Here is a 113,001-nt window from a genome sequence, read left to right as displayed (position 1 = left end):
AAGAGCAACAGATTGTCCATGGCGTTGAAATTCGCCACCAGACGCGGGCTGATATCGTCCCAGCTGTCAGAGCGTTCGCACAGAACGCCTTCGGCTACGGTCACGCCGTTATCACAGGCGAGCCCGGCGACGCCGGACAGATCAAACACGATGTCGAACCCGAAATCGGCCGGGCTGACCCCCGCCAGACCCAGCACGCCCAGAGCGTCCAGCTCGGCCAGCGCCTGATCCAGGTCCGGCGCCATGCGCGGACCATTAAGCCAGGAAAAGGTCTTCTCATCTTGGGTGTAGCGCGCGCCGCCGATCAGAGAGAAGCGGTCGGTCAAACGCCATTCCACATCGGCGAAGGCGGCGAAGGCCGAGAAATCACCGCGATTGTACATGGACTCGGTCCATTCATGCCCCAAAAGGCGCTGCGGCAGGCCGAACGGGATCAACAAGCCGTTTTCCAGATCGCTGAACGGCGTGCCCGCGCCCAGATTGAACAGGGCGGTCTCGATCGAATTGGTGAAAGCGCCGGTTTCACTGATCTGGGTGGCGTTTTCATCATAATAGCTGACGCCTGCGACCCAGTCGAAACGGTCATTGGCGCCGGATAGCCGAAACTCCTGATACCAGCTCTGGTTCTGCTCGATATTATTGGTGTCGAAATAGAGCTCGATCCGGTTGGTGCCGTCCTCGTCCTGACGATTGGACGTCTCAAAATACCGGAAGGCGGAAATGGATTGCAGGGTGAAAGCCCCGAAATCATGGGTGATTTGGATGGAAGCTTCGTCCAGATCGCGCTGTTCCAAATTCGGTGAGACGTCATTATAGATCGGCGTCTCAAACGGGTTGAGCAAGACGGAGACATCCACGGGCACAGCCGGACGTCCCGGGGCCGCGGGCAGCGGCGTGATGCCGATGGCGGGCCGTGCATCCTCATCCAGCTTTTCACGGGTATAGCGGAAAATGACATCAGTCATCTCTGTCGGGGTCCAGCCGACCGCCGCGCGCACCGCCCAATTGTCCTGGCGATCATAATCTTCGCCTGTGGCCGCATCGGTCAGTATTCCGTCACGCTTGTTGACCACCATGTTCAGGCGTAGGGCGAACTCCTCGGCGAAGGGAATGTTCAAAAGACCCTCGAAACGCCGCAAATTATTTTCGCCCATCCGCAAGGCCAGCTCGGCCTCCACCTCATCAGAAGGCGCATTGGAGGTGATCGAGATCGCGCCAGCGGCCGAGTTGCGGCCAAACAGGGTCCCTTGCGGCCCCTTGATCACCTCGACCCGGCTGACATCATTGAACGCCAGCAAGGACGCGCCGGAGCGCGCCGCATAAATCCCGTCCACATACACGCCGACCGCCGGGTCCGTGCCGACGCCGAAATCGGATGTGGAGACGCCGCGAATGGCGAAACGAGGCTGGGTCGGGCTGCCGCCGCTGACATTCAAGCCCGGCACGAACTGGTCCAGATCGCTGAGATTGGTTGCGGCGATCGCGTCGATGTTTTCCGCCGTGACCACTTCGATCGCCAGCGGCACGTCCTGAATATCCTGAGTGCGTCGCTGAGCCGTCACGGTGATCGTGTCCACGCCTGTATTGGACACGCCTTCCTGGGCCTGAGCCGGCGCCATGGGCGCCGCCAGAGCGAGCACGCCAGCGGATACGCCGATAAAGAGCGCATGTTTCATAGTCATTCCTCCCCCTAGAGACCGGCGGGGTTTTGCCCTCTGTCCGGTATCAGAAACAGAATACTATTCTCATTTTGCAAAACGGATCAAGCCGCACTAGTTACTGGCGTTGAAACAGCAAGGATCATCTCGTGCCTGGAACACCCGCCAACGACACAGCGCCGCGAAAAACCCGGTTGCGCGACAAGCCTCAGCAACGCCGTGCGCGGCAGCGGCTCGACGCCCTGTTGACCGCCGCCGAGGCGCTGGTGGAAGAGATGGAGGCGGAAGCGATCACCACAAACCTGATCGCGGATCGCGCTGGTGTGCCCGTGAGCTCGGTGTATCGCTATTTCAAGAACGTCTCGGCGGTCTTCGCCTATCTGTTTGAAGACCTGAACGAGGAAATCATCGCGGTTATCGAGGACGCCCTCGCCCAGTCAAAACCCGGATGGGATGACTGGCGCGAGGTGACCGGGTCGATCATCACGCGGCTGCATGGCTTCCTGGTGGACAATCCCAGCTATTGGAAATTGCTGCTGGTGATGCAATCCAGCCAGGAATTGCGCGACGCCAAGGCCGCCATGATCGACCAGGTGGCCAGCATGCTCAGCGATCGCTGGGCGCGCGGACTTGACGGATTTGCGGGCGGAGACCCCAAACTCGTCGGTCGCTTCACGGTTGAGATTTTCATGTCCATCGAGACACGCTGCGCCCAGTTGCGCGACCCGGCAGACGTCGATGAAATGTTCATCGAGCTGGTGAAAGCGTTGGAAGCGTATCTGTCGGTTTACCTCAACAAGGTTCCGCCGGGACCCGATGGGCGCCCGGCGGACGAGCCTTACTAGCCTGACGCCAGCACCAAAAGCGCGTAAAATACAAACGGCAGGGCCAAAAGCGCAGGGATCACCAGTACGGTGAAGCCGAACAGCGCGACCAGAACCCCTAGCAACAGCGCCAGATTCAATAGCAGGAGCGGCACGCCGCGATGCGGATCGCGTCCCGCTTCGCGCAGCAGGCCGCCCAGAACCGGTACGTGCAACAGCGCGCGACCCAAGCCCATGACGGCGCTGTCGAGCCATTCACCGGGGCGCACATGCAGCACCGCCGAGCGGGTGGGACGCCGCGCCGCCACCATGACGCCCGCCATCACCAGACCGCCCAAGCCCACCGCCAGCGCCGTGATCCAGCCCTCGCCTGACTGCTTGAGGAAGGCCACCGCCAGCACGGACACGATCAGCGTCAGCGGCGCCATGGCCCGCTGCACCCAGCGCGCTGGGCCCCATACGGGAAGCACTTCACCCGCCTGACCGCTCATGGAATTGGCCACAAAACCCAGGCCCGCAATGTAGTGAAACAGCACCAGCGGCACGGACACCGCCACCAGCGATGCGGTCAGCGGCGCATCGGTGATGCCGGGTTTGTCACCGGGAAAGGCCATGAAAAGACCGGCCCAGAGCACGAAGGGCAGCAGCATGAAGCCGCCGACCCAATAGGGGAGATATCGCATGAGGTCGTCCGTTCTATGATTTTGATGCGCTGTATCTAGGCGCAGGACGACCCCGCCGGAATGCGACCCCGGCGCGCTTACAGATTATAGGTATATGAGAAGTAGGGTCATGGGGCGCAGGCGCGCAAGCGCAATCAGGCTGCCGGATCCACCTGAGCGCCGCGGACGCGGTCGAGCCATCCTGCGGCCCGGACCCCGTCTAGACGTGAGCGCGCGACGGGCGCGTGGTCACCCGTCGACAAAACCAGCTTGTAATCGCGTCCGTCCCGGATCGCATGAGACACAGCCCGGTCTGCGACCCACCAGGACCGGTGAACCTGCAATCCTGACCCTTCGTTCAGGCGCTCGACCCAGTCCGCCAGACGGTCCCTGCGAAAATGCCGCCCTTGGTCCGTGATGATTTCAAGATAATGGTCGCGCGCCCGCATCCACAAGACACCGGTTTCAATGCCTACGGTGTCTGACGACGGGTGAGACTCAGGCGTTGTCGCCTCGGTGATATGCTGCGCCCCCAAAAAGGCACGCTCCCACATCAGGCGCAGCACAAGCGTAAAGCCTCCAATGGCTAGTACAGGGGGCGTGACGAAAGGGATGAACTCGACCCACGGGTCGGGGGCCTTTGGCAGGAGCGGTGTGAATTTCAGCATGTGCAATTCAACGGCGATGACCGGAATGCTGACCAGCATCGCCAGCATTTTGCCCGACCAACGACCAACGGCGGTCTGCGGCAGAGCGCGCGCGAACAAAAGCTCCAACCCGACAGGCTGAAAGACCATCAGCGCGCTCACCAACAGCCAGAGCCCGAGCCGGTGCACAAGGCCCAGATCATCGGTGTCAAACGCGCCTGAAAGCGTCAGAACAAACGCCAGGAACACGCTTAGCACGGTTAGCAAAACGACATTGCGATGCCAGGGGTTGGCGCTCCAGTCGGGTACGCTGCGACCGTTCACGTCTATCGCGGACATTTCACGACAAGCTCCTGTTTTCATGGCTCAGGTCGCGCCACGACCCGTCATCGCCTGTATTTTGGCGATGAGTGATGACAGACTTTTTTTGGAGACATGCAATGAAAAACACCGTCACCGCAACCGCGATCGCTCTGTGTGCGCTGATAGCGTCCGCGCCTGTGACACAGGCTCAGGAACGGCGCGATATTCCAGTGTATCGAGAGATCGGTCTGGCTGATAACGCCGCCGCCCGCCGCGCCCTGACGGACTGGTTTGCGACTTATCGCGACGCCTGGGCGCGCGAGGACAGCGCCGCCCTTGCAGCGCTGCACACCGTCGACACCGAATGGATCAACGCCTATGCCCGCATGTTTCAGGATGCAGACACTCTTGAACTGTTTCTCCAAGAACGCCTGTTCCCGCAGTTCGACCCACACGTCTCCATCACCGAAGCGGCGAACATGCAGCTGATTTCAATGCGCCTTCTGGGAGACGACGCCGCAGTGATCCATGTTTACACGGATGGCAATCGCGGCCCGTCGCGCACTGCAGGTGAAAGCGCACGGCGTACGCACATGCATCTGGTGCTGACCCGGACCGATGAAGGCTGGAAAGCGGCGCACACCGCCATCATGGATGCGCGCCGCTAAATTCCCTCAAGCTGGCCCTGTCACATCAGGGCCAGCTTGTGCCCTTCGATCAAATCCTCGACCACGCCGGGATCCGCCAAAGTCGAGATATCGCCCAGCTTGTCGTATTCGCCCTCGGCGATCTTGCGCAAAATCCGGCGCATGATCTTGCCCGAGCGGGTCTTGGGCAGGCCGGGCGAGAACTGGATCACATCCGGCGTCGCCACCGGACCGATCTCCTGACGCACGTGGGCCTTAAGGGTTTTCTCGGTGTCCTCGGTCGGCTCCAGTCCCGCCACAAGCGTCACATAGCAATAAATGCCCTGACCTTTCAGGTCGTGGGGATAGCCGACCACTGCGGCTTCGGCGACCAGGTCATGGGCCACCAGGGCGCTTTCGATCTCGGCGGTGCCCAGACGATGGCCCGACACGTTCAGAACATCATCCACCCGGCCCGTGATCCACCAGTATCCATCCGCGTCACGGCGCGCGCCGTCGCCAGTGAAATACATGTTTTCATAGGTAGAGAAATAGGTCTCGACGAAGCGCTGATGGTCGCCATAAACCGTGCGCATCTGGCCCGGCCAGCTGCCAAGCAGCACCAGATTGCCTTCCTGCGCGCCTTCATCAGGCAGAAGGTTGCCTTCGGTATCCACCAAAGCCGGCTGCACGCCGAACATCGGGAAGCTTGCAGAGCCCGGCTTGAGCTCATGGGCGCCCGGCAGCGGCGTAATCAGATGCCCGCCGGTCTCGGTCTGCCACCAGGTATCGACGATCGGGCAACGCTTGTCCCCCACCACCTCATGATACCAGCGCCAGGCCTCAGGATTGATCGGCTCGCCGACCGAACCCAGAAGCCGCAAGGACGAGCGATCATGCTTGCTGACCGGCTCATCCCCCTCGCGCATCAGGGCGCGAATGGCGGTGGGAGCCGTGTAGATGGTGGTGACCTTGTGCTTGGCGACGATCCGCCAGCACCGGTCCGGTCCCGGCCAGGTCGGCACGCCTTCATACATCAAGGAGGTCGCGCCATTGGCGAGCGGGCCATAGACGATATAGGTGTGCCCGGTCACCCACCCCACATCGGCGGTGCACCAGAACACGTCGTCTTCGCGATGATCGAACGTGTATTCATGGGTCATCGACGCCCAGACCAGATACCCGCCCGTGGTGTGCAGCACGCCCTTGGGCTTTCCGGTGGAGCCTGAGGTGTAGAGGATGAAAAGCGGGTCTTCCGCCTTCATCGGTTCAGGCTCGCATTTGGCGTCCACTTCCAGCGCCAGGTCATGGTGCCAGAAATCCCGGCCTTCCACCCACGGCACCTGGGCGCCGGTATGGCGGATGCACAAGACCGCCTTGACGTCCGGCGCCTGTTCCAGCGCCTTGTCCACATTGGCTTTCAGCGGCACGCCCTTATTGCCGCGCACCCCCTGATCGGCGGTGACGACAAATTCGGACTGGCAATCATTGATCCGGCCCGCCAGCGCATCAGGGCTGAACCCGCCGAACACCACTGAATGCACCGCGCCGATCCGCGTGCAGGCCAGCATGGCGTAGGCGGCTTCCGGGATCATCGGCATGTAGAGCGTGACCCGGTCGCCTTTCTTGACGCCGATCTTTTTCAGCTCATTGGCGAAGCGGCAGACATGATTGTGCAGCTGGGCGTAGGTGATCGAATGATGGAAGGCAGGGTTGTCGCCTTCCCAGATCAGCGCGACCTTGCTCGCGCGCTCAGGCAGATGCCGATCAATACAATTATAGCTGACATTGAGCTCGCCATCCTCAAACCAGCGGATATGCAAGTCGTCCTTGGCGAAGGACACGTCAGAGATTTTCGTGGGCTCTTTGTACCAGTCCAGACGCTTGGCTTCGTCCGCCCAGAACGCGTCCGGCTCATTGATCGAGCGCGCATACATGTCGGCGTAACGCTCAGCGTTGATCTTGGCGTCCGCAAAGCTTTGCGGAATTCCGATGACGGTCTCGGACATGGTCAGCTCCTCCCTCGGGCATATTATTTTGCCTAGGTGTGCGCCACGCGCGGCATCCTCGCAAGACAGACGAACGTGTTACGCGCGCTTGTGAACCTCAACCGTCTGGTATCCAGTCCTCTGACGCATCGTCTTGTCCGGAGTTTGCTTCATGCTGTTGCACACCGCCGCCTGGCCTGAAATTGAAGCCTATCTGAAAACCAGCACGGGCATCATCATTCCCATCGGCTCAACCGAGCAACATGGGCCCAACGGGCTGATCGGCACGGATGCGATCTGCCCCGAAGTGATTGCGCGCGAAGCGGGAGAAGACGCAGGAATCCTGGTCGGCCCCACTTTCAATGTGGGCGTCGCCCAGCACCATCTGGGCTTTCCGGGCTCGATGACCTTGCGGCCGACCACCATGATCGCCGCACTCAATGACTGGATCGATTCCCTCGCCCGGCATGGCTTTGAGAAGATTTATTTCCTGAACGGGCATGGCGGAAACATCGCCACCATCGGCGCGGCGTTTGCGGAAAGCTATTCCAACTGGTCGTTTGACGGCGAAGCCTGCCCCTATGAGCTGATGCAGCGCAATTGGTGGGATCTGCCCGGCGTTATGGATGTGTGCCGCTCGCTCTTTCCCGTGGGCGAGGGCAGCCACGCCACCGCGTCGGAAGTGTCGGTGACCTATTACGCCTATCCCGAGCACGTCAAAAACGTGAAGATGAGCCCGAAGATCGCCCCCAACGGGCGCTTCACAGACGCTGATGATTACCGCAAGACCTTCCCCGACGGGCGGATCGGATCAGACCCCGCCCAGGCGACGCCGGAAAAGGGCGCGACCATCGTCCAGGCGGCGCGCAAAGCGGTCATTCAGGACGTGACGGCGTTCTTCAGCCGCTAGCCGGGCACGGCGCGTCAGGCCGCCACCACCTGACCGTCCACCACCGTCACCGCAACCGGTTTCAGGGTGGACTTGCCCGCAGGACCGCCTACGCAGGCGCCGGTCGCCATTTCAAAGCTCGCGCCATGAAACGGGCAGACGAGATACCGGCCTTCGCTGACCAAAGTCTTGCCCGAGGGCAGGGAGAACGGTCGGCCTGCATGCGGGCAGACATTGAGATACGCCGTCACCGTTTCGCCCGACCGCAGGATGACGATAGGCGTCGGCGCGAAATCCGCCGGCAGGCCGCCTGGATCGGGAATCTCGCTCAGAGTTTTCAGCACCGTACCCGGCGCGGGCAGAACGGTTTCGGTCTCATCAGACATTAAAGACCCTCCGGCGCCTTCACGGTCCATTTGAAGGGAATCCAGAACACGTCGGAAAACAGATCCGCCTTGGCGTAAGGGTCCGTCGCCAGAATATCGCGCAGCGCCGCTTCGTCTTCAGCCTCGACGATCAGAAGCGAGCCGACGGGATCTCCCTCAGCGCTCAGCAAAGGCCCCGCCATCTTGACGGGGGAGTCCTCCGCGGAGGCCCAGAGCAAATGCTCGGAGCGGTGTTTGAGGCGCATATCCAGCGCGCCCAGACGGTCGGTGCAAGTCACGGCAAACAGCATAAGTCTTCCCTGATCAGTCAGTTTCAGGCCCGAACGGGCGATTGAGCAGCGCCTGGATCGCGTCATCGACGCTGATCCGGCCCGCCAGCACTGCGTCCACGGCGGCGCAAATGGGCATGTCGACGCTTTGTGTCTTCGCCAGCGCCACCACGGCGGGCGCCGTGGCGACGCCTTCTGTGACCGCCTTGCGCGCGCCCAGAACGCTTTCAAGCGTTTGACCCTGCCCGAGCGCCAGTCCGCACGACATGTTGCGCGATTGCGGCGAGGAACAGGTGAGCACCAGATCCCCAAGCCCGCACAATCCGGTCAGGGTTTCACGCTTCGCACCCAGCGCCAGCCCCAGACGGGTCATTTCTGCAAAGCCGCGGGCGATCAAGGCGGCATGAGCGGATTTGCCCAGGCCTCGGCCCTCCACAATCCCTGCGGCGATGGCGAGCACATTCTTGACCGACCCGCCGACTTCAGCGCCCACAAGATCGCCTGACCAATAGGGGCGGAAGGTTTGCGAGCCCACAGCCTCCATCAGCGCTTCACCGGTATCGCGATCCTCGCACGCCAAAGTCACAGCCGTCGGCAAGCCCTTGGCGACATCGATGGCGAAGCTGGGCCCGGACAGGACCGCCGGGATCGCGTGCGGGACGGTCTCGCGCAGGACATCGGTCATCAAAGCCAGGCTTTCGCGCTCAAACCCCTTCGCGCACAGCAAGACCGGCGCGCCCTTGGCGATATGGGGCGCAAAACGGGTGAGAATGCCGCGGGCATGCTGGGCCGGCGCCACCATCAAAAAGGCGTCGCAATCAGACAAATCAGACGGATCAGAACTGGCGGTGATGGACGGGTTGAGCGGCGCCCCGGGCAGGAAAACCGTGTTTTCATGAGCGGTGTTGATCGCCTCGACCACCTCTGGCTCATACGCCCAGATTTTCACCGAACGGCCCGCCTGGGCCGCGGACTGGGCGAGGGCTGTGCCCCAGGCGCCCGCACCGATCACACCGATGGTTTGATAGCTCGCCATGTCCGTCCTCTTCCCTTGCACGCTTACGCTTTCGGCCCTTTTCGGCCCGACCCGCTGGCGGGATCGTGGGCGGCGGCGTCCTGATCCAGCGGCCAGCGGGGCCGCGCGGGCGCGTCGAGCCCGTCTGTCAGACCTAACGCCAATCGCTCCACGCCCGCCAGCGCGATCATCGCGGCGTTATCGGTGCAGTATTTCAGCGGCGGCGCAATCAGCGCGAACCCATGGCGTTGCGCTTCGGCCTCCAGCGCTGCGCGCACGGCAGTGTTGGACGCTACTCCGCCCGCCGCCACCAGCGGCAAGGGCGCGTCCAGAGTCTCAAAGCGGGTTTTGAAAATCTCCATCGCCCGGCCCGCCCGCTGCGCCAGATGACGTGCGATCGCGGCCTGCATGGATGCGGCGAGGTCGGCGCGATCGCGATCATCGGGCGCGTCCAAACCGTCCCAGTGACGGCGCGCCGCAGTCTTCAGGCCCGCGAACGAGAAATTACACGATGTGTCCCGCGCCAGCATCATCGGCAGGGGAAAGCGATCCGGCGCTTCAGCATCTTGCGCAAAGCGCTCCACCGCCGGGCCGCCGGGAAAGCCCAGCCCCATCACCTTGGCGGTCTTGTCGAACGCTTCGCCCGCCGCATCATCAAGGGTGGAGCCCAGCCGCGTCATCCGGCCCACGCCTTCCACGATCACAAGCTGGGTATGTCCGCCCGACACCAGCAGCAGCAAATAGGGAAAGGCCAGAGATTGCGTCAGGCGCGGCGACAAAGCGTGGCCTTCCAGATGGTTCACCGCCAGCAACGGCAGGTCAGCGCCCAGCGAGATGCCCTTGGCGGTCATCAGCGCCGCCATCACCCCGCCGATCAGGCCCGGCCCTGCGGTCGCGGCGACGCCATCAAGATCAAACGGGCTTAGCCCCGCCTCGTTCAGCACGCCTGCAGCCAGACCATCCATACGCTCGGCATGGGCGCGGGCGGCGATCTCTGGCACCACGCCGCCAAACGGGGCGTGAGCGCTGTTTTGTCCCAATACCGCTTCGGCCAGAATTTCGATGCGGCCATCGCCGTGACGGCGCAGCACGGCGGCTGCGGTATCATCGCAGCTCGATTCAAGACCGAGCACGGTTAAAGCGCCCTGCGGCGCCGCGCCCGGTTGCGGGTGGACTTGATCATGGGATAACGCCATGACCTTGCAGTACCCTCGCTGGCGTTTCGGCGCAATCATCAGCCTCTGCTGGCGAGACCTTGAAGCGCGTGAAGGAGTGCGTCTGTCGTGAACCTGTTCAATATGCCGATTGCGACCCGCACCTCGCCCCTGGCTCTGGCGCAAACCCGCGACGTCCAGGCCCGGCTCGCCCGCGCCCATGGCGAAAAAGAGCCCGAAGAGAGTTTCCCGATCCTGGGGCTGACCACCACGGGCGACAAGATCACCGACCGCGCATTGTTGCTGGCGGGCGGCAAAGGCTTGTTCACCAAAGAGCTTGAGCGCGCTTTGCTGGACCGCAAGGCCCGCTTCGCGGTGCATTCCATGAAAGACGTGCCGACCACCTTGCCCGAAGGCCTCGAGATCGCTTGCGTGCTGGAGCGCGAGGATCCGCGCGACACGCTTCTGACCCGCGATGGGATCAGCCGCATCGAAGACCTGCCCGAAGGCGCGACGCTGGGCACCGCCTCGATCCGACGGCAATCACAAGCGCTGGCGCTGCGCCCTGATCTCAACATCGTCCTGCTTCGCGGCAATGTGGACACCCGGCTTGAAAAGCTGCGGTCGGGCGAGATGGACGCCACTTTCCTGGCACGCGCCGGATTGCGGCGCCTCGGGCGTGAACAAGGCGAGCTGCCGCCGCTGGAGCTGTCAGCCGTCATCCCGGCGCCCGCGCAAGGCGCTGTGGGGATCGAGATTTGTTCAGACGACGACGAGGCGCGGCGCGCACTGGAGCCGCTCAATCATCTCACCACCCAGATCTGCATCGCGGCCGAGCGCGGTTTCTTGCAGGCGCTGGACGGGTCGTGCCGCACCCCCATCGCCGCCCATGCCACGCTGGACGATCTGGAAATTCACCTGCGCGGGGAAGCCCTGACGCCGGACGGCTCCAAACGCTGGGCCAATGAAACCCGCACGCAACTGCCTGAGCTTGATCCCGGCGCGGCGCGCCTTCTGGGCTATGAGCTGGGTCTTGAGGTGAAGCGCGCGGGCGGGGATGCGCTGGCGCGGATCGTCGCCGAGACCGGCTGATCATGGGCGCGGCGTCCAGACCCTGCGTGCTCGTCACCCGCGCCGAACCCGGCGCGACCCGCACCTGCGCCGCGCTGAGCGAGCGCGGTTTTGAGGCGATCAACGCCGCCACTGCGAATCTGAGGGCGCATCCTGTCACGCTGGACCTTGAAGGCGTCAGCCTGATCGCGGTCACAAGCCCTTTTGGCGCATCCTGTCTGGCGAACGCCATATCTGATCGCAGCACGCCCGTGATCGCTGTCGGCGATGTGACGGCGGCGCGGCTGCAAGAGACGGGGTTCGAGCATGTCGCAAGCGCCAGCGGCGACGCTGGTGATCTGCTGGCGATGATCCGCGAGCACGCGCCAAACGACGAGATTTTGCATGTGCGCGGGGTCGACCAGACCGGTGATCTGAGCGCTGACCTGAAGGCGCACGGCCTGAAAGCCCGCTCTGAAATCCTCTATGCGGCCGAGCCTGTCGCCACGCTGCCGGACATTGTCTGGCAAGCCCTTGAAGCCGAGGCCTGCGTGCTCATTCACTCCGCAAAAGGAGCGGAACGGTTCTGGGCGCTGGCGCAAGCGGCGGACCAGACTGAAATGCTGCGCGCTGCGCCTGTGATCGCCCTCTCGCAGGCGGCCGCTGAACCTTTGCGCCGTCACGGCGTTTCAAAGCTGAGCATCGCCGCGCGCCCCGATGAAAGCGCGCTGTTTGACGCGCTGGAAAAGCAGTGCGGCGAAACGCGCTGATGGTGGCGTCGCGACCCGACGCAGCCTAGACTTGCCGACACGCACCAACTGGCCCCGCGCCCCCGAGGACATCATGAGCGCCGACACTCCCCGCCCAGACGCTGCAGAACCGGTCGACGCCGAGTTCGAGCCCGCGCCGGATAGCGGCGGCTCACGCACCAAATCCAAGCCCAAAACACCAAAAGCCGCCAAGTCGAGCGGCGGCAAAACGCCTGTCCTCGCTTTCATCGGCCTGACCGTGCTGGCGGCGGGCGTTGGGGGCGGCGCAGGCTGGGTTCTGGGCCGGTATCTGCCAGCATCCGGAGAAGGCGCTGCGGACCCTGCACTGATCAGCCGGATCGAGGCGCTGGAAGCTCAGACCGCTTCAACGGACCAGCTCGCTGCAATTCAGAACCGACTGGAAACCGTCGAGGAAGAGACCGCCGGAGCACCACTGCGCACCGACGCGTTTGAGCAGCTGATCCGAGACGTGGCCACCCTGCGCACCGATCTTGAAGCGCTCGAGCCCGGCGCCGGCAGCGACGCCGGTTTAAGCGATCAGATCACGACACGGCTTGAGAGTCTCGAACGCCAGCTCAGCGCCACCTCTGACGACGCCCAAACGGCGCTCGCCGCCGCCCAGACCGCGCAATCAGCCCTGCAACAAGCGCTCGCTCAGCCCGATGATCGCCCCACGCCCCAGACGACCGGTGTTTCGCCTGACGTCGTGTCCACGCTGCGTCGTGATCTTGCAGCTCTTCAGACCGCTGTGCGCGCCCTGCAAGCCGAAGCGGGCGATACGCAGCGGATCGACGCGCTGGACAGCAGGATTGAAGGGCTGGAAACGCAAACAGGCCAGACGCAGACCGCCTCGGTCTCTCTGGCGCGGCAGGCGCTGGCTTTCTCAGACCTCGCCGAAGCGGCGGCCCAGGCCCAGCCCTTCGCCATGGAATACGCCATGCTGAGCCAGATCTGGCCCAACCGCGCCCATCTGATCGCGCTGACCGAGCCTGCGCGCACGGGCGCGCCCACTCTGGACGATCTCACGGGCAGCTTCCCGGCCCAGGCCGTGCGTGAAGCCCTGGGCCAGACCCAGCGCTTCTGGGGCGTGATCGAAGTGCGCCGCGCCGGTGATGATCACGGCGCCGCCGACCAGATTGTCAGCCTGCTGGAGCAAGGCGCGCTCAGCGAAGCGATCCGGGTCACCGAAGCGCTGGACGCCGAGGCGGCGCAAGTCCCGCTGGAGAGCTGGCTGAATGAGGCGCGCAAACGCGAAGCCTTGAACGCCGTATTGGATGATATGCGCGCCGCTCTGAACCGGCAGGCCGAGCAAGACGGAGCGCGATAAGCCATGATCCGCCTGATCCTCACCGTAATCTTATGCGTGCTGACCGCCATGCTGGCGGTCTTTCTGACGCTCAATCCCGGCGTGGTGACCATCGATTTTCTGGGCATGAACGCCCAGGCGCCCTTCGCGCTCGCCCTGGGCGCGCTGCTGGTCGCCACCTTCCTGCTGGTCGTCGCCTGGTGGATCATCGCCAAGCTTTGGGCGGCGCCAGACGCCTGGAAACGCTTCTCGCTGCGACGCCGCCGGGATCAGGGCTTTGACGCGCTGGAACGCGCGCTGATCGCCTCCGCCGCCGGGCAGGGCGATCTGGCCGTCCGGCAAGCCTCTCGCGCCGAAGCCTTGCTGGACCGTCCCGCCCTGTCGCGTCTTCTGGCGGCGCGGGCGGCAGAAGCGGCGGGCGATCTGGAAAGCGCGCAGATCCATTACGAAGCCATGCTGGCGGACGCCAAAACCCGGCTGGTGGCCCAGCGGGGACTGGTGGGCATCGCCCAGAGCCGGTCTGATTCACAAGCCCTGCTCACCCACGCCGCCGACGCTTTTGATCAGGCCGGTCAGGCCCGCTGGGCGTTTGACGCCCTGTTTGAAGCCCAGGTCAACGCCGCCCAATGGGCGAAAGCGGAAACCACGCTGAGCGAGGGCGAACGCCGCGGCCATATCGAGCGCGCTGAAGCCGCCCGGATGCGCGCCGTGCTCTTGACCGCGGAAGCCCGGCGGATTGAAGCGACCGATGCTGAACTGGCCGCCAAACTCGCGGACCGCGCTGCGACCGCCTCCCCCGGTTTTGCGCCCGCTGCTGAACTCGCGGGTCGATTGCTCGCCGCCCATCGCCGCCACCGCCGCGCCGCTGATGTTCTGGAAACCGCTTGGGAGCATGCGCCGCACCCGGCGCTGGCGCGCGCCTTCGCCAATCTACGCCGCTCGGACACCAAGGCGAAACGCGCCGAACGCCTGCGAGAGCTGGCCGCGCTCAATCCTGAACATCGCGAGAGCCGTTTGCTACTGCTGGAAACCGCGCTCGACCAGGGCAATCGCGAAGCGGCGCACGCCGCCTTCAAGCCGGTGCTGGAGACCGGGCCGGTCTCCGCGCGCGCCTGCGCCCTCGCGGCGCGCCTCGCCAAGCTCGACGATCAGGACGCGGAGGCCCAGCGCTGGATGGCGCGCGCCTCCCACGCGCCCGCGGAAGCAGACTGGTCCGACATCAGCGAAGACGGCCAGGCGTTTCTCTACACGGACGCGGATTGGAAACGGATGGTGGACAGTTGGGGCCGGCACGCCGTGCTGATCCACCCACGCCATGAGCGCTATGAAATCGCCGCCGCCGCCGCGCCGGAAACCATGTTGATCGAAGCGCGCCCGACTGCAAACGGTGCGAGCAAGCGCAGTGAGACGGAGGACAAAGCGGGTCCGAACTTTTATGTACCCGGACCCGCGCCGGACGATCCCGGCGCTTCTGATCGCGACACCTAGGGTTTCTCAGCGCTCATGACCGCATCTGCTTCAGCTCGCCCGCGCCTCATCATTGGCGTGACCGGAGGCTCGGCTTCGGGCAAGACCGAAATCGCGCGCTCCGCCGCACGCGCTGCAGACCCGATGAGCGCGCTGGTCCTGTCAGAGGACGATTACTACGCTGATCACGGCTCCAAGCCTGATTTTGAACCGTCAGACTTCAATTTCGACCACCCTCAGGCGCGCGACCATGCGCTGCTGGCCCAGCATCTGGCCGCGCTGAAGACCGGCAAGACCATTAAGGGGCCCATCTACGATTTCACCATCCACCGCCGCCGCAGCGACACGCGCACCATTGCGCCCGCAGATGTGATCATCGTGGAAGGCATTCATTTGTTCTGCGATGAAGCCGTGCGTGATTGCCTGGACCTGAAGGTCTATGTTTCGGCGCCGGACGATATACGTCTGGCCCGCCGTCTGTTGCGCGATGTGAACGAGCGGGGCCGGACCTCGCATTCCGTGGTGCACCAGTATTTGCGCACGGTGCGGCCCATGCATCATGAATGGACCTCGCCCAACAAGGAATACGCCGACATCCTGATCCGCAATGACGCGGCGGCCGCCCGCCCGGCCGATCATCTGAGCAGTTTTTTCGATGCTCTGGCTGCGCCTATCGTGGAAAAAGTCAAAGCGTTCGGAACAGCCTGACGCGGACTCATTCCAGCTGGCAAAACCGGCTTGCCCCCATCGCCGTTCAAGGCTAGTTTCCGCGCCCTCTGAGGCAGGCTTTCGCCTGGTTCCGGCGCCGCATTAGCTCAGTTGGTAGAGCACATCATTCGTAATGATGGGGTCAGGTGTTCGAGTCACCTATGCGGCACCACTCTTTTCTTGTTCTCCCTCGTCTCCGCTCGGTCGATCCTCGCTAAAGCTGCGGGCGCGCATTGCGCTTGCGAACCCTATGGGGTCACGGTCAAGCGGGATGGGACTGTTTCAGACAGCGTTCGCAAGCCGCGATCAATTCATCTTCGATAATGGGTTTGGGGATGTAGTCATCCATGCCCATGGCGAGGAACCGTTGGCGTTCCCCCTGTCCGGCATGGGCGGTCAGCGCGATGACAGGCACTTGCGCGCCCGCCTCGTTCATGGCGCGCAAACGCTTGAGCGTTTCTTCCCCCGACATGACCGGCATGCTGGCGTCCAGCAGCACCAGATCAAAAGGCTGGTCTGCAAACAAATGAAGCGCTGCAGTCCCGGAAGCGGCTTCGGTGACTTCAGCGCCTGTCGGCTCCACCATATAACGCGCAACCATACGGTTGATGTCATTGTCATCCACCAACAGTATGCGCGCGCCTGCAAGCGTGGCCGCGCCAGGATGCGATGCGTCAGCATGCGCCGCGATGATCGGTTCATCCACACGCATGCCCGCCATCAAGGTCAGTGTGAAGCACGCCCCGTCGCCAGGCTGGCTCTCAATCGTCACATCGCCGCCCATACGCCGCGCCAGCTCGCGGGTGATCACCAGACCCAGGCCTGATCCCACGCTTTTTTGCGAACCCGCATCCCCGTCGCCCTGCTCGAACCGGTTAAACAGCTTGTTCACCTCAGCCGGTTCAAGACCAGGACCTGTATCCTTAACCGAGACAGTGATGCGGCACTGGCCCTGCGACACAGGCCGGGCATAGGCATGCAAGCTAACGCCGCCTGTGTGCGTGAATTTGATCGCGTTGGATAAAAGATTGAACACACACTGGCGAAAGCGTGTCTGATCCAGCTCCACGCTGGCGGGCAACGCGTCGATCTGTTCGTCCAGCGTGAGGCCCTTCTCCTCAGCGCTCGGCCGGAACAGCATGCTGACCTCTTTCAGCAAGCGTGTCGGATCCGTGGCCTCGGGTTCAAGCTGGAACCGGCCCGCCTCCAGACGTGACAGATCCAGGAGATCATTGAGGACTCGCAAGAGCTGGTCGCCCGTCACTTTCAGCAGCTCGACCTTGTCGTGCAGCGCTGGCTCAAGCTCTGCTTCCGACAGGACCCGCACCAACCCCAGCATGCCGTTCAATGGCGTGCGCAATTCATGGCTGACATTGGCGACGAACTCGGTTTTCGCCTCGCTGGCTCGCTCCGCGGCGCTTTGCGCATCTCGCGCGCTCCGCGTCAAAGTCCGGGCGTTGAGCACCAATTCAGCAACGACGATGTAATTGGCGAGCGCATAGATCAGCGCCTGTTCTTCAGGCGTCCACTCATGGCGCTCTCCCTTTTTGCAAATGCTCAAAACGCCGCTGACGCTGTGCTCTTGCAAGATGGGAGCGGCGAGCACAGCGCCCTTTGAAACCGGATGCAGCGCCTGCCCCAGCGCTCGGGCGTCATCGTGTGCTGCGTCGATCTCCGCCGCATCGATATAGGCGCCTTGGCTGGCGAACCGAAAAGCGGCGGGCGCCTTATGCTCGGTCAGTCGCGGCGCATTGAAAATTTCGCCCTCTGTCGGACTCCAGACGCAGTGCGGGCGCAAGGCGGTGTGATCCTCTGAAAACAGCCACAAGCCTGCTTCATCCACATCCAGAGCTGCAGCGAGCCGCTGAACCACCTGACGCGTCATATGGTCGTAATCCCACCCCTTGTTGAGATGGTCCTGCGCCAGTTCGCGTTTGAGCTGATTGAGCTCGCGCGAGCGATCCAGGGTTCGTTGCAAGCTTTGCTCGGCCGCCTTGCGCGCCGTGACCTCGCTGTCGACGCGCCGCAGAAGCGGCAGCCACCGGAAAAAGCCGACGCTGATCAGAAACAATCCCACGGCGTCGCCGATATAGGACACGCCTTCGATCCAGTCGTGGACCGGTTCAAGCTGACCGGGCGAATACGGTACGAAACCGTTTGAGGAATCAATGAGGGCTGAAGCACCGATCACCAGCAATCCGCCGACGATGAGCTGACTGCCGCGCCGCAACCGCGCCATGTGACGCAGGTTCAAAAACAGGATCGCACCCGCCGACAGGCTGGTTATGGCGATCAGGATTTCAAACAGACCGCTCAAACGTCTCTCCCTTTAAGCGTCAGTAGAGCAAAACGAGGTAAAGATCGCGTTGCCGACCTTGCCCCCCGCCTTCTGACACGCCGCGTATTCCAGAGTAAGCAATTCCCCTTACGCACTAAAACGAATTATGCGCGCGCCTGTCCCTGCGTATCTGTTGTCCCAGAGCAAACATCCTCCTCCCCCCGGAGACCTCCTTGCTCGCAGACAAAGGATACGGACCATGCGTGCTTATAAAACTCTCTCCCGCACCGTGCTGACCGGCGCCGCCGCCGGTGTCGCGCTGTTCACCGGCCAGGCCCTGGCGCAACTGCCCGATCCGGGCATGCAGATCGAGCGCGGCGTCACCGCCCTGGTCGTCACCGATCCGCAGAATGATTTCCTCAGCCCGGATGGCGTCACCTGGGGCGTCGTCGGCCAGAACGTCACCGAAAACGGCACGGTGGAGAATATCGGCCGCCTGTTCGAGACCGCCCACGAGGTCGGCATGCCGGTCTTCGTCTCGCCGCACTATTACTACGAGCATGACCATGAATGGCGCTTTGAAGGCGCTCTGGAAGCGCTGATGCACTCCATCGGCATGTTCGATCGCGCCGGCCCGCTCGATCTTGAAGGCTTTGAAGGCTCGGGCGCAGACTGGCTGGAAGAGTATCGCCCGCATATCGAGCATGACCACACCGTGGTGACCTCGCCGCACAAGGTCTATGGCCCTGAAACCAACGATCTGGTCCTGCAATTGCGCAAGCAGAATGTGGACCGCGTGATCCTGGCCGGCATGTCCGCCAATCTGTGCACCGAATCCCATATGCGCGAGCTGATCGAACAGGGCTTTGAAGTGCTGGTCGTCACCGACGCCACCGCCGCCGCCCAGGTGCCCGGCTATGACGGCTACGCCGCCGCCATGACCAATTTTCGGATGATCGCCAACCATGTGGGCGACACCGATGAAACGGTCGGCGCCATCACCGCGGCCTATAGCCGCTAACCCGATCCCCGTCCTGAATGTCTGCCCCTCCACGAGGGACGGGTCCTAAGAGGGTCCGGCGGTCGTCCCCCATCGCCGCCGGGCCCTCATTTTGGCTCCAAACTACAAGAACAGAAAAGACAATGGCCACCCAACTTCTCCCCCCGTTCACCGAAGAGACCGCCCGCGCCAAGGTGCAATTTGCAGAAGACGCCTGGAACAGCCGCGACCCTGAACGCGTCGCGCTGGCCTATTCAGAAGACTCCGAATGGCGCAATCGCGATCAATTCTTCAAGGGACGCGCCGCCATCAAGGCCTTCCTGCGCGAAAAATGGTCCCGTGAGGATCAGTACAAGCTCAAAAAAGAGCTATGGGCCTTCACCGGCAACCGCATCTCCGTCGCGTTCTTTTACGAATGGAAACAGACCGAAACCGGCCAATGGTTCCGCTCGCACGGCAATGAACAATGGGAGTTCGACGCGGACGGTCTGATGCGCCGCCGCGAATCCAGCGTCAACGATATTGCGATCAAGGAGGATGAGCGGCGGCTCTAGCCTCCGCCTCCCCCCGTTTCCGGGAGTAGATCATGACCCGTCCCGCCCGCCCGTCCGACACGGAATTTGAGCGCACATATCGGCGCTGGATGCTGATGCATGGGCTGACCCTGCCGCTGGCCGGGGCGCTCTATGCGCTGGTGTTGATCACGCTGTACGCCTTGAGCGTCGAGACCCGCACGGCGGTCCTGAGCGCGACGTGCGTGGGCGCGCTGGGGCTGGCCCTGTCCGAGGGCGCCGTCTGGCTTGAGACCCATAACGGGCTTGATCGGCTGTTTCGCCGGGTGAACATGCGCGCCTCCATCGCGGCGGAACGCCTGGCCCGCGATGACGATCAATACGTGATCGAAGGCGTTCAGGACGTGGTGTTTGAATGGCGCCATGTGGAGGTGATCCAGCGTGACCGGGACTGGGCGGGACTGTCTCTGGCCGCCCTCAATCTGTTCAGCCTGGCCGCCGGACTGGCGCTGAGCGCCGGCCTGATCCGGTTCTGGGGCTGGGCGAACATCGCGCCCTTCAGCCTTCTGACCCTGGCGTCCGCCGCCGCCGGCTTCGCGCTGGCGCGCAGCGTGATGCGGTATCACTGCTTCACCGATCGAAACTTCGATCCCACCGACATTTTGCAAACCCGGCTTCTGGATCTGCTGTCCGAAGTCAAAGCCCTGCGTCGCGCTGGCGTGCGCAGCTCGGCCTGACCCCACACACATTGCGAGACTGACCCATGACCCATCACTCAGACCTTCTGGTTCTCGGCACTGGAAACGCCGGCATGGCCGCCGCCGGAGTCGCTCATCGCGAAGGCAAATCCGTCACCTTGATTGAATCGCGTGATGTGGGCGGCACCTGCGCCATTCGCGGCTGCGTGCCCAAGAAAGTGCTGGTCGCCGCCGCCGCCAGCCTCGATGTCATCGCCCGTGCGGGCGAACACGCCATAACCACAGGCGAGGTCCAGCTCGACTGGCCCGCCCTGATCCGGCGCGAGCGCACCTTTGTGGACGGCGTGCCGGACATGTTCAAATCCTCGATCCTCAACCGCGGCATGACGCTGGTCACGGGCAAGGCGGTCTTCATCGGCCCGAACGCCGTCGAGGTGGAGGGCGAGACCTATACGGCTGACAAGATCGTCATCGCCACCGGATCCGCGCCGGCAACCCTGCCGATCAAGGGCTGGGTGCATACGGTGACCAGTGACGACTTGCTGACGCTGGAAGCCTTGCCTGACGAAGTGGTCTTCATCGGCGGCGGCGTCATCGCGCTTGAATTCGCCCATGTCCTGATCCGCGCCGGCGCTCGGGTGACAATCCTGGAAGCGGCGCCGCGGGTCCTGCCGCGTCTTGATCCGGACATGGTGGATACGCTGGTGGAGTACACCCGCAGCCTGGGCGTCACGATCCATACGGGCGTCACGGTCCAGTCCATTGAACGAGACGATGACGCCTTTCTTGTCGAGACCGTCATCGGCGATGAAACCGTCTCGTTGAACGCCGATCTGGTGGTCAATGGCGCCGGGCGTCGTCCAGCGGTTGAAGCGCTGGATCTGGAAGCAGGCGATATCAAAGCAGATCGGGGCCGGATTGACGTGGACGCCCATTTGCGCAGCGTCTCCAATGAATGCGTCTATGTGGCGGGAGACGCGCTGGCCACCTCGCCGCAGCTCAGCCCGGTCGCCAGTTATGAAGGCCGCATTGCGGGCGAAAACGCCATTCTGGGCGCTGATGCGAGGCCGGATTATTCGACAATCCCGTCAGCTGTTTACACAGTCCCCGCCATCGCCAGCGTCGGTCTGGATGAAGCCGCCGCCAAGGCGGCAGGCCATAATCCGGTCGTGAAAATCAATGATCTGCGCGACTGGCGCTCCGCCAAGACTTACGCCGAAGCCCTCGCCTTCGCCAAAGTGCTGATTGATCCGGAAACCGGTCTGATCTTGGGCGCGCATCTGGCCGGGCATGGCGCGGAAGAAGTGATCCATCTGTTCACGCTCGCCATGAAGACCGGTTTGACGGCGACCGATCTGGCGACGATGACCTATGCGTACCCAACCTTCTCGTCAGACCTGAAGTTTCTGGTCTAGAACTATCGGCTGGGGGGAAAGGATCGCGCATGTCAGACACAGACCTGAGCAAAGGTGAGAATCCGGCTGACCTGTTCCGCCGCCAGCGCGATCTCATCTTGATGGCGTCTGGCGACGGGATTTACGGGATTGATGTCCAAGGCATCTCAACTTTTGTAAACCCCGCAGCGGCGCGCATGTCAGGCTATTCAGTGGACGAGATGCTCGGGCGCAACCTGCATGAGCTGGTGCATCATTCCCATGCCGATGGTCGACACTTCCCCAGCTGTGAATGCCCCATCCATGAAGCAACGCGCGACGGCAAGATTCACCGCATCTATGATGATGTATTCTGGCGTAAGGACGGTACGTCTTTCCCTGTGGAGTATGTCAGCACGCCCATCTGGGATGATGGCCGGATCGCAGGCGCGGTGGTGTCGTTTCGCGATATCACCGAGCGCAAACGCGCCGAGCAGGATTTGCGTGATAGCGAACAGCGCTACCGCGCCATGTTTGACGGCTCTAACGCCGCCGGCTTCCTGATCGACGCCGAAACCTGCTTCGTTCTCGACGAGAACAAGCAAACCTGCGCGCTGTTTGGATATAGCGAAGCGCAATTACGGCTGTTGCGCGCCGAAGACCTGTTTGTGGGCGCCCCCGGTGAGATCCCGGCCTTCTGGCGTAAGGTTCAACGCGAGGGCGCGGCGGAAACCGAAACGCCATTCGCCGTCACAGCTGAAGGCGACCGCATTCCGGTGCGCTTGTCCGCCAGCCGCATCCGCTACGCCAACCGCACAGGCCTTCTGGTTCTCGCCACGGATCTGAGCGTTCGTCGTGAGATTGAAGCGCGCGCGCGGGCGCTGCAAAGCGAGCTGCACCATGTCTCCCGCGTCAGCGCCATGGGGGAAATGGCTTCGGCCATGGCTCATGAGCTGAACCAGCCCTTGTCGGCGGTGATGAACTATCTCGCCGCCGCGCGCCGCCTCTCAAAAACCGAGTTCGACGGCGAATCGCGCACCCTTCAAATGGTCGAGAAGGCGATCTCGCAGGCGTCCCGCGCCGGTGAAATCATCCGCTCCTTGCGCACCTTCCTCGACAAAGGAGAAGCAGAGACCGAGTTCGCCAGCCCCTATGACGTGATCCATGACACGCTGCCCCTGATCGAGCCAGCAGTCACAGCCGCCGGATTGTCGCTGTCGTGCGAGCTGGATCCGGACGCGCCGCACACCTTGTTGCAGCGGGTGAACATCCAGCAGGTCCTGCTCAATCTCATCCGCAACGCCGCCGAAGCCATGAGCGAACAGGCGCAGGGCGTCATCAATGTGGCGTGCTGGAGCAGCAATGAGCAGATCTGGGTCGAGGTCGCCGACCAGGGCCCCGGCCTGTCGCAAGACCAGCAGGCGAAACTGTTTCAGCCCTTCAACACCAGTAAATCCGATGGCATGGGCGTGGGTCTGTCGATCTGCCATTCCATTATCTCAGACCATGACGGCGACATCCATGCAGAGAACCGCCCCGGTGGCGGAGCGGTCTTTCGCTTCTGCCTGCCCGTCATTACGCCAGGAGACCGAGCATGACTGATATTTCCCCCCTCGTGTACGTGGTTGATGATGACGCCGCCGCCCGCGAATCCCTGGAAGCGCTCCTGCTTTCCGCCGGTCATGAGGTGAAGACTTTTGACAGCGGCGAAGCCTTTCTGGCCGAGTATGCGCCTGACTGGGCGGGGTGCGCGGTGCTGGATGTGCGCATGCCGGGCCTGTCCGGGCTTCAGGTTCAAGAAGAACTGAGCGCTCGCAATGCGACCCTGCCCGTGATCATCGTCACCGGTCATGGAGATTTGCCCATGGCGGTGCGCGCCATGCAGGCTGGCGCGCTCGACTTCATTGAAAAGCCGTATGAAGAAGAACGCCTGTTTGAAAGCGTCGAGCTGGCGCTGCAAGCAGGCCAGGAAAAAGCCGAAGCCAGCCAGGCGCTGGCGTCCCTGGCCGAGCGTTTTGAAAACCTCACCCCGCGTGAGCGCGAAGTGCTGATCGAAGTCGCCGCGGGTCACCCCAACAAAGTGGTCGCTCACAAGCTGGGCATCAGCGCCCGAACGGTGGAGATTCACCGGGCGCGCGTGGTGGAGAAGATGCAGGCGCGAAGCCTGTCACATCTGGTGCGGATGGCGATGCAGCTAGGGCTCCTCAAGGAAGGCCTCAGCTGAATTCAGAGCTCAGCTCCAACGGAGTATGGCGCACCAGACGGCTGTCGAGCACGGCGGCCTGACGGTGCGGCACGGCTTCGCCCTGGTAGACGGGGTCCGTCACCATCTCCAGAAAAGCAGCGGCGTTGGGATAGGCGGCGACAAAAGACAGATGCCAGCGCTCATCGGACGGACCGATCAAGGTGAGTTGCGGCGCACCGCGCCAGACAATCGTGCCGCCCACGCGTTGAAAAATCGGTCCAGACGTTTTCCCGTAAGTCTTGTATGCGTCAAACCCGCTCACATCGCGCCCATCGGGATAAGCGGCTTTCTCACGCAAGCGCAACAGGTTGAGCATCTGAATCGGTTCGTCGCGCGGCAAATCCTTGAACAGTGCGAACGCCTCGCGTGCGGGGTCGATGTGTCCGGTCATGATGTCCTCCCTGAATGCGTCAGACAGGGAGGAAAACCGCTCTTGATGAAAAGCTCAAGCGCTTAAGGGTCGATAATGTCGCCGGCCCAGTCAAAAACGCAGCCGCTCTGCTCAGCTGTCACCTGATCGACGACCTGCAGCAAACGTCCCGCGCTGTACTCGGGCGTGAACAGCTTTCCCTCAGGCACATTGCCCTGAAACGGCTCTGACAGGGACGTGTCCACCGTACCAGGGTGCAATCCGATGCAGGCGGCGTGCGGGCGTTTGCGCGCCAGCTCTATGGCGCAAGTTTTCAATATCTGGTTCAGGGCCGCCTTGGACGCGCGGTAGCTGTGCCAGCCCCCCAGACGATTGTCCGATATGGAGCCAACGCGTGCTGACAGGGCTGCGAAAACAGCCTTCTCCGGAGCGGTTTTGCCGCCTTTCGCCAGCGTGTCCAGCGCGCTGCGCGCCACCAGAGCCGGGCCGAGCGTATTGATTTTAAACACGTCCTTCATGTGATCAGCATCAATCTGGCGCCAGGATTTTTCAGGCCCGCGCCCCGCGTCATCCACCAGCACGCCGCTGGCGACGATCACGAGATGAAGCGGACCCTGTTCAGCAGCCGCCAGGACCGCGTCTTCCACTGACTGCGGGTCATCATAGTTGATGGACAAGGACTGAGCGCCTGCGATGTCGACGCCGGACCGGCTGGCGGCGAATACCTCCGCACACCTTGGATGATCCACAAGCTGCGTGGTTAGAGCGCGCCCCACGCCACCGGATGCGCCCACGATCAGGGCGCGGAATCCCTCTGGAAATGTCGCTAAATCAGTCATGGATCGGCAAATAGGCTGCGCGCCTACTCCATCCAGCATGAGACCAGATCAGATCTCGTAAGTTCCTGATGAATCATCCAGAATAACACTTGTACTTGGACCCTGGGCGATACTTTTCACCCAGAACAGCAATTCATGGCTCTTCTCGTCGAGATCCTTGTTCAGGAAATCATTCTTGTCGAGAAACTTCACCTGATCGCCGCTGCTCTGCAGGTCGATACCCGCTGAGCCGCTGAGCACCAGAATGGGCGTGCCCTTCGCCTGACGCTCCAGCAAATTCACCGTTTCGCTGGGCTGGGTGGAATCAGGCAAACGCAAATCGGCGATGATAAGGTCATATGTCTTGCGAGAGAGCTTGAAGCGGGCGTCACGCAGCGTCCGGACGACCTGAAGCTCCATGTCATAGCCGCCTGCATCGCACAGCGCGTGCTGGAGCAACATCGCGTCTGCGAAGTCATCTTCAACATGAAGAACAGACAAACTCTGCGGCATCACTCTCTCCCGTTGGCACTAAACTACTGGATGCATGATTAAGCAGGTTTTAACCCGGCAAAACATCTTTGACGCTGTCCGGTACGGATACTTTAGCACGCCTGGCTGCAGCGGCGACCGTATTCGCAAGCAGCATGGCGATCGTCATCGGACCCACGCCCCCAGGCACCGGCGTGATGAAACCTGCGGTTTCAATGGCCTGATCAAAATCCACATCGCCCACAAGACGGCTTTTGCCCGCCTCGCCCTCAACGCGATTGATCCCCACATCGATGACACAAGCGCCGGGCTTGATCCAATCGCCTTTAACGAGATTGGGACGCCCAACCGCTGCGATGACAATGTCGGCCTGCCGGCAGACTGCGGGCAGGTCCTGCGTGCGCGAATGGGCCAGAGTGACCGTGCAGTTTTCCGCCAGGAACAACAGCGCCGCCGGCTTGCCCACCAAGATCGACCGTCCGATGACCACCACGGACTTGCCCGTCAGATCGCCCAGCGCCTGTTTGGCGAGGAACACGCTGCCTGACGGCGTGCAGGGCCGCATGCCGGGCGCGCCCAAGACCAGGGCGCCGGCGCTTTGAGCGGTCAGCCCGTCCACATCCTTATCTGGGCGGATAGTCTGGACGACTTCAGTTTCATCAAGGCCCGCCGGCAATGGCAACTGGACCAGAATTCCGTCGACCCCGTCGTCTGCGTTCAAGGCCTGCACCAGAGCGACGACGTCGGCCTGACTGACGTCGGCAGGCAGGCGATGCTCCACCGAGCGCATGCCCGCGGCTTCGGTGCGGCGGCCCTTATTGCGTACATAGACCTGGCTGGCGGGATCATCTCCCACCAAAACAACGGCCAGACACGGCGGACGGCCCAGGGCGGCTTCAATCTGACGCGCGCCGTCTGCGGCGGCGGCGTCAACGGCGGCGGCGGCGGCCTTGCCGTCAATCAGCTTGGCGGCCGCGTCAGAGGACGTGATGATGTCGGTCATGGAGCGGGGTCATGAAGCATGGCCGTGACGGCGTCAAGCAGCGCCTTTGTCTCACCAGACTCAACCCACAGGGTTTTCTCACGCTGGGTGGAGCCGCTGACCACGCTGACTGCGGATTTGGCCACGCCGAGCGCTTTGGCCGCCATCGCGCACAGCTCTGTATTGGCGGCGCCCTTGTCCGGCGCGGCGCGCACTTTCGCCGTCAGACGCACCCGTCCGTCGGCGCCCTCGCGAACGCCTTCAAATCCGGCGCGTGACGCTTTGGGCTGAACCCTGACGAACAGGCGCACGCCGCCCTGTTGCGCCTGAGCGGGTAGGCCGCTAGGCGAGACGGGGGAAGATTTGTCCAAGGATCAGCCAGTTGCGCACGAACATGATCAACAACAACAAGACAAGCGGCGACAGGTCCAACCCGCCCAGAGGCGGCAGAAAATTACGGATCGGACGCAGCAACGGCTCGGTGATGGTGCTGGTCAGCCGCCAGATGGTGCTGACAAGCTGATTGTGCGCGTTGACCACGTTAAAGGAGATGAGCCAGCTCAGGATCACCCCCACAAAGATGACATAAACCAGCAATTGCAGCGGGATCAGGAGGAACAGGTAAACCAGGACCTGCGCCAGAGACATGTGTTCCATGGATATCAGCGCTCGCGTTCAGAACTCTCTTCACTGGGTGCTGGTCTAGCCTTCACCGGCCCGCGCTGACAAGCGGCTTCGGTCGCCCTCAAGGCGCAGCGGGCAGCGTGAACACAAACCGCGCCCCGGCGTCATAGTCCGGATCATGCCAGATTCGCCCGCCCGCAGCCTCGACAATCTGTTGGCAGAGCGCCAGTCCCAGCCCGACGCCCTCTACAGGACCGGAAGACATGCGGAACAGGACGTCGAAGATCATTTCGCTTTGGCGCGGATCGATACCAGGACCTTCATCCTCGATAACGATCTCCACCCACCCGTCTTTGGCGTCCCGCGCATAAACCCTGATGACCGGCGGATCCTTGGAGAACTTCAACGCATTCTCGACCAGGTTATGCAAGACCATCGAGACAAGCTGCTCATCCCCCCAGACAGACGGCATGGGCGCGACTTCGATCACCGCTTTATGGCTCTCGATGTCCAGCTCCAGCTCCTTGCGAACCGAAACGAGACTGTCGCGCAACTCGAGCCGGGAGGGCGCATGCGTCGCACTGATCGCGCGCACGTACTCCACAAGGGCGTCGGTCAAACTCTGCATCCGTGTCACGGACGTGTTCAGACGCTCCAGATAGTCACGACCGGCAGGCGTGAGCTGGGCGCCTTCCTCACGCTCGATCAAGCCCGCGAACACTGAAATATGCCGCAGCGGAGCGCGCAAATCATGCGACGCAGCCGCGGCAAAGCGCTGCAGCCCCTCATGCGTTCTATCCAGCTTCGCCTGCAAAGCCTGAAAATCGGCGCGACTGACCATGTTGACCGGCGTCAGTCGCCGCTCCTGCGCCATGGCCAGCATTTGCGGCAGCCAATACCAGAGCAGGATCGCGCCACACAATCCAAAGGCCGCGCTGAGCAGATGCACCACAGCATCGAGACGCGGATGAGGCATGCCCACTGACAAAAGGCCCGCCAAGTGCGCCAGCCCGGCCAGAGACGCCAGGACGATCACAATGCGCACCATTTTCAGGCGCAGCAGTTTCTTGTTTCGACGGATTTGCCAGATCAGCGTGCCTGCGATCAGGGCATAGGCGCAGAACACCAGGGCGTGCGTCAGCATATGAAAGACAAGCGGCTCCGCTTCGTCTCCCATGCCGAACTGATGAAGCAAGGCTTCACCGAAAATTCCTGTCCCCTCACCCATGGCGCATGTTTTATAACGAAGTACCGTTTACGCAAACGTCAATCATCCGCCACGTATGTCGAAATTCTTGACAAGATCAGGCGAGGTTCTTACCTCACGCCCACTCTGGAACGGGGCCGTAGCTCAGTTGGGAGAGCGCGTCGTTCGCAATGACGAGGTCAGGGGTTCGATTCCCCTCGGCTCCACCAGATTTTTCCCAAGCCCATTCAATCGGCATGCCGCACCAGCGACCTGATCAATGGTGTGGATGGCCCCTCCCGCTGGACCGCTTCAAGCTCGAGTTCAAACCGGCAGCGTTGACCATCTGGCATGACGACCCTGAGGTCGTCGCCATCGGCCGCTGAGGCCATTTGATGCCGCAAAAATGCCGGGCCGTATCGCCGCGGCGGCAAACGGGATGCAATCAAAGCCTCAATCTTATCCGAGCCCTGAACATCACCAAAGTGCGACGCTGTGGACCAGGACCCATCAGGATGAAACAACGCTGCCGCCGCGCGCCCGTCTCGCCGGTCGACGCAGTCCAGAAACCGCATCAAAAGCGCCCGTTTGGAGCGTCTTTCGGCATATCGGGTGTGGAGGAGGGCCTGGGCGGCCGCTGAATTGGGGCGCCCCAGCTGTTTGTCATAGAGCGTCTGAACGTCGGGATTTTCAAAAGAGCGGCGACGCGGCGCCTGTCCATCCACCGCATAAATCGCCTGAGCGCGTTTGGTCAGCACGTCTGGATCCATGGATTTCGGCTCGCCGCCACCGCCCAGGCAGCCGCCGACGCACGCCATCACCTCAATCGCCACATAGTGTGTGCGCCAGTCATCTGTTTGCAGCATGCGCTGCGCTGCGGCGATGCCGTTGCAGACGGCGACCGCGCCGACACCCGGGACCTCAGCGGTCTTCACGCCTGCATGCACGCCGCGCAACGCCCGCCATTCCAGTGTTGGCGCACCGTCTGGATCCACAAGGTGCGCGGCCGTGCGCGCCATCGCCTCCATCACGCCACCTGAAGCCCCGAAGATTTGCGCCGCGCCCGTACTGTCACCCAGCGGATTATCAAAGACGCCGTCTTCATCCAGAGCGCCGAAAGCGATGCCGCGCGAGCGGATCATCCGGGCCAGCTCGCGCGTGGTCAGCACATGGTCCACATCGCCAGACTGGCCCGGGCGCGCCGCCTCGTCTTTCTTGGCCGTGCAAGGCATGACGCTGACCACATAGGGTTCTTTGGCGCCGTCGGCGTATTCGGGGCCCAGAGAGCGGGCGAACAGGCTGCGCTTGGACAAGGCGCCATGCATTTGTTGAGGAGACTTCGTGGTGCTTAGATGCGGTAACAGGTCAGGCCGGTGCAATTCCACCCAGTTCACCCAGCCCGGACAACAGGAGGTGAAAAGCGGCAGGTCTGTCTCGGCCTTCACCCTGGCAAGAAGCTCTGAACCCTCTTCCATGATCGTCAGATCCGCCGCGAAATTAGTGTCAAACACATAGTCAAAGCCCAATTGCCGCAAAGCGTTGATCAAGCGACCGGTGCTGATCGTCCCGGGCTTGAAGCCGAACTCTTCGCTGATCGCGATCCGCGTCGCCGGCGCCACCTGAACCACAGACACTTGCTGACGGGAATCGAGCCGCTTGAGCACCTCATGCCAATGCGGCGCCTCGATCAGCGCCCCGACCGGGCATACAAGCGTGCACTGACCGCAGGAAATGCAATCGGTCTCGCTTAAAGGCTGATCAAAAACGGTGACCGGCCGACGCTCTTCCCCCCGATCGGCGAACCCGATCACATTCAGTTGTTGCCCCGGTTCGCCGCAGGCCTCCGCGCACAGACCGCACTCAATACATTTGGACAGATCTCGCCAGATGCTTGGCGAGGTATGATCGGTCAGGTCAGGATCATGGGCGTCAGGCGCCTGACCCGCGGATGCAGGCCAATGCGTCTCCCATTCATGCTCGCGCACCAGACGCTGGAGCTGGCAAGCACCGCTCACCTCGCAATGCAGGCAATCATTGGGATGGCGCGCCAACAGCCATTCGGCGTTGGTCTGGCGAAACGCGCGCAGGGCGTTCGTTTCTGTTTCGATGACATCGCCATCTTTGACCACAGTCGTGCACGCGGGCTGAGGATTGGGGGCGCCTTCGATTTCAACAAGACACATGCGGCAGACGGCATGAGCCGGCAGGCCCGGATACCAGCACAGTGTCGGAATGGACACGCCCGCCGCACGCGCTGCGTCAAGCACGGTCAGTCCGGCTTCACCCTCAGCAACACGTCCATTGATGGTCAGCGTAATCATGCGAGCCTTCAGAAGCGTTATATAACCCTTCTGAGTTTACGGGATTGTGACTCACTGCGCCATGCCCGTCTTATTCAGGCGCGACCACTCATTTTGAATACAAAAACGCCCCTGCAGACCGGTCTGCAGGGGCGTCCAAGACTGTCTGAAGCCTGTTTCTAGAACCGCCGTCCCAGCGCCAGACCCAGGAAGACCTGATCTTCACTGCCGCGCTCGGTCACAATCGGACTGTCGGCGTAATCGCCCAGAAGCCGCGAATAGCCCGCAACGCCCGTTACAGACCAGTTGCGCGAGACAGAAACGTCCACAATCGCGGTCAGACCCACATCCCGCACGCCGCCTTCAGCGGCATACAGAGACAGACCGGTCGCCGCCGCGTCCACAGCATCCACCGAGAACAGAGTGTCAGCGTAATCATCGGAGAAACCGCTGGCGGACAGCGACAAAGCCGCAAACACGCCGCGCGAGACCATGACGCCATAATCCGCCGAAGCGCTCCAGGCGAGGCCGTCAAAATTGCCCAGGGCGTCCACACCCAGATCAACGCCGAGGCCGAAGCGGTCACGCTCGGTCAAAACGCCTTCCGCGACCGTGAGGCGCGCATACCCGCCTGCAATCAGGGAGGAGTCCACGTCGCGCATGCGATCTACGATCTCGTCTTCCACATCATCGCGGCCGCCCGACCAGCGCACATAGGCGCCAAATTCCCACGGCCCGGTCTCGTACAGATTGGCGGCCAGACCCGGCCCCTGGGTCCGAAACTCAACCCCGCCCAGCTCGAAACGCGCCGCACCGAAAGGAATGACCCGATAATCGTCAGAGCCGGCGTAATCGGGCAGCATCGCCGCGCCGGCGGCGATGTAATTGGTCGGCACGGGACTGGCTTGCGACCCTTCGGCGATTTGAGCCTGAGCCGCGCTCGCTCCCGTCAGGGCCAGTGCGCCCACAACCAGTGCTGATGCGAAATATGTATTCATTCCATTCCCCCTCAGGGCGTGAGCGTTTGCAACCCTAGCGCCTGCTACGCCAACTCAAAAGACCATACTGTTTCTTTACCTCGATGTGTCATTACGAAGGTATGAAAACTCTGGATCATATCCTGCGTCTGCTCGCGGTGTGCGCTCTGTTCTGCGCTGCGCCCGCCCATGCTCTGGGCGGCGCTCCGGCAGCGCCCGCCCCGGAGGCGGCGCCCGAAGAAGCGCTCGGACGATCGCTCAGCCACGCGCGCAGTTATGTCCGGATAGAGCCGATCCGGGCCTCGGTGCAAGCTGATTACCGCATGCGTGGTTTGTTGCAGGTGGGTCTGGCGCTGGATGCGCCGCACAGCCGGACGCGCCAGACCATCGCCGAACGCCAGCTCTGGCTGCGCGATGCGTATTCCCAGGCCATGCTGATGTATTCGGGCCGCATGTATCGCTGGGGCGACATTCCCGACGCAGACGCCATCGCCCGCCTGCTGCAAGCGGAAACCGACCGCCTGATCGGGCCGGGACAGGCGACGGTCGTGCTCGATACTGTGATCATTCACGCCAATTGATCGCCTAACGCTATCAAGCGTTCAGGATAGCAGCGCGCTCTTCGATAAAGCGCGCCAGCTCCACATCCAGTTCGGTGACGCCACCGGCGTCATGGGTCGAAAGCGTCACATCCACAGTGTTGTAGACATTGAACCATTCTGGATGGTGGTCCATCTGCTCCGCCTTCATCGCGACCTGGGTCATCAAGGCGAAAGCGCTTTTGAAATCAGAAAACTTGAAGACTTTGCGCACCGCGTCGCGATCCTCAACCGCCGTCCAGCCGTCAAACTGCCTGAGAAAAGCGTCTGCGCCGATCTTGTCCGCCATGATGTCCTCCTGAGCTGTCGTGGGGCAAGCTGGCCTCAAACGGTCCGCGCTTCAAGGGCCAGACCCTGCGTTTACGAAAAATGAGGGGGTCAGGGCGTACACATAACCTCCTGATTGCAATTCACGGAGGCGGACATGACGCGCTATCTGGTGTCTCACGAGAACCCGACCGGCCGAAAGCTGGAAGACATCCTGATGGAGCTGCGGGCCGATGTACTGACCCGCTGCACCAAGATCTCCAGCGATGAACGCCCCGAAGCCCTGCATGTGCTGGCCAATAACGTCAAAGTGCTCGATCACCTCACCGAAGCGATCGAGTTGGCGCAGGATTCAACCCAGCTTTTGAACCGCGCCTTTGGCCCCAGCGAAGCGGACAAGGGCGGCCCGCCGCGCATCGGCGAAGCCTAGACCTGCATCCATTCCGCAGCGACGTCTGGATCGAGCTCCGCGTCGCTGCGTTGCGCTTTCTCGGCGGCGAAGCGCTCGGCGTCCAAACGTGCCAGCGCCCAGATCGCCGCGCCGCGCACCAGCTCTGACGGATCGTCGAGCAAGACAGCGGCCCGCTCCGCCAGCGCTGGATCGCCCGAATTACCAAGAGCAATCAAAACGTTGCGGACAAATCGATCCCGGCCTATCCGTTTGATCGGCGAGCCCCTGAAGAATTCCCGAAACCCGGGATCATCAAGCTGAACCAGTTCTGCGAGCTTGGGGCCGGTCAGGGCCTCGCGCGGATGAAACGCGGCCTCGGAACTGGCTTGCGCGAACTTGTTCCACGGGCAGACCGCCAGACAATCGTCACAGCCATAGATCCGGTTGCCCAGGGCGGCGCGAAACTCGGCCGGGATCGGGTCTTTATGCTCAATCGTCAGATAGGAGATGCAACGCCGCGCATCGATCTGATAGGGCGCTGGAAACGCGTTCGTCGGGCAGATGTCGAGACACGCCCGGCACGAGCCGCAATGATCGGTTTCCGGCGCATCGGGCGTCAGCTCAGCCGCGGTCAGCATCACCCCCAGAAACAGCCAGCTGCCATGGGTGCGGCTCACCAGATTGGTGTGCTTGCCCTGCCAGCCGAGCCCGGATTTATGAGCGAGCGGTTTTTCCATCAAGGGCGCGGTGTCGACAAACACCTTCACGTCCTCCCCGGTTTCACGATGAAACGCGCCGGCGAAGCGCTTCAGGCGCTTTTTGAGGATGTCATGATAATCCTTGTTCTGGGCATAGACGCTGATCGCGGCCTGGTCGGTGCGCTCCAGGATCTCCAGCGGGTCGTGCTCGGGTCCGTAATCAAGGCCGACCACCACCGCTGATTTTGCATCGGGCCACATGGCGGTGGGATGGGAACGTCGCTCCAGCGTGTCTTCCATCCACGCCATCTCGCCATGGCGCCCGTCCTCGACGAATTCGCGTAAGCGCGCGCCAGCCTCCCAAGGCTCATCAGCGCGGGTGACGCGAACGACCGAAAAGCCGGCCTCCAGCGCCAGGGCCCTGACTCGCTCGGCCTGATTGGTACGCGTACTAATATTATGATGCATAGCGCTAATTCGCTTTTTGCGCTCTGTTCGAAAGTTTCGTGAGAGAACTGATCAAAGATGAGTATCCAGAAATCGCATCAGTATAATTCTTAAAAACGCTAGGAATGTTGGAATGCTCCGGCCAATAAGAAATTATGTCTATGAATTGTGTATTCTTTCCTACAATATCATTCATTATATTTGTCGACGCGGACAAACCTAACATTCTAACGTCAATAAATATGATTCCACTCATACTATTTATTATTTCTTCATCAATGCCGCCGGTATTTTGCGATATTTCTATAAAATTCAAGCCGAAGTTTGAGGCTATATTTTTTATGTTAATATCAACATGGGTGCCAATGGAATTAAAATTCGTCTCGCTCAATACCATGTTGGATTCTTCACTTTTAGAAGCGGAAGTAATTGTAGAGTATCTAGCAATATCATCTAGCATTCTTTTAGCAGCGGACTCATGATCAATTAGTTTGGACCGGAGGCTTTCAACTTCCGTCTTGATCATCTTCACGCCTTCCTCAGCCGCCTGGGATGCCTCCTTATGGTAAGTCGCTTCGAGTTCTTTTCTTAAGTTTTTTAATTCAGCTCTATTGAAAACACTGATCAATGCCGCAGCAATCACTACTGCAGCACCGGCAAATCCGGCAATTAATGTGTATAAAGATTGCAGATACTCTCGATGCGCCCGCGCCTCTGCCGTGAGCGCTTGCACTAACTCCAAAGCCAATTGTCCTTCGGAAGCAGCCATAGGTACACGCTAGCCTAGAAATCCAGATCCTGATAGCCATCCACTGGCGGGCATCCGGGCAGACGATCCGCCAGGACGGCGCGAAAGGCGGGGCGGCATTTGATGCGCTGATACCAGGCCTTGGCGGCGGGAAAATCATCCCACGGCACATCGCCCAGATAATCCACGCACGACAGATGCGCGGCCGCGACCAGATCGGCCAGCGTATAGCGCGGCCCGGCCAGCCCGTCGCGCTGGTCCAGGAGCCCGCACATATAATCGAGGTGCCAGCGCAGGGCGTCCCGCCCGATACGGATCGCCTCCATGTCCGGCGCGCCCAATGACTGCACCCGCTTTTCGAGCTTTTCGTGCAGCAGATAGGCGTTCACCTCGGCGGAGAACTTCACGTCAAACCAGGCCGCGAGGCGCCGCGCCTCGGCGCGATCGGCCGGCCCGCCCGGCAAGAGCGGCGGCTCGGGATGGGTTTCCTCAAGATATTCCAGGATCGCCCGGCTCTCGCACAGGGCGGTGCGGCCCTTTTCTGTCTCTTCGACCAGAACGGGCGGCAGGCCCGTGGGGTTGAGCGCCAGCAAGTCGTCAGGCGCGTCCCAGAAGCGTTGGTACTCCGTCTCGAAATCGAGCTTCTTCTCCGCCAGGGCGAGGCGGACCTGTCGGGACCAGGGGTCGAGGGGCCAATGGTGCAAAATACGCATGGCGACACCCTAACGCGGTTCGCGATACGGCTTAAGCCGGTTCATCGGCTGGACCTGCACTCGCCGGGTCTTCTTCATCGAAATAGGCGTTTCCATGAGGCGCGGCGCGGCCCTTGGGGTCAGGATGAATGAGCACGTCCGCCGCCGGATAAGCCATCATCACCCGCGCTTCCGCCGCCACCAGGATCGCATGCGCCTGGGTGAGGGTGAGATCGGGGTCGAGCTCCATATGCATCTGGATATGGATGAAGGGGCCAGAGGCGCGCGTGCGCAGATTATGCACACCCAATACCCGGTCATCGTCACCGGCGAGGGCGAGGATCTGTTCACGCTCTTCGTCGGGCAATTCATGGTCCATCAGGGAGCCGATCGCATCGCGACCGACCTCAAACGCCGTCCAGAACAGCCAGAGCACGACGATAAAGCCCATGATCGGGTCGGCGCGCTCCCACCCCGCCAGCGCCAGAACAAGACCGCTGATGATCACCACATTCGAGCCCAGATCGGCGAAATAGTGCGCGCGGTCGCCCGACACGGCCAAGGAGCCGGTCTGCTTGACGGCGCGGGTCTGCATATAGACCAGCCCCAGGGTCATCACGATTGACAGGCCCATCACTCCCAGCGCCAGAGGCCCAGCGTCAATCGGCTGAGGATTCTGGAAGCGATTCCACGATTCATGGATCAGATAGCCCGCTGACAAGGCCACCAGAAGCGCTTGCAGCAAGCTGGCGAGCGCCTCAGCCTTGCCATGACCATAGCGATGTTCCTTGTCCGCCGGGCTCGCCGCATAGCGCACGGCGAAAAACGTCGTCAGGGACGCCACCAGATCGAGTCCTGAATCCGCCAGGGACGCTAGCATGGCGACCGAACCCGAGGCGATCCAGGCGGCCAGCTTGGCGATCACCAGCGTCAACGCCACCATGACCGACAGGCGCGTGACGCGCCCGGTGATGAGTTGCGCCTCGGCGGGCGCGATCTTGCCCGGGCCTGCATCCAGCGCGTCATGCGCCATGGCGGTCTGTCCTTATCTGTTTTCCAAGAGGGATTGGCTCTTGGCGATCTGTTCAATCGCGCGCACTCTGCGCCGCGTCAATCGCGGGGGAGCGACGCATTATGGGTCTTCTACATCTCATTATTCTGGCGATCGTCCAAGGGATCACCGAATTTCTTCCCATCTCATCCTCCGCCCATCTCATCCTCGCACCGCAAGTTCTAGGGGACGCCGATCAGGGACCATTGATCGACGTGATGGCGCATTTGGGCACCCTGTTCGCGGTTCTGGTGTACTTCCGGGCCGATGTTGCAAACGTGGTCACCGGCAAGCTGGCGCTATTGCAAGGACGGATGACGCCGGGCGGCAAGCTGGCGCTGCTGATCGCTATCGCCACCCCGCCGGTGCTGATCGCGGGCGGCGGGCTTTATGTCTCCGGCATGGCGGATGCGTTGCGCGCGCCTTTGGTGATCGCCTGGGCGACGCTGATTTTGGCGCTGCCGCTCTGGCTGGCGGACCATTTCGGCAAACAGACGGTGACGACAGAAACCCTTAGCTGGCGCGGCGCGGCGCTGATCGGACTGGCGCAAATGTTCGCCCTGATCCCTGGCTCCAGCCGGTCGGGCGTGACCATGACCGCAGCGCGCGCCCTGGGCATGACGCGTAGCGAGGCGGCGCGCTTTTCCATGCTGATGGCCGTGCCGGTGATCGCAGCCTTCGGCCTTCTGGCCGTGATCGAGCTGGCGCGCGGCGCGGACTCCGCCCATTCATTGACAGACGGGCTGATCGTCGCCGTGCTGTCCTTCTTCGCGGCGCTCGCGTCTATCGCGGTGCTGATGCGGGTGGTGGACCGGTTGGGTTTCCTGCCGTTCGTGATTTACCGGCTGGGCCTGGCGGCCTTGCTGTTCTGGTGGGCGCTCTAGCGCCTAGCGGCTATTCCCTAGCGACCACGGCGGCGGCGATCATCGCCGCCCATCACGTCTTCATCATCCAGAATGAACTGGCGCGGGCTGATCCGCACGCCGGTTTCGATCTCGCTGAGGCGCACTTCGGTCATGCCGCCCATGGCGTCCACCGTGTACCAGCCCGCCAGCATCATCGCGTCAGGGGCGGCGTCCGGGTCTGCATCGTCAAACACCAGGGTCAGACGGCCCTGAATCTCGCCATCGGGATCTTCCAGCGTCACATAGAGACGGCCCTCATAGCGACCGGCGTCCTGAACCACGCCCGCACCGGCCAGATTAAGTTCGTCTTGAAGCAGAAACCGCAAGGGCGTCGCGCCGATGGGCGCGCGGTCAATGGTTTCGAGAGCGAAGTCAGCAATCGCCACCGTCGACCCATCCGCCACGACCAGCACCGGATTGGGATCATCATAATCAAACCGGGCGCGGCCGGGACGGTCGATTTCAAGCACGCCAGAGGTTTCAGAATTATCCGCGGCGATCTGGTCAAACCGGGCGCGCAAGGTGTCGAGCCCTTCAAGCCAGGCCTGAGCGCGCGCAGCGCCCGCTTCGGGGCTGATCTGGCCCGGCGCAGCCTCGACTGTTTGCGGTTCGGGCAGAGCCTCTTCAACGGCGACGGGCGCATCCGTTTGCGCGTCTGCAGCAGTGTCGAAAGGGGCTTCGGTCGCTTGAGCGCCTGTGAACAGGCTCAGCGCGGCGGAGAGGAGAAGTGCGGTCGTGTTCATACCGTCTGTCTAGACCCTGAATTGGGCGTGAGAAAGGCCGGAGCGTTCAGATTCACGTCAGACTTCAGCGGCCTGCTTGCACGCCTTGGCGGAACCCGGTCTTATGCCGCCCCGATTGAACAGCGTTCACTGCGACAGGATTGCGCCCATGTCCCTTGCTGAAATGATGACTGGGGCCCGCCCCACAGAGACCGGGTTCACGCTGGACGTGCCAGAGAGCTGGAAGCAGGGGCGGACGGTCTATGGCGGCCTGTCCGCGGCGCTCTGTCTTCACGGGGCGCTGCCCCATGCCGGCGGGCGTCCGCTGCGCAGCGCGCAGATCAGCTTTGTCGGACCCAGCGAGGGCGAAGTGGAGGTGACGGCTGAGAAACTGCGCGAAGGCCGCACGGCGTGTTCGGTGCGCAGCCGATTGACCAGCCAGGCGGGGATCGGGCTTGAAACCGTCTTCACTTTTTGTGGCGAACGCGAGTCCGCGCTGTCGCTTGACCCCGCGCCCATGCCCGAGCGCGCGACGGCGCCGAGCGCAGAAAGCGAACTTTTGACCTTCCCTGACGGTGCGCCAGGCTTCACCCGAAATTTCGACTTTATCTGGGCTGGGGGCGGCATACCGTTCCTGAACTCTGGCAAGGCGGTGGTGCGCATGTGGGCGCGCCACAAAGACAGCGCCTCACGCGATCATCCGCTGAGCCTGATGTGCCTTGGCGACGTGCTGCCGCCCGCGCTGACCCCGATGCTGAGCAAACCCACCCCGCTATCGTCAATGACCTGGATGATGGATCTGCTGACCGATGCGCCTGAAACCCGCGATGGCTGGTGGCTTCTGGAATGCCGCGCCGATCATGTGCGCGGCGGGCTGTCGACCCAGGACATGACCATCTGGAACACGGATGGCGCCTGCGTGGCCAAGGGCCGGCAGATGGTCACTGTGTTTGCCTGAGTGTTTGGATCTCATCGCCGACAACTGGCCAAGGCCCGACCTGCGCCCTATTTTGCCAGATATGGAACGTCGCCGGATTTATGAGACCTGGCCTGCAGACCCTTCAGCCCCGCCGCTGGCTGAAGATGAAGCGCTGTATATGGACGCGCAGGTGCAGCCCAACCGATCCTTGCCCAATCCCGGTTTTATCGCGCTGATGATCGCCATGGCCGTGATCAGCTTTTCCGCCGGAATCGGCTTCATGCTGATGGGCGCCTGGCCTGTCCTGGGCTTTTTCGGTCTCGATGTGTTCCTGATCTGGCTGGGCTTCAAGATGTCCTACCGCGACGGTCGCCGCATGGAGACGATCAAGATCACGCGCCGGGAAATCCGCATCACCCGGCGCTATCCGACCGGCCATCTCACCCAGTTTATCCTGCCCAGCGCCTGGACCCGGGTCAGCGTCGAAGGTGAGGGCGAACCCGATGTACAGGCGCGGCTGAGCGCCATGGGCAAAAGCCTGATCATCGGCAGCTGGCTGTCTCCCAAGGAGCGCGAAAGCCTGGCGGACGCCGTCCGCAACGCGCTCGAGGATGCGCGTCGGGCACGCGGGCCGCAGCTGGCGCAAGAATCAGGTGGCGGCGCCTGAACGCGACCGGCACTGTGCGTTCATGACGACCGATTTGCCCCTTAACGCCGATCCCGACAGCCTGCAGACCCGCGCAGCGGATTATGAGCGCGTGACCGCAGCGCTCGATTACTTGTCTGAGCACTGGCGCGACCAGCCCGACCTCGCCGCCGCTGCGCGGGCCGCGGGCCTGTCCCCGCATCATTTCCAGCGCGTCTTCACCCGCTGGACCGGCGCGAGTCCGAAAAAGCTGGTTCAGGCCCTGACCCACGCCAGCGCCCGCAAATTGCTTGTGGACGGGGCGAGTGTTCTGGATGCAGCGCTCGAGACCGGCCTGTCAGGTCCGTCGCGCCTGCACGATATTTTCATCGCCGAAGAAGCCGCCACGCCCGGCGAGGTGAAAAGCGGCGGATCCGGGCTTGATTTCAGCTATGGCTTTGCGCCTTCCCCCTTTGGAAGCGCCGTGTTCCTGATCGCGCCCCGCGGCCTGTCCGGGCTGGCCTTCTGCAATCGAGGGGAAGAAGACGAAGCCTTTGATGACCTCGCCCGGCGTTTTCCGATGGCGCGCTTCGTGCGAGATGACGCCCGGGCGCGCGACTGGGCGGGCCGGGTGTTTGACGCCCAGGCTGGAGAAGCCCCTCTGCCGCTCGCGCTCTATGGGGCGCCGTTCCGCCGACAGGTCTGGCGGGCCTTGCTGGCGATTCCCCCCGCCCGCACGGTCAGCTATGGCGATATCGCCCGCGCGGCGGGACGCGACAAGGCGGCGCGGGCGGCGGGCGCAGCCGTGGGCGCGAACCCGATCAGCTGGCTTATTCCCTGTCACCGCGTGCTCGCCGCAGACGGCCGACTAACCGGTTATCACTGGGGTCTCGATCGTAAGCGCGCAATGCTCGCCTATGAGGCCGCGACGGGTTAAAACCCGTCCCATGTTTGATCTGTCGCTATACATTCTCGGGGGCGTTTTCGTCCTGTTCATCCTCGCCAGCCTGAGCCGCTGGGCCTTCGCCGTGCGCGGACTGACCCAGGAAGCGACGCAGGAATACCAGACGCGGTGCGCGGAAAAGCCCGCCAGCGTGCGCGGGGTGAGCCAGGACGCGTTCGTGCGCCTGTTCGTCACCTGCTTTCAGCCGCGCTGGACGCTCTACGCCGCCGCAGCCGCTGCGACCGCCATCATTGTCAGCCCCGCGGCGCTTCTGGCGGTGCCGGCGCTCTATGACGTGATCTGGCGCGCCAACGGGGCGCCGGACTGGGGCGGACGCACGGGCTATGTCTTCATGTTCTCGCTCTTCTTCGGCGTCGTGTTCATCTGGGCGGCTTTGGCGGCCTTCATTGCGCGCCTGCACCATTTGCGCGCGCCTGAACCGTTCAACCACGCTCTGGCGCGGGCGCGCGGCGAGCCCATTGAAGACACCGGATGGCGGCCCCGCCCCAAATGGGCGCGCAAGATCAAGATCGACACCGCCGATTCAGAGACCGACAGCTAAGCCCCTCAAAAGGAGCCCCACATGCACTTTCTGCATTCCATGGTGCGCGTCACCGATATTGACGCCTCACTGAAATTCTATTGCGACGGTCTGGGCCTCAAGGAAGTGCGCCGCAGCGAGAACGACGCCGGACGTTTCACCCTCGTCTTTCTGGCCAGCCCGGATGATATCGCCAAATCGGGCGTGAACGCAGACTCAAAGCTTCTGCCCAAAGGCGCGCCGATGATCGAGCTGACCTATAACTGGGACCCTGAGCCCTATTCCGGCGGCCGCAATTTCGGCCATCTGGCCTATGAGGTGAAAGACATCTACGCCCTGTGCGCCCGCCTGGCCGCCATGGGTTATGTCATCCACCGCCCGCCGCGGGACGGCCGGATGGCGTTTGTCAAAAGCCCCGACGGCATTTCAGTGGAGCTGTTGCAGCAAGGCGAGGCGCTGGAGACCTCAGAGCCTTGGGCCAGCATGGAAAACACCGGCAGCTGGTAAGAGCGTCAGCGCTCAAAGGCCCGCCTGCATGGCGGGCCTTTTTTCAGACCTCTTGACGTTCCACAATGTTCCGCTTATGTTCTACTTCATAAGGAGTGGAACAATGGCCTATGCAACCAAGTCCGCAGGGTATGCGCGCAACGCCGGCAAGCGCTGGCGTGGCGAGGATGTGAAGCTGCTCAAGGCGCTCGCGCGCCAGGGCGCCAGCCTGCGTCTGATCAGTTTGAAACTAGGCCGTCCTGACAGCGCCATTCGCACCAAGGCCGCCGCGTTGGGCCTGACGCTCAAAGCGCCCGCCCCCATGGTCGCACCGCCGCCAAGCCGCACGCTCACCCGTCTGCGGCGCCCCGCCCAGCGTATGGACTTTGAAACCCTGACCCGTCAGCCGGACCTGTTCGGGCACGCCTGAGCTCAGGAGACGCGGTTGAGCACAAGTTCAGCCGCCGCCGAGCCAAACCAGGCCAGCACCGGGATAAAGCCATAAAGCGCCAAGCGCCGGGTCACAGGCGCGGAGATCGGCCAGACCGGAAGTTTCTCAAGCCATGTTTCATAGGCGATCAGCTCGGACACCGGCGCCGCCTCGCCGGGCGCTCCGGTCACCAGAATATTGGCGCGCGCTTGAATACGCTCCCGAACGGTCTTGAGCGCCTCGTCGCGAACATCGGAACACTTTCGCACAACGGGCCCTATGGTGGTCGCAAAGGCGTAACCCGCCGCCAGCAAGGCGAAGCCCAGCGCCGTCGCCGAGATCAGAGCCGGCGTTGATTCCACGAAAAACAGCAAGATGACCGCCGTCATCACCAGCCAGGCCAGCGCCCCGCGCAAGGCCAGCCGACCAAACACCTGATTTTGCTCCAGATGCGCCAGATCGACCTGAAGATGGTTTTCCACCAGGCGCTTCATCTCGCGATCCTCATACCGGACCATATAGCCGCCCCGCGCCGCGAGCCCGAACACCACCGTGTTCATGATGGCGAAAAAGGGCGAGATGGAGGTCCAGTAGTCACGCCACGGCATGTTGGGCGGGTTGAGAAGCCAGATATTGACCAACAGGCCGACAATCCCCCCGATCGCGAAGGCCACAAGAGAGGTCCGCGACTGACGCCGCGTCGGCCCAATGGCGATCTGTTCGGCCTTGTCTTGCCCTGCAGCGTCCAGAACCGCACGCACCTGGGGTAGAGAGGCGCGCCATTGCGCCTGCGTGATCGCCGGCATGGTCGTGGCCACGCCGAAAATCAGGCAGATGACCAGCGCCGCCCAGGCCGCCGGATTAAACCGCACGCCCTGATCCGCAGGCTCGATGATCGGCTGGCCCACCTGCATTGAGAGCAAGAGATAAAAGCCATACAGGCTCAGGCTGACCAGCACGCCGTTCAGCACGGGAGGCAAAGGCGACACCTGGTGCAGCCGAACCTCCAGATAAGGCCCGCGCAGCGTGTCAGCCTTATCAGTCACCCAGAACGTCCTGCATGGAATACAGCCCCGGCGCCTTGCCCTTGATCCAGCGCGCCGCCTCCAGCGCGCCCTGGGCGAAAATAAACCGGTCATAGGCCTTGTGGGAAATACTGACTTCTTCAAACGCCGAGAGGAAACGCGCCTCGTGTTCGCCCACCACGCCGCCGCCACGAATGGCGGAAAATCCGATCGCGCCCATCGGGCGATGCCCATCATGGCGCGGTCGGTTGAACTGAGCGACGCTGTCCAGATCAACGCCCCGCGCGCGCGCCGCTGTTTCGCCCAGGCTCAGGGCCGTCCCCGAGGGCGCATCCGCCTTGCGCTTGTGATGCGCCTCAATGATCTCGATATCAAAGTGCTCCGCCGCCAGCGCCTTGGCCGCCTGGGCGAGCAGACGCTCCACCAGAGCTACGCCGAGAGAGAAATTGCTCGCTTGAAGCACGGGGATGACTTCGGCGGCTTGATAGAGCGCCGCCTGCTGCTCGTCATCCAGTCCCGTTACGCCGGTGACCAGGGCGCGATGGCCCATGGACGCCAGTCGCGGCGCGATCGCGCTTGTCACTTTGGGCAAGGACGCGTCGATCAGCACATCGGCCTGATCCGTAGCCTGTTCCAAAGAGACGACAGCTTCGATCCCCATGAACCCGGCGGCGCACATCTCCCCCAGATCTGCGCCCAGATTGGGAGAGTCAGAGCTGACCATGCCGCCGACCAGCGACAAGTCATTGGCGCGGATCACTTCTGTCGCGATGGCGCGCCCCAACCGGCCGGAAATACCGGTGACTGCGATATGAATGCTGGATTCTGACATGACGCCCCCTCACAACCTAACGATTGGTCATCGCGCGATTGCGTGAAGAAAGCGTAACGCCCCTTATGCGAAGCGATCAGGCTTCGGGGCGCTGGCCGTGCTCGTCTTCGCCGTTGAGATCATCCCAGAAGCGCCGAACCTTGTTAAAAAACCCGTCGCTTTCAGGGTTGCAGCCATCGCCGGAGATCTCGCAGAACTCGCGCAGGATTTCTTTCTGCCGCTCGGTCATCTTGCGCGGGGTCTCCACAAACAGCTCCACATACATGTCGCCGCGGGCGCCGCCGCCATTGAGCTTGACCATGCCCTTATTGCGCAAACGCATGCGCTCGCCGGTCTGGGCGCCTTCAGGAATGCGAATCTTCACCTTGCCGCCATCAATGGTCGGCGCGTCGATCTCGCCGCCCAAAGCCGCCGTCACCATGGACACAGGCGCGCGGCAATACAGATTGGGGCCGTCGCGCTCGAACAAGTCATGAGCGCCGACAGAGACGAAGATATACAGATCGCCCTTGGGTCCGCCGCGGGCGCCCGCCTCGCCTTCCCCGGCCAGACGAATACGCATGCCGTCTTCAACACCGGCCGGAATCTGGACGCGCAGATCGCGGGTTTTGCGCACCCGGCCCGCCCCGTCGCATTCCTGACAGGGTGTTTCCACGTAAGAGCCGCGTCCGCCGCAGGTCGGGCAGCTCTGCTCCATGGTGAAAAAGCCTTGCGTGCGGCGGATACGACCCGCCCCGGCGCACGTCTCGCACGTGGTGACGCCTGTGCCAGGCTCTGCGCCATCGCCGTCACAGCGCTCGCAGGTCACGGTGGTGGGCACACGGATATTGGCGTCCTTGCCGTGATAGGCTTCTTCCAGGCTGATCTGCATGTCATAGCGCAGATCAGAGCCGCGCGCGGGTCCGGACCGACGCCCGCCGCCGCCCCGGCGTCCGCCGCCCATGCCGAAGGCGTCGCCAAACACCTGTTCGAAGATATCGGCGAAATCCGCTGATCCGGCGCCGCCGCCAAACGGATGGCCGCCGCCTGCGCCGCCTTGCTGGAAGGCCGCGTGTCCCATGCGGTCATAGGCGGCGCGCTTGTCCTCTTCAGACAGGACAGAATACGCCTCGCCCACTTCCTTGAATTTGGCTTCGGCTTCGGCGTCATCCGGGTTCTGGTCGGGATGGTATTTCATCGCCAGCTTGCGATAGGCCGATTTGATCGCCTTCGCGTCCGCGTCCTTGGCGACGCCCAGAACCTCGTAATAATCGCGTTTGCTCATGCGTAGGGTCCGCTTGCTTGACGTTTAGACAGAAGCAGCGCGGCCCCGCCCCGGGTGCGGGACGGGGCCGCGCGCCGCGTCTGGATCAGACTTAGGCGCTCTTCTTGTCGTCGTCGTCGTCCTTCACCTCAGTGAATTCTGCGTCGACCACGCCTTCTTCAGCGTCGGAATCCGCTTTCGCAGCGGCTTCACCGCCATCCGCCTGCTGAGCCGCGTACATGGCTTCGCCCAGCTTCATGGCCGCTTGCATCAGGGCCTGCGTTTTCTGCTGGATGACTTCAGGATCTTCGCCGTCCTTGACGTCTTCCAGTTCCTTGATCGCATCTTCGATCGCGGATTTGTCTTCCGCGGACACCTTGTCGCTGAACTCCTCGACCTGTTTCTGGGTCTGGTGGATCAGCGCTTCAGCGTTGTTTTTCGCGTCCACAAGCTCACGGCGTTTCTTGTCCGCGTCGGCATTGGCTTCGGCGTCTTTCACCATCTGATCGATGTCGCTGTCAGACAGACCGCCAGAGGCCTGGATGCGGATCGCCTGTTCCTTGCCGGTGGCCTGGTCTTTCGCCGACACGTTCACAAGGCCGTTTGCGTCGATGTCGAAGGTGACTTCGATCTGCGGCATGCCGCGCGGCGACGGCGGGATGCCCACGAGGTCAAACTGACCCAGAAGCTTGTTGTCCGCCGCCATTTCGCGCTCGCCCTGAAAGACCCGGATGGTCACAGCGGTCTGGTTGTCGTCCGCGGTGGAGAAGGTCTGGGACTTCTTGGTCGGGATCGTGGTGTTGCGGTCGATCAACCGGGTGAACACGCCGCCCAGGGTCTCGATGCCCAGAGACAGCGGGGTCACGTCCAGCAGCAGCACGTCTTTGACGTCGCCCTGCAGCACGCCCGCCTGGATCGCGGCGCCCATGGCGACCACTTCATCGGGGTTCACGCCCTTGTGCGGCTCGCGGCCGAAGAAGCCTTTCACCGCTTCTTGCACCTTGGGCATGCGGGTCATGCCGCCCACCAGCACCACATCGTCGATCTCGGAGGTGGAGACGCCGGCGTCTTTCATCGCAGCCTTGCACGGCTCGATGGTGCGCTTGATCAGGTCTTCCACAAGGCTTTCCAGCTTCGCGCGGGACAGCTTCATGTTGAGGTGTTTCGGGCCAGAGGCGTCAGCCGTGATGAAGGGCAGGTTTACTTCGTAGGACGAAGCGGACGACAGCTCTTTCTTCGCTTTTTCAGCCTCTTCCTTCAGACGCTGCAGGGCCAGCTTGTCCTGGCGCAGGTCGATGGAGGCCTCTTTTTTGAACTCGTCAGCGAGGTAGGAGACGATGCGCATGTCAAAGTCTTCGCCGCCCAGGAAGGTGTCGCCATTGGTGGCTTTCACTTCAAAGACGCCGTCGCCGATCTCGAGCACGGACACGTCAAAGGTGCCGCCGCCCAGGTCGTAGACCACGATGGTGCGGTTATCACCCTTGTCGAGGCCGTAGGCGAGCGCCGCAGCGGTCGGCTCGTTGATGATTCGCAGCACTTCCAGGCCGGCGATCTTGCCGGCGTCCTTGGTGGCCTGACGCTGGGCGTCGTTGAAGTAAGCCGGCACGGTGATGACGGCCTTCTCGACGGTCGCGCCCAGATAGCTCTCGGCGGTTTCCTTCATCTTTTGCAGGATGAAAGCGGACACTTCGCTCGGCGCGTATTTCTTGTCACGGCCTTGAACCCAGGCGTCGCCATTCGGGCCTTCCACGATGCCGTACGGCACCATGTCCACGTCTTTCTTCACGGTCGGATCGCTCATGGTCCGGCCGATCAGGCGCTTGATGGCGAAGAAGGTGTGGTCCGGGTTGGTCACGGCCTGACGCTTGGCCGGCTGGCCGATCAGGCGCTCGCCGTCCTCGGTGAAGGCGACCACGGAGGGGGTGGTGCGCATGCCTTCGGCGTTTTCGATCACCTTGGCCTGGTCACCGTCCATGACGGCGACGCAGGAATTGGTGGTCCCAAGGTCAATCCCGATAACTTTGCTCATCGCGTGCGTCTCTCCTGTTTTAGCGGCGGGGCGGGGCGGGGTGGTGAGAAGCCCGAAGCGCTTCCCTCTCGCCGGAGCCGCCCCCCTATTTGCTCGCGTTCAAATTTTCAACAACTTGGTCCGCAAACGACTGCTCTTGGACCGCTTTGATGGTCTTCACTGTCACGACTTCGTGAAAAGCCATGCGTGTCATGGGGCGATTTAGGAAGGCGGGTGCGGGGGTGCAAGGGCTGCTTACGCATTCAGGCGGTTATGTCGCCCTATCCGATGCAGCGCCAGCACCGCGCCGAGGAGGAAAACGGGTGTGAAGATCCAGGGCGTATTGCGCGCGATCGCTTCGGGCAGGAACAGAAGGTCCCGGCTCCAGACGCCCTCTGGCGTATCCGTCAGGGCGCGGGCCCAGCTTTGAAAGACACATTCGCCATCGTTCAGGAGCAGGCCCAGTCCGATCACGATCGGCACGCCCAGCGTCACAATCAACAGCTTGCGCGCCCGCCCGGTCAGCGCAAACACCCACACGCCGAGAATGCACAGCACCGCCAGCACATAGATCAGGGAATGCGCAATCTGGATCAGAACAATCATCGGACGCCTTTTCGGCAAGCCTTAGCGTCTCGGCTCCACCTCGGGATAGGGCATGATCTCATCAAGCTGCCGGGTCGTTCCGTCCGCGCCCACCACGCGCACATGTTTGCGTTTGAGCGCGCGGGGCTCTGGCACGCCGCACGAATGGGCGATCATCTCCACATCCTTGATCACCGCCTGGGCGTATTCCGCCGCCTTGATCGATTTTTGCTTGGGTTGAAGCCCGCGCTGGAGCGATTTCTTGTGCGTGGTGACCCCCGTCGGACAGGTGTTCTTATCGCATTTGAGCGACTGGATGCAGCCGATCGAGAACATGAAACCACGGGCGGAGACCACGGCGTCCGCCCCCACCGCCAGGGCCCAAGCGACGCCGGACGGGGTGATCATCTTGCCTGAAACCACAAGGCGTATCCGGTCCTTGAGCCCTTTGCGGATCAGGATGTCACACACCAGCGGCAGCGCCTCGCGCACTGTCAGACCCACATTGTCCATCAGCGGCATGGGCGCGGCGCCGGTGCCGCCATCGCCGGAATCAATGGTGATGAAATCAGGCGCGCTCTCAATCCCGCGCTCCCAGATCAGATCGCACAGCTCCTCCAGCCAGCCATAAGCGCCGATCACTGTCTTGATGCCCGTGGGCTTGCCGGTGACGCTGCGCACATGGGCGATGAAATCGAGCAGCGAGCCATTGTCGAAGATTTCAGGATGACGATTGGGGGAGACAGAATCCCTGAACGGTTCGATGCCGCGAATCTTCGCGATTTCCCGGTTGACCTTCTCGCCCGGCAACAGGCCGCCCTTGCCCGGCTTGGCGCCCTGGGCGAGCTTGACCTCGAACATCCGCACCGTGTCATGAGCGGCGATCTCGCGCAGCTTGTCGTCAGACATCAGCCCGTTTTTGTCCCGCACGCCGTATTTGGCCGTGCCGATCTGGAAAACGATATCGCCCCCGCCTTCCAGATGCATGGGGCTCACCCCGCCTTCGCCGGTGTTCATCCAGATCCCGGCCTTCGCCGCGCCCAGCGACAACGCCCGCACGGCGGGTTTTGACAAGGCGCCATAGCTCATGCCGGAGATGTTGAAGACCGAAGGGGCCAGATACGGCTTGTCGGCGTAGGGGCCGAACTCGCAAGGCTGGGTTTGCGCCACATCCTGCTCGAGCACCGGATAGGGGCAGTTGACGAACAACACTGTGCCTGCAGGCGTCAGCAGTTTGGTCGAGCCGAACGGGATGATATTGCCATGGCCCTGGCTCATCCGGTTCACCGCTTCACGTTCGGCGCGGTTGAAAGGCAATTCCTCGCGATCGAGCGCAAACATATAGGTTCGGAAAAACTCGCCCAGCCGGATGAACAGCGAGCGGAACCGGCCCACAACCGGATAATTGCGGCGCACCGCGTCAGCGCGTTGATTGGAATCGATCAGCCAGAACAGTACGATCAGAGCGGCGACCACGCCGACCAGGACGATGAAGAGCTGCGCCATCACCCCCAGAATATCCAGCACCCAGGACGGTATCATGTCTTCCCCCGCAACAAAGCTGCTCCAGCCTAGACCGGCGGGCCGCAAAGCTGAACCAGGCTGGCGAAGACGTGACAAGGACGTGATCACGCCATGATCGAAACACCAGATGGTTTCGCCCTTCACACGGGCTGGTTTGACCGCGCCGCGCAACACGCGCTGGCGCGAGAAATTTTAAAGCGTATCGCGCGCTCGCCGCTGTATCAGCCGTCCATGCCGCGCACCGGCAAACCCCTGAGCGTGATAATGACCAATCTGGGTCCTCTGGGCTGGATGACCGACAAGCAAGGCGGCTATCGCTATCAGAGCCGTCATCCGGTCACCGATGAGCCTTGGCCCGATATTCCCGAAACCCTTCTCGCCTTGTGGGAGGCTGTTTCCGGCTGGCCCGATCCGCCCCAGGCCTGTCTGGTGAACTGGTATGGCCCCGATGCGCGCATGGGGCTGCATGTGGATGCAGATGAAGACGCGAAGACCGCGCCGGTCGTATCCGTCTCCTTGGGCGATTCAGCCCGCTTCCGACTGGGTGGCCCGACCCGCAAGGGGTCGACGCGCTCCCTGCGTCTCAATTCGGGCGATGTGGTCGTGCTGGGCGGGGAGAGCCGGCGCTTTCATCATGGCGTGGACCGGATTTATGCCGGCAGCTCGACGCTGCTGCCGCCAGACTGGCGGCCGGGACGCCTCAATCTGACCCTGCGGCGAGTGAACTAGATTTTCAACAAACCGACACGTCCGGGCCTTGTTTCCGCCCAGCTTGTCCTGACATGATTAATTGAAGCGTCCGGCTGGGAAAGGGCGCGAGCAAAGGAGTTTGCGCCATGACTAAAGGTCTTATCGCTATCATGATCGCTGCGCCGCTGGCGCTGACCGCTTGTGCGACCAACCAGGGCGTTCGCGGCGCGGGTGTGGGCGCCGGCGTCGGGGCGGTCGCAGGTGCGATCATCGGCAATAATGTGGGCTCGGGCAACGCTGAAACCGGCGCGCTGATCGGCGCGGGCGTCGGCGCTGCAGCGGGCGCGGTCTATGGTTGCACCCGTCCGGGCGGCTGCGGCTATAACGCCAACAATCCCAATCATTCAGAGCTGATCTACGACCAGTATTCGGGCCGGTCCTACTATACCGATTACCGCACCGGCGACACGTTCTGGCAAAACGGCGAGCCGCGGACCCGCGCCCCGCGCCGCTAGGCTTTCACACAGCACACTGCAACAGGGCGGCGCGTTGCGCCGCCCTTTTTGTCGCCAGGCAAGGGCAAACACGCCCAAAATAGGGTAATATTTCTATTAACTTTCCCTCATCGGTTGATATGGTGAAGCGATCAATCAGCTCTGGGGGCGTTCATGATCCGAATTCTTTTCAGTCTCGCCGCGGCGGCCTGTCTCACAGGCTGCAGCTCGTTCAGCGACGCGGTTGACGGGATGCCGCAATGGCGACCCTTGGCGCTCTCTGCTGAAACCGCACGCAGCCTGCAGATCAACCATACCGGCGACGAACCGCTGGAGGCGTCGGCTGTTCTGGCTGCCCGCGCCAGCGCGCCGCGAAACGACCGTCTGGACCGCGCCACGGCCATGCTGCTGATTGCGGAATCCGACCGGCAGTGTGACGAGTATTTCGCCTCCATCACCACCACCGCCAACACCACACGCGCCTCGCTCAGCCTGGTGGCGCTGGGCACCTCAACGGCGGCCGGCCTGTCCGCGCCGCAACGCAGCGCCAACTTGCTGGCGGGCATCTCCACCTTCTTCACCGGCGCGCAAAGCACGCTCGAAGAAACCATTCTGGAGAGCCAGTCGACGCGCACGCTGCAAAGCGCCGTGCGCTCACGCCGGACCGAAATGCGCACGGAACTCAGCCAGCGCATCCTCGCCAGCGATGGAGAGGGCGCGTTGACGCTGATTTCAGGCCATATCCAAGATTATCATGCGCGCTGCGGCCTGGCCTATGGCCTCGACGCGGTGTCTGAAGTGGTCACGGAATCCGTCAACACCGCCGAGGATCGCGGGCGTGACGCGGCTGAAGCAGCCGAGCAAAACGTCCAGACTCTCCGAGATGAGGCGACACGCTAACGTCTCCTGAGGGCATGAAAAAAGGCGGCTCGCTGAGCCGCCTTTTTTGATTGCGTTTCAAACGCCGCGATCAAGCGCTGACGTCGACGCCGCCTTCGGCCTCCCCGCCTTCAGGCGGGTTGGCGGGGCCGGCGCTGACCACCACCATGGCGGCGCGCAGCGTGCGATCACCGATCTTGTAGCCGGGCTGCATCACATGGGCGATCGCGCCCTTGGGCTGATCCGCCGGGATCTGGGCGGCGGCCTGGTGCATATTGGGGTCGAGCGCATCGCCGGGGGATGGCTCGACCTTTTTGACGCCATGGCGCTCCAGGGACGACAGAAGACGACGCTCGGTCATCTCCACGCCTTCCAGCAGGGTTTTCAGCGCTTCGCCCGCTTCGGACTTGGATTCCTCGCTGATCGACTGCAAAGCGCGCGACAGATTGTCGGCCACGTCCAGCATGTCGCGGGCGAAACCGGTCACGGCGTAAGCGCGCGTGTCCTTCACCTCGCGCTCGGCGCGCTTCTTGGTGTTTTCCATCTCCGCCAGCGCGCGCAGCAGCTGGTCCTTGAGGTTGAAAATTTCCTCAGCCGGATCGGGCTCTTCAGACGCGGTGTCTTCCGCTTCGGCCTTGGCGGCGAGCGCAGCGTCAGCTTCAGCGTTCAGTTCAGCGTCTTCGGTTTCGGGGGTCTGGTTTTCGGTGCTCATACGTGCGGTCATTCAAGGCTAGAGGGGCGATCGTCAACCCAAAGGTTCACCAAGGCGGGCGATTATCGCGGCCCGGCCAGAAGCCGGCCGACCATTTGGGCGGTGTAATCAACAATGGGGATGACCCGGGCATAGTTCAAACGCGTGGGGCCGATCACCCCGATCGCGCCGATGATCTGGTTCTCTCGATTTCTGTAGGGCGCGACGATCACCGACGATCCCGACAGCGAAAACAACGGGTTCTCGGATCCAATAAACAGACGCACGCCCTGCGCCTGCCGCGCTTCGTCCAGCAGCGACAACAGGCCTTCCTGCCGCTCGATATCATCAAACAGCAGCCGGATGCGTTCCAGATCTTCCGCCGCCTCGACGCTTTCCAGCAGCCGCGACTGGCCGCGCACGATCAAGGTACGTTGCTCGGGTCCCGCCCAGTCGGCGAGACCGGCCTCCACCAGCGCGGACGCTGCGCCGTCCAGCTGGGCCTGTTTGGCGGAAATCTCTTCGCGAATGGCGCTGAGCGCTTCGGCCAGGGTGCGGCCCCGAAGCCGGGCGGACAAATAATTGCCCGCTTCGATCAACGCCGCGGGCGGCAGGCCGGGCGGCGGACGCATCAGCCGGTTTTCGACATTGCCGTCTTCGGTCACCAGAACCGCGAGCACTTCTGTGGGCGACAGGTTCACGAACTCCACATGGCGCAAGGGCGCGTCCTGGGCCGGGCTCGCCACCAGACCTGCGCCGCCCGCCAGGCCCGATAGAAGGTTCGAAACTTCTGACAGAACATCTTCAGGACGGCGACCCACCGCAGACACGCGGGTGTCGATCGCGGTGCGGTCATCCGCCTCCAGATCCCCCACCTGCAGCAAGCCGTCCACAAACAGGCGCAAGCCGGCATGCGTCGGCATGCGGCCAGCGGACACATGCGGCGAGGCCAGCAAGCCCGCCGATGTCAGATCCGCGAGCGTATTGCGGATCGAGGCCGGCGACAGATTGAGCCCGGACGTCTTGGACAGGGTGCGCGAGCCCACCGGCTCGCCGGTATCCAGATAGGTCTCCACCAGATCGCGAAAGATCGAGCGCGAGCGCTCATCAAGCGCCATCAGGCCGGAGGGAGAAGACGGTGGATGGGTCATCACGCTTTCAGAGTTAGTGTCGCTCCCCGTCCGGCGCAATCACCAAGATTGCGCGCAAAGCGCTTTGCGCCATCGCGTTCGCTCGGTTAACACGAGAGCCACAGACACACGAACATTCGGAGATGACCCATGCGCCCTGAAGGCCGCCAACCCGACGCCCTGCGCCCGCTCAGTTTTGAAATGGGCTGGTCGCCTTACGCCGAAGGCTCCTGCTTGATCAGTTTCGGCAACACCAAAGTCTTGTGCACAGCGTCCGTGGAAGAAAACGTGCCGCCCTGGCTGCGCGGTCAGGGCAAGGGCTGGGTGACAGGCGAATACGCCATGCTGCCCCGCGCCACACATCAGCGAAATCGCCGGGAAGTGCAATCGGGCAAACCGTCTGGCCGCACTCAGGAAATCCAGCGCCTGATCGGCCGATCCTTGCGCGCGGCGGTCGATCTCAAAGCGCTGGGCGAACGTCAGATCGTGGTTGATTGCGATGTGCTGCAGGCTGATGGCGGCACCCGCACCGCGGCGATCACTGGCGCCTGGCTCGCTCTGAAAGCGGCCGTCGCTTACCTGATGGAAGAAGGCGTTCTGAAAACAGATCCGGTCATCGCTCAGATCGCCGCGGTCTCGGCGGGCGTCGTGAACGGCGACTGCGTGCTCGATCTTGAATATGAAGAAGACCGGGTGGCGGAAACCGACGCCAATTTCGTGCTCACATCCACTGGCGGCGTGATCGAGGTGCAGGCCACTGCCGAAGACACCCCGATGACCCAAAGCCAGTTTGATCAGATCTTCGCCCTGGCGCGCCGGGGCGTGACCGATCTGTGCGCGGCCCAGCTCAAAGCGCTCGGTCAGTAAAATCGGGAGTCAGGCGGATGGCTAAGCGCTGTCCGCCTCTTCCTCTTCGTCCTCAAACACAAGAAGATCAGCGGGTTGGCAATCGAGCTCGCGGCACAAGGCTTCTAAAGTAGAGAAGCGCACAGCCTTGGCCTTGCCGGTTTTCAGGATCGACAGATTGGCCATGGTGATGCCGACGCGGTCGCAGAGCTCGGTCAGCGACATGCGGCGGTCCAGAAGCATACGGTCCAGGGTGACGCGAATGGGCATGTGTGTGATCCGCGCTCCCTAAATTGTCAGTTTCTGTTCTTCACGCATGCGAGTGCCTTCGCGGAAAATTTCCGCCAACACAAGCATGGCGAGCACAGCAAACCAGGCGCCCAGATTCAGGCTGAATTCGGGAACGACGCGGGCGCCGCCTTCAACGGGGCGGCCCAACAGGGTGATCATCAGCGACAGCACGCCATGCGCGCCGTAATGCAAAAGCTGATAGACGGCGATGCCGATGGCGATCGCGCGCAAATGATTGGAGTTTTCCTGAACGAACGGATCGCCGGCGATCAAGGTCGCCATGATCCGGCGCAACCGGTCCACCACGAAGGTGACCGCCGCCAGCGCGGCGATGGCGAGCGGCAGGGCGAGCACCACATCCATGGCCAGAAACTGGCGGATGCTGAGCGGCAGTTCAGAGCCAAAGCCCAAAAGGCGGGAAATCCCGCCAAACACGATGAGAACGATAATGAGACTGGCCAGCCCCAATACCGCCCAAAGCAGATAATAGACGATGTCGAGGAGGATCTTCAGCAATGAAGCCAGCGATCCCTGACCCAGCGTCTTCATACATCCCCCAAGGGCTTGTTGGCTGGATCGTCGACCGGGCGGCGAGACATCTTCCGCGAGGGGAGGAACGGCGTGTCTCGTCTCACCCGGCCTTCGATCCGGACATTCATTAACCGACCAGCGAGCTGACCGCAGCGGCCATACCGGCGAAAACGCCCGCCACCAGAGCCAGATTGATCACCATTGCGATTGCACTGTGACCGGCATTGTTTTTGGACCTGACCATCTCATACTCTCCTAAGTCTCTTGTTCGACCAACCAGTTTCCGAAGCCGTTCCGATCCTTTATCGCCGGGGGTCTTCGGTGTGGTCCGGGGTGTTTCCCCCTCGCCACGAATATCTATGTAGCCCACGCCCTATCGCTTCGCAACAAAAAAATATCGAAAATCGATATGAATTTTTCGAAAGGCGATATGTACGGATGAAAGGACACCCCTCCATGACCCTTTTCTCGACGGCTCCCAAATGGGCGATCGCCAGCCATAACAAAGGAAAAATCAAAGAGATAGCTGAGCTGATCGCGCCTTATGGACTGGCTGCGGAAGGGGCGGATTCGCTGGGTTTGCCCGAGCCTGAAGAGACTGAAAAAACTTTCACAGGCAATGCGCTTCTGAAAGCGAAGGCCGGCGCCGAGGCCTGCGGACTGGTGTCTCTGGCCGATGATTCCGGACTTGAAGTCACGGCGCTCGACGGCGCGCCAGGCATTTATTCCGCTCGCTGGGCCGGCGAGCCGCGCGATTTCAGCGCCGCGATGGACAAGGTCCGCACAGAGCTGGAAGCCCGCAAGGCGACGGATTACAGCGCCCGCTTTGTCTGCGCCCTGGCGCTGGCGCACCCGGATGGCGAGACCCGCGTCTATGAAGGCGAGGTGCGCGGCCATCTCACCTTCCCGCCACGCGGCGACAAGGGGTTTGGCTATGACCCGATTTTCATTCCTGTCGGTCATGAGCTGACTTTCGCGGAGATGGATCCGGCGATCAAACACGCCATGAGCCATCGCGCCCATGCCTTCCGCCTTCTGGTCGAGGATGTGTTCGGCGCATGAGTCCCGCTCCTGCACGCCTGGGGCTTTACGTGCACTGGCCCTATTGCGCGCGCATCTGCCCGTATTGCGACTTCAACGTCTACAAGGCCGCCCACGCGCAGCCCGAAGCGCTGCTGGCCGCCATGCTCGACGATCTGACGCACTGGCGTGAGAGGCTTGGGCCGCGCACGATCCACAGCGTGCATTTTGGCGGCGGCACGCCCTCTTTGATGGAGCCCGCGGCCATCGCCGCCATTCTTGAGCATGCTGATGCTCTGTTTGGGCTGGAGCCGGGCTGTGAGATCGGGCTGGAAGCCAATCCGATGGAGCATGAACGTTTCGCCGGCATCGCCTCGGCCGGGGTCGAGCGCATGTCGCTGGGGGTGCAGGCGCTCGATGACGCCAGCCTCACACGTCTCGGTCGCGATCATGACGCGCGTACAGGGCTACAGGCGCTAGAGAGCGCGCAGAACCTTTTCAAACGGGTGTCGCTTGATCTCATTTATGCCCGCGAGCACCAGACCCCAGACGACTGGCGCATCGAGCTGGAGACCGCGCTTGGCTTCGGGACCGGCCATATGTCGCTGTATCAGCTGACCATCGAGCCCGGCACGGCGTTCGAGCGCAAACTCAAGCGCGGCGCGCTCGCCCCGCCTACGGACGACGCGGCGGCGGACATGTATGCGCTGACGCAATCTGTCTGCGCGGAGGCGGGCCTGCCGTCCTATGAGATTTCCAACCACGCCCGAAGCCGGCGCGATCAGTCGGTGCACAACCGGCTCTATTGGGAAGGCGAAGACTGGATCGGCATCGGGCCGGGCGCACACTCACGCACGGGCGGGTTCGATAGCGGCGGACGGGAAGGCGCGGCGGCCCAGCGACGCCCGGACGCCTATATCAAAGGCGTCGCCGCAGGAGACGCTCATGAACGCGAGCAGCTGAACGCCGAAGCGGAGCTGACGGAACGCTTGCTGATGGGCATCCGGCTCACCGAGGAGGGACTGGACCTTGATCGCCTGTTCGCGCGCACCGGGCTGGGACCTGACCCAGGCGGGCTTGAGCGCATGACCGCCCAGACGCTGATCACACACATCGGGTCAAGGCTCGTCCTGACAGAGTATGGACGCGCGTTCGCCGACCATGCGGCCGAAGCGCTGATCCCGGATTTCGACGCCTAGAAAGCCGGTTCGGAGACCGGCTTGTCCATCATGTCCGCGCCGGACATGTCATCATCAGACATCTCAGCCGGGCCGAAACGTTCCGGCGCAGGATCGAGCACCCGGAACCCGCCGCCGCGGACTGTATACACGGCGAGGCCACGCTCGATCGTGCCGTCAGCGCGGAATCGGAACAATCCGTCCACGCCGACAAATCCATCGGCGCCTGTCAGACGATCTGCGCCATAACCGCCCTCAGCCAGCAAGGCCGCCAGCGATGCGGCGTCATAGCCCAGCCCCGCAAGGCGAGACGGCGTGGCGCCATAATACTCTTCAAACACCTGTTCAAAGCGGGTGCGGGCCTCTGGGTCAGGGCCAGCGAAATAGCCATGCGCCAGCGCCGGTTCCCGCGCCAAGGAGTCGTCGAGCCATTGGCCGGTGCCGACAAACTTCACCAGAAGCGGGTCGATATCCTGATACAAAAGCACCGGCGCCAGCATGCGTAGCTGATCACCGCCTTCAGGCAGCAACACCACCTGGAAGGCGGATCCCGGAGACGGCGCCCAATTGGCCCCGCTCATCACCGCCGCCTGCGCCGGATCGAGCTCTTCAACACCCACTGTCGCCAGACGCGCCGCCGCTTCGGTCATCGCCGATACGCCGCCATCATAAAACTGGCTGGCCACCAGACCGGTGTCGAAGGTGCGTTCGACCATCACGGTTTCGGCGTCTTCCTCGTCAGAAACCGGCTCTTCCAGCATCACCGTTTCAGGCAGCGGGAAGTCACCCAGCAAGTCTTCAATGGTTTCCGCGTAAGCGGCCTGGGTCACCTGGCCATAAGCCGAGGCCGGGCCGATGAACGCGAAACGGGTCGCGCCCAGCGCGCCCACATATTCCGTCACCCGGCGCACTTCTTCATCGGGTGGGAAACTCAGCTGATAGACGCCATCACCCGCCACAGCGCTGGAAGACGACAGGCTGAGCATCGGCACGCCTGCGTCACGGGCGGCGCGACCGGCTTCAGCGACGGCGTCTTGGAACAAGGGACCGATGATCAGATCGGCGCCGTCTGAAATGGCGGATTGAGCGGCGGTGCGAGCCGTTGCAGGGTCACCGGCCGTATCCTTGGGCAACAAAACGAGATTGGGTCCGCCGCGTTCAAACACCGCCAGCTCTGCAGCGCGCAGCAATTGCGCCGCTTCGCTTCTGGCCGCAGACGATGACGCGCTGAACGGCAAAAGAAGCGCCACCCGCACAAGATCAGGCTCACCTTCCAGAAAGGCGGGCGTGTATCCACGATCCGCCAGTTCGACCGGCAGCGTTGCGGGCGCAGGCGGCGCACCGACCACGGGGCGATCTGGCACGGTCTGGATCGGAGCACTGGGCGCGGAGGCCGTACAAGCGCTGAGCACAAGGGCAGCACCAAGCGCCCCAAGCGCGGCGCCGACTCGCGTCTTGCCCGCTGCAGGTGTACAGTTTTCAACCATGACGGCCACCTCTTCCCCCCGACCGGCGCATTGCGACGCCGCCCTTGTCCGCGCTGAAGCTAACCGCGGGCTGCGTCAGGGGCAAGCATGCGCGCAGCGGGTGACGCGCTGATGACACAGGCCCGGCGGAACGCCGAACGCCGCGGACGGCGCAGCGAAACGCTGAGCGCGCTCTGGCTGCAGCTCAGAGGTTGGCGAATTCTCGATCAACGGGCCCGAACCGCGGCGGGAGAGCTTGATCTGGTGGCGCGGCGCGGACAGGTTCTGGCCTTTATCGAGGTCAAGCATCGCGCCAGTCTCGACGCGGCGCTGATCGCGGTCACCCCCTATCAGAAACGTCGATTGTTACGCGCCGCCAGTCTGTGGCGCAGCCGACATGGCGCGCTGGCTGCATTGCAGCCCCGTTTTGACGTCATCGCCTGGCCCGAACAGGGCTGGCCGCGTCATATAAAAGGCGCCTTCATGATCGAGACCGACGATCTGGCCGGGCTGATCTGACCTGTGCGGCAGCGATGGTGGTAACGCCTGGTTAACCCAATGCTCACCCGTCACGCCTAAATTGACCATCTGCGTGTCACACAGAAAGACAAATCCCATGACCTCGATCCGAATTGTCCTTCTTGTTCTTGCGACTGTGGCTCTGACGAGCTGCGCCGCCCTTCAGCCCGGACGCTCCGTGGGGCGACAGGTCGATGACTTCAACGCTTCGGTCTCGCTCAAATCAGCCATGCTGCGCGCCGAGGGCTATGCGCTTAATGGCGTGGATGTTGAGATCACTGAAGGCGTTGCACTCCTCACCGGTCACGCCCCGCGTGCGGAAGACCGGATTTACGCCGAGTGCCTCGCCTGGTCCGTGCAGAGTGTTCGCTCGGTCTCCAACCAGATCGAACTGGGCGGGCGTCGCGGCATCGCAAACGCCACACGCGACAGCTGGATCACCCAGCAAGTACGCTCGCGACTGGCCTCCGATAGCGCCATCCGCAGCCTCAATTTCAATATCGAGACTCATTCCGGCGTCGTCTATCTGCTCGGCTTCGCGCGCAGCTCGCAGGAAAGCGAACGCGCCGCCGCTCACGCCGCCCTGGTGGAAGGCGTTGAACGCGTGGTGGTCCTGACCCGGGCCCCTGATGTGGCGCCGGACTTGCCCGCACGTGGAGCGCAACAAGCTCAAGCGTGTGATTTAGCTGGCGAACCGGACGCTTAACCCGCCTTAAGACCTCTTAACTTTTGGGTTGCGGGAATAGCCTAAAACGCGTTTTATAGAGAAAATTTCCCCGACAGGTTGACCGTGTCACGTCACTTATTCTATTAATGTTCTTGTTTTGAACAACTCTGTTCCGGCCAATGTGGATAACTCGCGTTAACCGTGTTGTTTGATTGATCAAGTTCATTGAATGAGGGCGCCATGGGCATCCGCACATACTCCGCCGCTTTCGACGGCGCACAGGCGCGACTGGTGGATGTTCAGGTCCAGATCGCTGGCGGCATGCCGAACTTCATGATTGTGGGACTGGCGGACAAGGCGGTCGCGGAAAGCCGTGAACGTGTCCGCGCCGCGTTCGCCGCCGTTGGTCTGTCACTGCCCTCCAAGCGCCTGATCGTCAATCTCGCGCCCGCCGACCGCCCCAAGGAGGGCGCCCATTACGATCTGCCCATCGCGCTGGGCCTGATGGCCGCCATGGGCGTCTTGCCGGTGGATATGCTCGCCGAGCATCTAGTGATGGGCGAGCTAGGGCTTGATGGCGGATTGTCGCCCTCGCCCGGCGCCCTGCCCGCCGCCATGCTGGCGCAGGAAAAGGATCTGGGCTTCATCTGTCCGGAAAGCTGCGGGCCGGAAGCCGCCTGGGCGGGCGGCGAACTGCCCATTCTGGCGCCGGCTTCACTCATCCAGCTGGTCAATCATTTCAAGGGCGGACAGGTGCTGTCCCGGCCCGCGCCCGGCGATCTCATCGAAGCGGATCCGTGCCGGGATTTGCGCGATGTTCGCGGACAGGAAACCGCCAAGCGCGCGCTCGAAGTCGCCGCCGCCGGCGGACACAACCTCCTCATGGTCGGACCGCCCGGCGCCGGCAAATCCATGCTGGCCTCCCGCGCGCCGGGCCTGTTGCCGCCCCTCACCTCGTCAGAATTGCTGGAAGTGTCGATGGTGCAATCGGTGGCGGGTCTGCTGGAACGGGGGCGCCTGTCGCGCAATCGCCCGTTTCGCGCCCCCCACCATTCCGCCTCCATGGCGGCCATGGTGGGCGGCGGCACGCGCATCCGCCCCGGGGAGGCGTCTCTCGCGCATCACGGGGTTCTGTTTCTGGATGAATTGCCCGAATTTCATCCCCAGGTGCTCGACAGTTTACGCCAGCCGCTTGAAACCGGAGAAATCGCGGTCGCGCGCGCCAATGCCCGCATCACCTATCCCGCCCGGTTTCAACTGATCGCGGCGATGAATCCGTGCCGCTGCGGCTGGGCCGGCGAGAACGGGCAGGCCTGCGCGCGCGGCCCCAAATGCGCCCAGAGTTATCAGGCGCGCGTCTCCGGTCCGATGATGGACCGGATCGACCTGCAAATCGACATACCGCCCGTCACCCCGGCGGATCTGGCTTTGCCCCCTGCGCCTGAAGGCACGGCGGACGCTGCGGCGCGCGTCGCCGCCGCCCGCGCCATCCAGAACGAGCGGGGCGCGCTGAACGCGCATTTGAGCGGGGAGGCCTTTGATCAATTCGCCAGTCCGGACGAACCCGGGCGGGCGCTGCTGCTGCGGGCGTGCGAGGCGATGGGGCTGACCGCGCGCGGCTATCACCGCGTCCTGCGCGTGGCGCGCACCCTCGCCGACCTTGATCAGTGCGAACAGGTGCGCCGCATCCATGTGGCCGAGGCGCTGAGCGCCCGGCGCGCCGCCACGCAGGGGCAGGCGATCTCCACTCCCAACGCACTGAAAAGCGCCCCCTCGCTTTCGACGCTTCGTTAACGCGCGGCGCGTAAACAGGGTTCATGGAGCGTGAATGGGACACTGCCGCCGAAAACCCCCATCCCCAGCGCAGTCTTCTGGACGCGATGGCGGAGCTGGTGCTTGCACGGGATTCATCAGGGCGCGTGACCGAGGTCAACGCCGCATTCCTCAAGGCATTTGGCGGCGCGCGCTCTGACTGGATCGGGCGCTGGTTCGCCGTCGCTCCCGCCCCCAGCACGCCCGGTCAGGCCCGCCGCTATGACGCCGCCATGCGCACCCGCGCCGGCGCCGCCTGGATTGAGTGGTCGGAAACCACGCTGGACACGGGCGGGACGGTCGCCATCGGACGCGATGTCAGCGACGAGCGCCGCGAGCGTGCTGAAGCCAGCGAAGCGGCAGCGGGTAAATCGGTCTTTTTCGCCTCGGTCACCCATGAATTGCGCACGCCGTTATCAGGCGCGCTCGGGGCCGCGGCGCTGCTTAAAGACAGTGGCCTGCATCCTGACCAAGCCGCCTATCTGGAAGCCGTGCGCTCGAGCGCCCAGCATGCGCTGAACCTGATCGACGATATTCTGGACCTGTCACGGCTGGAGGCCGGACGCCTGACCTTGAGGGCTGAGCCGGTTGATTTGCGCAGCCTGATCGAAGATGCGTGCGAAATCCTGGCCACCCGCGCAGCGGAAAAAGGTCTGGCCCTGGCCCACGCCATCAGCGCAGACGTCCCGGCGGAAATTCGCGCCGATCCCGCCCGATTGCGGCAAATCCTGTTCAATCTGGGCGGCAACGCCGTGAAGTTCACCGAAACCGGCGGCGTGCTGGTGCAGGCGAGCTATCATGAGGGCGAGCTGAGTCTCGCCTTCAAGGATACGGGCCCCGGCATCGCCAAAAGCGAACAATCAAGCCTTTTCAAACATTTCGAACGCGGCGCTGCGGAGCATAACGCCACGCCGGGCGCCGGGCTGGGCCTGGCCATGGTCAAGCGCCTGACCGAAGCCATGGACGGGGATGTGGGCGTCAGCTCAGAACCCGGTCAGGGCGCGGTGTTCTGGACGCGCTTTCCCGCCCCCGCCCTGGCGCCGCCGCCCAGCGAGCGCCCATTGGCCGGTCGCACCATCATCATCGCCTCCGCATCCAGTATTCGCCGTGAAGCGCTGACCCTCAAGGCGCAGGCCCTGGGCGGAGACACTCGGGAAACCGCCTCGACTTACGCCATTTCCGATCTGGTGCCCCGAACGGATGACGCCGCCACCTTGATCCTGGACGCAGACTGGGCCGACCAGGCCCCCGCTCTCAAGACGCAGGCGCCCCATCTTCGCATTCTGGTGCTGGCTGAACCGCGTACGAAAGACCGGTTCACCCATAAGGACGGCCCGCCCGGCATTGATGGCTGGCTGGTCTCGCCGGTCCGGCTCAGCTCGCTGGCCGCCTACGCCCAGGGCCTTGAGATCGAGCCTGAAGAGCCCGTCGCCCCCAAGCTGCCCGACCGCGCGCTGGAAGGTCTCAATATTCTTGTGGCCGAGGACGATCCGGTGAACGCCATGATTGCGCGCACCGTGCTGACCCGGCTCGGCGCAGACGTGGCGGTGGTCGATACGGGCCGCGCAGCATTGGAAGCGGTTGCAGGCGGCCAGTTTGACGCTGCGCTATTAGATATGCGCATGCCCGAAATGGGCGGTCTGGAGGCAGCCGCCGCCATTCGTAGCCTGACAAGCCCCGTCGCGGCGCTGCCCTTGATCGCCCTGACCGCAAACGCCACCGAAGACGACCGCGAAGCCTGCCTGACCGCCGGCATGGACGCGTTTCTGACCAAGCCCTTGCAGCCCCAAGCCCTGATCGAGATCCTCACCGGCTTGTGCGCCCCGCAAAACCGGGCCAGTTTCGCCTAGGACCAGACGAGGGACGATCATGACCGTGGAAACAAACCCGCCAGCGCACAGCTGGGCGCAGACCGTGCGGGTGTATTTCACCCCGGTCATGCTTTCGATGATCGTGCTGGGCTTCGCCTCGGGCCTGCCCCTCTACATGGTGTTCCAGAAGCTGTCTTACTGGCTGCGCGACGCCGGGATCGAGCGCTCCACCATCGGCTTTTTCTACTGGGTGACCCTGTCCTACACGCTGAAATTTCTCTGGGCTCCGATCATTGACCGGGTCCAGATCCCGTTTCTCGCCAAATTGCTGGGCCCACGCCGCTCCTGGATCGTCACCGCCATTTCCGGCACGGTCATCGCGCTGGTCATTATCTCCCAGACCGACCCGACCCAAGGGCTCGCGCCCGTGGCGATCGCGGCATTTCTGCTCGCCTATTCCAGCGCCACGCTGGATGTGGCCATCGACGCCTGGCGTATTGAAAGCGCCCCCAATGACATGCAGGCCAATATGGCCGCCGCCTATTCGCTGGGCTACCGCGTCGCCTACATGACCTCTGGGCTTGGGCTCGCGATTTCCGAATGGGCGGACTGGGACTGGTCCTTCCTGGCGATGGCCGCGGCGATGGCGCTGTCTGCAGGCCTGGTCTTCTTGATGAAGGAGCCCGCCACAGGAACCTATAAGCACGCCCTGACCGGCTCCCTGCCCCAGAAAATCGTCAAGGCGGTGGTCGACCCGTTCAAGCAATTCCTGGGGCGTCTCGGCTGGTGGCTGCTGCCGGTCCTTTTGCTGATCACCCTCTACCGCATCAGTGACTTCACCATGGGCGTGATGGCCGCCCCGCTCTATTCCGATCTGGGCTTCGCGCGCGACGCGGTGGGCGGCATTCAGGGCGGACCCGGCCTGATCGCGACCATGACAGGGTTGTTTCTGGGCGGAATCGCCAGCATGCGCTTTGGCATGATGCGGGCGCTGGTGATCGGGCTTGTGATCACCTTGATCACCAATGGCGCCTATGCCTGGCTAGCGGCTACGGCGGGGCCGGACGATCTGGGCAAGCTGACGCTTGCAGTGGTGGGCGATAATCTGGCCGGCGGCTTTGTGACGACCGTGTTCATCGCCTATCTGTCGAGCCTTGTGGACCCCGAGAACGCGGCGACCCAGTACGCCATGCTCAGCTCGTTTTACGCCCTCTTGCCCAAATTCATGGCTGGCTTCTCTGGCGTTCTGGCCGATTCTGTGGGCTGGGTGTGGTTCTTCATCCTGACCGCAGGCTGGACCCTGCCGGCCGCCGTGCTTCTGGCGCTGGTGCTGGGATGGGGGCCGACGGCGGCGAAGGGTCAGTTCAAATTCGCCGAACGCCGGACCACCGAAAACGCTTCAGAGGGCGAAAAGGCGGAGTAATCACTCCGCCGCCTTCTCCGCTCGCTCATCTGAAAGATCGTGCGCCGCCAGCGCCGCCAGCGTCAGAATGTCGTTCACGCTGGCGCCGAGACGGGCGATCTGCACCGGCTTTTCAAGCCCCACCAGCATCGGTCCCAGCACGGTGGCGCCGCCCGCGGCGCGCATCAGCTTGGTGGCGATGGAGGCGGAGTGGATGGCGGGCATGACCAGCACGTTCGCCGGGCCGGTGAGGCGCGAGAACGGATAGAGACGGCGGTGATCAGGATCGAGCGCCACATCGGCGTTCATCTCGCCCTCGTATTCAAAATCCACGCTCCGCGCATCCAGATAGCTGACCGCTTTCTGAATCGCGTCCGCCCGGTCGCCCGACGGATTGCCGAAGGTCGAATAGGACAGGAAGGCCACGCGCGGGGTGACGCCGAAGCGCTTCGCCGCCGCCGCTGTCTCCACCGCGATGTCCGCCAGCGCTTCAGGGCTTGGGAATTCGGTGACATTGGTGTCAGCGATAAAGAGGGTCCGGCCGCGTGAGAGCACCAAGCTCATCCCCATGACGCGCTCGTTCTCGGCGGTGTCGAGCACCAGCTTCACATCGCCCAGCGCCTGGGCGTAATTGCGCGTCACGCCGGTGACCATGCCGTGCGCATCGCCCAGCGCGACCATGCAGGCGGCGAAGACGTTGCGGTCATTGTTCACCAGGCGCTGCACGTCGCGGCGCAAATACCCCTGACGCTGCAAACGATGGAACAGGAAATCGGCATAGTCGGCGTTCTTGTCAGACAGGCGCGCATTGACGATGCGGATGGCGTCGGACTGAACGCCTAAAAGCCGCATATTGGCGTGCACGGTCTCTTCGCGACCGATCAGGATCGCCTCGCCCAGACCCTGGTTCTGGAAGGCGTAGGCGGCGCGGATGACGGAGGGCTCTTCGCCTTCAGCGAAGACGATGGTCTTGCGCTCACCCGACCGCACATCGTCCTGAATGGATTGCAGGATCGCCGCCGTCGGGTCGAGCCGGCGCGCCAGCGCCGCCTTGTATTGCTCCATATCGGAGATCGGCTTGCGCGCCACGCCGGACTCCATCGCCGCCTGCGCCACATAGGGCGGCACATGGCTGATCAGGCGCGGGTCGAACGGCGCGGGAATGATGTATTCCTTGCCGAATGTGGGACGCGCGCCGTGATAGGCGGCGGCGACTTCATCGGGCACGTCTTCGCGCGCCAGCTCGGCCAGCGCCTTGGCGGCGGCGATCTTCATCTCTTCATTGATGGTGCGGGCGCGCACATCCAGCGCCCCGCGGAAAATGTAAGGAAAGCCCAGAACATTGTTGACCTGATTGGGATAATCAGACCGGCCCGTGGCCATGATCGCGTCCGAACGCGCCTCACGCACTTCTTCTGGGGTGATCTCGGGATCGGGGTTCGCCATGGCGAAGATGATCGGATCGGCGGCCATGGAGCGCACCATCTCCTTGGTCACCGCGCCCTTCACTGACAGACCGATAAAGCAGTCCGCCCCGTTCATCGCCTCGTCCAGCGTCCGTGCATCGGTGTCAGCGGCGTGTGCGGATTTCCACTGGTTCATCCCGTTTTCGCGGCCCTTGAAGATGACGCCCTTGGAATCACACAGGATCGCGTTGTCATGCTGCACGCCCATGGCCTTGAGCAATTCAAGCACGGCGATGCCGGCGGCCCCGGCGCCGTTCACCACGACTTTCAACGCTTTGATATCTTTTCCCGACAGCTCGCAGGCGTTGATGATCCCGGCGGCGGAGATGATCGCCGTGCCATGCTGGTCGTCATGGAAGACCGGGATATCGAGATATTCGCGCAGCTTCTCTTCAATGATGAAGCAGTCAGGGCCCTTGATGTCCTCAAGATTGATGCCGCCAAAGCTGGCGCCGAAGCGGCGCACGCATTCGATGAAGGCTTCGGGATCGTTTTCATCCACCTCGATATCGATGGAATCCACATCCGCAAAGCGTTTGAAGAGCACCGACTTGCCCTCCATCACCGGCTTGGACGCCATGGCCCCCAGATCGCCGAGGCCCAAAATGGCGGTGCCGTTGGAGATCACCGCAACCATATTGCCCTTGGAGGTGTAATCATAGGCGAGGTCCGGATCCTCGGCGATCGCTTTGACCGGCGCGGCCACGCCCGGGCTGTAGGCCAGCGACAGATCGCGCTGGGTCGCCATCGGTTTTGTGGCGGTCATCGCCAGTTTTCCGGGCTTCGGGAAACGGTGGAAGTTCAGGGCTTCTTCGTCATCGACACGGGAGCGGCGGTCAGTCATGGCGGATCCGGGAAAAAAGGGCGGTGGACAGGTGTGGACCTGCACACTAGCCGCTTCGCGGCGTACAGCAAATCACGCGCTGTCACACTTGCGGCGGGCGACGGCGCGGTTACCTTGCGCCCATGACGTCACACGCCGATCCGACCGCCCTGAACGCCCGCGCTTTCCCGACCCCAGAGGGCGGGACGCCGATGATGGTGCAGTTTTTGGAGCTGCGCGCCGAAGCGCCGCTCGACGCTCTGCTGTTCTACCGCATGGGCGATTTTTACGAGCTGTTCTTTGATGACGCCGTGCGCGCCTCCGAAGCGCTCGACATCGCCCTGACCAAGCGCGGCGAGCACCAGGGCGAACCCGTGCCCATGTGCGGCGTGCCCGTCCATAACGCCCCCGTCTATCTGTCGCGGCTGATCAAGGCGGGCTTCAAGGTCGCCGTCGGCGAGCAGATGGAAGATCCCGCCGAAGCCAAAAAGCGCGGCGCGAAATCTGTGGTGAAGCGCGGCATCACGCGCATCGTCACCCCCGGCACACTGACCGAGGATGATCTGTTAGAAGCGCGCGCCGCCAATCGCATCGCCGCCATCGCCCGTCTCGCCACCGGCGAGTGCGCCCTGTCCTGGGCGGATGTGTCAGATGGTGAATTCGCCAGCATGCGCGTCGGCAATGACGGGCTGGAAGCGGAACTGGCGGCGCTGAACCCGTCTGAAGTTTTGTGCTGTGACGAGGACGGCAAGCTGGCGTCTGAGCTGGCGCCGCATGCAGTGATCACGCCGCGCGCCCGCGCCAAGTTTGATTCTGGCGCGGGGGAGCGCCGCCTCAAACAACGTTTCAATGTGCAAAGCCTTGATGGGTTTGGCGCCTTCACCAAGGCTGAGCTGTCCGCGCTGGGCGCGCTTTTGGATTATCTCGAGCTGTCGCAAGCGGGCGCGCCGGCGCGTCTGCGCCCGCCGCTCAGCCTGCCGTCCGGCGCCGCCATGGTGATCGATCCTGCGGCCCGGATGAGCCTTGAGATCGACCGCACGCTTCAGGGGTCGCGCAAGGGCTCTTTGATCGACGCCATCGACCGCACCCTGACCGCGCCCGGCGCCAGGCTTCTGGCGGACCGGCTGGCGCGGCCGTCGATGAACCTGGCTGAAATCCAGGATCGGCTCGACGCGGCGCACTTCTTCTTGGAGAACCGCGCCTTGCGCGAACAGACGCGCGAGCGGCTAAAGGCTGCGGGTGATCCGGCGCGCTGCCTGTCGCGATTGCTTTTAGGGCGCGGCGGACCACGGGATCTGGCGCAACTGAGCCGGGCCCTGAAAGAAGGCGAAAAACTGATCGCGGGCTTCGCCAAGGACCCGCTGAACGCCCCGCCGGCGCCGATCAACCGCGCGCTCGACGCCCTGTCGCTGGCGCAAAACCCCGAACTGGCGCGCCTGGTGCAGGAGACCCAGCAAGCTCTCGTCGCAGAACCGCCGCTGCTGGCGCGCGATGGCGGTTTTGTCGCGCCAGGCTGGACCCCGGCGCTCGATGAAGCGCGCGGCCTTCGTGATGAATCGCGCCGGGTGGTGGCCGGGCTTCAGGCGACCTATGCCGAGCAGTCAGGCGTTAGCGCGCTGAAGGTCAAACACAACAATGTGCTGGGCTATTTCATCGAGGTCAGCGCGAAGAACGCCGACGCCCTGATGGGGGATCAGGCCTTCATCCACCGCCAGACCATGGCGAACGCGGTGCGCTTCTCCACGCCGGAGCTGGGCGAGCTGGAAGCGAAAATCGCTCAGGCGGGCGAGCGCGCCCTGGCGATGGAGCTTGAGATCTTTGACGCGTTCCGCACGCGGATCGAAGCGCTGGATGCGCCCATCCGGCGTGCGGCCGAAGCGCTGGCGGGTCTTGATGTGGCCGCCGCCACAGCCCATTGGGCCGAGGAAACCGGCGCGGAGCGCCCCCATGTGGATGACAGCCTCGCCTTTGATATCGAGGGCGGCAAACACCCCGTCGTCGAACGCGCGCTGGAACGCTCCGGCGAAGGGCGCTTCACCCCCAATGGCTGTCATCTGAACGGCGCTGGCGGGGATCATCCGCGCCTGATGCTGGTCACCGGACCGAACATGGCGGGTAAATCGACTTTTCTGCGCCAGAACGCGCTGATGGCGATCCTGGCGCAAGCGGGGCTGTATGTGCCCGCAAAATCGGCGCGCATCGGGCTGGTGGATCGGCTCTTCTCGCGCGTCGGGGCTGCGGATGACCTGTCGCGCGGCCGCTCGACCTTCATGGCGGAAATGATCGAGACCGCCGCCATTCTCAATCAGGCCGGGCCGCGCGCTTTGGTGATCCTGGATGAGATCGGGCGCGGCACCGCGACCTTTGACGGCCTGTCCATCGCCTGGTCTGCGGTGGAACATCTGCACGCGGTCAATCAGAGCCGGGCGTTGTTCGCCACCCATTACCATGAACTGACCCGTCTGGCCGACGAGCTGGACGCGGCGGGCAATTGCTCGCTCAAGGCCAAGGAATGGAAGGGCGATCTGATCTTCCTTCACGAAGTGCAAAAAGGCCCCGCCGACCGGTCCTACGGGGTGGAGGTCGCCAAACGCGCCGGCCTGCCCCAAGCGGCGGTGAAACGCGCGACGGACATTCTCAAGCGGCTGGAAAGCGATGACGCGCCAGCCGCAGCGCTTGCGGACCTGCCGCTCTTCTCAAGCCTCGCCCCGGAACCCGAATCCCGGCCCAGCGCCAGCGATGAGCGCTTGAAAGAGATTGATCCGGACAGCCTGACGCCGCGCGAAGCACTGGACGTGCTGTATGCGCTGAAAGCCTTGAGCCAAAACTCTGGCTGACGCGCCAGCCGCGCTCGCGTAGAATCAACGCCATGAGACCCACAACCCTCCCCGCCAGTCTTGATGGGCTGCGCTTGCGCGCCGAACTGTCCGCCGCCACCCGCGACGGCTGGGACAAGCCCGCCAATCGCCAGTTGGCGATGACCCGGCTCAAGCGTTATCTCGAGAAGGGCCGGGCGCTGGCCCGGACGCGCCTCACTGGCCCCGAAGGCGGGCTGGAGGCGGCGCGCACCTGGTCGGGCGTGATGAACGCGGCTTTGCGCGCCCTGTTTGATTCCATCACCTCTGATTACACCGACGATCCTCTGGACGGTCTCGCCCTGTGCGCGCTGGGCGGCTATGGCGCGGGGGAGCTGGCGCCGCAATCAGATATCGATCTGGTGTTTCTCACCTCGGATACGCCGCCTGATTTCGCCCAGGCGATCATCGAACAGACCCAGTACGCGATCTGGGATAGCGGCCTGCAGATCGGCGGCGGGGCTGTGCGCACGCTCGATGAAGCCATCGCGCTCGCCCAGGACGATCTGTCTGAACGCACGGCCCTGCTCGATCTGCGCTCCGTCTCGGGCGATATCCGTCTGGTTCGCCAGATGCATACGCGCTTCGATGAAGACATCCGCATCAAGAACGACGCCGAATTCGCCGCCGCCAAGCTGGCTGAACGCGATGAACGCGTGGATCGCCAGGGCGACAGCCGCTATGCGGTCGAGCCCAATATCAAGGACGGCAAGGGCGCGCTGCGCGACCTGCAAACCCTGCGCTGGCTCGCGCAAATCCTTTACGGAGACGATGCGCTGGAACGCTGGGTGGTGGCGGGCCTGTTCTCCATCGACGATGTGAAACGCTATCTCAGCGCGGCGGATTTCTTCTGGACTGTGCGCTTTCACCTGCATGCCCTGGCCGGGCGCAAGGATGACCGGCTGACCTTTGATCTGCAGCCTGAAATCGCCCGCCACATGGGGTTTGAAGACACTGACGACCAGCTGGGCGTGGAAGCTTTCATGCGCAGCTATTTTCTTAAAGCGATCGATGTGGGCGCGCTGACCCGTCTGGTCTGCGCCAAGCTGGAAGCTGAAGAACTCAAGGACCCGCCCGGCGGCCGCTTCCTGCCCGCCGACGGCAGCGCCAGCGAGACCGAGCTGGCGGAACGCGGCTTCACTCTGCATGCCGGGCGGCTTGATTTCGCCGATCCGCAAGCGCCGGAAACCGATCCGGTGATGATGCTGCGCCTGTTTGAAAAGGCCGCCGCGCGTCATCTGGATCTGCACCCCGACGCCGTCGCCGCCATCAGTCGCGGCCTGCGCCAGATTGATGATCGCTTCCGCACCGATCCGCGCGCCGCGCGCAGCTTTTTTGCGGTGCTGATGGACGCGGATGATCCGCGCATCATCCTGCGCGCCATGACCGAAGCGGGACTCTTGGGCGCGTATATTCCCGAGTTCGGCGACATTGTCGCTCGCACCCAGTTCAACATGTATCACCGCTTCACCGTGGATGAGCACACGCTGAATGCGCTGGGCCTGCTGCGTTTGCTCGAACAAGGCAAGCTCAACGCCGACCATCCGCTCGCCTCCAAGCTGGCGCCGGAAATCCTGCATCGCCGGGCGCTGCATCTCGCGGTCCTGTTGCACGACACCGGAAAGGGCAAGGGCGATCAGTGCGTGGAGGGCGGCGAAAACGCCCGCCAGGTCTGTCCGCGTCTGGGGCTGGATGATCATGAGACTGATCTCGTCGCCTGGCTGATCGAGAACCATCTCGAGATGAGCGATGTGGCCCAGCGTCGCGATCTGTCAGACCCTCGCACCGTGCTCGATTTTGCGCAAAAGGTCGGCACGATGGACCGGCTGAATCTTCTCACCATCCTGACCGTGGTCGATATTCGCGCGGTGGGTCCAGGCGTCTGGAATGGCTGGAAGGCCCAGCTGCTGCGCGACCTTTATCAGGCGACCGCCGCAGTCCTGCGCGGCGGCGAACGGCGTGACGAAGCCGAGGCGCGCGCCCGGCTGGAGGAACGCGCCGCACTCGCCCGCAATCATTTCCAAGAGGCGCTCTCCCGCATTGATCCGGAGTTCACACAGATCTGGACCGAAGTGCTCGATCACTCCTACTGGCTGGCCTTTGGCGAGGATGATCGCTTCCGCCACGCCGCCTTTGCCCGCGCCGCCTTTGAACGCGGACAGGCGACCAGCGTCGGCGTGCGCACTGACAAGCGCCGCTCGGCGACCGAAGTCATGGTGCTGACGCCTGACCGGCACGGCCTGTTCGCCGATATCGCCGGGGCGTTGTCCAAGCAGGGCGCCAATGTGGTGGGCGCGCAAGTGACCACCACATCCGACGGGCGCGCCTTCGACGTGTTTTACGTTCAGGAACAGGGCGGACGCCCCTTTGGCTGGTCAGACAGCTATATTCAGGACCGGTTGCGAGACAGCGTCCAAGACGCCGCAGAGCATGGCCTCCCTGAAGACGATGCGCTGGCGGCCCTGAAACCTTTGCGCCGACGCGAAGCGGCGTTCACCGTGACGCCATCCGTCAATCTTGATCTGGAAGCGTCCGACACCGCCCTTGTTATCGAAGCGACGGGCCGCGATCGCCCCGGCCTTCTGCATGCGCTCGCCAAAACCCTGTCTGATATCGGATTGTCGCTGGAGGCGGCGCGCATTGACGGCTATGGAGAACGCGCCGTCGACACCTTCTACGTCACCGAGAAAGGCGGCAAACCCTCTGGCGACGCCCGGCTTGTGGGCATCAAGGTGCAATTGATGAACGTTCTCTCCGACGCCGAAGACGCCGTCGCCATGCACCGCGCCAAACAGGGCCTGGTCGCCACCCCCGCCAGCGCAGGGCGCTAGAGGATGCGATTGCTGCGCTCCTCTGCTGTTGTTGGCGGCTTCACCCTGCTCAGCCGGTTCTTCGGGGTGGCGCGAGACATACTGCTGGCCGCCCGTCTGGGCGCTGGCCCCTTGACCGACGCCTTTTTCGTCGCCCTGACCTTCCCCAATCTCTTCCGGCGCATCTTCGCCGAAGGCGCGTTCAATTCCGCCTTCATCCCGCTCTATGCGCGCCGGCTGGAGGGCGAAGGCGCTGAAGAAGCCGACCGGTTCGCCTCTGAAGTCCTGTCGGTTCTAACTCTTTCGGTCATGGCGCTGGTCGTCCTCGCCCAGATATTCATGCCCTGGCTCATGTATCTTCTGGGACCGGGATTTATCAGCGATCCCGGTCTGTTCGGCTTCGCCGTGCTGATGACCCAGATCACCATGCCCTACCTGCTGTGCATGTCGATGGCGGCGATGATCTCAGGCGCGCTGAACACCCATGCCCGCTTCGCCACCGCCGCCGCGGCGCCGATCCTTTTAAATGTCGTCTTGATCAGCACGCTTCTGGCGGCGCCGGGGTCTCGGGAAGATCTGGCGCTCTGGCTGTCAGCGGGCGTCACCCTATCGGGCGTGCTGCAAACCGCCTGGCTGTACTGGGCCTCCCGGCGAGCGGGCATCAAACTGACCTTTCAGGCCCCACGGCTGACCTCGGGCGTGAAGCGCCTGATCGTGCTCGGCGTACCCGGCGCGGCGGCGGCGGGGGTGACCCATATCAACCAGCTTGTGTCAGGGTCCATTGCGACTCTTCAAGAGGGTGCGCGGTCCTGGATCTACTATGCCGAGCGCCTGTATCAGCTGCCGCTGGGCGTCATCGGCATCGCTATGGGCGTCGCGCTGTTGCCCGCCCTGTCCAAACGGCTGCGCGCTGGGGATGACGCGGGCGCCATGGGCGGCCAGAACCGGGCGATCGAGATTTCCATGGCGCTGACCCTGCCCGCCGCCGCCGCTCTGCTGGTGATCCCGGACGCCGTGGTGGCGGGCCTGTTTCAGCGCGGCGCCTTTGAGGAATCTGACACGGCGCGCACCGCGCTGGCGCTCGCCATTTATGCGGCCGGACTTCCGGCCTTTGTGCTGATCAAGGTCTTTTCGCCCGGCTTTTTCGCCCGCGAAGATACGCTCACCCCGATGAAGTTCGCCGCCGCTTCGATGGCGGTGAACATGATCGTCGGCGTTGTGCTGTTCTTTGGTCCCCTGGGCTATGCAGGACTGGCGCTCGCCACAACATTGGCGGGATGGGTCAACGCCGTACTTCTGGGTTTCACCTTGATCCGCCGCCGACAATTCATGCCGGACGCCCGTCTCACGCAGCGTTTGCCGCGCATCATTCTGGCCTGTCTGGTGATGATGGGGGCGTTGTGTGCGCTCGTCGAGCTGGCTGAAGCGCCCATTCTGGCCGCAATAAACGCCTGGCTCCCGACACCGTTGATCGCCCTCGTCTGGATGGGGCTGCTCGTGCTCTACGGTCTGCTTGTCTTCGGCGTCAGCACGCTGGCCTTGGGCGGATTGAGACCGCAGGAATTACTGGGCGCGCTCAAGCGAGCCCCGGCGCCGTCCGTCGAGGATCAGACCAAAGACGGTACAGGTGCTTGAGGCCCGGCCCCACGCCCTTTAAGACACAGCCTTCCTGACCCTTTGTCCCGAGCGAAAACCCATGACTGACGCGACGCCTGTCTATTCCGGCCCCGAACGTATTCTGTCCGGCATGCAGCCCACTGGCGGCCTGCATCTGGGCAATTATCTGGGCGCGCTGAAGAATTGGGTGCCCATGCAGGATAGCGGCAAAGAATGTTTCTTCTGCGCGGTGGACATGCACGCCATGACGGTGGAGTACGACCCCTCCGTGCTGCCTGACCGGGTGCGCGGCGTGGCGGCCGCCTATATCGCCGCCGGCGTCGATCCCAAGCGCAGCGCCATTTTCGCCCAGTCCGCCGTGCCCGAACATGCCGAACTGAGCTGGGTGCTCCAGTGCGTCGCCCGCATGGGCTGGATGGAGCGCATGACCCAGTTCAAGGACAAGGCCGGGTCGGGCAAGGACGCCGAGCGCGCCAGCGTGGGCCTGTTCACCTATCCGGTGCTGATGGCGGCGGACATCCTGGTCTACAAGGCGACCCATGTGCCCGTGGGCGACGACCAGAAACAACATCTGGAGCTGTCGCGCGACATCGCCGCACGGTTTAACCGCGATTTCGGCGACGACCAGATCATCCTGCCCCAGCCCGAACCCGTGATCCTGCCGACTGGCGCGCGTGTCATGTCGCTCAAGGACGGCACGAAGAAGATGTCGAAATCCGACCCGAGCGACAACGCCCGGATCAATCTGCACGATGACGCCGACACGATCGCCCGCAAGATCAAGAAAGCCAAAACCGATCCCGAACCCCTGCCCGACACCGCTGAGGGGCTCGCAGATCGCCCGGAAGCGAAGAACCTTGTGGGTCTCTACGCCGCGCTGACCGGCGCCTCCGTGGCCGAGGTTCTGGGCGAGTTCGGCGGGGAAGGCTTTGGCGCGTTCAAACCGAAACTGGCTGAAGCGGCCGTGGAATACATCGCACCGGTGAGCGAGGAATACGCCCGACTGCTTGATGATAAAGCGGAAATCGACGCCGTACTGAGAGACGGCGCCGAGCGCGCCCGCGCCGCCGCCCAGCCGGTCATGGCGGAAGTCAAAAAACTGATCGGCTATTGGGGCGCGTAAACGCCGCAGGCTGCACGCTTGCGCCAAGGCGCGCCACGCGCCAAATCTGAATACGACCGGTTTCGGGCGGCGCCACGGGCGTCGCCCGTCTCATATGGAGAGATGACATGCTCAAACGCGCCCTCTACGCCCTCGCCCCCTTCAGCGTTCTGACCCTCGCCGCCTGCTCGCCCGCCGAACAGGCGCCGGCGAGCACCGAACCCGCTGATTACGCCGTCATTGAAGGCTGGGTGCGTGCGCCTCTGGGCGGACGCGACGTCACCGCAGGCTTTGTCACCCTGACCGCTGGCGCGCCCGGCGGCCAACTTGTGGGTGCGACGACCGAGGAAGCGGACGCCATCGAGCTGCACACCATGGCCATGGACGGCGCGGTGATGCGCATGCGCCATGTGGACGCCATCGACATTCCCGCGGGCGGCGCGGCGAGCCTCGCCCCCGGCGGCGACCATCTGATGATCTTCGGCGTCAACCCGGCTGAGCTCGAAGACGGCGAGATGGCTCTGACGCTTGAGTTCGCCGACGGCGAAACCCTCGCCATCACCCTCCCCGTGCGCGACACCGCCCCGGAGCTTGACCCGGAAATGGGCGCGATGGGCCATGACCGTCATGAAATGGGCGGCGAGGGTGAAACCGAGGCGTCTGAGGGTGACGGTCAGTAGCGCCGATATCCGGTCCTGAATGCAAAAAGCCCCGGCCAATGGCCGGGGCTTTTTCGTATGGTCAGATTGACTTCTGATGTGAATAACAAGTATGTTCTTCTTTTGTTCGTTTGGGATGAGTCTGCACTTGATATAGTGTTTAAGATTCTGAGGAGGCACCAAATGTCGCGTCACGCAGATCATCCAATGTCAAATATGCTGAGTTCTGTGGAGCTCTGCGCCGGTGCTGGCGGCCAAGCTTTAGGCTTGGAACAAGCGGGCTTTGCACATGAATGCGTCGCTGAGATTGACAAGGACGCATGTGCAACCTTGAGGCTGAACCGTCCCGAATGGAATGTTTGGGAAGGTGACATCAAAGACTTTAATGCCTCAGCCTACAAAGGTGTAGACATCGTTGCTGGCGGCCTGCCTTGCCCGCCCTTCTCAGTAGCTGGAAAGCAACTTGGTGAACGCGACGAACGTAATCTCTTCCCAGCCGCACTCGGCATTATCGATGAAATCCGCCCTGGCGCGGTAATGATTGAAAATGTGCGCGGATTTCTAGGGCCAGTTTTTGAAGATTACCGCGAAGAGCTCAGAGCCAAGCTTCATGCACTTGGTTATAAAACTGACTGGGAACTTCTGAATGCATCGTCATTCGGAGTACCTCAGCTTAGGCCGCGTGTGGTAATTGTTGCTATACGCCATGCTTTCGCAGAGCACTTCAAATGGCCAGACCCAATTACGCACGAACCGCCAACCGTTGGCGAGACCCTGATTGATCTTATGGCCGAGAATGGTTGGCCGGGCGCACATGATTGGGCGCAAAAAGCCGACAGTATTGCTCCCACGATTGTTGGTGGATCAAAAAAGCATGGCGGCCCTGACTTAGGCCCTACTCGCGCAAAAAGAGCCTGGGAAGCTTTAGGCGTAAACGGCAAGACAATTGCGCCCGAAGCCCCGGATAGAGATTTCACAGGCATGCCGCGCCTTACCGTTCCTATGGTCGCACGAATCCAAGGCTTCCCTGACCACTGGAAGTTTTCAGGCAAGAAAACAGCCGCATATAGGCAAGTCGGGAATGCCTTCCCACCACCCGTTGCACGGGCGGTTGCGACTAATCTCAGCAATGCATTAATGGCAACGAATCGAGTCTTTCAAGTTAGAACGGTTGCTTAGATGTCAATTATTTCCAAAGCACGGTCCGATTTTCACAAATCTCTACTAGATAAAATTCTCACCATCTCAGGGGATGAGATTCCCAGCATCGCCGACAACAAAAATAGAGCAAGCATAGCAATATCAAGGAACTTAATTAACAAATTAGGTGACCCTAAAACTATCCCTAGTAAGATTAAAGGCCAGACAGCTGGATCGATATTTGAAGATATATGCGCGACCTTTGTGCGTGATACTTTCACCCACCTAGGTACTATTCGACCAGGCTCATTCGATGTTGTCAAAGGAGGCCTCATAAGCAACTTTGATCAGTATGGTCATCTTGATGAGCTTGATGCGCTTATCAAAGATAAGCCTGCCGTTAGGGCAGCGCTAGGTTCTGATTATCTTATTAAGCCAGATATCATTGTTTCACGCGCCCCAGAAAGTGACGTTTTCATCAACGCGACACATAATGTAATCGATAAACAACATGGTCTATACAGCCCTATCCGGGCTCAAAATAACTCAAAAAAGATTATGCATGCCTCTATAAGCTGCAAATGGACAATACGCAGTGATCGGGCACAAAACTCTCGATCTGAAGGGCTTAACCTTATTAGGAATCGTAAAGGTAGATTGCCCGGAATTGCAGTAATTACTGCAGAACCTACTCCCGCTAGGATTGCGTCTATAGCTTTAGGGACCGGCGATCTGGATTGCGTTTATCACATAGCCCTTAAAGAACTCAGAGAAGCCATTGTATTGGCTGGATTAGATGACGCACTCCTCTTGTTGGATATTATGATAAATGGTCGAAGATTGCGTGATATTTCAGATTTGCCGCTAGATTTAGCAATATAAAGCGCTCGCGCTCTAATCGTCGTCCATCTTCAGGGCCGCGATGAAGGCTTCCTGCGGGATTTCGACATTGCCGTACTGGCGCATCTTCTTCTTACCGGCCTTTTGCTTGTCCAGAAGCTTGCGCTTGCGGGTGGCGTCGCCGCCATAGCATTTGGCGGTCACATCCTTGCGCATGGCCGACAGGGTTTCGCGAGCGATCACGCGTCCGCCGATAGCCGCCTGGATCGGGATCTTGAACATGTGCCGCGGGATCAGCTCCTTGAGCTTCTCGCACATGGCGCGGCCGCGCATGTCGGCGCGCGAGCGGTGCACGATCATCGACAGGGCGTCCACCGGCTCTTCATTCACGAGGATCGACATTTTCACGAGGTCTTCCTCGCGATGCTCGATGAACTGGTAGTCAAAGCTGGCATAGCCTTTGGTGACCGATTTGAGCCGGTCATAGAAATCAAACACCACCTCGTTGAGCGGCAGTTCATAGACCAGCATGGCGCGCGAGCCGGCATAGGTCAGCTCGAGCTGTATGCCGCGGCGATCCTGACAGAGCTTGAGCACGCCGCCGAGATATTCGTCGGGCACCAGGATCGTCGCCTTGATCCAGGGCTCTGAAATATTGTCGATCTTCACCACATCCGGCATGTCGGCCGGGTTGTGCATGTCGATCTCGGAGCCGTCGGTCATCTTGATCTTGTAGACCACCGACGGCGCGGTGGTGATGAGGTCCACATTGTATTCGCGCTCAAGCCGCTCGCGAATGACCTCAAGGTGCAAAAGCCCCAGGAAGCCGCAACGGAAGCCAAAGCCCAAAGCCGCCGACGTCTCCATCTCATAGCTGAAGGAAGCGTCATTGAGCGCCAGGCGCTCCACCGCGTCTCGCAGGTCTTCAAAATCGGCCGCATCCACCGGGAACAGGCCGCAGAACACCACCGGCACCGCCGGCTCAAAGCCCGGCAGCATGGAGTCGGTGGGGCGTTTTTCCTCGGTGATGGTGTCGCCCACGCGCGCATCGCGCACCTGCTTGATCGAGGCGTTCAGAAAGCCGATCTCGCCCGGTCCCAGCGCATCGCGGTTTTCCTTGGCGGGGGTGAACACGCCCACCCCGTCCACGCCATAGCTCGCCTCGGCGCCCATCAGGCGCACGCGCATGCCCTTTTTCAGCGTGCCTTCGATGATCCGCACCAGGCAGATCACGCCCAGATACGGGTCATACCAGCTGTCCACCAGCAGCGCCTTCAAGGGCGCGGTCGGGTCTCCGGCCTTGGGCGCCGGCAAGCGGGTGACGACGGCTTCGAGCACATCCTCGATCCCAAGGCCGGTTTTGGCCGAAATCTCGATAGCGTCAGACGCGTCGATGCCGATCACATCCTCGATCTGGGCTTTCACGCGATCGGGTTCCGCCGCGGGCAGGTCGATCTTGTTGAGGACCGGCACGATCTCGAGATCCACATCAATAGCGGCGTAGACATTCGCCAGCGTCTGGGCCTCGACGCCCTGGGCGGCGTCCACCACCAGCAGCGCACCTTCACAGGCGTACAGCGAGCGACTGACTTCATAGGCGAAGTCCACATGGCCGGGCGTGTCGATCAGGTTCAGCGCGTAGGTCTGACCATCCTTGGCGGTATAGCTCAGACGCACGGTCTGCGCCTTGATGGTGATGCCGCGTTCGCGCTCGAGCTCCATATTGTCGAGCACCTGTTCCTTCATCTCGCGGTTGGTCAAACCGCCAGTGTGCTGGATCAGGCGATCGGCCAGGGTGGATTTACCGTGGTCGATGTGCGCGACGATGGAGAAATTTCGGATCAGGGACGGATCTGTGCTCATGCCGCGGGAGTTAGCACTGGCAAGCCTCCGCGCCAAGCTTATTGGCAGTAAAGCCAGCCTCCGGGCCGCGTGTTTACGCAGCGTTTACCCTTTCGCCTCACCGAGGCCCTAATTGACGTTCAGCGTCCGGCGCATGAAACCGGTCAGACAAGGCAGGCGCACCATGATGACACGATCGCTCATTTCCACACTCACCACGACAGCCTTGGCGCTGGCGCTCGGCGCCTGTGCGAGCATGGACGGGACGCAGACCGCTTCGCGTGCGGACGATCCTGATTACGGACAGCCAAGCGAGTACCAGTCCAATATCGACACCTATTCGCGTGAAGAGCTGGTGGAAGTCACCGCCGACTTCTTTGGCGTCACCGCCGAAGCCGCCGCCTCGGCTCTGGAGCGCGTGTTCTCCGATCTTGGACGCCCGGTGGGCTATATCGCTGGCGAGGAAGTCTCGGGCGCCGCCGGCATCGGTGTTCGCTATGGCGAGGGTTATCTGAGCCTCAAAGGCAGCCCCGATCAGCAGAAAGTCTATTGGCAAGGCCCTAGCATCGGTTTTGACGCCGGGGGCAACGCCAGCCGCGTGTTCACGCTGGTCTATCGCCTCAATGACACGGACCGGCTGTATCAGCGCTTTCCCGGCGTTGAGGGTTCGGCCTATTTCGTGGCGGGGCTGGGCGTGAATTATCAACGCGCCGACGGCATCACCCTGGCGCCGATCCGCTCGGGCGTCGGTCTGCGCGCGGGCGCCAATGTGGGCTATCTCGCCTATTCGCGGCAGCGCAACTGGATCCCGTTCTAAGGGTAAATCCCGATTAACCTTTGCTCGCATCCGTCATGAATTCCGGCTAGACTCCCCATGAACTTCGGCTTTCAGGGCCGGGACTCAGAGGGGGGCCTCGGACATGGACGGATTGATGACTGTCACAGGGTTTGCTGCCGGGCTGACGGCCGGATTGTTTCTGGCGCTTTTGCTCTATGGCCTGCGCGGCTATGCGTCTCGGTTCGGCGCCGGCCTCTTGCGCGGCCTGTCCTTCCCGTTCCGTCTTGTCTTGCGCCTGTTCGGGCTCGGCAAGAAAACCTCGCCCAGCCGCGCCAGCGAAATGGGTCCGGGCGCCTGGGCCGGCGCGGTGTCAGGTCACAAAACCCTGCTGGAAACCACGCTGGGTGAGGATTTTGACCATGAAGAGAGCTTCATTTCCCGTCAGGGCCTGATTTTCAAATGGATGATGGTGCGCGTGGGTTTCATGCGCATGCCCGAGGAAATGACCGACACGCTGGCGCAAGACTATGCCGAGCTCGCCGACCGGTTTCTGGGCTCGCCCGTGCCCATCGTCTCCGATCCCCGCGCTCTGTTTGAGGATGTGGAAGGCGCGGTGATCGCCCGACAATTCGCCGATAGCGAGCACGGGCTTTTGTACATGCTCAACGAAAGCCGCAAACTGATGAACGCCAATGTGCGCCGACTGTCGATCTGGCTGTCGTCCATCCTGACTCTGGTGCTGGTGGCGAACATCGTCCTCAATGCGGTGGGCGTGGTGGACGCCTTCGGCCCGCTGCATGGCGACCTGTTCGGCGAAAACACCGCTGGCGCGCTCAATTCGCTGATGTTCGGCGCCGGGTCGTGCGTCCTGGCGGCGCTGGTGATGTGGGCGCTCTACTATACCGAATACAGCCCCTATCAGCGCAACACTGCGCGTGAGATGGCGAACTTCCTGACCCGGTATTGCGCGCGGCTGAACGACCATTACCGCACCGCCATCGGTCGGGCGAAATCGGTCACCGTGGGCGAAGAGCGCGATTCCAAACAGCTCTCGGCGGAAGCGCGCCTGTGGACGCTGAACATCAACTGGATCGCCCTGCGCGTCTTCTTCATCGAGAGCTATGTGCGCAATGTGGTGTTCCAGATCACCCGGAACTCCAGCTATTACCTGCTGTTCGTCCCGGCGGGCTTTCTCCTGGCGGTGACGGCGCTGTTCGGGCTCGCCGCCGGGCTCGGCCTGTTCAATCCCTTCGCCACCATCATCGCGCTGGGCTGGGTCTTCCCCGTGCTCTTCATCCTGATCGCCATGCTCTACGCCTTCTTCCTGAGCAATTCGATGAAAGCGCTCGAGGAAATCGATCAGGGCGAGTGGATCAGCTTCCACACCCTCAAACTCAACCAGGTGCTGGGCGAGGTGGTCGGCAAATACGCCGAAGATGTGGGCTATTGGAAAAACCGCGTCGGCGGCGGGTTGTAGGGGCTGCCTGCTCTCTCCTGATCACAGAGAAGAAACAGGTAGATCCCGGCTCAAGGCCGGGATGACGCTAGCGAGAGATCTCAGGCCACAGGTCTTTCCAGCCCGAATTGGCCGTCTCGATCAGATCGAGTTTCCAGTCACGCCGCCAACGCTTGATCCGCTGTTCCTGCATGATCGCGGCTTCAGCGTCTGAATGCGTTTCAAACCAGACGAGCTGCTTGATGTCATACCGGGTCGAGAAACCCTCAACGACGCCTTCACGGTGTTGCCAGATACGCCCGACAAGATCACTCGTGACGCCGGTATAGAGAACGCCCCTAGGCCTGTTCGTCAGGATATAGACGGCGAACTGCTTCATCCCCCCAGTCTCCCCTCACCTCCCTGTCTTGTCATCCCGGACGCGAAGCGATCCGGGATCTACCGGAATCGCTCTGTTCGGATCACAGAGATGCCTGCAGTAGATCCCGGCTCAGGGCCGGGATGACGCTCTCATAGGTTTGGCTTGAAGACACTCACGAATCCATTCTTGTCATCCCGGACGCCGGAGGCGATCCGGGATCTACCGGAATCATTCTGTTCGGATAACAGACACGCCTGCAGTAGATCCCGGCTCAAGGCCGGGATGACAGCGAAAAGAATAGACCAAACACATCCGTCCCCGCCGGGTTCCGGCGAGGGTATGAGCAGGGCGCGCGGGAGCAGTCCGGGCGAATATTGGGTCTATTATTATGTGTTATGGAGCCCGAAAAGGCTCCCGCGCGCGATGGTGTTTTCTACGGCCTCGACCGGCTTGCTGACGCCATTTCTACGCAGCCTGCCCAAGCTGAGCCTTCTTTACGACTCGCCCAAGGGATTCCTGCCCCAAGGGCACGGCTCCAACAGGATCGCCGGAATGTACGAAGTCCCGCCTTTTCGCTGCGACGCGGTGCGTTAAACCGCGCCCGCTCGGGACACCACCACTCCTCCCGAACCCAACGCGCCGGCCGCCTGCCCTGGAGGAGTGAGGGCAGTATGGGGGTAAGTGGAGAGGGTGGGGATAAACACTTTTCTCTTCCCCTGCGCAGGCAGGGGCCGGGCCCAGAGCCTGATGCGCAAGCGCTTGATGATCTCTGGGTCCCGGCCTTCGCCGGGAAAGAGGGATGACACAAAGCCCCTCAAGTGTCATCCCGGACGCCAAAGGCGATCCGGGATCTACCGAAACCGCTCTGTTCTGATCACAGAAATGAAGCCGGTAGATCCCGGCTCAAGGCCGGGATGACGGATTCCGTGTGACCAACGCATTCCCTCAAACCTGTCATCCCCCGCTTCATACGGGGGATCCATGCCGGTTGTTTCGATCACAGGTTCTGGCATGGGTTCGCCGGATAAACCGGCGAATGACAGTGTGAGAGAGGTTGGCGGAATAGGCCCCAAACAAAACCCCGGCCAAGCGGTGCGCCGGGCCGGGGTTCTGTTCAGATCGCGAAGCGCAGACGCCTAAGCATCCACCTCCGCTTCCAGGGCGAATTCCTGGATGAAGTCGCGGCGGGGTTCGACCACGTCGCCCATGAGCTTTGAGAACAGCTCATCAGCCACATCCGCTTCGGTGACCGAGACGCGCAGCAAGGACCGCGCTTCAGGGTCGAGCGTGGTTTCCCACAACTGGTCGGGGTTCATCTCGCCCAGCCCTTTATAGCGCTGGATTTTCAGGCCCTTGGCGCCGGCCGCTTGCACCGCGCTGACCAGAGCGTTCGGGGAGAAGATCTCGGTCTCCTCGCCCTTGCGGCGGAAGATGGCGAGGCCCTGATAATCGGCCGCGATCGCGTCGGCGCGATCAGACAGGCGCTTGGCGTCGGGGCTGGCGAGGATCTTGTCATCCAGCGTGATGGATTCCACCACGTCGCGCACGGTGCGTTTGAACACAATGCCGCCTTCAGGCAGCAGCTGGCCGACCCAGCCGTCTTCGCCTTCATCCGATTGCGCGGCGAGGCGCTCAGCGGCGGCGTCCACCTGGTCCTGGCTGGCGTCGGGATGCAGCGCGCCGGTGAGGGCGGCGGCTTCCAGCGCGAATTTCGGAGCCCGCGCCGCGAGGCGGTCCAGCGACAGGGCGATGCCGCGCGCGGCCTTCACCCGTTCGGCCAGATCCTGACCATAGACTTTTTCGCCGGTCGCCAGCTCCAGCACCGCTTCCGAGCTGCCTTCCTCGATCAGGAAGGCGTCCATTTCGGCCTGGTCGGTGAGGTAGCGCTCGGACTTGCCGCGCATCACTTTATAGAGCGGCGGCTGAGCGATGAAGAGATGACCGCGTTCGATCAGCTCGGGCATCTGACGGTAGAAGAAGGTCAGCAAAAGCGTGCGGATGTGCGCGCCGTCCACGTCAGCATCGGTCATGATGATGACCTTGTGGTAGCGCAGCTTGTCATAATCGATCTGGTCGCGGCCGATGCCGGTCCCCAGCGCCGTGATCAGCGTGCCGACCTGATCAGAGGACAGCATTTTGTCAAAGCGGGCGCGTTCCACATTGAGGATTTTCCCCCGTAGCGGCAGCACGGCCTGGTTCTCGCGATGACGGCCCTGCTTGGCGGAACCGCCGGCGGAATCCCCCTCCACGATGAACAGCTCGGATTTCGCCGGGTCCTTTTGCGAGCAGTCCGCCAGCTTGCCGGGCAAGGACGTGATGTCGAGCGCGGATTTGCGCCGGGTCAGCTCGCGCGCCTTGCGGGCGGCTTCACGGGCGGAGGCGGCCTCGACGATTTTCGTCACGATCTGGCGCGCTTCGGCGGGGTGTTCCTCAAACCATTCGGTCAGCGTGTCATAGACCGCGCTTTCGACCGCAGGACGCACTTCGGAGCTGACCAGCTTGTCCTTGGTTTGAGACGAGAATTTCGGATCAGGCACTTTCACCGACAGAACGCAGGTCAGGCCCTCGCGCGCATCATCGCCGGTGATGGACACCTTGGCTTTGGTCGCAATGCCCGAATTGCCCGCATACTGGTTCACCACACGCGTCAGCGCGCCGCGGAAGCCCGCCAAATGCGTGCCGCCATCGCGCTGGGGGATGTTGTTGGTGAAGCACAGAACGTTCTCGTGATAGCTGTCATTCCACTCAAGCGCAGCCTCGACAGTGACGCCTTCACGCTCGCCGGTGATCAGCACCGGATCGGGGAAGATCGCGGTCTTGGTGCGGTCTAGGTGTTTGACGAAAGCGGCCACGCCGCCCTCATATTCCAGCACTTCTTCAAACGGTTCGGCGTCGCGTTCGTCGCGCAGCACGATTTTCACGCCCGAATTGAGGAAGGCCAGCTCACGCAAGCGGTGCAGCAGCCGGTTGCGTTCAAAATCAATGTTGGAAAAGGTCTCTTCAGACGGCATGAAACGCACCTGAGTGCCTTTTTTCCCGCCGGCATCGCCCACTTCGCGCAGGTCCTGACCGTTTTCAGGATCGCCGCGCCGAAAGCGCATGGTGTGCTCGCGGCCATTGCGCCAGATCGTCAGGTCGAGCCAGTCCGACAGCGCATTCACCACCGACACGCCCACGCCGTGCAGACCGCCGGACACCTTGTAGGAGTTCTGGTCGAATTTCCCGCCCGCATGCAGCTGGGTCATGATGACCTGAGCCGCCGACACGCCTTCTTCGGCGTGGATCTGGGTGGGAATGCCGCGGCCGTCATCGGTGACGGAGGCGGAGCCGTCGGCGTGCAGGCATACAGTCACTTGCGAGCAATGCCCGGCAAGCGCCTCGTCGATGGCGTTATCGACCACCTCATAGACCATGTGATGCAGGCCCGAGCCGTCATCGGTGTCGCCGATATACATGCCGGGGCGTTTGCGCACGGCGTCGAGGCCCTTGAGGACCTTGATCGACTCCGCGCCGTATTCCTGATTCGGTGTCTCTGACATGACATACTTTTACCGCGTTCGCGGCGTTGTCACCATGTCTGAACGCACTGCAGGTGTGGACTTTTCTGAACGCGGCTCTACCGCGCGAGCAGCAAGACCGCCACGGCCGTCATGATCACCGCCGTGACGAGGTCCGCCCAGCGCTTGACGCCTTTCTCGCGCAGCCAGCCGCGCGCTTTGTGCGCCAGGCCCACATAGACGAGCGCGAACAGCACGAACATCGCGCCCATCACCCCGATCATCGCCAGATAGCTCAGCGGGCCCACAACACTCAGGTCGAAAAACGCTGGCAGAAAGGTGAGATAGAAGATGATCGGCTTGGGGTTGGTTAAAGGCATGGCCACGCCCGCCGCATAGGTCATCGCCAGGCCGCGCTTGCTGACCCGCGCCAGGGGCGCGTCCGCCGGCGCCGGATTTCGCCAGCCGCGGAACGCGCCCCAGGCGAACCAGAGCAAGATGCCGGCGCCGATGATCTTGGCGATCCAGAAAAACTGCGCGTACTCGCCTGCGACTTCAGCGGCGGCGGCCAGACCGAACACCGCCAGCGTCAGCCAGACAATATCACCGGTCAAAATTCCCAGCCCATAGGTCACCCCATGGCTCGGCCCGGCGTCCAGCGTCCGGCCCACCATGGCGATATTGCCCGGTCCGGGGGTGAGAAACAGGATGAAGATGGCGCCGGCGAAGGCCGCGAGGGTGATCAGGCTCATGGGCGCGGGAGGTAACGCGGAACTCACCTCAGAGGAAGGGCGATTGTTCAGAGGACACGCCAGGACCGGGTCTTCCCCTCTCCCCCTTATCTAAAGGGGGAGAGGCCGGGTGAGGGGGTGCGTCTCAATCTGTGAGACATGAGAGGGATGAAGCGCCGCTCACCCCTCAACTAACCTCCCCCCTCCAGGAGGGGAGAGGGATGAAGTCGCATCTATTTCAAATACAATTGACGTATACGTCAGCTATATTACCATTTGGGAAAATAGACGTTCGGGAGACCCTCATGTCCAACGCACCCACTTCCGCCCTCGCCCGGCCTTTCGACACGCCCGAGCGCAAGGCGTTCCGCGAGAGCGTGGAGGGGTTCATCAATCGCGAGATCGAGCCCTTCGCCAATGAGTGGGACGAGGCGGGTGATTTTCCCTGGGAGTTGCATGAGAAAGCGGGCGCGTTGGGTCTGTTCGGCTTCGGCATTGACGCCGCCTATGGCGGGAACGGGTTTGAAGACGCGCTGATGCGCGTCGATGCGGGCATCGCCATGGGCTATGCGGGCGTGGGCGGGGTGAACGCCTCGCTGGGCTCGCGCGGCATCATGACCGGCCCGATCCACACCCTCGCCACAGATGAGATCAAGGCGGACGTGCTGCCCGGAATCGTATCCGGCAAAACCGGCGGCGCTCTGGGCATGACCGAACCGTCGGGCGGCTCGGACCTCTCGCGCATCCAGACCAAGGCCCGCAAAGACGGCGACGACTGGCTGATCAGCGGCGAGAAGACCTTCATCACCGGCGGCATGAAAGCGAGCTGGTTCGTGGTCGGCGCGCGCACGGGCGGCGAGGGGTTTGGCGGTATTTCGCTGTTTCTCGTCCCGTCAGACGCGCCGGGCTTCACCCGCACCGAAATCAAGAACAAGATGGGCTGGTGGTGTTCAGACACCGCGACCTTGCATTTTGACGACTGCCGCATCCCCGCCCGCTACCAGCTGGGTCAGGAAGGCCTGTGTCTTCTGGCGATCATGGACAATTTCAACTATGAGCGCCTGACCCTGTCGGCGGGGTGCCTGGGGATGGCGAAGCGGTGCCTGGATGACGCGATCACTTATGCCCAACAGCGCGAAACCTTCGGCAAGCCGCTGATCAAGCATCAGGCCATCCGCCACAAGATCGCGGACATGTCCGGCAAGATCGACGCGCTGGACGCCTATCTGCAAATGGTCGCCTGGCGCGTGAATGAAGCGACCGATAACGGCGCGGCCATGCCGGCTGCAGAGCTGGCGAAAATCAAGGTTTTTGCGTCCAAAACGGCCGAGTTCTGCGCCAATGAAGCCATGCAGATCCTGGGCGGCGCTGGCTATCTGCGCGGCTGCGCGATCGAGCGCATCTATCGCGAGGTGAAGGTGATGGCCATTGGCGGCGGCTCAGAAGAGATCATGCGCGATCTGGCCGTCAAACAGATGGGGTTGTGAGGGGTCGCATGGGCCTCCGGATCAAGTCCGAAGGCCGAAAAGATTTAGCGCTATGATCCCGGTCCTCGGGCTCGACCCGGGGACCCATGACTGAGTCTCAAACCCGAGACACCAGCCCCTGACAGCCTTTTTCGATGAGGTCGAGCACGCGCTCGAAATCGGTTTCGTCCCCGTAATAGGGATCGGGGATGGAGGTGCGCGCCAGGCCCACCGACCAGTCCATCAGTAGGGAAATCTTGGTTTCGGGCAATTGCCGGCTGCTGCGCGCCTCGGCCAGCCAGCGCCGATGACCCTCATCCATGGCCACCAGATGGTCAAAGCGGATGAAATCATCATCGGTCACGGCGCGCGCAGTGATGCTCGACAAATCATAGCCCCGCGCCTGTGCGGCCTGAATGGCGCGCGGATCAGGGCGCTCGCCCACATGCCAGTCGCCGGTGCCCGCGGAATCGAGCACCAGATTCTTCTCGGCCTTTTGCGCCAGCGCCTTGGCGACCGCTTCCGCTGTGGGTGAGCGACAGATATTGCCCGTGCACACAAACAGTATTGATGTTTCGCGCGACATTGTCCCCTCCTGACGCTGCGGGCCGGGTCGCCCCGAACCCACAGGCGTCAGAAGACCGCGACGCCTGTGAAGCTGACGTTAACGACCGCCTCAGGAGGCTGCGATGCGCGCCGGAACGCTGAATTGCGGCGCAATCTTGAGGTTTTGCGCCCAGCGCAGCTTCTCGAACACCAGCAAGATGGTGCCGTTATAATCGAGCAGGCGGTTCATCAGACCGCGACGCGGCAGGTGCAGCGCGCTGACCGGTTCGTCATGGTGATGGTCGTGAAACGCTTCGCCGCCGGTCAGGATCGCCAGCAGGTAATCCGCCCAGCGCGGGGTTTTGAGATGACCGAACACATTCACCCCGAGGATGGTGGCGTGAAACTGGATCGCCCGCGCCGTCACCGCCGCAGCGTGCAGGATGAAGGTCAGCAGAAGCGAGCCGCCCAGCGCCCAGACCGTGAGGTAAATGACCGCCGGCAGCACCAGATGCACCAACAGGGTGATCAGCGAATAATGCCGGTCAAGGATCTGCACGGTCTTGAGATCCTTGAGCCACATCGCCGTGGGACGCTGAAGATCATTGGGATCGCGGAAGATCAACCAGCCCATCCACGCCCACATCTTGCTTTCATGGGGGTTGTGCGGATCACCGGCCTTGTCCGACAGGCGGTGATGCTGGCTGTGATAATTCACCCAGTCCTTCAGCCGGCCCTGCATGGCGATGACGCAGTTGAGCGCCGTCAGGATCTGGGCGGGGGCTTTCAGCTCGCCCGCCTTGTGCTGCCAGACCCGGTGCAGAACGCCGATGCCGAAATTACAGATCACCAAGGTCACGGCGCCGACGAACAGCGCCAGCACCGGATACCACCAGTGAAGGGTCAGCCCGTTCAGAGCCAGTCCGAGCGTGAAGGCGGTGATGAGCCCCAAGACGCCCAGTGCGGGGTAGATGATGGCGGCGAAAACGCTCGCCCAGTCCAGAGTGCTCCAGCGCTTCTGGATCGCCACCGAGCGTGGCGTCGGAGTGGCTTTCATGCGTGTCCTCAACAGTCCTGACATACAACCGCGCCTTGATCATGCCCGGTCGCCCAGCCGTTGCATACAATGCATGACGGGGAATGTTTAACCAATGCCAAAACGCTGTGACGGCCATCACGTCGCAGTCAATCTCGACACCCGTGCCCGGTGTGCGCTATCAGCGAGCCCTGACACCGGGCGCACCGCACCGATACGCGCTGCGCCGTCCATCCAGTTTGCGCCTGATTCACGGGCGCCAATGAATGAAGAAGGGGACGGCCATGGCCGAGACCGAGTTTCCGACCGGCACGTTGATGAAGGGCAAGCGCGGCCTGATCATGGGCGTGGCCAACAAGAACTCCATCGCCTGGGGCATCGCCCAGCAATTGCACGCCCAGGGCGCCGAACTGGCGTTCTCCTATCAGGATGAAGCGCTGGAAAAGCGCGTGCGTCCGCTGGTGGAGAGCCTCGGGGACGAACCGTTCATGGTCACCGCCGACGTCACCGATGACGCCTCCATGGACGCCTGCTTCAAGACGCTTGAAGACAAATGGGGCAAGCTAGACTTCCTCGTCCACGCCATCGCGTTCGCCGGCAAGGACGAGCTTCAGGGCAGCTTCACCCACAACACCACGCGCCTGGGCTTCCAGCGCGCCATGGATATTTCAGCGTTTTCCTTCGTGGACGCCGCAAAGCGCGCCAGCGCCCTGATGCCGTCCAAGGAAGAGGGCGGCGGCGCCATGGTGTCGCTGACCTATCTGGGGTCAGAGCGCGTCGTGCCGAACTATAATGTCATGGGCGTCGCCAAGGCCGCTTTGGAAGCCTCCACCCGCTATATCGCCCGCGATCTCGGCCCGCTGGGCATTCGGGTGAACGCCATTTCGGCCGGCCCGATGCGGACCCTCGCCATGGCGGGCATTTCCGGCGGCCGCACCTTGATGAAGACCGGCAAGGACTGGTCCATGCTGAAAGAAGACACCACCATGGAAGGCGTCGCCGGTTCCGCGCTCTACCTGCTCAGTGATCTGGGCAAGTCGTGCACCGGTGAAATCCTGCACGTGGACGCGGGCTTCCACGCCGTCGCCGTGCCGGACATCGAAGACTAACTTAAACGCGCTTTAAAGGCGCGAGCCAGGATCAGTCGAGGGCCTGACGGGCCTTGGGCAATCGCGAAGACCTACAAAGCCGACGCAACCCGAGGAGCCTCCCTTATGACCGATCTATTGGCTCGCGCCTGGCGCGGGACGCGCCTCGGCGTCTTCTTCGCAACCGCCGGGTTTTGCCTCGGGTTTTGCGCGCTGGCGGTGATTGACCTTGGCGTACTGTCAAACTGGGTGGATGCCGGATCAAGCCTGGTCGCCCGCGGTTTCGGCCTGTACTGGCAAATCCTGCTGCCCGCGATCTTCCTGATTGCGCTTGTGATCGCCCTGTCGCCCGCGGGCAAGATCCGGCTGGGCGGTCGCGACACGCCTGAATTTCCCTATTTTCAATGGTCGGCGATGATCGCCTGCACGCTTTTGGGTGCGGGCGGCGTGTTCTGGGCGGCGGCGGAACCGCTGGCGCATTTCCTGACCCCGCCGCCGAACGCCGACGTGTCCGCCAGCGCTGAAGCCGCTGTGGACATCGCGCTGGCGCAAAGCTTTCTGCACTGGGGTTTCCCGGCCTGGGCGAGCCTCGGCGCGCTGAGCGCAATCTTGTTGATGTACTACGAGCAGGCCAAGGGCTTGCCGCTGGCGCCGCGGACGCTGCTCTATCCGGTTCTAGGCCGTAAACTCACTGATGGTCCCTTGGGCGGCGCAGCAGACATTTTCGCGCTGATCGGCGTCATCGCGGGCACGGTCGGGCCGATCGGCTTTCTGGGGCTTCAGGTCAGCGCCGGCCTGTCCAACCTGTTCGGCTTTCCCGAAGGTCTGCCCACCCAGATCGGCGTGATCATCGCACTGGCGTCGATTTACATCACCTCCGCCCTGACCGGCCTGTCGCGCGGCATCCAGATCCTCAGCCGCTTCAACATCATCCTGACGGCCGCCTTGCTGGTCTTCATTCTGGCGGTGGGCCCGACCGGTTTCATCATCCAGCATTTCCTGTCAGGGATGACCCATTACCTCGTCAATTTCTTCCCCATCGCCCTGCAGCGTGACGGCGCGGGCCTGTTTGGCGAAAGCGGCTGGTTGAACGGCTGGACCCTGTTTTTCTGGGCCTGGTTCATCGGCTATGGGCCCATGATGGCGATCTTCATCGCACGCATCTCTCGCGGACGCTCGATCCGCTCGATCATCCTGACCCTGTCGGTCGCAGCCCCTCTGGCCACCCATTTCTGGTTCACCATTCTGGGCGGCAGCGGGCTGGCGTTCGAGCTGGCGGAGCCGGGCTCGGTGTCAGGCGCGTTCGAAGGCTTTGACCTGCCCGCCGCCCTGCTCGCGATCACCCAGAGCCTGCCATTAGCCTTGCCGGTCTCGATCCTGTTTTTGATCCTGACCACGGTGTTTGTCGCCACCACGGGCGATTCCATGACCTTCGCCATCTCCAGCGCGCTGAGCAAAGACGGCGAGCCGTCGGGCGGCATGCGCGCCTTCTGGGGTCTGGTGATGGCGGCGATGGCCATCGTGCTGGTCAGCGCCGGCAATGGCGGAGGCGCCGTGGGCAAGCTGCAGCAATTCATCGTCATCACCGGCGCACCGGTGTCCTTGATGCTGCTGCCCTCGCTGTGGGACGCCCCCCGCATCGCGATCAAGCTGATGCGGGACGCCAAGACCTAGCGCGCCCCCAAGACGGGGCCCTGCGCTTACTGGCCAGCCGCGCGGCTGTCGTCCGCCAATTGCTCGAGGATAGCCACCGCACGGTCAGGGTCTGCGCACGGAAAGCTTTCATCCATCACACCGCCCATGCTCTGGCTGTGAGAGCGTGATCCGTCGCCGCTGATGGTGAAGCCCACAAGCTCCATCGCCTCAAAATGATAGACCAGCGCGAACGACTCCTCATCCGCCAGCAGCGCACGCCAGATCAGCGGCGCACTGTACACCTCGATATCGCCATATCCCGATGCGCTGTCGACACGCCCAAGCGTCAGATACACCATCGGTTCCGGCGAGCCTGACAGGCTTTCGCCTGACATCTCGTGATAGATCATGTCGCTAAACTGAGCGTCGGCGTCAAATTCCGCAGCGATCAGGGTCAGTTGGCCCTCTTCAAGCGCCGCAACGCCGCCAGCGGGCGCGCACGCCTCGACCAGGCCGTCTACGCGCGGATAGACCCAGTGCTCATACCCGTCCCCGGCCACAAAGGCGTTCAGACCCGACCGGACCGGGTCCACCCTCGCGCCAGAGGCCTGGAATTCAGCGTTCAACGCATCGGCCGCCGCAGAGGCGTCGTCACAGGTCAGCGCGATCCGGGCGCGTTCGAGCAAGGGTTCGGTGAAGGTCACCTCGCCCGCGTCATCGAGCACAAACGTCCGGCTGTTGAACGCGCCCTCACCGGTCTGAACAAACAGTTCGCCGTATAAGTCACTGTATGCGAGCAGATTATCGCCAGAGGCGGTGAAGCTGCGCAGAACGCCTCCCTCCCCCGCTTCGGCGCGGTAGATGCCCAGAGTGCCGGGCGCATCGCCAACGTACCAGAACCCGCTCTCGCCCGCAGACAGGGACTCGCCAAACCCGCACGCCGCATTCGCAGCCGCCGCCCGGTTTTCTAGATCCGAAGCCTGAATGAAACGATCAAACGGCGTCGCAACACGCGCAGTTGGCGCAGTGTCTGGCGCGGCTGAGGCAGGCGCACCGGCTTCGCCCGGCGCTGGCAAATAACCCGCATCGCGCAGGGCGTCCGCCCCGAAAACCGCCGCCACGCTGCCCGCAAGCGTCACGCCCAGAACAAGGGCCGCCCTTGATAAAGAACCCATAGTCATCCCCCCAGTAGCTCCCTCTCTGGTATAACCTGGACCTGAGGGAGTCGAGAGACTCTTTAGCGACACACAAATCTTTGTCTTGTGCCGCACATGTCCGCTCCATATCGTTTCGCTGTAATTTTACTGGGGGATATCTCTATGAAACTGGGCATGGGGGCGATGTGTGTCGCGCTGATAATGGGGTGCGGCGTCACTGCGCACGCACAAGTGTTTGGATTTGGCGGGCAGGCCGGCGCCGCAGACCCTGAAGCGCCGGCGCTTTACGGCGCGCACGCCTTTTCTGATGAGGGCCCGGACCCTTATGTCATCTCCGTTCGATCAGGGGGTGATCTCGCAGCGAGACGATCCGGCTTTCCCAATGGCTGTTATGGCGTGGTGACGTCCGCTCCCACTGTCGAGGTGCAAGTGGCTCCGGGACAGGCCGCGCTCACGCTCTTCACCGCCGGGCGCGCCGACACGACGCTGGCCGTGCTCGACCCTGACGGTCAATGGCGATGTGATGATGATGGCGCGCGACGCGGCACGAACGCCGCGCTGTCATATTCAAATCCGGTCCCAGGGGCCTGGAAAGTCTGGGTTGGCGATTTTGATGATCGTCAGTCGGACACGCTTTTGATCCTGTCTGACGCCGCCCCCTTTTCTCGTCCATTCGGTGCGCCAAACGCCCGGGCGCTGGATGCGCCAGTGCAAACTCTGACGCTGTCGCCGGGCTTCATGCCCGACCCGGTCGTCATCGACATTCAGACCGGCTACGGCTTTCAACTTGGATCCATGGACGTCTATGGCGAAGACGCCACGGGCCGCTGCCCGGGCTGGACCGGTGAGGTTCCGACCGCCGAAATCAGCTGGTCAGGCGAAAACGGGCCGTTGGTGTTTATGGCTGAAGGCGAAGCCGATGTGGTCATGGATGTGATCACGCCCTCAGGCGAAGCGATCTGCTCGGATGATATGGGTGAGGTGGACGAGCGCGCCCAGCTGGTGTTCGCACCTGCCGAGCCGGGCGTCTACCAGGTCTTCGTCGGCACCTATATGCGCTTTGATCGGGCCACGAATGCGCAGTTGAGCGTTTCGGAAACGCCCTTTTCCGTGAATGAAGACCCGTGGTGAGCCCTGATACGCTCACAGAGGGTCCAGCCTAGATCAGTGTTGTGATATTCAGCACCTGCAATGCCCCGCCCTGGTCAGGGCGGGGCATTTAAGTCAGGAGCGCTTCAGCCCGAACACAGGCCTGAGCGGCTTGATCCGGCGGATGATCTCAAACCCGGCGAACGCCCCGCCAAAGGTGATCAAAGTGACCAGCGCGAACTCGGTCCAGACGTCAAAGCCCATCCGCGTCAGCATATAGCCCGCTGAGACGGTGATCGTCTGGTGCAGGATATAGACCGGGAAAATCGCCTCCGTCAGATAGCGCCGCATCGGTCCGTTTCCGGTCAGGAAGCGCCGGGCCAGACCTAAGAGCGTGAGGATCATCGACCAGGCGTAGAGCACACGACCGGCGCGCGCGATCCAGAGCATGACCTCGTGTTCAGTGATCTGGTCCCACCACAAGGCCCAACTCGGGGTGAGGACCACGCCCAGACCCACCGTAATCCCCAGCGCCAGCGGCAAGGCCCGGTCAATGGCGGACCAGAACCGCTCGGATTTGGCCGCGAAGACGCCATAGAGCAGATAGGTGAAGCTGATGGCGTGGTTCGCCCAATCCCAGGTCAGATTGTGGGTGGTTTCAAAATGCGGGACCAGAAAGACCCGGTAGACCATCATCGGCGCAAAACCCAGGGCGATCAGCCACAGCGGCCCGAAGCGGCTGTCCAGCATCTGACCCAGAAGGGAGCCCGGGCCGCGTCCGAAGGCGTTCAAAAGCCCCATGACCGGCGCAAGCAATAGCGCATAGACAAAGAGATAGACCACATACCACAGATGGTTCCAGGTCGGCACGGCGATGCCCGCGATCTCCCAATCGAGGATATAGCGCGGCCAGAACGCCAGAATGCCCGGCTCGATCTCGCCCATCTCACGCAGCTGGAAATAGGTCTGGGGCATCACCACCACGATCATACCGAACAGGATGACCGGAAGCAGACGTAGCGTGCGCTCACCCGCGAACGCCAAACCGCCCTTCTTGTCATGCAGATAGCGGAACGCCACGCCTGAAATGAAGAAGAGCAGCGAAAGCCGCCAGGGGTTCAAAAGGCTCATCAGCGGCTCGGCGCCCGGCCCGGCATGGACGCTTTTCACATGCCAGCCCCAGGGCACGTAGAACATGCCCACATGGTAGAGCACCAACAGGCCGAACGCGATGATGCGCAGCCAATCAAGATCATAACGGCGGGTCGGAGGCGCGCTGATGCGTGGGCCGGTTTCAGTCATCTCAGTCTCCCAATCGAACCAGCGGCGAGACTGCCGTCCGCTGCCGATGAAGGCAGGCCTGAAAGGACAAACAACGGACCCGTGGGACCAAGACCGGCGCCCCTGGGACGAACCGCGGCTCAAACGGGATGAAACACGGCGCCCCACGCTGGCGAGGCCGGACGCATCAGGGCAAGATCAGGCCATGCACACGCCCGATCTTGAACGCCGTGTCCTTCGCGGCGCCTTTCTGTTTTATCTGATCGCCTCGCTGGGCTTCTGGCTGGTGAACGGCCTGTCCCTGGCCGAAGAATGGCGGCGGGCGGGCGACACCGGCGTCTGGCTGCGCGCCCTGACGCTGGAAGGCACCAGCAATCTGGTCATTCTGGCCCTGTTTGTTCCCGTCGCCTTGCTGGAGCGTCGCTTTCCCCTGAGCCTGGAACGCTGGCGGACGGCTCTGCCCGTGCATGCGCTGGGGGTCACAGCCTTCTCACTCGTCCATGTTGTGACCATGGACAGCCTGCGCGCCGGGCTCTGGCCCCTGATGTTCGGGTTCGCCTATGAAACCTATGGCGGTCCGTTCGGTGAGTTTTTCTACGAGTTTCGAAAAGATGTGCTGACCTATGCGCTGATGCTCGCTGTGCTCGCGATCATGCGCGAGCTGGAAGACGCCCGCCAGCGCCTGCGGGCCGCCCGAGAGGACGCCCACGCCGACCATGTGATCACCCTGCGCAGCGGCGGGAGGGAGATTCGATTGCCGGCCCGCGACATCATCAGCGCCAGCGCGGCAGGCAATTATGTGGAAGTGATCACGCCCACCGGCGCGCATCTGGCGCGCATGACCCTGACCCGATTGATCAGCCTGCTGGAAACGGCGGGGGCGGAGCCCGTCCGGCTTCACCGCTCTCACATGACGGTCCGTCAGGCGATCCGCGAACTGGTCCCCACCGGCGACGGCGACGCTGAAGCGCGCCTGTCAGACGGCCGAATCCTGCCGGTGAGCCGCGGCTATCGCACACATGTTTAATCGCTGAATTTATTCAGTAAATATCTCGTTAACCATTAGAGCATAGGCCGGTGCCCTTCAGGCGCACGGGACAGCGCTTTTTTTATACCTTTTGGGGACTGACACATGAAATTCGTACTGATCGCAGGCGTCAGCCTGCTGTCGCTGGCTATGGCCGCACCGGCTCTGGCGGATGACGACGCCCGTATTGAAGAACTGGAAGCCCGCCTCGCGCAGCTGGAAGCGACAAACCGGCAATTGCTCGAAGTGCTGGCCGCCCAGGGCCTGCTCCCGCAAGCGAACGCGCCCGCGGCGCCCGTCATGCCGCATCATCCCGCCCCCGCCCCGGCGGATGCTCCGATGCACACGGCGTCCCATGATCATCACGCCCAGCAGAGCGCACATGCCGCCCGTCATGGTGATGACTTCCACCAGAACCTGGTCGGCGTCAGCCCCGAATACGGCTATCAGATCCTGGATCACGCCGAGGGCGTAAACACGCGCGCCCTGACCATTCTGAGCGCGATTGAAAACGGTGATCTCGATCGACGGGTGACCCTGAGCGGCAATGTGACGGCGCTGGGCGATTACCAGGAAAGTAATTCCAACACCAAATTCGGCTGGCTGATGCGTCACCCGACCTCCGCCAACCAGATCGGCGAAACGGTATCGGAATTCATCGTCCACTCCGCCCAGCTGGCGGTCACCGGCCGGATGACGGACAACATCACGCTCTATTCAGAGATGCTCTATGACCCCGAGCAGAGCTTCGGGTCCGGCACGCTGACCGATCTCAATCGCAACCAGATCCAGCTGCGCCGCGCCTTCGTGCTGTTCGGCAATCTGTCAGAGCGCCCCTGGTACGCCGCCATTGGCAAGATGGATACGCCCTTTGGCTTGAACGACACCGTCAGCCCGTTCACCAACTCCACCAGCTGGCATGCGTTCGCCGGTCTCGCGACGGGCGGCATGGTCGGCTATTCCAATAACGGCCTGCATGTGCGCGCCATGGCCATTCAGGGCGGCTCGCAATTCCGCGCCCATAACGCCCCGGTCGAAGACACCAATGTTCCCAGCCGGGTGAACAATTTCGCCGTCGATGTGAACTACACCGCCGCATTGTCTGAAGGCCGCACGGTTATGGCGGGCGCGAGCTATACTGAAGCCACCGCCTATTGCCAGGCCTATCCGGTCTTCCACTTCAATCCGTGCGATGACAGCAATCCGGGCTGGGCGGTCTATGCCCGCGCTGATCTGGGCCGTCTGGAACTGCTGGGCGAATACGCGTCCACCACTGATGACTGGGCGGGCACGGCCTCGCCGGTCCCGATCTATTCCGCTTTTGAAGCGGTGGCGCCGAACGCCTTCACCCTGGGCGGACGCTACTGGTTTGATCTGCAATCGAGTGAAGACTTCGCCCTGTCGTTCGAATTCAGCCGCTTCGTCTCTGGCGATGACGGCGCCCCTTGGGAGAAACAGGACCAATGGGTTCTGGGCGGGTCATACTTTATCAGCCCGTCGGTCAATCTCTTCGGCGAGCTGATCCGCACCGAAGGCTGGGTGCCGCTGAACTTCCTGTCGGGCGGCAATCTGCCCACCGGCGAAAGCTGGTCTGAAAGCGATGCGAGCACCAATGTGCTGGCGCTGGGCGTTCAGGCGAGCTTCTAGGCTCCCACCCACCAGACACAGAAAACCCCGCCGGATCGCTCCGGCGGGGTTTTTAATGGGTGCGAGTAGAGGCTTTACTCCACTTCGCGTTCGCCCTGATCCGGCGTATGCGGCACCACCGGCTCGTCCGGCTTCACATACGCATCCAGCCAGTCAATGGATTCCGCCAGCACATGCAGGACGCTCTCGCGCGCCCGATAGCCATGGCTTTCATAAGGCAGCATCACGAGGCGCGCCGTGCCGGCATTGCCTTTGACGGCCGCGAACATGCGTTCGGACTGAATCGGATAGGTGCCCGAATTATTATCCATCTGGCCGTGGATCATCAGCATGGGTTCGTCGATATCATTGGCGTGCATGAAGGGCGAAAGCCTGAAATAGGATTCAGGCGCCTCCCAATAGGTGCGGCGTTCGGACTGGAAGCCGAACGGCGTCAGCGTCCGGTTATAGGCGCCCGACCGGGCGATGCCGGCGCGGAACAGGTCCGAGCCCGCCAGCAGGTGCGCCGTCATGAAGGCCCCGTACGAGTGACCAGCGACCGCCACGCGCTCACCATCGCCATAACCGCGCGCCACGCTGTCTGCGATGGCGGCTTCAGCCGAAAGCACCAGCTGGTCGACGAAGGTGTCATTCACCGTCAGCGGATCATCACCCACGATCGGCATGGTGGCGTTTTCCAAAAGCGCATAGCCCTGGGTCACCATGAAGCGCGGGCTGGTGCCGGCGACGCGCGAGAAGCGGTATTGCGAGCCGCGCACCTGACCGGCGTCAGAAGCGGAATTGTATTCCAGCGGATACGCCCAGATCAGCAAGGGCAGGGTGTCGCCCTCTTCATAATCAGCCGGCAGATAGAGTGTGGCTGACAGCGGCACGCCGTCCTCACGCTCATAGGTGATCAGCTCCTTGCGGATGTCATTGAGCTGAGGGTGCGGGTTTTCAAAATTGGTGATGCGGGTGACGGTCTCGCCCTCATGACGCTGCACGTTTGGCGGGGTGGTCGGGTCCTCATAAGAGGTCAGGAACACCGAAGCGTCGTCGGTCAGCACGTCAATCACGCGCTCATAGCTCTCACCCGAATTGCGCCACAGGATCTCGGTGTCCAGCGTGTCAAAATCTACGCGGCTGAGGAAGGGGCGATCCCCGTCGGCGCTGGCGCCGTTGCCGGTGAAATACATCGCGCCATCCACCACGGCCGCAACGTCACGGCCATAGGCGTTTCGCACGCTCAGGGGCGAGCCGGGATCGGCGTAATTGTCCTGGATCGAGCGCTCATTGAGCAAGCGCGGTTCAGCACCGGAGGCCGCGAAATCCACCAGCCAGGACCGCACCACACGGGTGTCGCGATCATATTCGGTGGCGATGCCGATCTGACCTTCTGAGGTGAACTGGGTCCCGTAATAGCGATCTTCAAAGCGCGCGATCTCCATGGGCTCGCCGTCAAACGGCGCCTCAAGCGCCCAGGCGCTGTCGCGTTCGTCAGTTTCCACCCGCGGATCGCCGCCATCCAGCGCTTCCGCCCAGACCAGGCGCGCGGCCGCAGAATCCTGCCAGGTGATGGAGCGGCGCCCTTCGATCACGCCGCCGATCGGCACGCCGTCAGCGATGTCATGGCTGGCGATCTCAGCGACCAGATCCCCGTCCAGGGTCCAGACTTCGCTGGTTTCCGCAAAGCGCGACCAGGGCACGTCATAGGAGAAAGGCTGTTCGAGCGATTCTACCAGCAGATACTCACCGCCCGGCGCCGGATCGACCGCGTAATAAAGCCCCGGCTCGCCAATCTCACGCACGCGCAAACGGCGCGCGGTGACGTCCACGGAGACGATCTGGCTCTCAGCTAACCAGGCGAACAGCGCCGCATCGTCCGCGTCAGAGAGCAAATCCTGATAGGTGCGCACCGGCGCTTCATAGCCGGCGGCTTCCTGGATCACCGGACCTGCGGGAACGCGGGCGCGTTCCGGGCGTGGGCCGCGCTCATCGCTGGTCAGGGTGACGAGCAAAGTTTCGCTGTCGCTCATCCAGTCGAGCGCGGAGAACACCGCGTTGACGCCTTCGTCGATGATCTCGCGCGCCTGAGCGCGCTCCATATCAGCGACCCAGACGCCGATCGAGTCCTCATCGGTCACCAGGAAAGCGGCTCTGGAACCATCCGGCGACCAAGTGAAGCCTGACAGGCCCACATCATCGGGCGTAGGGATCGTGGTTTCCTCGCCGGTCTCCAGATCAATCACCGACAGGCCGATCACCGAGCGCGGGCCATGACGACCATTGGTCTCGGCATCCAGCCGCAACCCCGCCAGACGCTCCATCGGGCGCGCCATTTCGGAAATAGGCGGCAAGCCTTCACGATGCAGCAGCAGCAAATGGCGCTTGTTTGGCGACAGCGTGGTGTAGGGCGCGTTGGGCGCATCCACGATATCGACGATCTCTTGCGGCGGCAGACGATAGCCGTCCTGGGCCGACGCTGCGCCCATGGTGACGCCTATGCTCAGTGCGCCGCCCAGCGCCGCACGAATAAGTATGGACATAAAGCCCTCCCCGGATTTGCGTTTTCGCAGTCTGGGCGAAGCATAGCGGAGGAATGCTGGCCGGGGGATGACGGATTGGTAAGGTTATAAGATTACGTCTGGCGTTCAGGCGCCGATGCAGCCCTTGGCGCGCCTCGCTGTATTGATGCAGGCCCGTGACGCAATGGCTTCATTCAATCGCTCGGTGCGATCCCACAACGCTTGTCTTAAAGCGGGCAGTTCTCTCTCAAGCGCCTTGATATCACCTTCAAGGCGACGCGTAACGCGCCGAGCCTGAACAAATTGCGCGGCAGCTGGTGCAGTGTCGACGGCCAGATTACCGAGTCGATAGCGTCCGAGCCTACCAGTCCGTCCAATAGTGACAAATCCGGGCGGGCTCGGTTCAGACCGGCGGTGACGGAGCTGCTCTATATCCGCCCTTTTATGGGCGATCTGAATCTCAATGTGCCGGATTTGGGCCACCAGACTGTCTCGCAGGCGCTGATCATCCGCGATAACGCTATTCGCCCGGGCACGTTTCTCCGCAAGCGCTTCGCAATCGAACCGCTCCAATAGTCTCAAGTTGCATGTGGCCATCCTTACCCTCCAATATGGGAATTGGAGTTTAGGGGTGGTCCTCTGGGGGGCGGAGATGTTGCGCGCGATCAGTATTATCAGCCTGATGTTGATCACCGGCGCGTGCTCACAACCGCAAGCCAGCACTACGCCCGAACAGATTATTTTGCCTCATTGGCGTGCGTGCCTTGAGACGTATGGCGGCGATGTTCATCAAATGGCGGATGCCGTCCATGAAGGCGACCCTGACGCTATCGTATGCACGCTCGCCCTTCACGAAGGCCGGTACGTAGAGAGCCACAGGCGAGAACTGCTCTATCGCTATTATCGCGCCACCGGGCGCGAACCGGAGGGCCTGGACGCCTCCATCCGTCAGCTGGACCGCCAGGACTTGGCCGCGAGCTTGCGCACCATCCATCGCTTCAGCCCCGAACTCGACATGTTTGAGTCAGATGTCCGGGGCTGCCCGGTCTATGACTCCATTGCACGGGAACTGCTGATGCGCGTGCAGGCGCCGGACGACACGCACTGCCTCCCCCGTCGCTGGGGGTGGCGCTAACCCGTAGAGATGACAAAAAACCCCGCCGGCTTGCGCCAGCGGGGTTCTTCATGACCTTGCGATCGAAAGGGGTGAGGATTAGTCCTCGCCGCCTTCTTCCGCCATTTCTTCGCCGGTCTCCTGGTCGATGATCTTCATCGACAGGCGCACCTTGCCGCGATCGTCAAAGCCCAGCAGCTTCACCCAGACTTCCTGGCCTTCGGCCACGACGTCTTTGGGGTGACCCACGCGCTCGTTCTTCAGCTGGGAGACGTGCACGAGGCCGTCCCGCGGGCCGAAGAAGTTCACGAAGGCGCCGAAATCGACGACCTTGACCACTTTGCCTTTGTAGATCTTGCCCACTTCCGGCTCGGCGGTCAGACCGTTGATCCAGTCCAGAGCCGCCTTGATGGAATCGGCGGACACGGCGGAGACCTTGATCAGGCCGTCATCATTGACGTCCACTTTCGCGCCGGTTTCCTCGACGATCTGGCGGATGACCTTGCCGCCCGAACCGATCACGTCGCGGATCTTGTCGACCGGGATCTGGATGGTCTCGATCTTCGGCGCGTGCTCGTTGAGAGCCTCACGGGTGCCCGACAGCGCCTTGTTCATCTCATCGAGAATGTGGATGCGACCGCCTTTGGCCTGGTCCAGCGCGGTCTGCATGATGTCTTTGTTGATGCCGGCGATCTTGATGTCCATCTGAAGGCTGGTGACGCCCTCGGACGTGCCGGCAACCTTGAAGTCCATATCCCCGAGGTGATCTTCATCACCGAGGATGTCGGACAACACGGCCACGCCTTCAGGATCCTTGATCAGGCCCATGGCGATGCCGGACACCGGACGGGTGATCGGAACGCCTGCATCCATCAGCGCCAGAGAGCCGCCGCAGACGGTCGCCATGGAGGACGAACCGTTGGATTCGGTGATCTCAGACACCAGACGCACGGTGTAGGGGAAGGCTTCCGCGTTCGGCATCACCGCCGACAGCGCGCGCCAGGCGAGCTTGCCGTGACCGATTTCACGACGGCCCGGGGCCAGACGGAAACTGGTTTCACCGACCGAATAGGGCGGGAAGTTGTAGTGCAGCAAGAAGCGTTCTTTGTAGGTGCCGGTCAGGGCGTCGATGAATTGCTCATCTTCACCGGTGCCCAGCGTCACCACGCACAGCGCCTGGGTTTCACCGCGGGTGAACAGGGCTGAACCGTGGGTGCGGGGTAGAACAGTAGCTTCCGACACGATCGGGCGAACCTGATCGAGCGAACGGCCGTCAATGCGCTTGCCGGTCTTGATGATGCCGCCGCGCACGACGCTGGCTTCCACGCTTTTGAGGACATCCTTGAGGACCGCCATTTCGGCGCCGTCAGGATTGTCTTCGGTGGCGGCGAGCTCTGCGACAGCTTTCTCCTTGGCGGCGGAGACAGCGGCCTGGCGCTCGGTCTTGTTGGTGATGGTGTAGGCCTTGGCGATCTCGTCGCCGACCAGACCGCGCACCTTGGCTTCGAGCGCGGAATTGTCGACCGGCTCGAAATCCCACGGGTCTTTCGCGGCTTTCTCGGCCAGACGGATGATCATGTCGATCACCGGCTGGAACGCCTCATGGCCCGCCATCACGGCGCCGAGCATGACTTCTTCCGACAGCTCTTTCGCTTCGGATTCCACCATCATCACAGCATCCGACGTCCCGGCGACCACGAGATCCAGCTCGCTATCGTCCAGCTCGTCGACGGTCGGGTTGATGACATAGTCGCCATCCTTGTAGCCCACGCGCGCCGCGCCGATCGGACCCAGGAAGGGCAGACCGGACAGGCACAGCGCGGCAGAGGCGCCGACCATGCCGACCACATCAGGATCATTTTCCAGATCATGGCTGAGCACGGTGAGCATCACCTGGGTGTCGTTCTTGAAACCCTTGGGGAAGAGCGGGCGGATCGGACGGTCGATCAGACGCGAGGTCAGCGTCTCTTTATCGGTCGGACGACCTTCACGCTTGAAATAGCCGCCCGGAATCTTGCCGGCGGCGAAGTATTTCTCTTGGTAATTGACGGTCAGCGGGAAGAAATCCATCCCCGGCTTGACCTCTTTCTGTGCGACCGCTGTCGCAAGAACAGTGGTCTCGCCATAGGTGACGAGCACTGCGCCGTTTGCCTGGCGCGCCATGCGGCCGGTTTCGAGGGTCAGCGTACGGCCGGCCCATTCAATCGTTTCGGTTTGGATATCGAACATTTATCTCTCGTTCGTACGGTCATGTGCGGCGCCGCCGGATTGCGGTCGCCGGATATGAAAACGCCGGCGCGCCCCGTGGCGGCCGGCGTTTCATCGGGAGCGCCTAGCGGCGCAGACCCAGAGCAGCCACAATCGCCTTGTAGCGAGCTTCGTCGATTTTCTTGAGATAATCGAGAAGGCGCCGACGCTGGGACACCAGCTTCAGCAGGCCGCGGCGGGAGTGGTTGTCTTTTTTATGCGTCTTGAAGTGCTCGGTGAGGTTGGCGATACGCTCGGTCAACACCGCCACTTGCACTTCAGCAGACCCGGTGTCGTTTGCGCCCCGGGCATGCTCTTTGATCAGTTCGGCTTTACGTTCTGCCGTAATCGACATCGTCTATCGGGCTCCTAATCCCATTGAAAGACACGAACAGGCGAAAATTGACCCGCGCGTGCTTCGCCGATCGCAACGGCCCGGTCCGACCCCATGGCCACAACAGCTTTCGAATAATCCTTCCCCGCGATGTCGCGGGGTTGGCGAAGACTGCGCAGCTCTGAAGCTCGCCGGGGAGGCAAGACGATCGACCGTCCTTGCCTCAACTGAAACGCCTCGTCCTCGGTCACGGCCGTCGCCGGGATGTCGTCCAGCGCGGTCTCGACCGGAAGCAGGGCCTCCAGCGCGTGGCCCTTATGGACCAAATCCTCAAACACGTCCAGCGAAACGGCCTGTGCGGCGCTGAACGGACCGACCTTGGTGCGGCGCAGCGCGGCCACATGTCCTTCCGCCCCCAAAGCCGCCGCCAGATCGCGCGCAATCGCACGCACATAAGCGCCCTTGCCGCACTTCATTTCCAGCACCGCCAGATCCGGGCTCGGCGCATCCAGAAGCGTCAGATCGTCAATACGCACAGGGCGAGAGGCCAATTCGACCTCTTCGCCAGCCCGCGCCAGATCATAGGCGCGCTCACCATCCACCTTGATGGCGGAAAATTTGGGAGGGATCTGTTCGATATCGCCGATAAACTGGCCCAGCGCGGCTTTGATGGCGTCCCGGTCCGGGCGCACATCGCTTTCGCCGGTGATTTCGCCTTCGGCGTCCAGCGTGGTGGTGGAACTGCCCCAGCGCAGGGTGAATTTATAGGTTTTCGAGCTTTCCTGGGCGAAAGGCACGGTCTTGGTGGCTTCGCCAAACGCAATCGGCAAGACGCCCGACGCCAGCGGGTCCAGCGTGCCCGCATGGCCGGCCTTTTGCGCCTTCAAGAGCCAGCGGCAGCGCGACACCGCCTGGGTGGAGGTCATCTCCAGCGGCTTGTCGAGGATCAGCCAGCCATGGATCTTCTCGCCCTTCTTGCGGCGCGCCATCAGTCCTCGCCCTCGTCATCGAGATCGCGTTTGACCTTGGGACGGTCCAGAACCGCGTCCACCTGGGCCACATCCTCGATGCGGTCATCGACAGCGAAGCGTAGCTTGGGGGTGAATTTCAGCTCGATCTGCTTGCCCAGCTCGCGCTGGATGAAACCCGAAGCGTGGTTGAGCGCTTCAGCCACCGCATTGCGGTCGCCGCCGCCCAGAAGGTCGACATACACCGTGGCGTGGCGCAGATCCGGGCTGGTGCGCGCTTCGGTAATGGTCACGGCGGCCGTGTTCACATGCGGATCGTGCACGCGGCCTTCGCGAATAATGTCCGACACCGCGCGACGCACGAGCTCGCCGGCGCGCAGCTGGCGTTGGGATTGGGCTTTCATGAATTCCTCTTGGGTCGCCTGGACGCGTCCGGAGTCCAACCGGGACGCATCGAGATTGCGAAGGGCGCGTGTGTACGGCGCCCAGCCCTGTTATGCAAGGGTGGCGCGGCTAATGGTTGACCACCAGCCAGGCTCCGACGCTGAGAAAGCCGGCGCCCAGAACGCGAAGCAGGGTCACTGAACGCTCCTCAATCCCGAACAGGCCGAAATGGTCAATCGCCATGGCCGCGATCAGCTGGGCGGCGAACAAGAGCGCAAAGAACGACCCCGTGCCGATCTTGGGCGCCGCCCAGGACGCGGTGGTCACAAAGATCGCGCCCAAGGCCCCGCCGATGACGAACAGGTGCGGCGGCGTATTGGTGATGCGCTCAAGGCTGGGCCAGCCGGCGCGATACGCCAGCACCGACACCGCCGCCAGCATGATCAGCGCCCCGGCGGTGAAGCTGACCAGCGCCGCGCGCAACGGCGAACCCAAATGCCCTGAAAGCTGACCGTTGAACGCCGGTTGCGCCGCGACCATGGCGCCGGCGATAGCGGTGAGAATAAACGGGGCGAGCGTGTTGATCGGCATGGATCAGCCTCCTTCACAGCTGGGTCAGCGCATCCAGAAGCGCGCAGTCAGAACATAGTGCGCCAGCAGGATCTCCAAGCGCCCCAACAGCATTTGCAAGCATAGCCGCTATTTCGCCCGGGCCGGCAGTCTGGCGAAGTTCCCCACGGGGCTGATCACCTCGACCAGGCCTGAACCCAGAGTTTCGATCGCGGCGGCCCAGACGGTTCAGGACTCTTGCGACTGAAACCCGCGCTAGCTCGTACTTGAGTTTGAATTGAATTCAATTCAGACTTTGTACAGGAGGCGATCATGAGCACTGCTACACCCTTGAAAGCCGAACAGGCCGATATCGTGTCTGCGCCAACCCTGCGGGGCCGGCGCACACGAGAAAAACTGATCGATGCGGCCCGTGGCGCTTTGATTGAAGGCGCAGGCGCGGCGGAGATCACCGATATCGCCAAACGCGCGAGCGTCTCGGCCGGGCTCGCTTATCATCATTTCGGCTCCAAGGACGGTCTTGTGGCCGCCGTGGTTGAGGATTTTTATGATCGATACGCGCGGGTAGCGAACCAGACCTTCCGGGGCGAAACCTGGGCCCAGCGCGAAGTGCAACGCGTACGAGCGGTCGTCCGGTTCTTCCTCGAAGAGCCCTTCACCCGCACCTTGTTCGGCCCGCTGGGCCGGTCCAGCAGCGTGATGCAGGCCGAGAGCGCCTGCATGGCCATGCTGATCGAGCGCGGCGCCTGTAACATCGCTCAAGGCCAGATGGACGGAGACCTGCCTCGGCAAGCCGACCCTCATATCGCCGCCGCTTTCGTCCTGGGCGGGTTGAGGCAATGCATGTCGCTGGCCTTGTTCAAAGCCGCCAATCCGGACGTGGATCAGCTCGCCCACGCGATCTGGGTCCTGATCGCCCAGAGCGTCGGTCTCAGAGAAGGCAGCAAATCATGACGAGAACGCAAACTCTTGAAGTTCAGAATGACCTTTTCACCAAGGATCTGGCTGGCAAACATAAACAGACCGAAGTTATTGGCCATCCGCCCTCCAGTGATCTGCTCAAAGCCTATGATCGCGACGGCTATGTCATTTTAAAGGGACTTTTGAGCGACGCGGTGCGCGAGACCGCTGAAACCGCCTTGCGCGACCTGCTGGGTCCAACGGGCCGCAATGACTTTGAAGGCTTCAACACTCAGCGCGCCTATGCCTTGTTGGCCAAGACACGCGCCCTGGACCTGCTGATCGCGCATCCGCAAATCCTGGGGATTCTCAAGGCGCGGCTCCACGCCCAGCCGCTGCTGTCCGCCAGTCTCGCCATCAATATCGGACCCGGCGAAACGCCGCAGCTGCCCCATGCCGATGACGGGTTTTACCCCGATATGCGGCCGGACGCCCGCCATGGCCTGTCTGTCATCTGGGCGTTTGATCCCTTCACCGCCGCGAATGGCGCCACGCGTACCTGGCCCGGCAGTCATCATTGGCCCGCCGAGCGCCGCCCTGGCCCTGAAGATCCCTGGACGCCCGCTCTTTTGGAGCCGGGCGACGCCCTCGTTTTCCATGGAGGGCTCTGGCATGCGGGCGGCGAGAACACCACGAATGAAGGCCGGCTGGCGCTGACCGCGCAATACTGCGCGCCTTGGCTGCGGACGCAGGAAAATATGAGCCAAGCCGTACCGCCAGACATCATAAAAGCCCTCAAAGCCCCCTTACCCTCGCTATTGGGCTATCAGATCCACCCGCCCTTCATGGGTCATGTGAACGGCATGCATCCGAACAGGTTGCTGGAGGACTGAAGCCAAGCGCCCAAACGACAAACAAAAAAGGGCGGCTCTATGAGCCGCCCTTAATCATTTTCAGTCCATCAAAGCGAAATCACAGCGAGCGCTGGATTTCCTCGACTTCGAAACACTCGATCACATCATTGGGCTGAATGTCCTGATAGTTCTCGAAGGCCATGCCGCACTCGGTGCCGGCGCGCACTTCAGGCACTTCGTCCTTGAAGCGACGCAGGGTCGACAGATGACCTTGGTGGATCACCGTGTCGTCGCGCAGCAGACGCACGCCACAGCCACGCTTCACCACGCCTTCGGTCACGCGGCAACCCGCCACACGTCCGGTCTTGGTGATGTTGAAGACTTCCAGCACCTGAGCGTAACCGATGAAGGTTTCGCGTTTTTCCGGCGCCAGCATGCCTTCCAGCGTGCCTTTCACGTCGTCGATCAGATCGTAGATCACCGAGTAATAGCGGATCTCCACGCCTTCTTTTTCGGCCAGGTCGCGCGCTTGCTTGTTGGCGCGGACGTTGAACGCGAAGATCGGCGATCCCGAGGCCTGAGCCAGCAGAACATCGCTTTCCGACACGCCGCCAGCGCCTGCATGGACAATCTTGGCCTGGACTTCCTCGTTGCCGACTTTTTCCAGAGCGCCGATGATCGCTTCAGCCGAGCCTTGCACGTCCGCCTTGATCAGCAGCGGCAGCTCCTGAACCTCGTTGGACTTGAGCTTGGCCATCATCTGCTCAAGCGATGCGCCGCCGCCCGTCCGGGCCGCTGCAGCCTTGTCGCGCTTGACGCGTTCGCGGTATTCCACCAGCTCGCGCGCACGCGCTTCGCTGTCGACCACGGCGAAGACTTCACCGGGTTCTGGCGCGCCGTCGAGGCCGAGGATTTCGGCCGGCAGGGACGGACCCGCCTCTTTCATTTGCTGGCCGCGTTCGTTGACCAGTGCGCGCACCTTGCCCCATTGGGCGCCGGCCACGACGATGTCGCCGCGCTTCAGCGAGCCGCGCTTCACGAGACAGGTTGCGACCGGGCCGCGGCCCTTGTCGATCTGGGATTCGATCACGACGCCTTCCGCAGAGCGGTCCGGGTTGGCTTTGAGCTCGAGGATCTCGGCTTGAAGGTTGATGGCGTCCATCAACTCATCAAGGCCGGTTTTCTTCAGCGCCGACACCGGCACCGCCTGAACATCGCCGCCCATGTCTTCCACGAACACTTCGTACTGAAGCAGTTCCTGCAGCACTTTTTGCGGGTCAGAATCGGGCTTGTCGACCTTGTTGACCGCCACGATCATCGGCACGTTCGCCGCCTTGGCGTGGCTGATCGCCTCGATGGTCTGGGGCATGACCCCGTCATCGGCGGCCACAACCAGGATCACGATATCGGTCGCCTGAGCGCCGCGCGACCGCATGGATGAGAAAGCCGCGTGGCCTGGCGTATCCAGGAAGGTGATCTTGTCGCCCGTCTTCAGAACCACCTGATAGGCGCCGATATGCTGGGTGATCCCGCCGGCTTCGCCCGCCGCCACATCGGTGGAGCGCAGGGCGTCCAGAAGCGAGGTCTTGCCGTGGTCAACGTGACCCATCACGGTCACCACAGGCGGCCGCGGCTTCTTGCTCTCTTCCGGATCCTCATCAGAGATGAAGCCCGTTTCCACGTCCGCTTCCGCAACGCGCTTCACGGTATGACCGAATTCCTCGACGATCAGCTCGGCGATGTCGGCGTCCAGCATGTCGTTGGCGCGCACCATCTGACCTTGAGTCATCAGGAACTTCACCACGTCGGCCGCACGCTCCGCCATACGCTGGGCGAGGTCTTGGACGGTGATCGCTTCAGGGATGACCACTTCACGGGCCACTTTGTCCCGTGCCTGGCCGCCCTGGCTGCGACGCTGTTTTTCACGCTCACGCGCCCGGCGCATGGACGCCAGAGAGCGCTGACGACCTTCATCATCCTCAACGAGGTTCTGAATGGTCAGCTTGCCCTGACGGCGCTTGGGCTCCTTGGCGCGCGACGGCTGCGCCTTGTCGCCGCCCGGCGCGGTTTTCTTGGACTTCACACGGCCGCCCATGGACTCAAGGATATTGCGATTATCCTCGGTGTCGCCGCGTTCAGCCTTGTCCTTGGTCTTGTCAGCCTTGCGAGACGGCGTCTTGGCGGACGGCTCCTCGGGCTGTTCGATATCAGCCGGCGCAGACTTCTTGGCCGGTTTGGCGATCTTGGCCTGTTCAGCGGCGAGACGCGCAGCTTCGGCTTCAGCCACAGCGCGACGCTCGTCGTCTTCACGGCGCTGGCGCTCTTCCTTCTCGCGCTGACGCATATCCTCCAGCGCGCGACGCTCTTCGTCTTCGCGCGCCTGGCGGGCTTGCTCTTCGACCTTCTGCTTGGCGGCGCGCTCTTCTTGCTCGGAGCGGGCGCGCAGAATGGCCTGCTGGCGCTTGATCAGTTCTTCTTCAGACAGACCCAGCTGCTTGGCCTTGGCGGCCAGCGCCGCACGCGCCTTGTCCTTCTGGGTCAGCGGCGCGCCGGATTTGCCCGTCGCGGCGTCCTTGCCGGCAGGCCCGGGGCGCTTGCGCTTCTTCTCCACCACGACAGACTTCTGACGTCCGCGCGCAAAGCTTTGCTGCACGGTTCCAGAGGAACGTCCACCGAGGGAGAGAGGCTTGCGGCCCGAATTGTTGCGTTCGTCAGCGTCGCTCATAAGCGTCCTTGCCGCGGCTTTAGACATCTTCGGGCGGACCCTCGCCGCCGCGTGCGCCAGGGTCCGTCATCTGTTCAGGTCGCCTCCGGGAAGACCCGGCCTGAAGGCCCGCTAAACTAGCCAGCTTCCAAGGCGATTCAACTCTTCTGTGCGTCTTGGGCCGCAGGATCGAGGTTAACGAACCCTGCAAGCTTGAACGCAAGGGCGGAAATCCCCGCCGCTTCCGGTCCTTGGGACAAAGCACCATGAACCGCATTTCCCACGCCGAGCGCCCGGCTGAGCGTATCGGCGTCATAACATCCCAGCACCGGCGCGTCGCTTTCGATCGCCTTCGCCAGATGATCCAGCTTCTTCCGCCCGTCAGGGGCGGCGTCACTGGCTTCAAGTCTCCAGGCCGGACCGGGTTCGGTCTGCAGCGCCAGACGCACCGCATCACTTCCCAGCTCCAACCGGCCGGCGCGTCTCGCCAGCCCCAACAGGTTCAGAACGCGCGCTTTCAGCAGCGCCTCGAACTGATCGGCCAGATCGTCAGGGGCCTCGACCGGTTGCTCGAACGCCCGATTGAACAGGCGCTTCTTCACAGCCTTGTCGACCAGAACCCTATCCGCTGTCACCCAGCCGCCTCGGCCAGGCAAGCGCGCAGCCACATCGGGGGTTACGCGCCCTTCGGGGCTCAGCGCCACGCGGAGAAGGTCTTCCTCCCCCTTCACCTCTCCGGTGGCGACGCATCGGCGTTCGCGCACCGGTTTGGATCGGCCATGTCGCGCCCCGCGGCTCACGACTTCTCGTCTTCCTCCGTCGTGTCGGCGTCCAGAAGGTCAGCCAGATCAACACCCAGCTTTTCCGCTTCCGCTTCCAGATCGGACAGGTCGATGTCTTCCAGATCGACATCGGAAGCCTCTGCGTCAAGGGCTTCGGCCTCAACCTCTTCAGCTTCAGGCTCGACCTGCGGCAGATCCTCTTCGGAAATCCAGCCTGCAATCACGCGGGCGCGCATGATCAGCATCTCGGCGTCTTCCGCCGACATGTCAGAGCCTTCCAGGATGCCCGGCTCGCGCACGCGCTCGCCGTCGCGGGTCTCATACCAGCCGCGCAGATCGTCCGGGGTCAGACCGGCGAGATCCTCAATGTTGCAGATCTCGTTTTCGCCGAACTTGACCGCCATCGGCAGATCGACGCCCTCGACCTCCATGACCGCATCTTCCACGCCCAGCTCTTTGCGGCGTGCATCGCGCTCAATGTCACGCTTGTCGAGATATTCGCGCGCCCGGGTCTGAATTTCCTGGGCCGTGTCATCGTCAAAGCCTTCGATCACCGCAATTTCTTCGAGATCGACAAAGGCGATGTCTTCCACTTCGGCAAAGCCTTCCGTGGCCAGCAGCTGAGCGATGACCTCGTCCACATCCAGCGCGTCCATAAAGGTGCCGGTGCGCGCAGAGAATTCCTTCTGACGGCGCTCGGATTCTTCTTCCTCGGTCAGAATGTCGATGGCCCAGCCGGTCAGCTGGCTGGCCAGGCGCACATTCTGGCCGCGGCGGCCGATGGCGAGCGAGAGCTGATCATCAGGCACGACCACTTCAATGCGCTCGGCTTCGTCATCAAGCACCACTTTGGCGACTTCCGCCGGCTGCAGCGCGTTGACGATGAAGGTCGCAGGATCAGGGTTCCACGGAATGATGTCGATCTTCTCGCCAGCCAGCTCGTTGACCACCGCCTGAACCCGGCTGCCGCGCATGCCCACGCAAGCGCCGACGGGATCAATGGAGC

105 protein-coding genes, 2 tRNA genes and 1 pseudogene (2 of these 108 cut by a window edge) are annotated in these 113,001 nt (G+C 62.6%); 55 read left to right on the top strand and 53 right to left on the bottom strand.

Features of this window, described 5'->3' with window-relative positions:
- A protein-coding gene (locus tag ACQ66J_RS07775; RefSeq protein ID WP_430431152.1) for a TonB-dependent receptor crosses the window boundary here: on the bottom strand, positions 1-1,682 show its 5' portion. It extends 748 nt beyond the left edge of the window; the window shows 1,682 of its 2,430 coding nt (coding positions 1-1,682); its start codon is at positions 1,680-1,682; its stop codon lies off the left edge, out of view.
- Between the two features lie 125 nt (positions 1,683-1,807).
- Here ACQ66J_RS07775 and ACQ66J_RS07770 point away from each other — a divergent pair, with 125 nt between their 5' ends.
- Positions 1,808-2,503, top strand: coding sequence for a TetR/AcrR family transcriptional regulator (locus ACQ66J_RS07770; protein WP_430431151.1), 696 nt, complete (start codon positions 1,808-1,810; stop codon positions 2,501-2,503).
- Here the strand turns inward: ACQ66J_RS07770 and ACQ66J_RS07765 are convergent.
- A complete protein-coding gene (locus ACQ66J_RS07765) occupies positions 2,500-3,165 on the bottom strand; it encodes a hypothetical protein (protein ID WP_430431150.1) in 666 nt (221 codons plus the stop codon). The genes ACQ66J_RS07770 and ACQ66J_RS07765 overlap by 4 nt on opposite strands.
- A gap of 134 nt (positions 3,166-3,299) precedes the next feature.
- On the bottom strand, positions 3,300-4,130 hold the full coding sequence (locus ACQ66J_RS07760) for a LytTR family DNA-binding domain-containing protein (RefSeq protein WP_430431149.1): 831 nt from the start codon (positions 4,128-4,130) through the stop codon (positions 3,300-3,302).
- 101 nt (positions 4,131-4,231) lie between these two features.
- Here ACQ66J_RS07760 and ACQ66J_RS07755 point away from each other — a divergent pair, with 101 nt between their 5' ends.
- Positions 4,232-4,762, top strand: coding sequence for a nuclear transport factor 2 family protein (locus tag ACQ66J_RS07755; protein WP_430431148.1), 531 nt, complete (start codon positions 4,232-4,234; stop codon positions 4,760-4,762).
- 20 nt (positions 4,763-4,782) lie between these two features.
- Here the strand turns inward: ACQ66J_RS07755 and acs are convergent, their stop codons facing one another.
- On the bottom strand, positions 4,783-6,729 hold the full coding sequence (gene acs, locus ACQ66J_RS07750) for an acetate--CoA ligase (RefSeq protein WP_430431147.1): 1,947 nt from the start codon (positions 6,727-6,729) through the stop codon (positions 4,783-4,785).
- 151 nt (positions 6,730-6,880) lie between these two features.
- On the opposite strand from acs, the gene ACQ66J_RS07745 reads away from it, so the two are divergent.
- A complete protein-coding gene (locus ACQ66J_RS07745) occupies positions 6,881-7,618 on the top strand; it encodes a creatininase family protein (RefSeq protein WP_375547687.1) in 738 nt (245 codons plus the stop codon).
- A 14-nt stretch (positions 7,619-7,632) separates the two neighbouring features.
- Here the strand turns inward: ACQ66J_RS07745 and ACQ66J_RS07740 are convergent, their stop codons facing one another.
- The 4 genes from ACQ66J_RS07740 to tsaD are packed head-to-tail and all read right to left on the bottom strand — an operon-like array spanning position 7,633 to position 10,463.
- Positions 7,633-7,983 carry a Rieske (2Fe-2S) protein gene (locus ACQ66J_RS07740; RefSeq protein ID WP_430431146.1) on the bottom strand — a complete coding sequence of 117 codons (351 nt, stop codon included), beginning with the start codon at positions 7,981-7,983 and terminating at the stop codon, positions 7,633-7,635.
- The gene (locus ACQ66J_RS07735; protein ID WP_022700972.1) at positions 7,983-8,273 is read right to left on the bottom strand and encodes a YciI family protein; all 291 of its coding nucleotides are present in this window, start codon (positions 8,271-8,273) and stop codon (positions 7,983-7,985) included. Before ACQ66J_RS07735 ends, ACQ66J_RS07740 begins: the two co-directional genes overlap by 1 nt.
- Positions 8,274-8,286: 13 nt before the next feature.
- Positions 8,287-9,288: an NAD(P)H-dependent glycerol-3-phosphate dehydrogenase gene (locus tag ACQ66J_RS07730; protein ID WP_430431145.1), complete on the bottom strand. Its 1,002-nt coding sequence runs from the start codon at positions 9,286-9,288 to the stop codon at positions 8,287-8,289.
- A 23-nt stretch (positions 9,289-9,311) separates the two neighbouring features.
- Positions 9,312-10,463 carry a tRNA (adenosine(37)-N6)-threonylcarbamoyltransferase complex transferase subunit TsaD gene (gene tsaD, locus ACQ66J_RS07725; protein WP_430431144.1) on the bottom strand — a complete coding sequence of 384 codons (1,152 nt, stop codon included), beginning with the start codon at positions 10,461-10,463 and terminating at the stop codon, positions 9,312-9,314.
- 87 nt (positions 10,464-10,550) lie between these two features.
- Between tsaD and hemC the strand changes: the two genes are divergently transcribed.
- From hemC to ACQ66J_RS07695, 6 genes are all read left to right on the top strand, one after another.
- Positions 10,551-11,513 (top strand): hydroxymethylbilane synthase, encoded by a 963-nt coding sequence (gene hemC / locus ACQ66J_RS07720; protein WP_430431143.1) that lies wholly within the window; start codon positions 10,551-10,553, stop codon positions 11,511-11,513.
- Between the two features lie 2 nt (positions 11,514-11,515).
- A complete protein-coding gene (locus ACQ66J_RS07715) occupies positions 11,516-12,241 on the top strand; it encodes a uroporphyrinogen-III synthase (RefSeq protein WP_430431142.1) in 726 nt (241 codons plus the stop codon).
- Positions 12,242-12,314: 73 nt separating this feature from the next.
- Positions 12,315-13,568 carry a hypothetical protein gene (locus ACQ66J_RS07710; RefSeq protein WP_430431141.1) on the top strand — a complete coding sequence of 418 codons (1,254 nt, stop codon included), beginning with the start codon at positions 12,315-12,317 and terminating at the stop codon, positions 13,566-13,568.
- A 3-nt stretch (positions 13,569-13,571) separates the two neighbouring features.
- Positions 13,572-15,035, top strand: coding sequence for a heme biosynthesis protein HemY (locus ACQ66J_RS07705; RefSeq protein WP_430431140.1), 1,464 nt, complete (start codon positions 13,572-13,574; stop codon positions 15,033-15,035).
- Positions 15,036-15,050: 15 nt separating this feature from the next.
- Complete coding sequence (gene udk, locus ACQ66J_RS07700; RefSeq protein WP_430431139.1) at positions 15,051-15,722, top strand: uridine kinase; 672 nt, start codon at positions 15,051-15,053, stop codon at positions 15,720-15,722.
- A 96-nt stretch (positions 15,723-15,818) separates the two neighbouring features.
- Positions 15,819-15,894: transfer RNA gene (locus tag ACQ66J_RS07695), tRNA-Thr, on the top strand.
- Positions 15,895-15,984: 90 nt separating this feature from the next.
- On the opposite strand, the gene ACQ66J_RS07690 is transcribed toward ACQ66J_RS07695, so the two are convergent.
- Positions 15,985-18,039: a response regulator gene (locus tag ACQ66J_RS07690; protein WP_430431138.1), complete on the bottom strand. Its 2,055-nt coding sequence runs from the start codon at positions 18,037-18,039 to the stop codon at positions 15,985-15,987.
- 220 nt (positions 18,040-18,259) lie between these two features.
- Here ACQ66J_RS07690 and ACQ66J_RS07685 point away from each other — a divergent pair, with 220 nt between their 5' ends.
- From ACQ66J_RS07685 to ACQ66J_RS07660, 6 genes are all read left to right on the top strand, one after another.
- Positions 18,260-19,021, top strand: a complete 762-nt coding sequence (locus ACQ66J_RS07685; protein WP_430431137.1) for a cysteine hydrolase — start codon at positions 18,260-18,262, stop codon at positions 19,019-19,021.
- A 122-nt stretch (positions 19,022-19,143) separates the two neighbouring features.
- Positions 19,144-19,554: a nuclear transport factor 2 family protein gene (locus tag ACQ66J_RS07680; RefSeq protein WP_430431136.1), complete on the top strand. Its 411-nt coding sequence runs from the start codon at positions 19,144-19,146 to the stop codon at positions 19,552-19,554.
- Between the two features lie 32 nt (positions 19,555-19,586).
- Positions 19,587-20,249, top strand: coding sequence for a hypothetical protein (locus ACQ66J_RS07675; protein WP_430431135.1), 663 nt, complete (start codon positions 19,587-19,589; stop codon positions 20,247-20,249).
- Positions 20,250-20,275: 26 nt separating this feature from the next.
- The gene (locus ACQ66J_RS07670; RefSeq protein ID WP_430431134.1) at positions 20,276-21,625 is read left to right on the top strand and encodes a dihydrolipoyl dehydrogenase family protein; all 1,350 of its coding nucleotides are present in this window, start codon (positions 20,276-20,278) and stop codon (positions 21,623-21,625) included.
- A gap of 29 nt (positions 21,626-21,654) precedes the next feature.
- The gene (locus tag ACQ66J_RS07665) at positions 21,655-23,181 is read left to right on the top strand and encodes a PAS domain-containing sensor histidine kinase (protein WP_430431133.1); all 1,527 of its coding nucleotides are present in this window, start codon (positions 21,655-21,657) and stop codon (positions 23,179-23,181) included.
- Positions 23,178-23,807: a response regulator transcription factor gene (locus ACQ66J_RS07660; protein WP_430431132.1), complete on the top strand. Its 630-nt coding sequence runs from the start codon at positions 23,178-23,180 to the stop codon at positions 23,805-23,807. The genes ACQ66J_RS07665 and ACQ66J_RS07660 overlap by 4 nt, the downstream gene beginning before the upstream one ends.
- Here the strand turns inward: ACQ66J_RS07660 and ACQ66J_RS07655 are convergent.
- The 7 genes from ACQ66J_RS07655 to ACQ66J_RS07625 form a co-directional block, all read right to left on the bottom strand.
- Complete coding sequence (locus tag ACQ66J_RS07655) at positions 23,800-24,219, bottom strand: DUF1330 domain-containing protein (RefSeq protein ID WP_430431131.1); 420 nt, start codon at positions 24,217-24,219, stop codon at positions 23,800-23,802. The genes ACQ66J_RS07660 and ACQ66J_RS07655 overlap by 8 nt on opposite strands.
- A gap of 62 nt (positions 24,220-24,281) precedes the next feature.
- Positions 24,282-25,037, bottom strand: a complete 756-nt coding sequence (locus tag ACQ66J_RS07650) for an SDR family NAD(P)-dependent oxidoreductase (protein ID WP_430431130.1) — start codon at positions 25,035-25,037, stop codon at positions 24,282-24,284.
- Between the two features lie 48 nt (positions 25,038-25,085).
- Complete coding sequence (locus tag ACQ66J_RS07645; protein WP_375547705.1) at positions 25,086-25,529, bottom strand: response regulator; 444 nt, start codon at positions 25,527-25,529, stop codon at positions 25,086-25,088.
- A 49-nt stretch (positions 25,530-25,578) separates the two neighbouring features.
- Complete coding sequence (gene folD, locus ACQ66J_RS07640; RefSeq protein WP_375547706.1) at positions 25,579-26,511, bottom strand: bifunctional methylenetetrahydrofolate dehydrogenase/methenyltetrahydrofolate cyclohydrolase FolD; 933 nt, start codon at positions 26,509-26,511, stop codon at positions 25,579-25,581.
- Entirely contained in the window at positions 26,508-26,861 is a 354-nt protein-coding gene (locus ACQ66J_RS07635) for a DUF167 family protein (RefSeq protein WP_430431129.1), read from the bottom strand. The genes folD and ACQ66J_RS07635 overlap by 4 nt, the downstream gene beginning before the upstream one ends.
- Positions 26,833-27,147, bottom strand: coding sequence for a YggT family protein (locus ACQ66J_RS07630; RefSeq protein WP_375547708.1), 315 nt, complete (start codon positions 27,145-27,147; stop codon positions 26,833-26,835). The genes ACQ66J_RS07635 and ACQ66J_RS07630 overlap by 29 nt, the downstream gene beginning before the upstream one ends.
- Positions 27,148-27,235: 88 nt before the next feature.
- Positions 27,236-28,342, bottom strand: a complete 1,107-nt coding sequence (locus tag ACQ66J_RS07625; protein ID WP_430431128.1) for a sensor histidine kinase — start codon at positions 28,340-28,342, stop codon at positions 27,236-27,238.
- A gap of 112 nt (positions 28,343-28,454) precedes the next feature.
- Between ACQ66J_RS07625 and ACQ66J_RS07620 the strand changes: the two genes are divergently transcribed.
- A tRNA-Ala gene (locus ACQ66J_RS07620) sits at positions 28,455-28,530 on the top strand.
- A gap of 18 nt (positions 28,531-28,548) precedes the next feature.
- On the opposite strand, the gene ACQ66J_RS07615 is transcribed toward ACQ66J_RS07620, so the two are convergent.
- Both ACQ66J_RS07615 and ACQ66J_RS07610 read right to left on the bottom strand, forming a co-directional pair.
- A complete protein-coding gene (locus ACQ66J_RS07615; RefSeq protein WP_430431127.1) occupies positions 28,549-30,621 on the bottom strand; it encodes a [FeFe] hydrogenase, group A in 2,073 nt (690 codons plus the stop codon).
- A 158-nt stretch (positions 30,622-30,779) separates the two neighbouring features.
- Positions 30,780-31,598: a MipA/OmpV family protein gene (locus ACQ66J_RS07610; RefSeq protein WP_430431126.1), complete on the bottom strand. Its 819-nt coding sequence runs from the start codon at positions 31,596-31,598 to the stop codon at positions 30,780-30,782.
- 101 nt (positions 31,599-31,699) lie between these two features.
- Between ACQ66J_RS07610 and ACQ66J_RS07605 the strand changes: the two genes are divergently transcribed.
- Positions 31,700-32,158, top strand: a complete 459-nt coding sequence (locus tag ACQ66J_RS07605) for a hypothetical protein (RefSeq protein ID WP_375547712.1) — start codon at positions 31,700-31,702, stop codon at positions 32,156-32,158.
- A gap of 13 nt (positions 32,159-32,171) precedes the next feature.
- Here ACQ66J_RS07605 and ACQ66J_RS07600 read toward each other — a convergent pair whose 3' ends face one another.
- Positions 32,172-32,465 (bottom strand): 4a-hydroxytetrahydrobiopterin dehydratase, encoded by a 294-nt coding sequence (locus tag ACQ66J_RS07600; RefSeq protein ID WP_430431125.1) that lies wholly within the window; start codon positions 32,463-32,465, stop codon positions 32,172-32,174.
- A 135-nt stretch (positions 32,466-32,600) separates the two neighbouring features.
- Between ACQ66J_RS07600 and ACQ66J_RS07595 the strand changes: the two genes are divergently transcribed.
- Positions 32,601-32,873: a histidine kinase gene (locus ACQ66J_RS07595; protein ID WP_375547714.1), complete on the top strand. Its 273-nt coding sequence runs from the start codon at positions 32,601-32,603 to the stop codon at positions 32,871-32,873.
- Here ACQ66J_RS07595 and queG read toward each other — a convergent pair.
- From queG to ACQ66J_RS07575, 4 genes are read right to left on the bottom strand one after another with little or no spacing between them, the layout of a single operon-like run.
- Complete coding sequence (gene queG / locus ACQ66J_RS07590; protein WP_430431124.1) at positions 32,870-34,000, bottom strand: tRNA epoxyqueuosine(34) reductase QueG; 1,131 nt, start codon at positions 33,998-34,000, stop codon at positions 32,870-32,872. The two genes, ACQ66J_RS07595 and queG, sit on opposite strands and share 4 nt — an antisense overlap.
- Before the next feature lie 4 nt (positions 34,001-34,004).
- Positions 34,005-34,748 carry a hypothetical protein gene (locus ACQ66J_RS07585; RefSeq protein ID WP_430431123.1) on the bottom strand — a complete coding sequence of 248 codons (744 nt, stop codon included), beginning with the start codon at positions 34,746-34,748 and terminating at the stop codon, positions 34,005-34,007.
- A gap of 14 nt (positions 34,749-34,762) precedes the next feature.
- Complete coding sequence (locus ACQ66J_RS07580; RefSeq protein WP_430431122.1) at positions 34,763-35,440, bottom strand: glutathione S-transferase family protein; 678 nt, start codon at positions 35,438-35,440, stop codon at positions 34,763-34,765.
- Between the two features lie 31 nt (positions 35,441-35,471).
- Positions 35,472-36,452: a cation diffusion facilitator family transporter gene (locus ACQ66J_RS07575; protein ID WP_430431121.1), complete on the bottom strand. Its 981-nt coding sequence runs from the start codon at positions 36,450-36,452 to the stop codon at positions 35,472-35,474.
- A gap of 101 nt (positions 36,453-36,553) precedes the next feature.
- Between ACQ66J_RS07575 and ACQ66J_RS07570 the strand changes: the two genes are divergently transcribed.
- On the top strand, positions 36,554-37,354 hold the full coding sequence (locus ACQ66J_RS07570) for an undecaprenyl-diphosphate phosphatase (protein ID WP_430431120.1): 801 nt from the start codon (positions 36,554-36,556) through the stop codon (positions 37,352-37,354).
- A gap of 17 nt (positions 37,355-37,371) precedes the next feature.
- Here ACQ66J_RS07570 and ACQ66J_RS07565 read toward each other — a convergent pair whose 3' ends face one another.
- Positions 37,372-38,118 (bottom strand): LolA family protein, encoded by a 747-nt coding sequence (locus ACQ66J_RS07565; RefSeq protein ID WP_430431119.1) that lies wholly within the window; start codon positions 38,116-38,118, stop codon positions 37,372-37,374.
- A 148-nt stretch (positions 38,119-38,266) separates the two neighbouring features.
- Between ACQ66J_RS07565 and ACQ66J_RS07560 the strand changes: the two genes are divergently transcribed.
- The 6 genes from ACQ66J_RS07560 (at position 38,267) to ACQ66J_RS07535 (ending at position 42,041) form a co-directional block, all read left to right on the top strand.
- On the top strand, positions 38,267-39,055 hold the full coding sequence (locus ACQ66J_RS07560; RefSeq protein ID WP_375547720.1) for a thioesterase family protein: 789 nt from the start codon (positions 38,267-38,269) through the stop codon (positions 39,053-39,055).
- A 61-nt stretch (positions 39,056-39,116) separates the two neighbouring features.
- Positions 39,117-39,683, top strand: coding sequence for a DUF2244 domain-containing protein (locus ACQ66J_RS07555; protein ID WP_430432241.1), 567 nt, complete (start codon positions 39,117-39,119; stop codon positions 39,681-39,683).
- Positions 39,628-40,578: a methylated-DNA--[protein]-cysteine S-methyltransferase gene (locus tag ACQ66J_RS07550; RefSeq protein WP_430431118.1), complete on the top strand. Its 951-nt coding sequence runs from the start codon at positions 39,628-39,630 to the stop codon at positions 40,576-40,578. Before ACQ66J_RS07555 ends, ACQ66J_RS07550 begins: the two co-directional genes overlap by 56 nt.
- Before the next feature lie 10 nt (positions 40,579-40,588).
- A complete protein-coding gene (locus ACQ66J_RS07545) occupies positions 40,589-41,146 on the top strand; it encodes a hypothetical protein (RefSeq protein ID WP_375547722.1) in 558 nt (185 codons plus the stop codon).
- Between the two features lie 21 nt (positions 41,147-41,167).
- Entirely contained in the window at positions 41,168-41,632 is a 465-nt protein-coding gene (locus tag ACQ66J_RS07540) for a VOC family protein (RefSeq protein ID WP_430431117.1), read from the top strand.
- Between the two features lie 103 nt (positions 41,633-41,735).
- Entirely contained in the window at positions 41,736-42,041 is a 306-nt protein-coding gene (locus ACQ66J_RS07535) for a hypothetical protein (RefSeq protein ID WP_375547723.1), read from the top strand.
- Positions 42,042-42,043: 2 nt separating this feature from the next.
- Here ACQ66J_RS07535 and ACQ66J_RS07530 read toward each other — a convergent pair whose 3' ends face one another.
- From ACQ66J_RS07530 to ACQ66J_RS07505, 6 genes and pseudogenes are all read right to left on the bottom strand, one after another.
- Positions 42,044-43,087: a hypothetical protein gene (locus tag ACQ66J_RS07530; protein WP_430431116.1), complete on the bottom strand. Its 1,044-nt coding sequence runs from the start codon at positions 43,085-43,087 to the stop codon at positions 42,044-42,046.
- Positions 43,080-43,898, bottom strand: coding sequence for a 4-hydroxy-tetrahydrodipicolinate reductase (gene dapB / locus ACQ66J_RS07525; RefSeq protein WP_375547725.1), 819 nt, complete (start codon positions 43,896-43,898; stop codon positions 43,080-43,082). The genes ACQ66J_RS07530 and dapB overlap by 8 nt, the downstream gene beginning before the upstream one ends.
- A gap of 76 nt (positions 43,899-43,974) precedes the next feature.
- Positions 43,975-45,162 (bottom strand): molecular chaperone DnaJ, encoded by a 1,188-nt coding sequence (gene dnaJ / locus ACQ66J_RS07520; RefSeq protein WP_375547726.1) that lies wholly within the window; start codon positions 45,160-45,162, stop codon positions 43,975-43,977.
- A gap of 91 nt (positions 45,163-45,253) precedes the next feature.
- A pseudogene (gene dnaK, locus ACQ66J_RS07515) lies at positions 45,254-47,263 on the bottom strand (molecular chaperone DnaK); the annotation flags it as partial.
- A 141-nt stretch (positions 47,264-47,404) separates the two neighbouring features.
- Positions 47,405-47,755, bottom strand: a complete 351-nt coding sequence (locus tag ACQ66J_RS07510; RefSeq protein WP_430431115.1) for a hypothetical protein — start codon at positions 47,753-47,755, stop codon at positions 47,405-47,407.
- A gap of 21 nt (positions 47,756-47,776) precedes the next feature.
- Positions 47,777-49,276: an FMN-binding glutamate synthase family protein gene (locus tag ACQ66J_RS07505; RefSeq protein WP_430431114.1), complete on the bottom strand. Its 1,500-nt coding sequence runs from the start codon at positions 49,274-49,276 to the stop codon at positions 47,777-47,779.
- Between the two features lie 93 nt (positions 49,277-49,369).
- On the opposite strand from ACQ66J_RS07505, the gene ACQ66J_RS07500 reads away from it, so the two are divergent.
- The 3 genes from ACQ66J_RS07500 (at position 49,370) to ACQ66J_RS07490 (ending at position 51,342) form a co-directional block, all read left to right on the top strand.
- Complete coding sequence (locus ACQ66J_RS07500) at positions 49,370-49,987, top strand: alpha-ketoglutarate-dependent dioxygenase AlkB (protein WP_430431113.1); 618 nt, start codon at positions 49,370-49,372, stop codon at positions 49,985-49,987.
- A gap of 107 nt (positions 49,988-50,094) precedes the next feature.
- Positions 50,095-50,463, top strand: a complete 369-nt coding sequence (locus tag ACQ66J_RS07495) for a YMGG-like glycine zipper-containing protein (RefSeq protein WP_430431112.1) — start codon at positions 50,095-50,097, stop codon at positions 50,461-50,463.
- A 153-nt stretch (positions 50,464-50,616) separates the two neighbouring features.
- Positions 50,617-51,342, top strand: a complete 726-nt coding sequence (locus ACQ66J_RS07490) for a hypothetical protein (protein WP_430431111.1) — start codon at positions 50,617-50,619, stop codon at positions 51,340-51,342.
- A gap of 70 nt (positions 51,343-51,412) precedes the next feature.
- Here the strand turns inward: ACQ66J_RS07490 and grpE are convergent, their stop codons facing one another.
- A complete protein-coding gene (grpE, locus tag ACQ66J_RS07485) occupies positions 51,413-52,033 on the bottom strand; it encodes a nucleotide exchange factor GrpE (RefSeq protein WP_430431110.1) in 621 nt (206 codons plus the stop codon).
- 62 nt (positions 52,034-52,095) lie between these two features.
- A complete protein-coding gene (gene hrcA / locus ACQ66J_RS07480) occupies positions 52,096-53,163 on the bottom strand; it encodes a heat-inducible transcriptional repressor HrcA (RefSeq protein ID WP_375547733.1) in 1,068 nt (355 codons plus the stop codon).
- Between the two features lie 129 nt (positions 53,164-53,292).
- On the opposite strand from hrcA, the gene rph reads away from it, so the two are divergent.
- Complete coding sequence (gene rph / locus ACQ66J_RS07475; protein ID WP_107711918.1) at positions 53,293-54,009, top strand: ribonuclease PH; 717 nt, start codon at positions 53,293-53,295, stop codon at positions 54,007-54,009.
- Positions 54,010-54,030: 21 nt separating this feature from the next.
- Here rph and ACQ66J_RS07470 read toward each other — a convergent pair whose 3' ends face one another.
- Together ACQ66J_RS07470 and ACQ66J_RS07465 are read right to left on the bottom strand one after the other, a co-directional pair.
- Complete coding sequence (locus tag ACQ66J_RS07470; RefSeq protein ID WP_375547734.1) at positions 54,031-54,258, bottom strand: helix-turn-helix domain-containing protein; 228 nt, start codon at positions 54,256-54,258, stop codon at positions 54,031-54,033.
- An 18-nt stretch (positions 54,259-54,276) separates the two neighbouring features.
- A complete protein-coding gene (locus tag ACQ66J_RS07465) occupies positions 54,277-54,828 on the bottom strand; it encodes a DUF2975 domain-containing protein (protein WP_430431109.1) in 552 nt (183 codons plus the stop codon).
- A gap of 438 nt (positions 54,829-55,266) precedes the next feature.
- Here ACQ66J_RS07465 and rdgB point away from each other — a divergent pair, with 438 nt between their 5' ends.
- Entirely contained in the window at positions 55,267-55,872 is a 606-nt protein-coding gene (gene rdgB, locus ACQ66J_RS07460; RefSeq protein ID WP_375547736.1) for an RdgB/HAM1 family non-canonical purine NTP pyrophosphatase, read from the top strand.
- Complete coding sequence (gene hemW / locus ACQ66J_RS07455) at positions 55,869-57,029, top strand: radical SAM family heme chaperone HemW (protein WP_430431108.1); 1,161 nt, start codon at positions 55,869-55,871, stop codon at positions 57,027-57,029. Before rdgB ends, hemW begins: the two co-directional genes overlap by 4 nt.
- On the opposite strand, the gene ACQ66J_RS07450 is transcribed toward hemW, so the two are convergent.
- Complete coding sequence (locus tag ACQ66J_RS07450; protein ID WP_430431107.1) at positions 57,026-58,495, bottom strand: penicillin-binding protein activator; 1,470 nt, start codon at positions 58,493-58,495, stop codon at positions 57,026-57,028. The two genes, hemW and ACQ66J_RS07450, sit on opposite strands and share 4 nt — an antisense overlap.
- Before the next feature lie 87 nt (positions 58,496-58,582).
- Here ACQ66J_RS07450 and ACQ66J_RS07445 point away from each other — a divergent pair, with 87 nt between their 5' ends.
- The 5 genes from ACQ66J_RS07445 to ACQ66J_RS07425 all read left to right on the top strand — a co-directional run bounded on the left by ACQ66J_RS07445 (position 58,583) and on the right by ACQ66J_RS07425 (position 64,706).
- Positions 58,583-58,993, top strand: coding sequence for a YraN family protein (locus ACQ66J_RS07445; protein WP_430431106.1), 411 nt, complete (start codon positions 58,583-58,585; stop codon positions 58,991-58,993).
- Between the two features lie 97 nt (positions 58,994-59,090).
- Entirely contained in the window at positions 59,091-59,699 is a 609-nt protein-coding gene (locus ACQ66J_RS07440) for a BON domain-containing protein (protein ID WP_375547740.1), read from the top strand.
- 201 nt (positions 59,700-59,900) lie between these two features.
- On the top strand, positions 59,901-61,454 hold the full coding sequence (locus ACQ66J_RS07435) for a YifB family Mg chelatase-like AAA ATPase (RefSeq protein ID WP_430431105.1): 1,554 nt from the start codon (positions 59,901-59,903) through the stop codon (positions 61,452-61,454).
- Between the two features lie 23 nt (positions 61,455-61,477).
- Positions 61,478-63,322 (top strand): response regulator, encoded by a 1,845-nt coding sequence (locus ACQ66J_RS07430; RefSeq protein ID WP_430431104.1) that lies wholly within the window; start codon positions 61,478-61,480, stop codon positions 63,320-63,322.
- 19 nt (positions 63,323-63,341) lie between these two features.
- On the top strand, positions 63,342-64,706 hold the full coding sequence (locus ACQ66J_RS07425; protein WP_430431103.1) for an AmpG family muropeptide MFS transporter: 1,365 nt from the start codon (positions 63,342-63,344) through the stop codon (positions 64,704-64,706).
- On the opposite strand, the gene ACQ66J_RS07420 is transcribed toward ACQ66J_RS07425, so the two are convergent.
- Positions 64,707-66,995 (bottom strand): NADP-dependent malic enzyme, encoded by a 2,289-nt coding sequence (locus ACQ66J_RS07420; RefSeq protein ID WP_375547744.1) that lies wholly within the window; start codon positions 66,993-66,995, stop codon positions 64,707-64,709.
- Between the two features lie 149 nt (positions 66,996-67,144).
- Here ACQ66J_RS07420 and mutS point away from each other — a divergent pair, with 149 nt between their 5' ends.
- The 7 genes from mutS (at position 67,145) to ACQ66J_RS07385 (ending at position 78,039) form a co-directional block, all read left to right on the top strand.
- A complete protein-coding gene (mutS, locus tag ACQ66J_RS07415; protein WP_430432240.1) occupies positions 67,145-69,811 on the top strand; it encodes a DNA mismatch repair protein MutS in 2,667 nt (888 codons plus the stop codon).
- A gap of 32 nt (positions 69,812-69,843) precedes the next feature.
- A complete protein-coding gene (locus ACQ66J_RS07410) occupies positions 69,844-72,660 on the top strand; it encodes a [protein-PII] uridylyltransferase (protein WP_430431102.1) in 2,817 nt (938 codons plus the stop codon).
- A 3-nt stretch (positions 72,661-72,663) separates the two neighbouring features.
- Positions 72,664-74,274 carry a murein biosynthesis integral membrane protein MurJ gene (gene murJ / locus ACQ66J_RS07405; protein WP_430431101.1) on the top strand — a complete coding sequence of 537 codons (1,611 nt, stop codon included), beginning with the start codon at positions 72,664-72,666 and terminating at the stop codon, positions 74,272-74,274.
- Between the two features lie 61 nt (positions 74,275-74,335).
- Complete coding sequence (gene trpS, locus ACQ66J_RS07400) at positions 74,336-75,379, top strand: tryptophan--tRNA ligase (RefSeq protein WP_430431100.1); 1,044 nt, start codon at positions 74,336-74,338, stop codon at positions 75,377-75,379.
- Between the two features lie 107 nt (positions 75,380-75,486).
- The gene (locus ACQ66J_RS07395; RefSeq protein ID WP_430431099.1) at positions 75,487-76,038 is read left to right on the top strand and encodes a copper chaperone PCu(A)C; all 552 of its coding nucleotides are present in this window, start codon (positions 75,487-75,489) and stop codon (positions 76,036-76,038) included.
- 195 nt (positions 76,039-76,233) lie between these two features.
- Positions 76,234-77,196 carry a DNA cytosine methyltransferase gene (locus ACQ66J_RS07390; RefSeq protein WP_430432239.1) on the top strand — a complete coding sequence of 321 codons (963 nt, stop codon included), beginning with the start codon at positions 76,234-76,236 and terminating at the stop codon, positions 77,194-77,196.
- The gene (locus ACQ66J_RS07385; protein WP_430431098.1) at positions 77,197-78,039 is read left to right on the top strand and encodes an NgoMIV family type II restriction endonuclease; all 843 of its coding nucleotides are present in this window, start codon (positions 77,197-77,199) and stop codon (positions 78,037-78,039) included.
- A gap of 12 nt (positions 78,040-78,051) precedes the next feature.
- Here the strand turns inward: ACQ66J_RS07385 and lepA are convergent, their stop codons facing one another.
- Positions 78,052-79,860, bottom strand: coding sequence for a translation elongation factor 4 (gene lepA, locus ACQ66J_RS07380; protein ID WP_430431097.1), 1,809 nt, complete (start codon positions 79,858-79,860; stop codon positions 78,052-78,054).
- A 163-nt stretch (positions 79,861-80,023) separates the two neighbouring features.
- Here lepA and ACQ66J_RS07375 point away from each other — a divergent pair, with 163 nt between their 5' ends.
- Positions 80,024-80,656: a DUF1134 domain-containing protein gene (locus ACQ66J_RS07375; protein WP_430431096.1), complete on the top strand. Its 633-nt coding sequence runs from the start codon at positions 80,024-80,026 to the stop codon at positions 80,654-80,656.
- A gap of 103 nt (positions 80,657-80,759) precedes the next feature.
- Positions 80,760-82,094 (top strand): hypothetical protein, encoded by a 1,335-nt coding sequence (locus ACQ66J_RS07370; RefSeq protein ID WP_430431095.1) that lies wholly within the window; start codon positions 80,760-80,762, stop codon positions 82,092-82,094.
- Positions 82,095-82,161: 67 nt separating this feature from the next.
- Here ACQ66J_RS07370 and ACQ66J_RS07365 read toward each other — a convergent pair whose 3' ends face one another.
- The 3 genes from ACQ66J_RS07365 to ACQ66J_RS07355 form a co-directional block, all read right to left on the bottom strand.
- Positions 82,162-82,452, bottom strand: coding sequence for a GIY-YIG nuclease family protein (locus ACQ66J_RS07365; protein ID WP_430431094.1), 291 nt, complete (start codon positions 82,450-82,452; stop codon positions 82,162-82,164).
- A gap of 1,118 nt (positions 82,453-83,570) precedes the next feature.
- Entirely contained in the window at positions 83,571-85,973 is a 2,403-nt protein-coding gene (gyrB, locus tag ACQ66J_RS07360; RefSeq protein ID WP_430431093.1) for a DNA topoisomerase (ATP-hydrolyzing) subunit B, read from the bottom strand.
- 77 nt (positions 85,974-86,050) lie between these two features.
- Complete coding sequence (locus tag ACQ66J_RS07355) at positions 86,051-86,683, bottom strand: LysE family translocator (RefSeq protein WP_430431092.1); 633 nt, start codon at positions 86,681-86,683, stop codon at positions 86,051-86,053.
- A gap of 284 nt (positions 86,684-86,967) precedes the next feature.
- Between ACQ66J_RS07355 and ACQ66J_RS07350 the strand changes: the two genes are divergently transcribed.
- Positions 86,968-88,149 (top strand): acyl-CoA dehydrogenase family protein, encoded by a 1,182-nt coding sequence (locus tag ACQ66J_RS07350; RefSeq protein WP_430431091.1) that lies wholly within the window; start codon positions 86,968-86,970, stop codon positions 88,147-88,149.
- Positions 88,150-88,246: 97 nt separating this feature from the next.
- Here ACQ66J_RS07350 and ACQ66J_RS07345 read toward each other — a convergent pair whose 3' ends face one another.
- On the bottom strand, positions 88,247-88,714 hold the full coding sequence (locus tag ACQ66J_RS07345; RefSeq protein WP_375547761.1) for a low molecular weight protein-tyrosine-phosphatase: 468 nt from the start codon (positions 88,712-88,714) through the stop codon (positions 88,247-88,249).
- A gap of 90 nt (positions 88,715-88,804) precedes the next feature.
- Positions 88,805-89,731, bottom strand: a complete 927-nt coding sequence (locus tag ACQ66J_RS07340) for an acyl-CoA desaturase (protein WP_375547762.1) — start codon at positions 89,729-89,731, stop codon at positions 88,805-88,807.
- A gap of 263 nt (positions 89,732-89,994) precedes the next feature.
- Between ACQ66J_RS07340 and ACQ66J_RS07335 the strand changes: the two genes are divergently transcribed.
- Both ACQ66J_RS07335 and ACQ66J_RS07330 read left to right on the top strand, forming a co-directional pair.
- Positions 89,995-90,819 carry an enoyl-ACP reductase FabI gene (locus ACQ66J_RS07335; RefSeq protein WP_430431090.1) on the top strand — a complete coding sequence of 275 codons (825 nt, stop codon included), beginning with the start codon at positions 89,995-89,997 and terminating at the stop codon, positions 90,817-90,819.
- Positions 90,820-90,924: 105 nt separating this feature from the next.
- Positions 90,925-92,472, top strand: coding sequence for a BCCT family transporter (locus ACQ66J_RS07330; protein ID WP_430431089.1), 1,548 nt, complete (start codon positions 90,925-90,927; stop codon positions 92,470-92,472).
- Between the two features lie 26 nt (positions 92,473-92,498).
- Here ACQ66J_RS07330 and ACQ66J_RS07325 read toward each other — a convergent pair whose 3' ends face one another.
- Positions 92,499-93,608 carry a hypothetical protein gene (locus ACQ66J_RS07325; RefSeq protein ID WP_430431088.1) on the bottom strand — a complete coding sequence of 370 codons (1,110 nt, stop codon included), beginning with the start codon at positions 93,606-93,608 and terminating at the stop codon, positions 92,499-92,501.
- Positions 93,609-93,752: 144 nt separating this feature from the next.
- Here ACQ66J_RS07325 and ACQ66J_RS07320 point away from each other — a divergent pair, with 144 nt between their 5' ends.
- The gene (locus tag ACQ66J_RS07320; RefSeq protein ID WP_430431087.1) at positions 93,753-94,721 is read left to right on the top strand and encodes a hypothetical protein; all 969 of its coding nucleotides are present in this window, start codon (positions 93,753-93,755) and stop codon (positions 94,719-94,721) included.
- Between the two features lie 93 nt (positions 94,722-94,814).
- On the opposite strand, the gene ACQ66J_RS07315 is transcribed toward ACQ66J_RS07320, so the two are convergent.
- Positions 94,815-95,981 carry an acyltransferase family protein gene (locus ACQ66J_RS07315; protein WP_430431086.1) on the bottom strand — a complete coding sequence of 389 codons (1,167 nt, stop codon included), beginning with the start codon at positions 95,979-95,981 and terminating at the stop codon, positions 94,815-94,817.
- 184 nt (positions 95,982-96,165) lie between these two features.
- On the opposite strand from ACQ66J_RS07315, the gene ACQ66J_RS07310 reads away from it, so the two are divergent.
- Both ACQ66J_RS07310 and ACQ66J_RS07305 read left to right on the top strand, forming a co-directional pair.
- The gene (locus ACQ66J_RS07310; protein WP_430431085.1) at positions 96,166-96,987 is read left to right on the top strand and encodes a LytTR family DNA-binding domain-containing protein; all 822 of its coding nucleotides are present in this window, start codon (positions 96,166-96,168) and stop codon (positions 96,985-96,987) included.
- Positions 96,988-97,092: 105 nt separating this feature from the next.
- Positions 97,093-98,634: a porin gene (locus ACQ66J_RS07305; protein WP_430431084.1), complete on the top strand. Its 1,542-nt coding sequence runs from the start codon at positions 97,093-97,095 to the stop codon at positions 98,632-98,634.
- 74 nt (positions 98,635-98,708) lie between these two features.
- Here ACQ66J_RS07305 and ACQ66J_RS07300 read toward each other — a convergent pair whose 3' ends face one another.
- Positions 98,709-101,159 carry a S9 family peptidase gene (locus ACQ66J_RS07300; RefSeq protein ID WP_430431083.1) on the bottom strand — a complete coding sequence of 817 codons (2,451 nt, stop codon included), beginning with the start codon at positions 101,157-101,159 and terminating at the stop codon, positions 98,709-98,711.
- A 393-nt stretch (positions 101,160-101,552) separates the two neighbouring features.
- On the opposite strand from ACQ66J_RS07300, the gene ACQ66J_RS07295 reads away from it, so the two are divergent.
- Together ACQ66J_RS07295 and ACQ66J_RS07290 are read left to right on the top strand one after the other, a co-directional pair.
- Positions 101,553-101,714: a hypothetical protein gene (locus tag ACQ66J_RS07295; protein ID WP_430431082.1), complete on the top strand. Its 162-nt coding sequence runs from the start codon at positions 101,553-101,555 to the stop codon at positions 101,712-101,714.
- 76 nt (positions 101,715-101,790) lie between these two features.
- Positions 101,791-102,273 (top strand): hypothetical protein, encoded by a 483-nt coding sequence (locus ACQ66J_RS07290; RefSeq protein WP_430431081.1) that lies wholly within the window; start codon positions 101,791-101,793, stop codon positions 102,271-102,273.
- Between the two features lie 78 nt (positions 102,274-102,351).
- Here the strand turns inward: ACQ66J_RS07290 and pnp are convergent, their stop codons facing one another.
- The 5 genes from pnp to ACQ66J_RS07265 form a co-directional block, all read right to left on the bottom strand.
- Complete coding sequence (pnp, locus tag ACQ66J_RS07285) at positions 102,352-104,481, bottom strand: polyribonucleotide nucleotidyltransferase (protein WP_430431080.1); 2,130 nt, start codon at positions 104,479-104,481, stop codon at positions 102,352-102,354.
- A 103-nt stretch (positions 104,482-104,584) separates the two neighbouring features.
- Positions 104,585-104,854 carry a 30S ribosomal protein S15 gene (gene rpsO / locus ACQ66J_RS07280; protein ID WP_375547775.1) on the bottom strand — a complete coding sequence of 90 codons (270 nt, stop codon included), beginning with the start codon at positions 104,852-104,854 and terminating at the stop codon, positions 104,585-104,587.
- Between the two features lie 14 nt (positions 104,855-104,868).
- The gene (gene truB / locus ACQ66J_RS07275; RefSeq protein ID WP_430431079.1) at positions 104,869-105,822 is read right to left on the bottom strand and encodes a tRNA pseudouridine(55) synthase TruB; all 954 of its coding nucleotides are present in this window, start codon (positions 105,820-105,822) and stop codon (positions 104,869-104,871) included.
- Positions 105,822-106,244 carry a 30S ribosome-binding factor RbfA gene (gene rbfA, locus ACQ66J_RS07270; protein ID WP_375547777.1) on the bottom strand — a complete coding sequence of 141 codons (423 nt, stop codon included), beginning with the start codon at positions 106,242-106,244 and terminating at the stop codon, positions 105,822-105,824. The genes truB and rbfA overlap by 1 nt, the downstream gene beginning before the upstream one ends.
- 70 nt (positions 106,245-106,314) lie before the next feature.
- Positions 106,315-106,776, bottom strand: a complete 462-nt coding sequence (locus ACQ66J_RS07265) for a DMT family transporter (RefSeq protein ID WP_430431078.1) — start codon at positions 106,774-106,776, stop codon at positions 106,315-106,317.
- A 291-nt stretch (positions 106,777-107,067) separates the two neighbouring features.
- Between ACQ66J_RS07265 and ACQ66J_RS07260 the strand changes: the two genes are divergently transcribed.
- Complete coding sequence (locus ACQ66J_RS07260; RefSeq protein ID WP_375547779.1) at positions 107,068-107,709, top strand: TetR/AcrR family transcriptional regulator; 642 nt, start codon at positions 107,068-107,070, stop codon at positions 107,707-107,709.
- Positions 107,706-108,548 carry a phytanoyl-CoA dioxygenase family protein gene (locus ACQ66J_RS07255; RefSeq protein WP_430431077.1) on the top strand — a complete coding sequence of 281 codons (843 nt, stop codon included), beginning with the start codon at positions 107,706-107,708 and terminating at the stop codon, positions 108,546-108,548. Before ACQ66J_RS07260 ends, ACQ66J_RS07255 begins: the two co-directional genes overlap by 4 nt.
- A gap of 79 nt (positions 108,549-108,627) precedes the next feature.
- Here ACQ66J_RS07255 and infB read toward each other — a convergent pair whose 3' ends face one another.
- The 3 genes from infB to nusA all read right to left on the bottom strand — a co-directional run.
- Positions 108,628-111,234 (bottom strand): translation initiation factor IF-2, encoded by a 2,607-nt coding sequence (gene infB, locus ACQ66J_RS07250; protein ID WP_375547781.1) that lies wholly within the window; start codon positions 111,232-111,234, stop codon positions 108,628-108,630.
- Positions 111,235-111,371: 137 nt separating this feature from the next.
- Positions 111,372-112,013, bottom strand: a complete 642-nt coding sequence (locus ACQ66J_RS07245) for an RNA-binding protein (protein ID WP_375547782.1) — start codon at positions 112,011-112,013, stop codon at positions 111,372-111,374.
- A protein-coding gene (gene nusA / locus ACQ66J_RS07240) for a transcription termination factor NusA (protein ID WP_430431076.1) crosses the window boundary here: on the bottom strand, positions 112,010-113,001 show its 3' portion. It continues 745 nt past the right edge of the window; only the last 992 of its 1,737 coding nucleotides appear in the window; its start codon lies beyond the right edge, outside the window — the gene reads right to left on this strand; the stop codon is at positions 112,010-112,012. Before nusA ends, ACQ66J_RS07245 begins: the two co-directional genes overlap by 4 nt.

Origin of the sequence: Oceanicaulis sp. (assembly GCF_965284345.1) — a bacterium.
Classification (GTDB): Bacteria; Pseudomonadota; Alphaproteobacteria; order Caulobacterales; family Maricaulaceae; genus Oceanicaulis; species Oceanicaulis alexandrii_A.
The sequence above is the reverse complement of the archived record's forward strand: the minus strand, read 5'-3'. Positions and strand labels throughout refer to the sequence as shown.

Excerpts from the sequence above, each read along its gene's own strand:
- ACQ66J_RS07765 (WP_430431150.1), bottom strand. The coding sequence starts at position 3,165 with ATGCGATATCTCCCCTATTGGGTCGGCGGCTTCATGCTGCTGCCCTTC.
- ACQ66J_RS07760 (WP_430431149.1), bottom strand. The coding sequence starts at position 4,130 with ATGTCCGCGATAGACGTGAACGGTCGCAGCGTACCCGACTGGAGCGCC.
- ACQ66J_RS07755 (WP_430431148.1), top strand. The coding sequence starts at position 4,232 with ATGAAAAACACCGTCACCGCAACCGCGATCGCTCTGTGTGCGCTGATA.
- acs (WP_430431147.1), bottom strand. The coding sequence starts at position 6,729 with ATGTCCGAGACCGTCATCGGAATTCCGCAAAGCTTTGCGGACGCCAAG.
- ACQ66J_RS07745 (WP_375547687.1), top strand. The coding sequence starts at position 6,881 with ATGCTGTTGCACACCGCCGCCTGGCCTGAAATTGAAGCCTATCTGAAA.
- ACQ66J_RS07740 (WP_430431146.1), bottom strand. The coding sequence starts at position 7,983 with ATGTCTGATGAGACCGAAACCGTTCTGCCCGCGCCGGGTACGGTGCTG.
- ACQ66J_RS07735 (WP_022700972.1), bottom strand. The coding sequence starts at position 8,273 with ATGCTGTTTGCCGTGACTTGCACCGACCGTCTGGGCGCGCTGGATATG.
- ACQ66J_RS07730 (WP_430431145.1), bottom strand. The coding sequence starts at position 9,288 with ATGGCGAGCTATCAAACCATCGGTGTGATCGGTGCGGGCGCCTGGGGC.
- tsaD (WP_430431144.1), bottom strand. The coding sequence starts at position 10,463 with ATGGCGTTATCCCATGATCAAGTCCACCCGCAACCGGGCGCGGCGCCG.
- ACQ66J_RS07715 (WP_430431142.1), top strand. The coding sequence starts at position 11,516 with ATGGGCGCGGCGTCCAGACCCTGCGTGCTCGTCACCCGCGCCGAACCC.
- ACQ66J_RS07710 (WP_430431141.1), top strand. The coding sequence starts at position 12,315 with ATGAGCGCCGACACTCCCCGCCCAGACGCTGCAGAACCGGTCGACGCC.
- ACQ66J_RS07705 (WP_430431140.1), top strand. The coding sequence starts at position 13,572 with ATGATCCGCCTGATCCTCACCGTAATCTTATGCGTGCTGACCGCCATG.
- udk (WP_430431139.1), top strand. The coding sequence starts at position 15,051 with ATGACCGCATCTGCTTCAGCTCGCCCGCGCCTCATCATTGGCGTGACC.
- ACQ66J_RS07685 (WP_430431137.1), top strand. The coding sequence starts at position 18,260 with ATGCGTGCTTATAAAACTCTCTCCCGCACCGTGCTGACCGGCGCCGCC.
- ACQ66J_RS07680 (WP_430431136.1), top strand. The coding sequence starts at position 19,144 with ATGGCCACCCAACTTCTCCCCCCGTTCACCGAAGAGACCGCCCGCGCC.
- ACQ66J_RS07675 (WP_430431135.1), top strand. The coding sequence starts at position 19,587 with ATGACCCGTCCCGCCCGCCCGTCCGACACGGAATTTGAGCGCACATAT.
- ACQ66J_RS07670 (WP_430431134.1), top strand. The coding sequence starts at position 20,276 with ATGACCCATCACTCAGACCTTCTGGTTCTCGGCACTGGAAACGCCGGC.
- ACQ66J_RS07665 (WP_430431133.1), top strand. The coding sequence starts at position 21,655 with ATGTCAGACACAGACCTGAGCAAAGGTGAGAATCCGGCTGACCTGTTC.
- ACQ66J_RS07660 (WP_430431132.1), top strand. The coding sequence starts at position 23,178 with ATGACTGATATTTCCCCCCTCGTGTACGTGGTTGATGATGACGCCGCC.
- ACQ66J_RS07655 (WP_430431131.1), bottom strand. The coding sequence starts at position 24,219 with ATGACCGGACACATCGACCCCGCACGCGAGGCGTTCGCACTGTTCAAG.
- ACQ66J_RS07650 (WP_430431130.1), bottom strand. The coding sequence starts at position 25,037 with ATGACTGATTTAGCGACATTTCCAGAGGGATTCCGCGCCCTGATCGTG.
- ACQ66J_RS07645 (WP_375547705.1), bottom strand. The coding sequence starts at position 25,529 with ATGCCGCAGAGTTTGTCTGTTCTTCATGTTGAAGATGACTTCGCAGAC.
- folD (WP_375547706.1), bottom strand. The coding sequence starts at position 26,511 with ATGACCGACATCATCACGTCCTCTGACGCGGCCGCCAAGCTGATTGAC.
- ACQ66J_RS07630 (WP_375547708.1), bottom strand. The coding sequence starts at position 27,147 with ATGGAACACATGTCTCTGGCGCAGGTCCTGGTTTACCTGTTCCTCCTG.
- ACQ66J_RS07625 (WP_430431128.1), bottom strand. The coding sequence starts at position 28,342 with ATGGGTGAGGGGACAGGAATTTTCGGTGAAGCCTTGCTTCATCAGTTC.
- ACQ66J_RS07615 (WP_430431127.1), bottom strand. The coding sequence starts at position 30,621 with ATGATTACGCTGACCATCAATGGACGTGTTGCTGAGGGTGAAGCCGGA.
- ACQ66J_RS07610 (WP_430431126.1), bottom strand. The coding sequence starts at position 31,598 with ATGAATACATATTTCGCATCAGCACTGGTTGTGGGCGCACTGGCCCTG.
- ACQ66J_RS07605 (WP_375547712.1), top strand. The coding sequence starts at position 31,700 with ATGAAAACTCTGGATCATATCCTGCGTCTGCTCGCGGTGTGCGCTCTG.
- ACQ66J_RS07600 (WP_430431125.1), bottom strand. The coding sequence starts at position 32,465 with ATGGCGGACAAGATCGGCGCAGACGCTTTTCTCAGGCAGTTTGACGGC.
- ACQ66J_RS07595 (WP_375547714.1), top strand. The coding sequence starts at position 32,601 with ATGACGCGCTATCTGGTGTCTCACGAGAACCCGACCGGCCGAAAGCTG.
- queG (WP_430431124.1), bottom strand. The coding sequence starts at position 34,000 with ATGCATCATAATATTAGTACGCGTACCAATCAGGCCGAGCGAGTCAGG.
- ACQ66J_RS07585 (WP_430431123.1), bottom strand. The coding sequence starts at position 34,748 with ATGGCTGCTTCCGAAGGACAATTGGCTTTGGAGTTAGTGCAAGCGCTC.
- ACQ66J_RS07580 (WP_430431122.1), bottom strand. The coding sequence starts at position 35,440 with ATGCGTATTTTGCACCATTGGCCCCTCGACCCCTGGTCCCGACAGGTC.
- ACQ66J_RS07575 (WP_430431121.1), bottom strand. The coding sequence starts at position 36,452 with ATGGCGCATGACGCGCTGGATGCAGGCCCGGGCAAGATCGCGCCCGCC.
- ACQ66J_RS07570 (WP_430431120.1), top strand. The coding sequence starts at position 36,554 with ATGGGTCTTCTACATCTCATTATTCTGGCGATCGTCCAAGGGATCACC.
- ACQ66J_RS07565 (WP_430431119.1), bottom strand. The coding sequence starts at position 38,118 with ATGAACACGACCGCACTTCTCCTCTCCGCCGCGCTGAGCCTGTTCACA.
- ACQ66J_RS07560 (WP_375547720.1), top strand. The coding sequence starts at position 38,267 with ATGTCCCTTGCTGAAATGATGACTGGGGCCCGCCCCACAGAGACCGGG.
- ACQ66J_RS07555 (WP_430432241.1), top strand. The coding sequence starts at position 39,117 with ATGGAACGTCGCCGGATTTATGAGACCTGGCCTGCAGACCCTTCAGCC.
- ACQ66J_RS07550 (WP_430431118.1), top strand. The coding sequence starts at position 39,628 with ATGCGCGTCGGGCACGCGGGCCGCAGCTGGCGCAAGAATCAGGTGGCG.
- ACQ66J_RS07545 (WP_375547722.1), top strand. The coding sequence starts at position 40,589 with ATGTTTGATCTGTCGCTATACATTCTCGGGGGCGTTTTCGTCCTGTTC.
- ACQ66J_RS07540 (WP_430431117.1), top strand. The coding sequence starts at position 41,168 with ATGCACTTTCTGCATTCCATGGTGCGCGTCACCGATATTGACGCCTCA.
- ACQ66J_RS07535 (WP_375547723.1), top strand. The coding sequence starts at position 41,736 with ATGGCCTATGCAACCAAGTCCGCAGGGTATGCGCGCAACGCCGGCAAG.
- dapB (WP_375547725.1), bottom strand. The coding sequence starts at position 43,898 with ATGTCAGAATCCAGCATTCATATCGCAGTCACCGGTATTTCCGGCCGG.
- dnaJ (WP_375547726.1), bottom strand. The coding sequence starts at position 45,162 with ATGAGCAAACGCGATTATTACGAGGTTCTGGGCGTCGCCAAGGACGCG.
- ACQ66J_RS07510 (WP_430431115.1), bottom strand. The coding sequence starts at position 47,755 with ATGATTGTTCTGATCCAGATTGCGCATTCCCTGATCTATGTGCTGGCG.
- ACQ66J_RS07505 (WP_430431114.1), bottom strand. The coding sequence starts at position 49,276 with ATGATACCGTCCTGGGTGCTGGATATTCTGGGGGTGATGGCGCAGCTC.
- ACQ66J_RS07500 (WP_430431113.1), top strand. The coding sequence starts at position 49,370 with ATGATCGAAACACCAGATGGTTTCGCCCTTCACACGGGCTGGTTTGAC.
- ACQ66J_RS07495 (WP_430431112.1), top strand. The coding sequence starts at position 50,095 with ATGACTAAAGGTCTTATCGCTATCATGATCGCTGCGCCGCTGGCGCTG.
- ACQ66J_RS07490 (WP_430431111.1), top strand. The coding sequence starts at position 50,617 with ATGATCCGAATTCTTTTCAGTCTCGCCGCGGCGGCCTGTCTCACAGGC.
- grpE (WP_430431110.1), bottom strand. The coding sequence starts at position 52,033 with ATGAGCACCGAAAACCAGACCCCCGAAACCGAAGACGCTGAACTGAAC.
- hrcA (WP_375547733.1), bottom strand. The coding sequence starts at position 53,163 with ATGACCCATCCACCGTCTTCTCCCTCCGGCCTGATGGCGCTTGATGAG.
- rph (WP_107711918.1), top strand. The coding sequence starts at position 53,293 with ATGCGCCCTGAAGGCCGCCAACCCGACGCCCTGCGCCCGCTCAGTTTT.
- ACQ66J_RS07470 (WP_375547734.1), bottom strand. The coding sequence starts at position 54,258 with ATGCCCATTCGCGTCACCCTGGACCGTATGCTTCTGGACCGCCGCATG.
- ACQ66J_RS07465 (WP_430431109.1), bottom strand. The coding sequence starts at position 54,828 with ATGAAGACGCTGGGTCAGGGATCGCTGGCTTCATTGCTGAAGATCCTC.
- rdgB (WP_375547736.1), top strand. The coding sequence starts at position 55,267 with ATGACCCTTTTCTCGACGGCTCCCAAATGGGCGATCGCCAGCCATAAC.
- hemW (WP_430431108.1), top strand. The coding sequence starts at position 55,869 with ATGAGTCCCGCTCCTGCACGCCTGGGGCTTTACGTGCACTGGCCCTAT.
- ACQ66J_RS07450 (WP_430431107.1), bottom strand. The coding sequence starts at position 58,495 with ATGGTTGAAAACTGTACACCTGCAGCGGGCAAGACGCGAGTCGGCGCC.
- ACQ66J_RS07445 (WP_430431106.1), top strand. The coding sequence starts at position 58,583 with ATGCGCGCAGCGGGTGACGCGCTGATGACACAGGCCCGGCGGAACGCC.
- ACQ66J_RS07440 (WP_375547740.1), top strand. The coding sequence starts at position 59,091 with ATGACCTCGATCCGAATTGTCCTTCTTGTTCTTGCGACTGTGGCTCTG.
- ACQ66J_RS07435 (WP_430431105.1), top strand. The coding sequence starts at position 59,901 with ATGGGCATCCGCACATACTCCGCCGCTTTCGACGGCGCACAGGCGCGA.
- ACQ66J_RS07430 (WP_430431104.1), top strand. The coding sequence starts at position 61,478 with ATGGAGCGTGAATGGGACACTGCCGCCGAAAACCCCCATCCCCAGCGC.
- ACQ66J_RS07425 (WP_430431103.1), top strand. The coding sequence starts at position 63,342 with ATGACCGTGGAAACAAACCCGCCAGCGCACAGCTGGGCGCAGACCGTG.
- ACQ66J_RS07420 (WP_375547744.1), bottom strand. The coding sequence starts at position 66,995 with ATGACTGACCGCCGCTCCCGTGTCGATGACGAAGAAGCCCTGAACTTC.
- ACQ66J_RS07410 (WP_430431102.1), top strand. The coding sequence starts at position 69,844 with ATGAGACCCACAACCCTCCCCGCCAGTCTTGATGGGCTGCGCTTGCGC.
- murJ (WP_430431101.1), top strand. The coding sequence starts at position 72,664 with ATGCGATTGCTGCGCTCCTCTGCTGTTGTTGGCGGCTTCACCCTGCTC.
- trpS (WP_430431100.1), top strand. The coding sequence starts at position 74,336 with ATGACTGACGCGACGCCTGTCTATTCCGGCCCCGAACGTATTCTGTCC.
- ACQ66J_RS07395 (WP_430431099.1), top strand. The coding sequence starts at position 75,487 with ATGCTCAAACGCGCCCTCTACGCCCTCGCCCCCTTCAGCGTTCTGACC.
- ACQ66J_RS07390 (WP_430432239.1), top strand. The coding sequence starts at position 76,234 with ATGCTGAGTTCTGTGGAGCTCTGCGCCGGTGCTGGCGGCCAAGCTTTA.
- ACQ66J_RS07385 (WP_430431098.1), top strand. The coding sequence starts at position 77,197 with ATGTCAATTATTTCCAAAGCACGGTCCGATTTTCACAAATCTCTACTA.
- lepA (WP_430431097.1), bottom strand. The coding sequence starts at position 79,860 with ATGAGCACAGATCCGTCCCTGATCCGAAATTTCTCCATCGTCGCGCAC.
- ACQ66J_RS07375 (WP_430431096.1), top strand. The coding sequence starts at position 80,024 with ATGATGACACGATCGCTCATTTCCACACTCACCACGACAGCCTTGGCG.
- ACQ66J_RS07370 (WP_430431095.1), top strand. The coding sequence starts at position 80,760 with ATGGACGGATTGATGACTGTCACAGGGTTTGCTGCCGGGCTGACGGCC.
- ACQ66J_RS07365 (WP_430431094.1), bottom strand. The coding sequence starts at position 82,452 with ATGAAGCAGTTCGCCGTCTATATCCTGACGAACAGGCCTAGGGGCGTT.
- gyrB (WP_430431093.1), bottom strand. The coding sequence starts at position 85,973 with ATGTCAGAGACACCGAATCAGGAATACGGCGCGGAGTCGATCAAGGTC.
- ACQ66J_RS07355 (WP_430431092.1), bottom strand. The coding sequence starts at position 86,683 with ATGAGCCTGATCACCCTCGCGGCCTTCGCCGGCGCCATCTTCATCCTG.
- ACQ66J_RS07350 (WP_430431091.1), top strand. The coding sequence starts at position 86,968 with ATGTCCAACGCACCCACTTCCGCCCTCGCCCGGCCTTTCGACACGCCC.
- ACQ66J_RS07345 (WP_375547761.1), bottom strand. The coding sequence starts at position 88,714 with ATGTCGCGCGAAACATCAATACTGTTTGTGTGCACGGGCAATATCTGT.
- ACQ66J_RS07340 (WP_375547762.1), bottom strand. The coding sequence starts at position 89,731 with ATGAAAGCCACTCCGACGCCACGCTCGGTGGCGATCCAGAAGCGCTGG.
- ACQ66J_RS07335 (WP_430431090.1), top strand. The coding sequence starts at position 89,995 with ATGGCCGAGACCGAGTTTCCGACCGGCACGTTGATGAAGGGCAAGCGC.
- ACQ66J_RS07330 (WP_430431089.1), top strand. The coding sequence starts at position 90,925 with ATGACCGATCTATTGGCTCGCGCCTGGCGCGGGACGCGCCTCGGCGTC.
- ACQ66J_RS07325 (WP_430431088.1), bottom strand. The coding sequence starts at position 93,608 with ATGGGTTCTTTATCAAGGGCGGCCCTTGTTCTGGGCGTGACGCTTGCG.
- ACQ66J_RS07320 (WP_430431087.1), top strand. The coding sequence starts at position 93,753 with ATGAAACTGGGCATGGGGGCGATGTGTGTCGCGCTGATAATGGGGTGC.
- ACQ66J_RS07315 (WP_430431086.1), bottom strand. The coding sequence starts at position 95,981 with ATGACTGAAACCGGCCCACGCATCAGCGCGCCTCCGACCCGCCGTTAT.
- ACQ66J_RS07310 (WP_430431085.1), top strand. The coding sequence starts at position 96,166 with ATGCACACGCCCGATCTTGAACGCCGTGTCCTTCGCGGCGCCTTTCTG.
- ACQ66J_RS07305 (WP_430431084.1), top strand. The coding sequence starts at position 97,093 with ATGAAATTCGTACTGATCGCAGGCGTCAGCCTGCTGTCGCTGGCTATG.
- ACQ66J_RS07300 (WP_430431083.1), bottom strand. The coding sequence starts at position 101,159 with ATGTCCATACTTATTCGTGCGGCGCTGGGCGGCGCACTGAGCATAGGC.
- ACQ66J_RS07290 (WP_430431081.1), top strand. The coding sequence starts at position 101,791 with ATGTTGCGCGCGATCAGTATTATCAGCCTGATGTTGATCACCGGCGCG.
- pnp (WP_430431080.1), bottom strand. The coding sequence starts at position 104,481 with ATGTTCGATATCCAAACCGAAACGATTGAATGGGCCGGCCGTACGCTG.
- rpsO (WP_375547775.1), bottom strand. The coding sequence starts at position 104,854 with ATGTCGATTACGGCAGAACGTAAAGCCGAACTGATCAAAGAGCATGCC.
- truB (WP_430431079.1), bottom strand. The coding sequence starts at position 105,822 with ATGGCGCGCCGCAAGAAGGGCGAGAAGATCCATGGCTGGCTGATCCTC.
- ACQ66J_RS07265 (WP_430431078.1), bottom strand. The coding sequence starts at position 106,776 with ATGCCGATCAACACGCTCGCCCCGTTTATTCTCACCGCTATCGCCGGC.
- ACQ66J_RS07260 (WP_375547779.1), top strand. The coding sequence starts at position 107,068 with ATGAGCACTGCTACACCCTTGAAAGCCGAACAGGCCGATATCGTGTCT.
- ACQ66J_RS07255 (WP_430431077.1), top strand. The coding sequence starts at position 107,706 with ATGACGAGAACGCAAACTCTTGAAGTTCAGAATGACCTTTTCACCAAG.
- infB (WP_375547781.1), bottom strand. The coding sequence starts at position 111,234 with ATGAGCGACGCTGACGAACGCAACAATTCGGGCCGCAAGCCTCTCTCC.